Origin of the sequence: Gordonibacter sp. RACS_AR49, from assembly GCF_030418435.1 — a bacterium.
In the GTDB taxonomy this organism is placed as follows: Bacteria; Actinomycetota; Coriobacteriia; order Coriobacteriales; family Eggerthellaceae; genus Gordonibacter; species Gordonibacter urolithinfaciens.
Genome location: NZ_JAIUDM010000001.1, coordinates 57,672 through 173,014, shown reverse-complemented (window position 1 = coordinate 173,014; position 115,343 = coordinate 57,672). Strand labels below are relative to the sequence as shown.

Below are 115,343 nucleotides of genomic sequence, written 5' to 3'. Positions count from 1 at the left end.
TTGGCTCGTCGGTCTTCGGCTCGTCGGTCTCGGCTGGCTGGGTGCCCTCGTTCCCGCCCTCCTGGTCGGGCTGCACGGCGGGCAGCGTGAGGTCCCACGTGCCCTCGGTGGCGCCGTCGTTCCAGAACAGGCGCTCGGAGCCGTACCGGTCGTCGAACGTGAGCGTGCCCGACGCCTCCTCGCCAGCCGGCACGGCGATGATGCCGTCTTCGAACGACGAGTCCACTGGCGGCATGCCGAACGACAGCAGGCAGTCGGCCCTGAGCGTCTGCGGCAGCGTGTGGCTCCTCACGGTCACATGTGCGGTGAGCTTGCCGTCGGCGCGCTCGACGGACGCCACCGTTACCTCGTAGTCGCGCCAGACGGCCGTCTCGCCTATGGCCAGGGCCTTCAGCTTCTCGGCATCGGTGAGCGTGTAGCTGTAGCTGCTGGAGGCGGCTGCGGAGCTGCCGTCTGCCGGCACATTGGGCTCCTCGACTTCCGAGTTGCATCCCGACAGCATGAGCGTTGCGGCTACGACGCAGGCCGCGGTAGCGAGAGCCATCTTTTTGTTCACAACGTACCCCTTCGTCAAGAGCGAGCAGGCGGGCGGACGCGGACGCCCTGTAGGCCGACGCATGCGTTTGCGGGGCGTCGTGCCAGCCGTTTTCGGTTGAGCCGTATCATACCAGTTCGTAAAAGTTTCGTGCGCCTCTCATCGAAAGTGCATGGAGCCCGTCTTCGAAGACGTCTTGGCAGGCTCACGGGGCGTTTTGGGCTGCGGGCTTGCAAGGTGCCGGTATAGCAACCCGGATGAACGGCCTCGCATGCATGAAACCGGCTCGAAGGGACGAAGCGGCTGCTTCGGCGGGTTCTCGTGGGCGAGATCGGAGCCCATGGCATGGTTTTCGCGCGGAATCAAGCAGTCGGGGTCTCGTGAACAGGTGCTTCTCCGAAACAGCTCGCGCGCGGGCGCTGAAAACAAGCTATGGGCTGCGATCTCGTCCCTGTGCCAATTGGTCATGGTATAGCCGAACGGCAGAGAAGCTGGCAAGGGACCCGCCCGAGCGTCCTGTCCGGCCGATGCAAGCGCCCCCATGCCCTCTGCATGGCCTTTCGGCTTCCAGCGGCCGCAAGAGCATCGCGCCCGTGCGTCTTGAGGTCCGGTGATCCGCAAGCGCGCCGTTCTTCCGCTCCGCCCCGCCTTTCCTGCATTCCGCTCGGGCGTTCGGCTCCGGCGGCTGCGGGGCCGCGCCCTGTGCGCACCCTGCCCGGTTCCCGGCCTCCTGATTCCCGGCCCCGCATGGGCGCGCCTTCCTCCCGCTTGACCTCCGACGGCAAAATGACGAGACTGTGCAGCGCAGGAAGGACTCCACGGGAAGGCGCGCATGGACATTGCGGAACTCATAGGCTCGGCGTTCGCGGACGGGCAGGTGCTCACGGTGCCGTGGGGCATCGACTACTTCTCCGTGGTGGTGGGCGTGCTCACCGGCGCGCTGTTCGCGTGCGACCGCAAGCTGGATATCATCGGCACGGTGGTGCTGGGCCTGGTCACGGGCTACGGCGGCGGCATTATCCGCGATGTGCTGCTGCAGGACAAGGGCGTGTACTTCACGTCGCACCCCGACCTTATCCTGCTGTGCATCGTGCTGTGCGTGTTCGTGTTCTACTTCCGCGGGCTGTTCAAGCACCTCGACGCCATGGTGTTCTTCGCCGACGCGCTGTCGGTGGGCCTGTTCGCGCTCGCGGGCGCGTCGAAGGCCTACGCCTGTGGCGAGGGCTTCGTGCTCACCGTCATCCTGGGCGCCATCACGGCCGTGGGCGGCGGCGCCGTGCGCGACATCTGCGTGGGCGAGACGCCCGGCATCTTCCAGCAGTCGAACTTCTACGCGGTGGCGGGCCTGGGCGGCGCGCTGCTGTTCACCGTGCTTGCCTATGCGGGCGTGCCGCTCGTGGTGGCCGGCATCGCCTGCGTGTTCACGGTGGGCTTCCTGCGCTATTGGAGCGTGTACTTCGACTGGAAGACCCGCAGCGAGGCCGACCTCACCCCGCATGTGGCGCGCGGCGTGGGCAAGGCGAAGCGCGTGGTGTCGGGCGTGTTCCTGCAGGGCGGCGACCGCATCTCGGTGCGGCGGCAGCGCAGGCGCTCGCGCGTGCGGAAGGGGGATGGCCAGGGCGCGGCTAGGGAGGCGACTTGCGAGGACGAAGGTCCCGAGGATGCGGATCGCCGCAGCGGCGCGCGCAAGGGTGCGGATGGGGGAGACGGCGCGAGCTGATGTGCCGGACGCCGGGAAGGTGAACGTGAGGGCGAGACGTGCGGGCAAGCAGGCTGTCGCGAAGCGTTAGGCGGTTCCGCGTCGCGCTGAATGTGCGGAAACGATGTCGAAAACATCACCCTATGGGTTACTGATGAAAAATTCGGGGGGGGGGGGGGCATTTTTTGCCTTGACACTATGCTAGTATGGTGCTCTCAATTAAGGCGGCGGTACGCCGCAGGTTGCGATGGAGGCGAAAGCTGGCGATATGGGGAACCTGGCGTTCTTGCTAGTTGACAAGACCCGAGAGTTCGTGGAGGCCTGCTACGAGCGAGGAGACCTCGACGCTGCGCTGGCTTGCCTCGACCCTGTGCATACGACCTGCTACGGTTACGCCAGCGAGCTCCATGCCTTCGACACCGATGCCGTCGCTCGGCTCCTTGATGCCTCTTGCGCGTTCGCGCGCCGTATCGGGTCGCGCATCGTATCCCATGAATGCCATCTCTCCTATCGCAACGAGTCATGCGCCATCGTGCTGTCGAACCTGCGTACGCGGGCGACGAAGGGCGACGCGGGCGACGGGCCTTCCCGCGACGAGTATGTGCGCCGCCTGACGTTCGTGTATGCCCCCGACGGTGACGACTGGCGCATCGTCCACATGCACAGCTCGGCTCCCGATGCACCGCACAACCCGCTTGCTTCGCGCAGGATGACCGCGCGCGACGTGGGCGCGCTCGACCTCGATGCCGTGCTGTCGCAGGCCAAGGTCGAGCGGGAGCGCTACGAGATCGTCTCCGAGCTGTCGGACGACGTCATCTACGAATACGATGTGGCGCTCGACACGCTGTACCTGTTCTCGACCCGCTTCGGGGCAACCCCGGACATCAGGCGCAACAAGATCGTGGTGGAGCACTGCCTGGACACGCTCAACCCCGAGGGCTTCGTGCATCCCGACGACCGGGAGCGCTATGCCGCCGACGCGCATATGCTGTCGCAGGTCCAGCCCGAGCCCGGCACGGAGCACGACGCCTACGCCTACGTGTACCGCCTTCGCCCCGTGTTCTTCTTCGGCGGCTACAAGGGCGAGCGGGAGGGGTACGTGCACCAGCGCGTTATGGGCCGCCGCATCTACGACGCCGAGGGGCGGCTCGTGAGGTACGTGGGCAAGATCGTGGACGTGTCCGAGGAGTACGAGCTGCTGGAGCAATCCTCGATCGACGCGCTTACCAAGGCATACAACCGTTCTTACCTGCAGGGCCGCCTGCGCGAGTACTGCTCATCCAAGCAGCCCGACGTGTCCTACGCGTGTCTTCTGGCCGACGTGGACTACTTCAAGTCGGTCAACGACCAGTTCGGCCACCTGGTGGGCGACAACCTGCTCACGGCGTTCGTCGACACCGCCCGCACGCTTTTCCGATCGAGCGACATCGTGGCGCGCCTGGGGGGCGACGAGTTCATGGTGCTCATGCGCGACGTGTACGACCCGCGCGTTGCCATGGAGCGCTCGGAGGCCCTCATCGGCGCGTTCCGCGCCATGGCGGCCGACCGCGGTTTCCCGCATGACGTCAGCCTCAGCGTGGGCGTGGTGGTGGAGCGGGACCCGCATCCGTTCTCCGAGCTGTACCGCCGGGCCGACATCGCGCTCTACCGGGCGAAGGCCGAGGGGAAGAACCGCGCCGTTTCCTACCTGGAGGGCATGGCGTACCCGGAGGGCGGGACCTTGGCGAAGCCGGTGCCTCCGAACCCCCCGATGCCCTCGCCGGGCGATTGACGCAGTTTTTATCGAAGCCCCGCGCGTGCTGCGTGCCGCGTGGTACACTTTCCGCTTGACATCGAACCCGAAACGCGCAGCGCCGGCCCCGTGCCGCCTGCGGAAAGCGATTCCCATGGCAGATTACATCGAGGGCAAACGCCCCATCATCGAGGCGCTGCGCACGCAGGTGCCCATCAAGCGCATCCTGCTGGCCGACAATGCGAAGCGCGACGGCCTGGTGGAGGACATCTTGCGCAAGGCGAAGCATTTCGACGTGACCGTGACCACGGTGCCGCGCAAGACGCTGGACGACAAGTCCGAGCGCGGAAGCCACCAGGGCGTCATGGCGGAGACCAAGCCGCACGCCTACGTGGACATCACCGAGATCGAGCGGGCTGCCGAGGTTTATGCCGAGGGGAACGGGGGCCGCGCGCTCGTGGTCATCCTCGACCACCTCACCGACGCCGGCAACCTGGGCGCCATCGCCCGCAGCGCCGAGGCCGTGGGCGCGTGCGGCCTGGTCATTCCCAACAAGCGCAGCGCGAAGGTGGATGCCTCCACCTACAAGAGCTCGGCGGGCGCCATCGCGCACATGCCCGTGGCACAGGTGCCGAACCTCGTGCAGGTCATGGCACGCCTCAAGGAGCGCGGCTTCTGGGTGGCGGGAGCCAGCGAGCAGGCAGACGACGTGATCTGGCGCTCGAACCTGAAAGGCAAGATCGCCCTCGTCATGGGGAACGAATCCGAGGGCCTGTCCCGCGTGGTGAAGGAGAGCTGCGACTTCCTGGTGAAGCTGCCCCAGATGGGCGAGGTGGCCTCCCTGAACGTGGCGCAGGCCTCCACCGCCTGCATGTACGAGTGGCTCAGGCAGAACTACTAGAGTTCCGGCGGCCTGCCGGCCGCCGGAACGCAGCCGACATGCTGCGCCGCGAAGCAAGTCCCCGAAGGGGGCGGCCGGCCGTGGCACCCGGCCTTCGCACGATCCCGGGGGCTCGCGTACCGAAGTACGCTTCGCCCCCGCGATCCCGCGAATTCCGGGCACCACGGCCGCCCTCGCTGACTTACTGCGCCAACCTGGGCGGTTCGGCAACAGGACCAGCGCGGTAAAGTTCGCGCTCCGTGCGAATCGGATGGAAGCTAACGGGAGTCGAGAGCATTGCCCAAGCAACGCAAAAAACTGCTGATCGTGGACGGGTACAACGTGCTGCGGTCGGGGAGCCGCTACCGCGAGATCACGGGGCCCGACTACACCGATGACGCGTTCAACACGGCGCGCGAGCGCCTCATCAACGACGTGGTGAACTACGCCGGCCGCGACTGGCGCGCCATCATCGTGTTCGACGGCGGCCGCAACGAGTTCTCCACGGGCGAGGCCGAGAGCGTGGGTGGCGTGCGCATCATGTTCAGCCCGTCCGGCCAGTCGGCCGACAAGGTCATCGAGAAGCTCGCGCACGACGCGCGCGAGCGCCAGGTGGAGACGCTCGTGGTCACGAGCGACGCCACCATCCAGGACACCGTGTTCGGCTTCGGCGTGGACCGCATGAGCGCGAACGGCTTCAGCCTGGAGGTCGACCGCTACTACGACGACGCCCGCCTCGACGAGACCCCGAAGGTGGCCGAGAAGAATACCGTGGCCTCCCGCATCGACCCGTCCACCCTGGCGAAGCTCAAGGCTCTGCGCGACAGCACCCGCTGAGGCGTCCTGCCTCTCCTGCATGAGCGCCCCATGACAAATGTCATGGGTTTCGGCGCGCTTTGTCACAAAATCCCCTTTCACACAGGGAGGCAACCGGCGGTTGCGTAAAATGGTTACCAGAGATGCTGGTGCAACCAGCCACGCTACCGCACACTGGAGGGCGAGAAAGAGGTTCGCATGACGCCAACGCCGAGAAAGGGATCGTTCATGAACGTCGAAATCGCCCAACGCCTAGCCGAGATGAGGCGCGAGAAGGGCTTCAGCCAGGAAGAGCTGGCTGCGCGGCTGGGGTTGTCGCGCCAGGCCGTGTCGAAGTGGGAGCGCGCCGAGTCGTCGCCCGACACGGGCAACCTCATCGCGCTCGCCGACCTGTACGGCGTCACGCTCGACGAGCTCGTGCGCGTGGAGGCGGACATCGCCGACGACGTGACGTTCGAGTCGTCCGACCGTGCCGCCTCCGCCGAGGTCGAGGCGCGCGAGGCTGCCACGGCTGCCGCAGCAGCCGCCGCGACTGCCGCCGCCGCGGCTGCTGCGGCCCAGGCGGCAGCCCGTCCGGAAACCCGGCAATCGACGCAACCGGCCACGTCGCAAACGGCGTCCGCGCCGGCCCAGCAGTCGGCTCCTGCATCTGCTCCGCGGCAGTCGGCGGCATCGGCGACGGCCTGCCAGCCCGGCTCTCCCTTCCACGAGGCGGGTGCTCGCCCGGCAGCCCCATCCCAGCCGGACGCCGCGTCGGCGGCAGCGGGGTCGACCGGCCCCGCCCCGCATCCCTGCACCGGCGCGCCCGTGCCGCCTCCGCCGCACGGCTACGCGCCGGTGCAGCAACCCGGCTACGGCGCCTCCGTCCCGCCGCAGCAGCCGGCGGGCTCCTACGACGCGCCGGACGGACGCCGTCGCCACAGCCCGTGGATGACGTTCCCTTATCCCGTGCTGTGCGTCATCCTGTTCCTGCTCGTCGGGTTCCTCTTCGGGGCCTGGCATCCTGCCTGGGTGATCTTCCTCACCATCCCTCTGTACTACTGGATAGCCCGCATCATCGAGAACGACCCGAACTATCGGGCCGGGCGCCGGTAAGGGCGGGTGGTGAACATGACAAGGCTCACCCGGTCGTCGTATGTCAAGATAGCGCTCATCGTCTTGTTGGCCCTGCTGCTGTTTGCCGTGGCGGGCGTGGGGTCGATGCGCGGATGCTCGCAGGGAATCTACTTCGGAGGGGGAACGGAAATGGGCAATGCAAGCGTGGACGCGAACGGCGTGAAGAACCTGTCCGTCAGCTGGGCGGCCGGCTCGGTGGACATCTCGGTGGTCGACGACGGGGCAGGCGACGTTATCGAGCTCGTGGAAACGGCCCCCACCGGTCTTACGAAGGCGCAGCAGATGCGCTGGAGCGTGTCCGGCGGCACGCTCAAGGTGGATTACGGCAGCTGGTGGTCGTGTTTCGCGCTGGGGCAGAAGCGCCTCGAGGTGCGCATCCCCGAGCGTTACGCGAAAAGCCTCGGCACCGTGACCGTCGACGGCGCGTCGGGCTACTACCGAGTGGCCGGCATCGGCTGCGACACGCTCCGGTTCAAGCTGGCGTCGGGCGAGATCGACGCAGACGGCCTCGCCGCCGCCTCGCTCGACGTGGACGTGGCCAGCGGCCAGGTGCGCGCCGAGGGCTCGTTCTCCGAGCGCGTGAGCACGAAGACGGCGTCGGGCCAGCTGGACGTCGTCTGCCAGGGCGTGGCCCCGAGGCAGGTGGACTCGGATCTGGCCAGCGGCCAGGTGAGTGTGGCCCTGCCTGCCGACACGGGCTTCACGGCCAAGGTCAGCAAGGCGTCGGGCAGCTTCTCCAGCGCCTTCGAGACCATGCAGCAAGGCGGCTCGTACGTGCACGGCGACGGCTCCACCGCCATAAAGGTGCATCTGGCCAGCGGCGACTTCAGGGTGGAGAAGGCATAGCAAGGCAGGTGCCGGACTCATCGCCTGGCCCTCCGGGGCCTTGCGCTGCGGCTGGCATCCCACCAGCCCGTCCCTCAGGCCGGGTCTGGGCCGGCCACGCACGGCGAGGCGCCCTCGCGCTTGGCGCGGTAGAGCGCCTCGTCGCTCTTTCTGATGAGGGCGTCGATGGGCAGCCCTGGGTCGTCGGTGGCGGCTATGCCGGCGCTCGCCGTGACCGCCCAGGCGTTCCCGTCTGCCGCGGACTCGTGCGCGAGCTCCGCGAGCAGCGCGCGCACGGTCGCCTCCGTCCGCTCGGTCGACCGCTCTCCCATGAGCGCTACCACGAACTCGTCGCCGCCCCAGCGCACCACGAACCCGTCGGGAAACGCCTCCCGCAGCATCTTCGCCGTCATGCCGAGTGCCGCGTCGCCGGCCGCATGGCCGTAGCGGTCGTTGATGTTCTTGAAATCGTCCAGGTCGAACGTGATGAGCGTGACCGGCTGGTTGCCGCGATGCTCCTCCACGTGCTCGTAGAAGTAGCGCCGGTTGTACAGCCCGGTCAGGTAGTCGGTGCGTGCGGCGGCTATCACGCGCTGCTCGAGTTTCCGCTCGTTCGTCACGTCGCGGTAGATGCGCAGCACCCCTGTCGCGTTGCCGAACACGTCGAGGATGGCGCGCTCGTTGACCTCGAACGTCTTCGACTCCCCGCGGATGGATGCCGTGAAGAAGGACGAATCCTCGAAATCGTTCGCGTCCACCACGGCATCGCCCAGCACGATGCGCCGCCAGCGGTCGAAGTTGCCGCCTACCACGCGCTCGCGTCTTACGTCGAAATAGTCCTCGGCGCGCTCGTTGATGTTGACGATGGCGCCCTCGTTGTCGAGCACCACGACGGCGTAGGGCATCGAGTCGATGAATATCTCCAGCTCGGTCCTGATGTTTCCCAGGTCCGTCACATCGTGGGCCACGCCGACAGTGCCCATGACGGAGCCGTCGTAGTCTATGAGCGGCGTCTTGTACGTCTTGAACTGGCGCATGCCGCCTCTCGTCTTCACCTGCTCGTCGAACAGGAGCGTCGTGTTCGAGCGCATGGTCTCCTCCTCGGATTCCAGGCACACGAACTCGCCCTGCGCGTACTCGTCGGGCGTGATGTCCCATATATAGTAGTGTCCTCGGCCTTCCACCTGGTCCTTCGTCTTGCCCACCGTCTCGCAGAACGCGTCGTTCACCTTGAGGTGGGCGCCGTGCGCGTCCTTGAACCACACGAGCTCGGGGATGGAGTCGATGGCGGTGTCGAGGTACTGCTGCGCGAGGGCCAGGTCGGCGTCGCGCTTCGCCGACCGTTGCAGCCGGGCGAGCTCGAATGCGGCCCGCGTCCCGTCGAGCGGGCCCGTCCACAGCGCGTCGATCACCCGGTAGTCCTCCGGCGTCCAGCGCGCTGCCTCGGCGGCGTCGGCTACGACCGCCACGGCGCTGTAGAACGTGTCGAGCCGCTCGCGCCGTCTCGCCGCGAGGTCCGCAAGGCAGCGCGACGGCCGGGCCCCGCCCGGCGAGCCGGCGAAGAGCCGCAGGTCGACGACCGCGATGTCGCAGCTGCAGAATGCCTCGCCGTCCACAGTGGGGAAGGCCTCGACTGCATGCTCGAACCGATCGAGGGGCGCCGCGCGGCGCAGGGCCTCCTCCACGGGCGGCTCGATGCCGAACAGGTTGATGCGCAGCGTCTTGCGGTACATGGCAGGACCTTTCTACGGTTGGTTGACAGTGTACCCCCTTTCGCCGCCTCGTGGGGGCGGGAAGGGTGCCGGTGGCCGTTGCGAACTTGAGGCTGTTCCCCCGGGGTGCATTCGTCTACACTAGGGTGCCGGTGCCCGCCGGCACCGTTGAGGAGAAACCCCGAGGAAAGTGATCCATGGAATACAGAACGCTGCAGCTTGCCGACAAAGACGCCGTCGATCAGGTGCTTGCCCCGCTCGGGCGCAACGACTCCGCGCTCGGGTTCGCCAACCTGTACTCGCTTACGGAGAAGTACGGCACGGAGGTTCGCCTCGAGGGGCGCGCGCTGCACGTGCGCCAGACCCGCCGGCTTCCGGGGGCCGTGGCATACTACCCGCCGCTCGGCGGGAAGGACGTCGTCGCCGATGCCGGCCGCCTGCTGGAGGAGGCGGCCCGGACGGGGGAGCGGCCCGTGCTCGTGGGCGTCACTCCCTCGCAGCGCCAGCGCCTCGAGGAGGCGCTGTCCGGCATGTTCGCATTTTCCACCGACCGCGCCTTCGCCGACTACCTCTACCGCACTCGGGACATCGCCGCCTACGCGGGTCCGGCGCTCGCGAAGAAGCGCCGCGAGACGAACAAGTTCTTCCAGCTCTACGGCGATGAGGTGTCCTTCGAGCCCATTGTCCCCGCCTGCCTCGATGAGCTGCGCGCGTTCCAGCAGGCCTGGCACGACGGGAGCCGCCGCCGCGGCACCGAGGAGCACCCCCTGGAGTTGGAACACCGCAAGATCGCGCTCGACCTGGACCATTTCGAGGCCTTGGGCCTGGAGGGCATCCTGCTGCGCATCGCCGGCGACGTGCAGGGCTACGCCTACGGGTCCCTCCTGCCTGGCGGCGCCTTCGACGTCATGGTGCTCAAGGGCAACCTGGACTTCCGCTATATCTGGCGCGCCCTCCTGCGCGAGCTGGCCCGCACCGTGGCCCCCCGCGCCGAGTACCTCAACCTTGAGGAGGACCTGGGCCTTCCCGGCCTGCGCGAGAACAAGCTGAGCTACCAGCCCTGCGAGTTGCTGGAGCGCTACCAGGCAACCCCGGCGGACGAGGCGGCGCAGTGCTCCGGGTAGGCTGCGTCCTGCCGATTTCGCGGTGCGCCGCGGGTCGTATTCCGCTTCAAGCCGCATCCTGCTTGATCTCACGCCATCGCACGGGGCGCCCATTAGAGAAGGCGGAACGTGCGGTCGCGAGCGCATGTCGGCCCAGAGGCTGTCAAGCGTCAATAACGGACCGGTTTGGCAATCGACCACAGCGTGCTCCTCTGGCTTACAGCGCTCATCTGCTATCTGAACTGGTGAAACTTTAAAAGGCTTGAAAAGCGTCTGCGATTTGCAAGCGAAACGATAGGGTCGAGATTGCCAAACCGTCCATATTTTGGCAAAACCCGCCGAAAAAGAGGACACCTCGTGCAGAAGCTCCCGCACGGCGCGAAGACGCCCCGCCGGCCGGCCGCACGCGAGCGGAAACGCCCCTCCCGTCAGCCGGCCGCATGCGCGCAGAGACACCTCGTACAGAAGCTCCCGCACAGCGCTGAGACACCCCGCTGGCCGGCCACATACGCGCAGAGACGCCCCTATCAGTGAATCGCCGGCCGATTGCTCGCGTGCAGGGGACCGCCCCGGCGCATGCGGTCACCTCCCCCCGAGTCCTCCCGATGCGCCGCTCGCCCCTCCCCGCATGCACCCGCGCTTTCGACCTTCCGCTCGGCGGGCGTGCGCAACGCACCGAAACCCTTCGCGCCACCAAAAAGTTTCCTCGCCATTTCCCCAGCTAAACCCATGAAACTACAGCAAATCACCACAGTTCGTAAAAATTTTCCTTGACACCTCTTGACAACCGAAGTATTTTTAGAAATTGCGACTTTTCGCAGTTTCACGGATTTTCTTGAAGGAGGAAAAGCCTCGTGGCCCAAGCAAAAAACAGCGCTCCCACCAGCCTTTACAGGAACCGCCGCAGCTTCGCCAAGATTCCGGACGTCATGGACGTCCCCAACCTCATAGCCATCCAGACCGACAGCTTCGAGTTTTTCAAGGGCGAGGGCCTCGCGCAGGCCTTCCACGACATCAGCCCCATCGAGAACTCGACGAAGGACATGTGCGTCGAGTTCGGCAAGCACGAGTTCGGCGAGCCCAAGTACACGGTGGACGAGTGCAAGGAGAAGGACGTCTCCTACCAGGCGCCGCTGTTCGTGGAGATCCGCTTCATCAACCGCGAGACGGGCGAGATCAAGGAGCAGGACGTGTTCATGGGCGACTTCCCGCTCATGACGCCGCGCGGCACCTTCATCATCAACGGCACCGAGCGCGTCGTTGTGTCCCAGCTCGTGCGCTCCCCGGGCGTCTACTTCGCCGCCGAGCGCGACAAGACGTCCGACAAGACCATCTACAACGCGAAGGTCATCCCGAGCCGCGGTGCGTGGCTCGAGTTCGAGACCGACAAGCGCGACATCCTGTCCGTGCGCATCGACCGCAAGCGCAAGCAGCCGGCCACGCTGCTCGTGCGCGCCCTCGGCCTGGCCGAGACGCGCGAGGAGATCATCGAGCTCCTCGGCTCCGACGAGATGGTGCTGCGCACGCTCGACCGCGACCCGGCCACCACGAAGGAGGAGTCGCTCATCGAGCTGTACAAGCGCTTCCGTCCCGGCGAGCCGCCCACCATCGACTCCGCCCGCACGCTCCTCGAGGGCCTGTTCTTCAACCCGCAGCGCTACGACCTGGCGAAGGTCGGCCGCTACAAGATCAACAAGAAGCTGGGCTTCGACCCGGACTACGAGGCCTCCACGCTCACCGACGACGACATCGTGCGCACGATGCAGTACATCGTGGGCCTGCACGCCGGCGCCGAGGACTTCCAGACCGACGACATCGACCACTTCGGCAACCGCCGCATCCGCACGGTGGGCGAGCTCATCCAGAACCAGTTCCGCATCGGCCTGTCTCGCATGGAGCGCGTCGTGCGCGAGCGCATGAGCATGCAGGAGCCCGACGAGATCACGCCGCAGTCCCTGGTGAACATCCGCCCCATCGTGGCGGCCATCAAGGAGTTCTTCGGCTCCTCGCAGCTGTCCCAGTTCATGGACCAGACGAACCCCGCCGCCGGCATCACGCACAAGCGCCGCCTGTCGGCCCTCGGCCCGGGCGGCCTGTCCCGCGAGCGCGCCGGCTTCGAGGTGCGCGACGTCCATACGTCCCACTACGGCCGTATGTGCCCCATCGAGACGCCTGAAGGCCCGAACATCGGCCTCATCGGCTCGCTGGCAACCTACGCCCGCATCAACCCCTACGGCTTCATCGAGACCCCGTACCGCCGCGTCGTGGACGGCAAGGTCACCGACGACGTGGACTACCTCACGGCCGACGAGGAGGAGAACTACGTCATCGCCCAGGCGAACGACCTGTTCGACCCCGAGACGCGCCAGTTCGGCACGTTCGACGAGAACGGCGAGTTCCATGTGGCTGCCCGCGTGCTCTGCCGCACGAAGGACGCCAACGGCGTGTTCGGCGAGCCCGACGAGCTGCCGCCCAGCCAGGTGAACTACATGGACGTGTCCCCGCGCCAGATGGTGTCGGTGGCAACCTCGCTCATCCCGTTCCTCGAGCACGACGACGCGAACCGCGCCCTCATGGGCTCGAACATGCAGCGCCAGGCCGTGCCGCTGCTGCGCCCGAACGCGCCGCTCGTGGGCACCGGCATCGAGCATCGCATCGCGGTGGACTCCGGCGAGATCCTCGTCGCCCAGAACCCGGGCGTCGTGGACTACGTGGACGGCCAGACCATCATCATCCTGAACGACGACGGCGAGTACGACGAGTACCTCGTGCCGAAGTTCCAGCGCTCCAACCAGTCGGGCTGCATCAACCACCGCCCGATCGTGCGCAAGGGCGACGAGGTGCAGAAGGGCGACGTGCTGGCCGACGGCCCCAGCTGCGACGGCGGCGAGCTCGCGCTCGGCCAGAACCTCATGGTGGCCTACATGCCGTGGGAAGGCTACAACTACGAGGATGCCATCATCGTGTCCGAGCGCGTGGTGTCCGAGGACCTGCTCACGTCCATCCATATCTCCGAGTACGAGATCGACGCGCGCGACACGAAGCTCGGCCCCGAGGAGATCACCCGCGAGATCCCGAACATCTCCGACGACATGATCTCCGACCTGGACGCCGACGGCATCATCCGCGTGGGCGCCGAGGTGTTCCCGGGCGACGTGCTGGTGGGCAAGGTCACGCCGAAGGGCGAGACGGAGCTCACGGCCGAGGAGCGCCTGCTGCGCGCCATCTTCGGCGAGAAGGCCCGCGAGGTGCGCGACACGTCCCTCAAGGTGCCCCACGGCTCCGGCGGCCGCGTCATCGGCATGGCGCGCTTCAGCCGCGCGGCCGGCGACGAGCTGGCCCCCGGCGTGAACGAGCTCGTGCGCATCTACGTGGCGCAGAAGCGCAAGGTGCAGCAGGGCGACAAGCTGTCCGGCCGCCACGGCAACAAGGGCGTCATCTCCCGCGTGCTGCCGCTGGAGGACATGCCCTACCTGGCCGACGGCACCCCCATCGACGTCATCCTGAACCCGCTCGGCGTTCCCTCCCGTATGAACGTGGGCCAGCTGCTGGAGAACCACCTGGGCTGGGCCGCGAAGTGGGGCTGGGACGACGCGGAGGAGACGGACGCCGTGGTCGAGGGCCCGATGCACGTGGCCACGCCCGTGTTCGACGGCGCCACGGAGCGCGAGATCTCCGATGCCATCGAGAAGGCGAACCGCAACCTCATCAACATCAACCACGCCAAGTACGGCGACAAGGCGCGCGACGAGTTCGTGCCGCAGCTGTCCCGCACGGGCAAGACGTGGCTCTACGACGGCCGCACGGGCGAGAAGTTCCGCGAGCCCATCACGGTCGGCCAGAGCTACATCCTGAAGCTCGGCCACATGGTCGACGACAAGATCCACGCCCGCTCCACCGGCCCCTACAGCCTGATCACCCAGCAGCCGCTGGGCGGCAAGGCGCAGTTCGGCGGCCAGCGCTTCGGCGAGATGGAAGTGTGGGCGCTCTACGCCTACGGCGCGTCCAACGTGCTGCAGGAGATCCTCACCGTGAAGTCCGACGACACCGCCGGCCGCGTCAAGTCCTACGAGTCCATCGTCAAGGGCGAGAACATCCCGGCCGCCGAGGTGCCCGAGTCCTTCAAGGTGCTGGTGAAGGAAATGAAGTCCCTGTGCCTGAACGTGGAGCTCGAGGGCCACGACCACCAGACCATCGACGTGACGGTGGAGTCCGAGGGGCAGGAAGACGGAGACCGCGCGCTGTTCGAGGCCATCGCGGCCGACGCGCGCAAGACCGAGGAAGATGCGGCGAACGCTCTCGACGACATCGCCGCCGAACTGGGAGAGCTCATGGGAGACATCTCTGACGACAATGGAACGAACGACCTCATCGGGGATGGGGAGGAGCGATAGATGACGACGGAATTCGACGTTACCAATTTCGACGCCCTGCGTATTTCGCTTGCCAACGCCGAGGACGTGCGCGGCTGGTCGCGCGGCGAGGTGAAGAAGCCCGAGACCATCAACTACCGCACGCTCAAGCCCGAGAAGGACGGCCTGTTCTGCGAGAAGATCTTCGGCCCCACGAAGGACTGGGAGTGCGCCTGCGGCAAGTACAAGCGCGTGCGCTTCAAGGGCATCGTGTGCGAGCGCTGCGGCGTGGAGGTCACGCGCAGCAAAGTGCGCCGCGAGCGCATGGGCCACATCGAGCTGGCCGCGCCGGTGAGCCATATCTGGTACTTCAAGGGCTCGCCCTCGCGCCTGGGCTACCTGCTGGACATCCCGCCGAAAGAGCTGGAGAAGGTGCTGTACTTCGCCTCCTCCATCGTGACCTCGGTTGACAAGGAGGCCCGCGAGGAGGACGCCGACGAGCTGCGCGACGAGCTGGCCGCCGACCTCGAGGAGCTGGACGCCGAGCGCGACCGCCTCATCGAGGCCACGCGCAAGCTGTCCACGAGCTACGTGCCCGAGGACGACGACTTCGTGGACGAGGTCGACGAGGACGAGCGCCTGACGCCCGAGGAGGTCGACGAGGAGATCGCCGACATCTACGAGGAGTTCAACGAGCGCAAGGCCCTGCGCCAGGACGCGTTCGACGCCTTCATGAAGATCGAGCCGAAGCAGCTCGTGCCCGACGAGGCCCTCTACCGCGAGATGCGCCTGAACTACCGCGACTACTTCACGGGCGGCATGGGCGCCGAGTCCGTGCGCGATCTGCTGGACGCCATGGACCTGGCCGCCGTGGCCGAGGAGCTGCGCGAGACCATCGCCAACGGCAAGGGACAGAAGCGCGCCAAGGCCATCAAGCGCCTCAAGGTGGTCGACGCGTTCCTGAAGTCCACGAACAAGCCCACGGACATGATCCTGGATGTCATCCCGGTCATCCCGCCCGACCTGCGCCCCATGGTGCAGCTGGACGGCGGCCGCTTCGCCACGAGCGACCTCAACGACCTGTACCGCCGCGTCATCAACCGCAACAACCGCCTGAAGCGCCTGCTGGACCTGGGCGCTCCCGAGATCATCGTCAACAACGAGAAGCGCATGCTGCAGGAGGCCGTCGACAGCCTGTTCGACAACGGCCGCCGCGGCCGCCCCGTCACAGGCCCGGGCAACCGCCCGCTGAAGTCGCTCTCCGACATGCTCAAGGGCAAGCAGGGCCGCTTCCGCCAGAACCTGCTGGGCAAGCGCGTGGACTACTCCGGCCGTTCGGTCATCGTCGTGGGCCCGCAGCTGAAGCTGCACCAGTGCGGCCTGCCGAGCCAGATGGCGTTGGAGCTGTTCAAGCCCTTCGTCATGAAGCGCCTGGTGGAGCTTGAGTACGCCGCCAACATCAAGGCGGCCAAGCGCTCCGTGGACCGCGGCGCCAGCTACGTGTGGGACGTGCTCGAAGAGGTCATCACGGAACACCCCGTGCTGCTGAACCGCGCCCCCACGCTGCACCGCCTGGGCATCCAGGCCTTCGAGCCGGTGCTGGTCGAGGGCAAGGCCATCAAGCTGCACCCGCTGGTCTGCACCGCCTTCAACGCCGACTTCGACGGCGACCAGATGGCCGTGCACGTGCCGTTGGGCGCCGAGGCGCAGGCCGAGGCCCGCGTGCTCATGCTCTCCGCCAACAACATCAAGTCGCCGGCCCACGGCCGTCCGCTGACCGTGCCCACGCAGGACATGATCATCGGCCTGTACTACCTCACGGCCGCCCGCGACGGCTTCGAGGGCGAGGGCCGCGCGTTCATCGACTTCGACGACGCCATGAACGCCTACGACGCGCGAGCCGAGCTGGACCTGCAGGCCAAGATCTGGGTGCGCCTTTCCAAGGACACGCAGGTGGCCACGGCGTATAACACGTTCGAGGACCACGAGGCCGGCGAGCGCATCGAGACCACCATCGGCCGCATCACGTTCAACAACGTGCTGCCCGAGGACTACCCGTACCTCAACTACGAGATGAACAAGAAGGAGATCAGCCGTCTCGTGGAGGACGTGTGCAACCGCTACGAGCTGTCCAGCGTGCCGCCTATCCTGGACGGCCTCAAGGACGCGGGCTTCCACTACGCCACGCGCGCCGGCGTCACCGTGTCGGTGTACGACGCCACGGTGCCGCCGAACAAGGGAGAGATCCTGGCGGCCGCCGACGAGAAGGTCGCGGCCATCGACGAGGACTACGAGATGGGCCTCATGAGCCAGGAGGAGCGCCACAAGCAGGTCGTGGACATCTGGAACGCCGCCAACGAAGAGGTCGGCGAGGCCATGGCCGAGAACTTCGACAAGTTCAACCCCATCTACATGATGGCGTTCTCCGGCGCCCGAGGCAACATCAAGCAGATCCGCCAGCTGGCCGGCATGCGCGGCCTGATGTCCGACCCGAAGGGCGAGATCATCGACCGACCCATCAAGGCGAACTTCCGCGAGGGCCTGTCGGTTCTGGAGTACTTCATCTCCACGCACGGCGCCCGCAAGGGCCTCGCCGACACCGCGCTGCGTACCGCCGACTCGGGCTACCTGACCCGCCGCCTGGTGGACGTGGCCCAGGACGTCATCATCCGCGAGATCGACTGCGGGACGACCGACGGCGTGCCCTACCCGCTGCACAACGACAAGGGCGAGGTGGACGACAACCTCATCGGCCGCTGCCTGCTGGAGGACGCCAAGGGCGCCGACGGCACGGTAGTACTGGCCGCGGGCGAGTACGTGGAGCGCATGGACCAGCTGCGCGCCATGGACGAGGCCGGCATCGACACGGTGGTCATCCGCACGGTCATGACCTGCCATGCCGAGCATGGCGTGTGCCAGAAGTGCTATGGCTGGGACCTCGCCACGAGCCGCCCGGTGAATATCGGCACGGCGGTGGGCATCATCGCAGCCCAGTCCATCGGCGAGCCGGGCACCCAGCTCACCATGCGCACGTTCCACACCGGCGGCGTCGCCGGCGAGGACATCACCCACGGTCTTCCCCGTGTCCAGGAGCTGTTCGAGGCGCGCAAGCCCAAGGGCCTTGCGGTGCTCGCGGAGATCTCCGGCACGCTGCAGATCGCGGGCGACAAGCAGTCCAAGACCCTCACGATCCACGACCAGCAGGGCAACTTCCGCGAGTACGTGGTGAGCGCCCGCGCCCAGATGCTGCCTGGCGTGACGGACGGGTGCGAGGTACACGTGGGCCAGCAGCTCACCAAGGGCTCGGTGAACCCGCACGACCTGCTGCGCCTCACCGACCCGAACACCACGCTGCGCTACATCGTGAGCCAGGTCCAGGGCGTGTACGTGAGCCAGGGCGTGGACATCAACGACAAGCACATCGAGGTCATCTCGCGCCAGATGCTGCGCAAGGTGGCCGTGACGGACGCCGGCGACTCCGACTACCTGCCGGGCCGCCAGGTCAACCGCTTCGAGTTCGAGGACGAGGCCAACCGCCTCATCGCCGAGGGCAAGGAGCCGCCCGTGGGCCAGCCGCTCTTGCTGGGCATCACCAAGGCGTCGCTCGCCACGGACTCGTTCCTGTCGGCGGCCTCCTTCCAGGAGACCACCAAGGTGCTCACCGATGCCGCCATCGAGGGCAAGACCGACCACCTGGCCGGCCTCAAGGAGAACGTCATCATCGGCAAGCCCATCCCGGCGGGCACGGGCCTTCCGCGCTACCGCGAGGTGGGGCTCACCTACAAGGGCCGCCCGGTTTCCGGCGTGCAGGGCGAGAACCTGCCCGACTTCGCCCCTGAGGCGCTCCGCGAGATCGAGGAGCTGCTGCCCCAGCCGCAGGACTGGTCGCTTGACGGCGACGGCTACCTCAACATGGGCACGAACTACGGCAGCTACTACAGCGGCCTGTCGCTCGGGCACCGTGGCCCTCAGCTGTCCGACGAGGACGCGCGCCTGTACATCTACGACGACCTGGGCGTGTCGCAGCGCTGGGCCAACAAGTTCAGCGAGGCGGGCATCGAGACGGTGGCCGACCTCGTGGGCCACACCGAGGAGGACCTGCTGCGCATCGAGGGCATCGGCGTGAAGGCCATCGAGGAGCTGAAGGAGGGGTTGGCGGAACGCGGCCTCTCGCACGTGATCGAGGACGACCTCGCCGCCACGAGCGACGACATGTCGCAGCTCTTGGATATGGTGTTCTCGCCTGACGACACCATCCTCATCGGCGGCGACGAGCCCCCGACCTTCAACACCGAGGGCGAGGACATGCTGGGCGAGGCCCTGCCGCCCCGCTCCTACCAGCGCAACCTGGAGGAGCTGGACGCCCTGCTGGGCTCCGTGGGCTCGCTCGGCTTCGGCCTGGCCACCAAGGAGGACGAGGAATCCTCCTCCGAAGATGCCGAGGACGACGACATCGAAGAGTAGCAATCGGGGGCGCGCCAAGGCGCGCCCCCTCTTCATGCGGCGCCCTGTCAGGTTCAAGAGATCGAAAGGCACGACATGTCCGATAAAACCTACCTTCCGGCCGGCGAGGTGCCGCCCGCCTCGCAGATCGGGGCCACGCTCGAGGCGCTCGCGGCCACCATCGCAGAGCGACGCGAAGCGGGGGAGGAGAGCTACACGCACCGCCTGCTCTCCGGCCCGGCCGACGAGGTGCTGAAGAAGGTCATGGAGGAGGCGGGCGAGACGGCGCTCGCCGCCAAGGACGTGGAGTCCTGGGCCTGCTCGTCGCTCGCCGCCACGCTGGCGGTCGCCGGTGCGGACGCGGACGACGCGCTTTCCGTGGAGCTGCCGCCCGAGTACGATGCGGCGGTGGATCATCTGCGCTACGAGGCGGCCGACGTGGTGTACCACCTGCTGGTGGCGCTGGAGCGCTACGGCATCGGCCTCGACGAGTTCGCCGCCGAGCTCAACACCCGCATGACCGACGCGGAGCGCCCGCAAGGCGCCGTCCGCCTCCACGACGAACACGTGAAAAGGGGGAAGTAACATGGCACGACTTTTCGGGACCGACGGGGTTCGCGGGGTGGCGAACACGCAGCTCACGTGCGACCTCGCCTTCAAGCTCGGCCAGGCGGCCGTGGCGTTCCAGGGCAAGACCATCCTCATCGGCAAGGACACGCGCCTTTCGGGCGACATGCTGGAATCGGCCGTGGCGGCCGGCATCATGTCGATGGGCGGCACAGCGCTTCTGGCCGGCATCATCCCGACGCCCGCTATCGCGCTGCTCGTGCGCGAGCTGCATTGCGACGGCGGCATCGTCATCTCGGCCTCGCACAACCCGCCCGAGTACAACGGCATCAAGCTGTTCGACGCCCAGGGCTTCAAGCTGCCGGATGCGGTGGAGGACGAGATCGAGTCGTTCGTGGCGAAGGGCGGTGCCGCGGCCGAGGAGCTGCCGGCCGGCGACGCCGTGGGCGTGGCCCTGCCGGTGGACGACGCCTGCGAGCTCTACATCGCGCACGCCGTGGCGACCGTGGCCGACGAGGGCATCGACCTTGCGGGCCTCAAGGTGGCGCTCGACGTGGGCCACGGCGCCTCGTGCATGACAAGCGCCGAGGCGCTGCGCCGCCTGGGCGCGCACGTCACGGTCGTTAACGAGGACTTCGACGGCACCGACATCAACGTGCAGTGCGGCTCCACCCATCTGGGCCCCGTGCGCGACCTCGTGGCCGAGATCGGCGCGGACGTGGGTATCGCCCACGACGGCGACGCGGACCGCGTCATGCTGGTGGACGCCCACGGCAACGAGATAGACGGCGACGTGGTTGAGGCCGTGTGCGCCATCGACCTCAAGGAGCGCGGGCTCCTGGCCGGCAACACCGCCGTGTCCACCGTCATGTGCAACCTGGGCCTCGCGCATGCGATGCGTGACGCGGGCATCGAGCTCGTCCAGACGAAGGTGGGCGACCGCTACGTGCTGGAGGCCATGCGCGAGGGCGGCTTCGTCCTGGGCGGCGAGCAGAGCGGCCATATGATCTTCCTCGAGCACAATTCCACGGGCGACGGCCTGGTCACGGCGCTGCAGTTCCTCGCGGCCTGCAAACGCGCCGGCAAATCCATCGCCGACGCAGCCGCCGTGATGACGCGCTTCCCGCAAACGCTCGTGAACGTGCACGTGAACGACAAGCACGCCGTGGACGACAACGCCGCCGTGGCCGCCGCCGTGCAGGCCGCCGAGGCCGAGCTCGGCGATTCCGGCCGCGTGCTGCTGCGCCCGAGCGGTACCGAGCCCGTCGTCCGCGTCATGGTGGAGGCTGCCAGCGCCGAGGAAGCCGACCGTCACGCCCACGCCATCGCCGCCGTGGTGGAGCGCGAGGTGTAGCGCTGGACGCACGACGAGCCTCGCTGTCATCGCACTGCCCGAGGGCCCCGGAAACGGGGCCCTCGCTGCAAAAAATGGAGGGGGCTTTGGAGCGGGTCCTTCTTTGCGGGAACCCCGGTTCGGAACGCTCGCCAAACGTCGTTCCCTTCCCCAGATACTTGTGATAAGCTATTATAGGATTAGGTCTAGTAGTATACGGTATCCTATGAGGGATGCAGGGTGCAACTTGCGAGGCGCGGTCGCCTCCACGGTGCCAATCGATGAGGAGGATGCACTATGAACTTTACGCGACGTAGTTTCTGCGCGCTCTCGGGCGTGGCGGCGGCTTCTGTGCTGGGCCTCGGCCTCGCCGGCTGCGGCGGCCAGGCACCCCAGGCCGAGACGAAGGCCGAGGGGCCGGCCGACGAGGCGTCCCAGGACTACCTGACCCAGGGCAAGGGCGAGCACCTCGTGTGCGGCGTTACGGGCAAGCTCATCAAGATCGCCCCCGCCATCGTGGCCGACAAGCTGGGCTACTTCGAAGAAGAGGGCTGCGACGTGGAGTTCCAGCAGATCGCGCTCAACGACGCCATGACCGCGCTCACGAGCAACCAGCTGGACATGGACCTGTTCGGCGTCGTGCCCGCCTGCACCTACGTGTCGCAGGGCGCGAAGGCCTACATCTTCGGCGGCACCATCCTCAACGGCTCGGAGATCTGCGCGCTCGACTCGTTCGACCGCGAGCTCAAGGCCGCCGAGGATTTCAAGGGGCTCCGCATCGGCGTGAACCGCCCCGAGACCGGCCAGATGGTGTTCAAGGAGTGGCTGCAGGAAGAGGGCCTGGACATCGACGGCGGCGACGTGACGTTCACGTACTTCGACAACGACCAGGGCGGCTTCGAGGCGGTGAAGAAGGGCGAGTTCGACCTGTACATCGCGAACAACGCCCAGGGCTTCGTGCAGCGCGGCAACGGCATCAAGGTGGTCGCCACCGTCAAGCAGTATGCGGGCGACTACCCGTGCTGCCGCCAGAACTGCTCCGACCAGGCGCTGCACGAGAAGTACCTGTCGCTCGTGGACTTCGAGACGGCCCTGCTGCGCGGCTACAAAACCTACAAGCAGGAGCCCGACACGGTCATCCCGCTGCTCGTGGACTACTCCGGCCAGGAGGAGGGCTACGTGCGCGCGGCCATGTACGGCACGGACGACTACGACAACGTCATGGACCCGTCGCCCGATCCCAACAGGAACGCCGTCCTCAAGTTCTACGACACGCTGAAGAACATCGGCGAGATCGACAAGGCCACGGTGTACTCCATGGACGACTACGTGGTGACGTCGATCTACCGCACGGCGCTCGACACGCTGCTCGAGCGGGAGCCCGACGAGCAGCTGTGGAAGGACCTCGACCAGGCGTACGCGAAGAACAACGAATAGCGGGCCTGCGGGCTATCGGGTACCATGGATGCGGGCGCTCCGGCGCCCGCATCCGGCGTTCGGAAACGGAGAAGGGGAGGGCGCGTGGGGAAGATCGACATCGAGGATGTCTCGTTCGCCTACGAGGACGTGGCGGCAGGCGGCAGGCCGACGGCCGCCGCCGCGGACGACCGCGCGCTGCGCGACGTGGCGCTCGAGGTGCCCGACGGGCAGTTCCTCTGCGTCATCGGCCACTCGGGCAGCGGCAAGACCACGCTCCTGCGCCTTGTCGCCGGCCTTAGCCGTCCGAGCGCGGGAACCGTCCGCATCGACGGCGCGCCGGTGGAGGGGCCGGGCCTCGACCGCGCCGTCGTGTTCCAGAACTACGCGCTGTTCCCCTGGATGAGCGCGCTGCGCAACGTGGAGTTCGGCGTGGAGCAGGCCAACAAGGAGCTGCGCCGCGGGCTGACGAAGGCCCAGGTATCCACCGTGGCGCGCGACTACCTGGACCGCGTGGGCATGGGCGCGGCGGCCGGCAAGTACCCCTACCAGCTCTCCGGCGGCATGCGCCAGCGCGTTGCCATCGCGCGGGCGCTGGCCATGGATGCCGATATCCTGCTGTTCGACGAGCCGTTCGGTGCGCTCGACGTCAAGACGCGCTGCTCGCTGCAGAAGCTCGTCGACGCCCTGTGGCGCTCGGGCGAGCGGCGCAAGACCGTCGTGTTCGTGACGCACGACATCAACGAGGCCATCCTGCTGGCCGACCGCGTGGTGTTCATGCGACGGGGCGAGATCGTCGCCGATCGCACCGTGGACGTGCCGCGGCCGCGCTCGTCGGCCATCTTCGCGCACGATGCGTGCGCCCGGGCGCTCAAGGACGAGCTGACTGACCTCTTCTACCTCGATGGCGAGGAGGACGAGGAGGATGGTGCGTTCGAGGAAGCGGGCACTGGTGCGCCCGACGCGCTGCCGGGGAAGGCGGTGCTGCCATGAGGCGCCTGTTCGGGAAGGAGTTCGCGTTCGCCCATGTGCTGCTGGCGTCCCTCGTGCTCGTGGTGACGTGCATGCCGAACCAGCGCATGGTCACGGTGTCGTACTACCCGCTGCTCGCCGGCCTCGCCGTCATCGAGGTGCTCTACCTGCTGCGCCTAGCCGCGCTGCGCCGTCGCGGCGCGTTCTCCACGGGTCCCACCGACATCGTGGTGCTCGTGTGGGCGCTGTTCATCGTGTGGGACGTGTGCGCCACGAAGCTCGACATCGCGCCCACCGTCATCGTGCCCGCGCCCGAGGCCGTGTTCAACGTGTTCTTCGCCCAGGCCGACGTCATCGGCGCCGACATCGTCTCGTCGGTCACGTTGCTGGTCATGGGGTATGTGGGAGGTCTCGCGCTCGGCGTGGTGCTGGGCATCGTCTGCGGGTGGATACCGCGGTTGCGGGCCATGTTCTTCCCGATAGCGAACGTGTTGGCGCCCATCCCGCCCACAGTGTTCGCGCCGTACCTCATCGTGCTGCTGCCCACGTTCCGCACGGCGTCGTGCTTCATCATCCTGCTGGGCGTGTTCTGGCCGCAGTTCCTCAACATGGTGGTGCGCACGTCCTCGCTCGATGCCCAGCTGCTGGACAACGCGCGCACGCTGGGGGTGCGCACTTTCACCATGATCACGCGCATTATCCTGCCCTACGTGCTCCCCGAGGTGCTCAAGGGCCTGCGCGTGTCGCTGACCACCGCGTTCCTCATGCTCACGTTCGCCGAGATGCTGGGCGCGTCGTCGGGCATCGGCTACTTCATCAGCAATGCGAACAACTACGCCAACTACACCAACGTCGTGGCGGGCATCATCGTGTGCGGCGTGGTGGTGACGGTGCTGAGCTTCGCGACGGCCTGGGTGCAGCGCCGGTTCACCACCTGGCGATAGGCAGCGGGCCGTGGCAGGCCCTGCCTGCGGCATCTTCTTAGTTGAGCGTAGGACAAGGGCCCTGCGCGTGCCGCCCGTTGAGAGCGTCCTGCAGGTTGCGCAGGGCTGAGCCCACTCGGCCGATCGGGGGCCGCCTTGTTGCAGCCCCCGGAGCCGGGTCTAGCCGGAGTAGGGCGGGTAGAACTGCGACGGGCCCTCGTGGACGGGCCAGTCGGTGTCGAAGTAGATCTCGCGCACCTGGTCGACGGACAGGCCGCGCGTCGTCTCGGTGGCGGTGTCGCGGGGCGACGTGCCGCGCTCGGCCCACATGATGTTGGCGCCGGCCTGGCCGCAGAGCTGGCTGGGCTCGTGCGTGCAGTTGCCGCGGATGCCCGGGCCGGTGGCCAGCGCGGTGGCGCCGGCGTAGGTGGCCAGGCGGCCGTAGCTGATGTTGCCATAGCGCTCGAACTCGGTTCCGGGCACGGTGTTGCGCCGCATGGCGCCGCTGAAGCCCACCTCGAAGTCGCGTGCGAGCAGGATGAGGTCGGCAATCTCCTCGGGCGTGTGCTCGGGCCCGATGGGGTCGATGCAGTTGCCCAGCACGAGCCCGGCGCTCTTCGCGGCCTCCATGGTCTTCAGGCGCGTCTCCACCTTGCAGCGCGTGAACACGCCCTCGCCCAGGCGCACCACGTGGTATACGCCGGCTATGCCGATGCGCACGAGCTCGCGCGCATAGTCCTCGTCGAAGTCGGGCACGTTCGCGATGAGCGGGACGTCGGTGGAGAGCCCGGCGCGGACCGCCTGCGCCGTCTCCAGGAACTTCTCCTCGCCGTAGTGCACCGTGGTCACGAGGTAGAGCGCGTTCGCCCCGGCGGCCTCCATGGCCTGCGCCTCGGCGATCACCTGCTCGAGCGGGATGACCTCGTGCGTGCGGAAGATCTTGTTCGATGCCGCGAACGAGCAGAACTTGCAGTCGTTCGGGCACGGCGCCGCGTCAAGGCCGATGTGCGCGTGGATCTCCGCCTCGCCCCCGCACAGCTGCGAGGTGAACGCACGGCCCGCCTGCTGGATGGCGAACGCCTCGGGCGAGAGGTTCTCCACCGACAGCAGGGCCATGATCTCCTTCTTGCCGAGCAGGCCTCCATCGAGCGCCTTGTTGATGATGCGGATGATCTCGGTGTCCATGGAAGTGCTTCCCCCTTGCGTCCGTAACGGCGCCACGCCGGCCCGGCACAGCGCCGGGTTGCCTTGTTGGCCGCCAATGATAGATTACGTCCATTATACCCTTTCGAAGCATCGGGATTGCCCGAACCGGTGCGAACGTAACCAACCGGCGGAGGACCGTCAACGGATCGGCTGTCTTGATTGCGCGCGTCAGGGAGTCGTGGGATCGTTCTCGGCGCGGCACGGGACGCGGCCGCGACGCGTGCGCCGGTCGACCGCGGCGCGGTCGGACCGCGTTCCTGCCGCATCAGAAACTCATCTGAGCGGAAAGGCATCCCCCTATGGAAGAGGAAAAGAAGGGCATCGGGCTGTTCGGCCTCATCGGCCTCGTGGTCAGCTCCTGCATCGGCTCGGGCGTGTTCGCCCTCACCGGGCAGATCGGCCAGGTGGCCGCCCCGGGCAGCGCGCTCGTGGCGTGGGGCGTCGTGGGCGTAGGCTTCCTCGCGCTGGCGCTCTCGTTCGCGAACCTGGGCGCGAAGCGGGCCGACCTGCACGGTATCTTCTCGTATGCCGAGGAGGGTTTCGGCAAGTTCTCGGGCTTCATCAGCGGCTGGGGCTACTGGCTGTCGGCGTGGCTCGGCAACGTGGCGTTCGCCACCATCCTCATGTCCACGCTCGGGTTCTTCCTGCCGTACTTTCTTCCGGGCAACAACATCGGCAGCATCGTGGTGGCCAGCGTCATCATGTGGGGCATCACGTTCCTCGTCATCCGCGGTGTTGAGAGCGCGGCGTTCCTCAACGCCATCGTCATGATCGCGAAGGTCGTGCCCATCGTGGTGTTCATCCTGTTCAGCATCGTGCTGTTCAACGCCGGCGTGTTCACGGCCGACTTCTGGGGGCAGATGGCCGGCAACGCCGCCGCCATGGCGGGCGAGGGCGTGGACCTGGGCGGCGTGGGCGACCAGATAGTGAACTGCCTGATCATCATGATGTGGTCGTTCATCGGCATCGAGGGCGCCATGGTGGTGTCGGCCCGTGCGCGCAAGAAGAGCGAGGCCGGCAAGGCCACGGTCATCGGCTTGGTGGTGCTGCTTTTGGTGTACGTGGGCGCGTCGGTGCTGCCGTTCGGGTATATGCCCTACGCCGAGATCGGGGCGCTGGACAAGCCGGCCATGCTGTATGTGTTCGAGAGCATGGCGCCGGGCTGGGGCGGAGCGTTCATCAGCGTGGCGCTCATCATCGCCGTGCTGGGGTCGTGGCTGTCGTTCACCATCCTGCCGTCCGAGACCACGTCGCTCATGGCTAAGCACGAGCTGCTGCCGCCCGTGTTCAACCGGCTGAACAAGAAGGGCTCGCCGCAGATCTCGCTCATCGTGGTGGGCGCGTGCACGCAGGCGTTCATGATCACGCTCCTGTTCACCGAGGACGCGTACAACTTCGCGTTCTCCATGTGCACGGTGGCCATCGTCATCACGTGGGCGTTCGCGGCGGCCTACCAGGTGAAGTTCTCGGCGCAGCACCATGAGTGGGGCCAGTGCGCCATCGGCATCGTGGCCGTTGCGTTCCAGGTGGTGGGCGTGCTGTTCAACGGCTGGTCGTTCCTGCTGCTCACGTGCGTGGGCTACATCCCCGGCTTCTTCTTCTACTGGCGGGCGCGCAAGGAGGCCGGCGCGAAGGCCCTCACCATGGGCGAGAAGGTTGGCATGGGCGCCATCTCCGCGCTCGGCGTGCTGTCGCTTGTGCTGTTGGCAATGGGCGTCATCAGCTTCTAGGTTCCAGCGACCTGCCTGCCGCCGGAACTGCTCGATTCTGCGACGCTGCCTCGCCCCGATCTTCGCGCGATCCCGGAGACTCGCGTACCCGTTGTACGCTTCGCCTCCGCGATTCCCCGAATCTCGGGTACGAGGCAGCCTCTCGCTGACTTGCTACGCCAACCTGTGAGCGAAAGGACAGAGGACATGGACATCGCACCGTTCGGGGTGGAGGACTGGCTCAACGTGCACGAGAAGAGCGCGACGCACGACATCGCGCAATCGACCATCGCGTCGATGACGCTCGACGAGCTCGTGGCGCTGGGAGCGGCGCCCGGCATCGTAGCCGACGGGGCCGAGGCGGCCTTCCCGCAGGACGCCCGGGAGGGCGCCGCCCAGATGGACTTCTTCGCACGCCTGGGTGCCGAGAAGATGAACTACGGCTGGATCGAGGGCTCGCCCGCGTTCAAGCGGGCGGCGGCCGCGCTCTACGAGCGCGTGGAGCCCGAGGCCGTGCTGCAGACGAACGGCGCGACGGGCGCGAACCTGCTGGCCGCGCTCGCGCTCGTTTCGCGCGGCGACCACGTGGTCGCCGAGTACCCCAGCTACCAGCAGCTCTACGACATACCGCGGGCGCTCGGCGCCGAGGTTGACCTCTGGCGCATCCACGAGGACCGCGGCTGGTACCCCGATCTGGACGAGCTCGAGCGCCTCGTGCGCCCCGACACGAAACTCATCTGCCTGAACAACGCGAACAACCCCACGGGCACGTTCCTCGACCGCGCGTTCATGGAGCAGGTGGCCGACATCGCGCGCAGCGTGGGTGCCTACGTGCTCGTGGACGAGGTGTACCTGCCCCTCGTGGGCACAGAGGACTTCGCCTCCATCGCGGATATCTACGAGCGCGGCGTGGCCACGAACAGCCTGTCGAAGACGTACTCGGTGCCCGGTGCCCGCATCGGCTGGACGGCGTCGAGCCTGGAGGTCGCCGAGATGCTGCGGCCGTACCGCGACTACACCATGATCTGCTGCGGCGTGGTGAACGACGCGCTTGCCGTGCACGTGCTGGAGAACCGCGATGCCGTGCTGGCCCGCAACCGCCCCCTGGTGATGGGCAACCTGGCCATCGCGCAGGCCTGGATCGACGACGAGCCGCGCGTGTCATGGGTGGCGCCGCAAGGCGTGTCCACGTCGTGCATCAAGCTGGACATCCCCGAGGACGACGAGACGTTCTGCATGCAGCTGCTCAAGGACGAGGGCGTGCTGCTCGTGCCGGGGAGCCGCTTCGACCTGCCGGGCCACGCGCGCCTCGGCTACTGCGCCCCCGAGCCGGTGCTGCGGGCGGGCCTGGCCGGCCTCGGCCGCGCCCTGCGCCGCTTCGACTGAGCGGGCGGCGCCTGCAAAAGAACGGGGCCGATCCGCAGGACCGGCCCCGTTCTCGCACCTATCGCACGAACTTGCTCAGGATGCGCACGAGCAGGCTGGGCTTGTGCGGGCGCGCCGGGCGTGCCGGACGCGCCATGGCCTTGGACGTGGGGGCTGCCGGAGCCGCCTTCGGCGCCCGGGTCGGCTGCGACTTCGGCAGAGCCTCCGGGACGGCCGTTTCCTCGGCGAGCACCTCCTCCGCAGCGCTTTCTGCCGCCGCCTCTGCCGCGGCCAGGGCGCGCGCCACCGACTGGGCGGTCGCGGCGGCGCCGTCGGCCTCGCCCTGCGCCGCGCGCTCCTCGGCCACGCGCCCGACCGCGGCCTCCACGGCGGCCTGGGCAGCGGCCAGCACGGCCTCCTGCGCCCCGTTCTCCCCTCGCCCGCGGTTGGCCGTGCGCGCGGCCGCCTCCTCGGCCGCCGACAGGCGGTGCTCCTGCGCCTGCTTGATGAAGAACTCCTGCGAGTCGAACAGCACGGTGCCGCCCTCGCCGTCCTTGCGCGCGAACGCGCCGAGCGGCGTATAGCTCTTGTCGGGCAGCAGCTCGCGCAGCTTCGCCGTGTCTTCCAGGCTCACGTCCAGGTAGCCCAGTATCTGTTCGCGCAGCTCGTCGTTCAGCACGGGCCAGGCTATCTCGATGCGCTTGTCCATGTTGCGCGTCATGAGGTCGGCGCTCGACAGGTACAGCTTCATCGTCTCGCGCGGCCCGAACCCGTAGATGCGGCTGTGCTCCAAAAGCCGGCCCACGATGGACACCACGCGCACGTTCTCGGTGAGCCCCTCGAGCCCCGGCACGATGCAGGAGATCCCGCGCACGAACAGCGTCACGGGCACGCCCGCCTGCGACGCCTCCACCAGCTTCTCGATCACGTCCTTGTCGGTGATGGAGTTCGTCTTGAAGAACAGCCCGCTCGGCTCCCCGGCCTGCGCGTGCGCGATCTGCGTGTCGATGCCCGCGAGGATCATGGGCTTGATCTGCAGCGGCGCCACCCACATGATGTCGTAGTTGTCTGAGGTGTTCTCCAGTCCCATGTTGCGGAAGAACTCCACGGCGTCGCGCCCGAACGTGGCATCGCAGGTGATGAACGACAGGTCGGTGTAGAGCTTGGCGGTCTTCTCGTTGTAGTTGCCGGTGCCCAGCTGCGTGATGTGCTGCAGGCCGTGCTCGGTCTGGCGCGTGATGCAGCAGATCTTCGAGTGCACCTTGAAGTCGCGGAAACCGTAGATCACCTTGCAGCCCGCCTGCTCGAAGCGCTGCGACCACTCGATGTTGTTGCTCTCGTCGAAGCGGGCGCGCAATTCGAACAGCGCGGTGACCTCCTTGCCCATCTCGGCGGCGGCGATGAGCGCTTCGGCGAGGTGCGACTGGCTGGCCAGGCGGTACAGCGTGATCTTGATGGAGATGACCGCCGGGTCGTTCGCCGCCTCGCGCAGAAGCTGCACGAACGGGTCCATGCTCTCGTAGGGGTAGGAGAGCAGCGTCTCGCGTTCCGTCACCTGCTCGATGAGGGAGCGGTTGCGGTCGAGGCTCGCCGGCCACTGCGGCGAGAACGGCGGGTTCGTGAGCGCCGCGCGCTCCTTCGCCGGCAGCCGCGACGCCAGCCCGAACGTGTAGCCCAAATCGAGCGGCACCGAGGTAGAGAACACCTGGTGGGGCTTCAGGTTAAGGCGCGCCAGCAGCAGCTTCTCCAGCGTGGCCGACAGCGGGCGCTCGCTTTCCAGCCGCACGGGGGCCAGGCGGGAGCGCTTCTTCAGGATGCGCTTCATGTGCTCGCGGTAGTCCTCGTCGGCCTCGTCGGAGCCCTCGGTGGCGTCGAGGTCGGCGTTGCGGGTGACGCAGATGACGTTCGTGTGCTTCACGGTGTACATGGAGAATATCTCGGCCGCCACCATCTCTATGGCGTGCTCCAGCAGGACGAAGGCCAGCTCCTTGCCCTTGCCCGGCAGCGCGATGACGCGCTCGCACTGGCGCGGCATCGGCACGAGGCCCAGCGTCACGCCCTCGGCGCCCAGGTTCTTCGCCTTCTTGGCCTCCTTGACGGCGGCCTTGTCCGTCTTCCCGTCCTTGTCGGCCTTTGCCTTAGTGGCCTCCTTCTTGCGCTGCCGCTCCGCCTCGTCGTTCAGGCGCACCACCACGTACAGGGCGCCGTTCTCCAGGTGGGGGAAGGGGTGGCGCGCGTTGATGATCTGCGGCGACAGGAACGGCATGACGTTGTCGTGCACGTAGGCGGAAAGCCATGCGCGCTGCCCGTCGTCCAGCTCGTCGGGGCGCAGGTGCTGCACGCCGTGTTCGCCCAGCAGGCGACGCACCTCCTCGAACGTGCGCTCCTGGATGGGGTACAGCTCGTGGCAGCGCGCGTAGATGGCATCGAGCTGCTCGGCGGGCGTCATACCCGACTTCGAGTCCACGATGTGCTTCTTCACGAGCGACAGGTCGGTCAGGCTGCCCACGCGCACCATGAAGAACTCCTGCAGGTTGCTCCAGAAGATGGAGACGAAGTTCAGGCGCTCGAGCAGCGGCACCGTCTCATCGGCGCCCTGGTCCAGCACGCGCTCGTTGAACGTGAGCCACGACAACTCGCGGTTCTGCATATAAGGGGCCGCGCCCGGCCCGGGGTCGGCGGCCTGCGCTGCTTCCTCGCCCCGCACCGGGGCGGAGACCTGCGTTGCGGCGGCATCGGCCAGGGCGGCATCGTCGGCCTGCGCTGCGATTTCGTCCCGCGATGAGGCGGAAGCCCTCTTCGTTTCGGCCTCGACCTGGGCGGCGGGGGCGGCTTGCGTTGCGGCCGCCCCCGGGTCCGCGGTTTCCTCGGGGTTCGGCATATCCTTCGGGGTGTCCATGCAAGCTCCCTTCGTCTTGAACCCGCTATCCCAGCACGCGTTCCACGAGATAACCCTCGCGCACGCCGTACTTGCAGATATCAAGCCGCCTCGCGCAAAAGGCGCTCATGAGGGTGTCCAGGATCAGGCATCCCGGCACGAGCGTGTGGATGCGCTCCGCCGACGCCTTGAGCGCCAGGTGCGCGAACGCGTCGGGGTCGGTGCGGCACAGGTTCAGTATCGCACGAATCTGGGCGGCCGTCATCGTTTTGGGGCGGACGATTTCGCGCGACATCTGCGCGCTCATCTTCGCCGCCGCGCGCACGCTGCCGCCAATGCCGTACACGACGTCCGTGCGGTACGCGTCGCGGTCGGGCAGCGCGGCCAACCGCTCGAAGAGGGCGCCCGCCACGGCGTCCATCTCCTCGGGCGTGGGCAGGATGGCGCGCACGAACGCGGCATAGGAGGAGAGCGAGCCCTGGCCCAGGCTCACGTTGTCGAAGTCGCGCCCGTCCTCTATGCGGGTGAGCTCCGTGGAGCCGCCGCCGATGTCCACCAGCGTGCCGCGCTCGATCGTGCGGTCGCAGGTAGCGCCTACGAAGCCAAGGTGCGCCTCGTCGGCCGCCGACAGCAGGTCGATGGCCAGCCCGCTCTCGCGCTCGATGGCGGCCACGGCCTCGGCGCTGTTCGCGGCATTGCGCAGCACGGCGGTGGCGAACACGTCGATGCGCTTGCAGTCGAAGTACCGCGCGCGCTTCGCATGCCCCTTGAGGACGCTTGCCGCGCGGCGCACCCCATCATCCGTGAACGTGCCGTCATCGGCTACGAAGGCGGACAGCCCTGCCATGACCTTGTCGTTGATGAGGCTCTTGAAGTCCTTGCTGGAATAGGTTTTCCGGCGGTCGTCCTTCACCTCGTACACCACGAGGCGGATGGTGTTCGACCCCAGGTCGATTACGGCATAGTTGGGCATGGCGGGTTCTCTTGTCTGTCGGGCGGCGCCTATCCACGCCGGGATGCGCCGCGCTCTCCGGTCAACGAATCCATTCTAGGGAATCGGCGCGCCTCCGCAAGCGCGCGGCGCGAACCGGGGCCAAAGTTTTACGTGCCGTTGATGTGGGCGGGGAGGCGGGCTTTTGCCGATGAGGGTAAGGACTCCTTTTCATCGGCCGGCCGAACGCGCACGGGGGGGGGGGTCGCCAACGCACGCGGTCGGCCTCGGAGGCTTTGCGCGCCGGATCGACACTCTTGACTCGCGCGTTCCCGGCCGGCTGATAAGGGGGACCCTTCCTTCCCCTTGCGCTCTCCCCAAACCGTGCGCGCGTTTCCTTCGTTATGGGGGCTTGACGCGAAAACCGGCTCCCTATGACAAAAAAGAGCCAGTTTGGCAATTCCTACTGTGTCTATATGGTTATGAGGAATGCAAGTGACCTGGTAAAACATTCTTTCGACTTGGCTCGCTGCTGGCATGTTCGCCTTTGCGGCGCCTTGCCGGTTGCCAAACCGGCTCGTTTTTGACAGTTGAGGGCGTTTTCGGCGTCACTTGCCCCTGTGCGAACCCGAGCACCTTGCCGCGCTGCCTCGCGGCCCATGCTAAGATGGGATCGAAGGTGGCAAGAAAGGAGGGGGCGGCAGCGTGATGGAACCGGCGGAGTTCTCCTTGTTCGCGGGTGTGGAACCCGGCGAGGTGCCAAGGCTCCTCGCGCGTTTCGATGCGCACGAGGAATCATTCGAGAAGGGGGAGCTGCTGTTCCGCGAGGGCGACGTGCCGCATGAGGTAGGGCTCGTGCTGTCGGGTGCGCTCCATGTGATGCAGGACGACTTCTGGGGCAACGCCAGCATCGTGTCCGAGGTGGGGGAGGGCGACCTGTTCGGCGCGTCGAGTGCCTGCGATCCGGTGCCCGCGCTCGACACGCACGGCCTGGCGCTGGTTCCCACGCGCGCGCTGTACCTGGATACGGGCCGGATACTGAACCCGCCGCCCGGCGCGCCCGCCTGCCACGTGCGCGCGCTCGCCAACTTCGCGCGCATGCTCGCCGGCAAGTACGCCGTGCTCAACCGCAAGATCACGCATACGGCGAAGCGCACGACGCGCGGCAAGGTCCTGTCGTACCTCTCCGAGCAGGCCGCCCTCGCCGGAAGCGACCTCTTCGCCATCCCGTTCAACCGCCAGCAGCTGGCCGACTACCTGGAGGTCGACCGCGCGGCGCTGTCGAAGGTGCTCGCGCGCATGCGCGACGAGGGCGTGATCGACTTCGACCGCTCGACGTTCCGCCTGCTGAAGCCGTAAAGATCCAGTCAAGCGGCTCGCCTTCGAAAACTCGTGGTGGTTCTCTCGATCGTTGCATTTGACACATACGGTGCCGTTGTTGCGCCGTACGATGCTCTTCGTCGATAAAACGAGCGAAGGAGTTACCTCACGTGAGCATTTTCGAGATCATCATGCTTATCTGCTTCGGGGCCGCCTGGCCCTTTTCCATCTACCGGTCGGCGAAGGCGCGCTCTACTAAAGGCAAGAGCCTGCTGTTCATGCTGGTGGTTGCCACCGGCTACGTGGCGGGCATCGCCAACAAGCTCGTGTACAACTTCGACGGCGTGGTGTACCTCTACGTGCTCGACCTGGTGCTCGTGTCAACGGACATCGCCCTGTTCGCACGAAACCGCCGCCTGGAGCGCCGCGGCGAGGGCTCCTCTGCGCGGGTCGCCGAGGCTGCCTGACCGTCCTCCCGCGGTGCCCGACCGCCCATGCGCAGGCTCGCGCGCCTCGGGCGCCCGGAACCCCGTTTCCCCTTCCTGTTCAAGCTGCCGAGCGCGTCCGCGGCCTGTGCTATGATGGGCGCACCGTTTCGGGAAAGGATGCCCTATGCTCGAGTCAGTCGACCTCTCACGTCCCCCGCTGCCCAAAGAGGATTACAAGCCGCGTCGCGACGCGCTCATGGAAGAGCTCGTGGTGCTGCAGCAGGAAGCGGTGAAGAAGGGCGTGGGGCTGGTGGTGCTGTTCGAGGGCTGGAACGGCGCCGGCAAGGGCAGCCGCATCTCCGACCTCATGTACAACCTGGACGCGCGCGCCACGAGCGTCTACGTCACCGAGGACCTGGATGTGGAGGCCGCCCGCGCCTTCGCGGGGGCCGATCAGGGGGTGACGGGCTTCTTCCCGGTCATGCAGGAGTTCTGGCGCGCGCTCGGCCCGCGCGGCGCCATGACGTTCTACGACCGCGGCTGGTACACGGCCGCCACGCAGCACCTGCTGTACACGGAGTTCGGCGCGCTCTCGCTGGGCGGGTCGGACGGCAACGCGGGCAAGGACGGGAAGAAGGCCGGCAAGAAGGCCGTCGCCGCTGCGGAGCGGGCGCGCGACGAGCGGCACATCGACCTCTTGCACCGCTACCTCACCTCCGCTGCCGACTTCGAGCAGCAGCTCGTGGACGACGGTTACGTGGTGGTGAAGTTCTTCGTGCACGTGGGCCAGGACGCGCAGAAGAAGCGTCTCGAGCGCCTGCACGACAACCCGGCCACGCGCTGGCGCGTGAGCAAGGAGAAGCTGGCCAGCGTGCGCAACTACGCGCAGGCGTATCGCCTCTACGACCATCTGCTGGAGGGGAGCAACTTCTCGTACGCGCCGTGGCACCTGGTGAACGGCGAGGACAAGCGTGCGGCGAACCTGGCCATCGCCGAGACGCTCGTGGAGGCCGTGAAGGGCGCGCTTGACGCCCAGCCCGATCCTGCCGTGGCCGAGGCGGCCGCGAAGGCGCAGGCGAACTCGGCCGGCCTTTTGGACGAGGCGCCGGCTGGCGAGCGCACGTTAGAGCAGGAGCAGGCCGTGTGCGCCGCCGCCGAGCAGGAGGCTGCCGAGGCCTCGGCACGCGCCCCCCGCGTCTCGCGCTTCGTCATCGTGGACGACTATCCCGCCCTCGATGCGGTGGACCACTCACTGGTGCTGGCGCCCGACGACTACAAACGCCAGCTCAAAACCGAGCAGGAGCGCTTGAACAAGCTGGAGATGGAGATGTACCAGAAGCGCATCCCCCTCATGGTCATGTACGAGGGCTGGGACGCGGCGGGCAAGGGCGGCAACATCAAGCGCGTGGCCCAGGCGCTCGACGCCCGCGCCTACACCGTGTTCCCGAGCCCGGCACCCACGAAGCCGGAGCTTTTGCATCCGCACCTGTGGCGCTACTGGACGCGCCTGCCCAAGGCCGGCCACGTGGGCATCTACGACCGCAGCTGGTACGGCCGCGTGCTCGTGGAGCGCGTCGAGGGGTTCGCCACGCCTTCCGAGTGGGGCCGTGCCTACGACGAGATCAACGAGTTCGAGCGCGAGCTGGTGCGCTGGGGCGCCATCCTGCTGAAGTTCTGGGTCGACGTGAGCCCGGAGGAGCAGCTGCGCCGCTTCCGCGACCGCGAGCAGGATCCGGCGAAGCAGTGGAAGATCACCGACGAGGACTGGCGCAACCGCGACAAGTACCCCCAGTACAAAGCGGCTATCGAGGACATGTTCCGCCTGACGTCCACGCCTTTCGCGCCCTGGATGGTGCTGGAGAGCGACGACAAGCGCCATGCCCGTGTCAAGGCCCTCAAAATAATCAACGATGCGCTCGAAGCGCGCTTGCGCGAAAGGTGAGATAGCGCTACCATGAGCAGATAATCGGAATCGAACCGCGTGCTTCGGCGCGCTTGGACAAAGGGGTAGCCACCATGGTGGAACTTTTCGGAATGCAGATTCCCATGTGGGCGATTTGGGTAATCGTGGCCATCATCGTTCTTATCATCGTCGTCTTCATCGCCAAGGGCTTCATCGACGAGATGAAGAAGAAGTAGATCTGCTGGAACTGCCGCTTCGTGAAATATGAGCGTTTTCGAGGCATCGCGCCCCCATTCCGGGGGCGTTTGCTTATTATGGTAACGGTCTGGAAACGGCGGGCGAGGTCCCGTGCGTAGTCCGGCATTCGTCCATCCGAAAGGGAGCTATGGCCGAGTATCGACAATACCCCGACCCGACGCCGCGCGGTCGCCACGCGCAGCGCGGCTCCGCGCAGCCTGACGAGCGGGCCCCCCGGCATGCCGCCCGCCAGCCGCAACCGCAGGAGCCTTCGCAACCGCAACTGCAGCAGCCGCAGCGCCAGGCCCGGCCCGAAGCACGCCAGGCGGGGCAGGCGCAGCAACGCGCTCCCCAGCAGCGCCAGGCGGGCTCCCCGCAGGCAACTCGCCCGCAGGCGGCCCAGCGTCCGGCGGCGCAGCAGCACGCCGTGCAGCCGTGGCGGCAGGCGGCCCCCCAAGGACGGCCGCAACAGCAAGGTCGGCAGGGACATTGCCCGCCCCAGCAGGGGGCCCGCTCGCAGGGCTTCCGCCCTGTCCAGGCAGGACATGCGGCTCCGGCCGCGTACGGCGCGGATGCCGCCGACGGCGGTCGTGGCGGCAAGGGCAAGGGCCGCGGCGGCGCGAAGAAGGGCGGCCCCTGGCGCATCGTGTTCTGGATCGCGCTCATGGTGTTCGTGGTCGCGCTTGCGGCTCTCGGCGCCATCGGCTACAGCTACTGGCAAGGGCAGAACGCCTACGACTCCGTGGCAGAAGAAGTGTTCATGGCGCCGGAGGACATCGAGGGCACGGCGCTTTCCGACCTCACGGTGGACTGGGACCGTCTCCTGGCCATCAACCCCGATACCGTGGGATGGGTCTACATCCCCGGCACCGCGGTGAACTACCCCATCGTTCACACGACCGACGACGAGAAGTACCTCGCCACCGACTTCAACGGCCAGCAAACATGGGGCGCCACGTACGGCTCCATCTTCCTGTCGGCGGCGAACGCGGCCGACTTCTCCGACGCGAACAACATCGTGTACGGGCACCATCTGAACAACGGCTCCATGTTCGCCGCCATCGCGGATTTCGAGAACCCGGACCAGTTCAACGCCCACCGCACGGCCTATATCCTCACCCCGCAGGGCAACTTCAAACTGCGGTCGCTCTCGCTCGTCCATGTGGCGGCCGACGATCCGCTGGCCCAGACGGCGTTCGCGACCGGCGAGGAGCTGGCCTCCTACATCCAGGACAAGGTCGACCGCTCGGTCGTGGCGGTTTCCGACGCGCCGGCAGCGGCGGACATCGCGCACCTGTTCGCGTTCGCCACCTGCGATAATCTCCCGAGCGACGGGCGCTACGTGCTGTTCTCGTACCTCGAAGAGAGCACGGTGGCAAACGTCGCGGCCGTAGGCGGCGCCGATGCCGCCGTCGACCCGGAGGCCGCTGCCGCCGTGGGCGGCGCGTCGAAGGAGGTCGCCGCGTGAGCACGTCCGTGCTTCCCGGGGAACGTCCTGACCGTCTGGAGGAGGAGTGCGCCGTGTTCGGCGTGTTCGCCCCCGGCGAGGATGTGGCCCGCATGGTCTGCTTCGGGCTGCAGGCGTTGCAGCACCGCGGCCAGGAGAGCGCCGGCATTGCCGTGGGCGACGGCGAGACCATAGTGGCGGCGAAGGATCTGGGCCTGGTGACGCAGGTGTTCGACGAGGCTACCCTCGCGGCGCTCGAGGGCTTCGTGGCCGTGGGGCATGCCCGTTACTCCACGAGCGGCGGTGCCGCGTCGTGGGAGGCTGCCCAGCCGCACATCTCGGCCATCGACGACGTGCTCATCGCGCTGGCGCACAACGGCACGCTCGTGAACACGAGCCGCCTGCGCGCCCGCCTCGTGGACGAGGGCGTGCAGTTCCGCTCGAACACCGACAGCGAGGTGGCCGCGAAGGCCATCGGCCAGGTGACGCAGGCCACGCACCATCTTCGCAGCGGCATCCGCCGCGCCATGGAGGACCTGTCGGGCGCCTACGCCATGGTGCTGGCCAGCCCCGACTCGCTCTACGCGTTCCGCGACCCGAACGGCATCCGCCCGCTGTGCATCGGCGAGCTGCCGGGCGGACGCGGCTGGGTGGTGTCCAGCGAGACGTGCGGGCTGGACATCGTGGGCGCGCGCTACGTGCGCGACGTCGCCCCGGGCGAGATCGTGCGTTTCAACGAGGACGGCATGCACGCCGAGCAGGGCGTTCCCGCAGGCAGGCCGGCCGCGTGCATCTTCGAGTACGTGTACTTCGCCCGCCCCGACAGCGTGATCGACGGGCAGAGCGTGTACCAGGCCCGCCGCAGCATGGGGCGCATCCTGGCGCAGGAGGCGCCCGTGGAGGCCGACCTCGTGCTGGGCGTGCCCGACTCGGGCGTGCCGCCGGCCCTCGGGTTCGCGGCCGAGAGCGGCATCCCGTATGCCGACGGCATCGTGAAGAACCGCTACGTGGGCCGCACGTTCATCGAGCCCACCCAGGCCATGCGGCAGCTGGGCATTCGCCTGAAGCTGAACCCGCTGCGCTCGGTGATCGAGGGGCAGCGCCTCGTGGTCATCGACGACAGCATCGTGCGCGGCAACACTTCCAAGAAGCTCGTGCAGATGCTGCGCGACGCGGGCGCGGCCGAGGTGCACCTGCGCATCGTGAGCCCGGAGGTCAGGTGGCCGTGCTTCTACGGCATCGACACCGACACGCGCGACCAGCTTATCGCGGCGAACATGACGCTTGACGAGATGAACGCGTGGATCGGTTCGGACTCGCTGGCGTTCATCTCGCTCGCGGGCCTGCGCGCCGCCGTGCCCGACGCGCGGTGCCAGGGCTTCTGCGATGCCTGCTTCACGGGCGATTACCCGGTGGAGATTCCCTCCTCCGTGGCGAAGAAGAGCTTCATGACGAAGAAGGATTTCGAGGACATTTACGCCGAAGGCGACCAGTAGGGGACCACGATCAAGCAAGGAGCGTTACCATGACCGAGAGAATAACCGTGAGCGCCGCCGGATCCGACGACGCCCCCGCGATGCCCAGCTGGATGGACGAGGAGGCCACGACCTACGCGCAGGCGGGCGTGGACACGGCCGAGGGCGCGCGTGCCGTGGACGCCATCAAGGGCGTTGTGCACGACACGTACCGGCCCGAGGTGGTGGGCGACATCGGCGGTTTCGGCGGGCTGTTCTCCATCGCGGCGGCCAAGGACATGGACGACCCGCTGCTGGTGAGCGGAACCGACGGCGTGGGCACGAAGCTCAAGGTGGCCCAGCTGGCCGGCAAGCATGACACGGTGGGCATCGACCTCGTGGCCATGTGCGCGAACGACATACTGGCCACGGGCGCCGAGCCGCTGTTCTTCCTCGATTATGTGGCCATCGGCAAGCTCAAGGCCGAGAACGTGGCCGAGATCGTGGCGGGCATCGGCGAGGGCTGCAAGCAGGCCGGCTGCGCGCTCATCGGCGGCGAGATGGCCGAGCACCCCGGCGTCATGGACCCGGACGACTACGACCTGTCCGGTTTCTGCGTGGGCGTGGTCGACCGCGCGAAGATGCTCGATCCGGCGGCCGTTCGCGAGGGCGACGTGCTGATAGGCCTCGCGTCGAGCGGCCTGCACTCCAACGGCTACTCGCTGGCCCGCAAGGTATGCGTAGAGGGCAAGACCCACTACGAGCTGCGCATCGAGCGCGAGGAGCTGGACGGCGCGAGCCTGCAGGACGCCCTGCTCACGCCCACGCGCATCTACGTGAAGCCCGTGCGTGCCGTGTTGGACGCATGCCCCGGCGCCGTGCGTGCGCTCGCGCACATCACGGGCGGCGGCATCTCCGAGAACCTGGACCGCGCGCTGTCGAAGTGCGTGGACGCCGAGGTGGACCTGGGTACCTGGCCCGTGCCGCCCATCGCGAGGTTCGTATGCGGCGCCGCGCACCTCGACGAGGCGGAGGCGCTGAAGACGTTCAATATGGGCCTGGGCATGGTCTTGATCGTCGATCCCGAGTGCGCCGGCGAGGTGGAGGCTGCCCTGGCCGAGGCCGGCGAGGCCACGTACCGCGTGGGCCGCATCGTGGCCGGCGAGGGCGAGGTCCGCTACGCGAACGACGGCGAGCTCTACGGGTACGACGCCGGCGCGGAGGCGTAGGGTCATGGCCGAACCGCTTAAAATCGGGGTGCTGCTCTCCGGGAGCGGCACGAACCTGCAGGCCATCATCGACGAGGCGGGCGAGGGGCTGCCGGTGGATATCGTGCGGGTGGTGTCGTCGCGGCCGGACGCCTACGGCATTGAGCGCGCGAAGGCGGCAGGCATCCCCGTGACTGTTCTCAACCGCGATGCGTACGCCGACCCGGAGGCGGCCGATGCGCGCATAGTGGCTGAACTGCGCGAGGCGGGGACGGAATACGTGGTCATGGCGGGCTACATGCGCAAGGTGACGCCGGTCATGCTCGACGCGTTCCCCGACCGCGTGCTCAACCTGCATCCGGCGCTGCTGCCGTCCTTCAAGGGCGCACATGCCATCGCCGACGCGTTCGGCGCGGGCGTGAAGGTGACGGGTATCACCGTGCACTTCGCCAACGAGGACTACGACAAGGGCCCTATAGTGGCGCAGCGTGCCGTGGAGGTGCGCGAGGACGACACGCTGGAGGCGCTCGAGGCGCGCATCCATGAGGCCGAGCACGCGCTGTACCCCGAGGTGCTGCGCCTCGTGGCCGAGGGCCGCGTGAGCGTGGGCGAGGATCGCAAAGTGCATATCGCCCCTGCCTGACGTTCGCTTTCCCGGTCCGGTCGTGCGAAAGGCGCGCCTGACGTGCAGGGCCCCTCTTTCGGCGCGCGGGGAGGGGCGTGCGTATTCGCCCGTGTCCAGCGCGCAGCTTGCAATCGTGCTTGTCGACCGTAAGGAGCCCTGCCCATGAACAAGGAAACGCTGCAAAGCATCGTCGACGACCTGATGGCGGGGCGTACGCCCCGGCTCTCGCCCGAGGATTTCCCCTGCTTCTCGCCCGAGGCCCTCGAGGGCAACCAGCATGTGGATCCATCGTACCTTGACGTGGTCGCCGCGAGCTTGACCGAGGCCGACGTCCCCACGTTCGAGCGCGCCCTGCGCGGGATGGACGAGGGCGACCTCGCCTGGCTCGGCTTCAAGGTGGTCTACGACGCCGCCGAGGCGCAGCGCAACACCGACAACGAGGTGACGAAGAAGTACGGCGACGCGGGCTCCGCCGACGGCGAGCCGCTGGTGTTCTTCTGCAACGACGCCAAGGAGATCGCAGCGTCGCGGCCGTACAGCCCGCGCGACACGTTCCAGATGAAGGACGCCACGCGCGGCCCCTCGATGCACAACGAGCAGTTCGAAGGCCTCACCTGGCTCTCCGTGCCGTTGTTCGACCAGGTGCAGGTGTGGCTGCTGGGTGCGTCGGACGCCGCGAGCGAGGTGGCGGCGCTCGCCGACCACGTGGGCTTCGCCGTGACCGCGGTGGACTACGACGAGGCGTATCTGAACGAGGCGCGCTTCCCCCGCGCCCGGCGAATCGTGCTGCCCGGCGGCAACTTCGACGCGCTCGGCGAGCTGGACTGCGCGCCCGAGGACTACGTGTGCGTGCTCACGCGCGGCCACATGTTCGACCCTGAAGGTTGCGTGTGGGCCACCGGGCATCATGCGCACTACGTGGGCATGATGGGCTGCGCCGGCAAGAACGACCGCGTGCACGAGCTGGTGCTGGCGGCCGGCGCCACCGAGGAGGATTGGGCGCGCGTCAAGCGCCCCATCGGCTTGAAGTTCGGCGCGAAGACGCCTGCCGAGCTGGCCATCGCCATCGTCGCCGAGCTCGTGGACGTGCGCTACCGACAGCGGTACAGCGACGAGGCGCGCGAGCGCCACGAGAAGAGCCTGGGCCGCTGAGGCTCGCCTTCTCCAGATGCGGTGCGTTCGGGAGGCTGCCGCTCGCCCCGAGCGCGCGAACAATCCTGTTTCGTGGCAGAAATCGACGTTAGTTGATCATCTGCGGGCGCCTTCGTCAGCTGGTAACGAAGGCGCCCATCTGTTTCGCCTGGTCATCATCGAGTGTTTTTTCGCACTCGTCCGATGGCCCTGTTTCGATGATCAACTATCGTCGATTTCTGCCACGAGAGGGCGGTTCTCGCGCGCGGAGAGACGCTCGCGACGGACGGAGGCGCGCGCCGCTCCAAGGCTCCGCGTTCGCCGCGCCGCCTCCGTGCGTTTTGGCTGCTTCTGGCGATGCTGTGCGCGTAGGGCGCCGTTCGGCTGCTATCATTGTTGCCGTATCGTTGCCGCCGGACCTGCGGAGAGGCGGCGCCACCCAACAGAAAGGATGTAAGACCATATGAGCGATCCTAAGATCAAGCGCGTGCTCGTGTCCGTGACGGACAAGACGGGCGTCGCGGACTTCGCCCGCGCGCTCGTGGACGAGTTCGGGGCGGAGATCATCTCCACCGGCGGCACGGCCCGCGCCCTCAAGGACGCCGGCGTGCCGGTCACGCCCATCGACGACGTGACGCAGTTCCCCGAGATGATGGACGGCCGCGTGAAGACGCTGCACCCGCGCGTGCACGGCGGCCTGCTGGCCAAGCGCGACAACGAGGCCCACATGGCCCAGGCGGCCGAGCACGGCATCGAGATGATCGACATGGTGGTGGTGAACCTCTACGCCTTCGATAAGACGGTGGCCGGCGGGGCCGACTTCGGCACCTGCATCGAGAACATCGACATCGGCGGCCCGTCCATGCTGCGCTCCGCCGCGAAGAACTTCGAGAGCGTGGCCGTGGTCACGCGCCCCGAGAGCTACGACGCCATCCTGGCCGAGATGCGCGCCAACGGCGGCGCCACGACGCGCGACACGCGCGCCAAGCTCGCGCTCGACGTGTTCCAGACCACGGCGGCCTACGACGGCGCCATCGCCGCGTGGATGGGCGGGCAGCTGGAGGGCGAGGGCGACGCGAAGTTCCCGGCCGAACGCTGCCTGCGCCTGCAGAAGGTGCAGGACCTGCGCTACGGCGAGAACCCGCATCAGGCGGCCGCGTTCTACCGCCGCGACGGCTACGCGAACGCCGAGCACTCGCTCGCGCATGCCAAGCAGCACCAGGGCAAGGAGCTGTCGTACAACAACTACCTCGACCTCGACGCCGCCTGGACGGCCGTGCGCGAGTTCGACGGGCCGGCCTGCGTCATCGTGAAGCACCTCACGCCCTGCGGCGTGTGCCAGGACGACGACCTCGTGGCCGCCTACCAGCGCGCGCACGCGTGCGACCCGGTGAGCGCCTACGGCGGCGTCATGGCGTTCAACCGCCCCGTGACGAGCGACATCGTGGTGGCCATCTTCGACAACAAGCAGTTCGTGGAGGCCATCATCGCGCCCGAGTTCGCGGGCGACGCGCTGGACATGTACAGCGCCAAGAAGAACGCGCGCCTGCTGTCCACGGGCGGCGTGAACCCGGCCGGCGGGGAAGTGGAGTACCGTGCCGTGGAGGGCGGCCTACTCTGCCAGGACTCCGATGCCGTGGCGGAGGATCCCGCGACGTTCACGGTGCCCACGAAGCGCCAGCCTACCGAGGACGAGCTCGCCGAGCTCTTGTTCGCGTGGAAGGTGTGCAAGTCCGTCAAGTCCAACGCCATCGCCATCACGAAGGACCACGCCACCATCGGCGTGGGCGGCGGCCAGCCGAACCGCGTGAACTCCGCGCGCATCGCCGTGGAGCAGGCGGGCGACGCCGCGCAGGGCGCCGTGGCGGCTTCCGACGCGTTCTTCCCGTTCCGCGACGGCCTGGACGCGCTGGCCGAGGCCGGCGTGACCGCCGTCATCGAGCCGGGCGGCTCCATCCGCGACGAGGAAGTGATCGCCGCCGCCGACGAGCACGGCATCGCCCTTGTGTTCACCGGGCATCGCCACTTCCGGCACTAGCGCCTTTTCATGCGGCCTCCCGGCCGTTGAAACGCTCGAAAACGAAGGGACGCCCGCAAGGACGTCCCTTTTCGATGGGTGAGGGAAGGCGCCTCGTCGCGCGATGGCGGCCGGCCGCCGGGTGCTACTCGTCTTCCGTCAAGTCCAAACGGTTGATGCGATCGATCAGGTCGGAGCCGCGCTCGTAGAACAGCAGGTCCTCGTTGTGGGCGAAGTAGCGCTCGCAGCCGTGGTCGTTGATGAAGGACATGCCATAGCGGTTGACGGACAGGTCGGTGACGAGCAGCAGCATCTCCTGGCCGCCGCCGAACGCGTCCTCGACGAACCGGAAAGCGCTGTCGAGCGCGCTCGAGGTGTCTGCGATGCGCGCGTCGAGCGCGTCGACCTGCTCGGCGAACAGCTCCTTGACGCGCGAGAACGGCACGCCGCCGCCCGCCGCGTCGCAGCGCAGCGCGCGGTCGACCAGCGCGAGCGTGCGCTCGTACGCCACGTACTTCTCGTCCGACAGCAGCCCCGCCTTGCGCTCGGTGGTCAGCCGCGCTTGCAGCGAGGCGGCTTCCTCGCGCAGCAGGGGCAGCGCGTTCGCGTCGTCGCCTTCGAGCGCATCGCGCAGCGCGGCAAGCCTGCCGTGCATGAACTCCACGGCGCGTTCCTCCAGCACGGCGTCGCGCAGGCGGCTGCCGAGGGCGTCGGTGATGAGGCCCATGAGCGAGACGCGCTCGTCGAAGGCGGCCTCGCGGGCGCGGTCGAGCACGCCCGGCTCGGCCTCGCCGGCCAGGATGCGGTCGATCTGGTAGTCGGCGCGGTACTTCGTGAATAGGTCGTAGTACACGCTGAAGCGCTTCGCGATCTCGGCGTTCTGCACGTATTGGCCGATCAGCAGCTCGTCGACGGGGATGCCCCGTTCCTCGTACAGCTTCATCATGGCCGACAGGTCGTCCCAGCCGCGCGCGGTGACGAATGACTTGCCGTCCACGGTGGTCTCCACGCGGTAGAAGTGGTCGCGTTCGATGTCGAGGTAGGTGAGCACGGCGGGGTGCACGCCCGTCTCCACGGCGAAGTCGCGCCAGGCGGCGAAGTCGGGCTCCACGTCGATGCGCTTGAGGCGGTCCCATGTGGCGATGTCGAAATCGTGCGCCGTGCGGTTGTACTCGGGCGGGTTGCCGGCCGTCACCACGATCCAGCCGTCCGGCACGCGATGGCGTCCGAAGATCTTGTACTGCAAGAACTGCAGCATCGCGGGCGTCAGCGTTTCCGACACGCAGTTGATCTCGTCGAGGAACAGGATGCCCTCGCGCTTGCCGGTGGCCTCCATGGAATCGTACACGGCGGCGATGATCTCGCTCATCGTGTACTCGGACACGTCGTACTCCACGCCGTCGTAGGTCTTCTTCGCGATGAAGGGCAGGCCGAGCGCGCTTTGGCGCGTGTGGTGCGTCATCGAGTACGACACGAACCCCACGTCGAGATCCTGCGCGATCTGCTCCATGATGGCCGTCTTGCCGATGCCGGGCGCGCCCAGCAGGAACACGGGGCGCTGCCGCTCGGTGGGGAGGCGGTAGTTGCCGAACTCGTCTTTCGAGAAGTAGGCGACCATCGCGTTTTTGATCTGCTGCTTTGCCTGACGGATGTCCATGATTCCTCCTGACGGCTTCCCGTGGCGGCCGTCTAGCCGCTCAGCGCCTCGTCGCTTTCGCACACGACCACAAGGTCGCTTAGCTCAAGCTCCTCGGCGCTTCGTGGCTAGACGACTCGCCACGGAAACCCTGTTTCCTCCATTGCTGGTTTTCTCCCAATATGACGGTTTCGTCGAGCTCCACTTTCATAGCCCACGCGGGAACGTGCGGGCTGGCGGCGGCGGATGCGTCGTCGACGAAGACGAACGCGGTATCGTAGTCGGGCTTGCGGGCCGGGTAGGTGCCCTGGCCGTCGGTGAAGTAGATGAGGCCGCCCAGGTTCGTGAGGTCGCCGCGTTCCACGGCGTCGTCGACGTAGGCGAACACGGGGCGGAAGTCGGTGCCTCCCAGCCCCTTGATCTCGAGATCGTCCAGGTAGTCGTCCAGATCGCGCAGGTTCGCGATGCGTGCCACGTCCGTGACGGCGGCGTCGCACTGCACGATGAGCACGTTCATGTCGGCGAAGAAGCTCGTTTCCTGCTCGAGGATGGCGTACGTCTTCTCGATGAAGCGGCGCACGAGCCCGTCCTTCGTCGAAGCCGAGGTGTCGATGGCGATGACGAAGTCGCGGATGCGCTTCTCCTCCACGTACTCGAGCGGCTCGATGAGCGGCAGGTTTCCGTAGCGCTCCAAGCCGTAGCAGTAGTAGACGTAGTCGAACTCGTCGTCGTTCACGCGGATCTGCTCAGCGCAGCGGGCGAACTTGCGCAGGAATTCGCGGTAGTCCTGCTTCTCGCGCGTGACGGCGCGCAGGTTCATGGCGAGGTTCGCGCCTTTGACGCCCCAGAGCTTGGCGTAGGCGTCCAGCTGCACGCCCATCTCGAGCGCGGCGTTCTTCCATTGTTCGCGCGAGCGGTCGAGGTTCACGGTGTCGGCGAACCGCTCGCCCACGGAGGGCTTGGCGTTCTCGGGCGCTTCCTTCTGCGTTATGTCGTCCGGGTCCATGCCGCGGTGCGATGCGTGGCTGCGCTTGGCGCTGGCGGCGTCCGGCGGCAGCTCGGCGTCGGTGCCGTTCTCGGCGGGCCCGGACGCGGGCGCCGTGGACGAGCCGTCCTCCTGCTCCTCGGCGCGCCGGCTCTCCTCGGTGGCGTCGCCCTCGCCCTCGGCGGCCATCAGGCGGTACCAAGGATCGTGGTCGTCCACGTAGAAGGGGGCGCGCAGCTCGGCCAGCTCGGAGGCGTCCAGGCCCTCGTCCTGCAAGTAGCGGTACACCGTCTCGGCGGTGGCCAACGGCAATGCCGCGTCGATACGGGCGAGTGCGGCCTGCTGCCGCGCGGCGCGCACGGTGCGGGTGGCGGGCAGGTCGAGCTCGGCGATGGTGCGCTCCGCGACGATGTCGCAGGCCGCGTCCCAGCGCGCCGCGTCGACATGCGGCCCGGGATAGAGGTGGAGGAACACGTTGTGCAGCACGATGTGAAGGTAGACGCGGGTGAGCTCGGCCGGCTCGGCAGCGTAAAGGCGTGCGAGCGCGGCGGAATCGTAGCGGAGGCGCGCGCCGTCGGTGGCGAGCGTGGAGCCCGCGACGGGGAAGGGATGCAGGCGCGCGAACGCGGCGTTCATGAAGCGCAGGTTCACGAGCAGTGCGTTTTTCGCGAGGTCGAGGGCTTGGCGGGCAAGCGGCTCGGCAGCATCGGACGCCATGGGGCCTCCTTCGACGGGCGTTTCGTGCGGCGGCGGGCGGCATGCTCGTTGCCTGTGCGCGCGGCGCGCGTCGGCTTGACGCTTGCCATCGCCACCACGGGCAGTGTAGCATGGGGGAAGCGGGTGGTAAACTGCTACTAAAAAGGTACATTTGGGAGGTCGCACAATTCTATGACAGGGAATATGCTGGTATTTCACGATACGTCAACCGAATTGAACGAACTCATTGAGCATGTGCGCAAAAATCCGCCCAACCTTTGCGCACAGGATGTCGACGTGGTCCGCGCCGCGCAGGCTGCAGAGGGCGAGGTGTGGTCCCCGCAGCTGCCGCCGTACCGGGCGTGGGCGTCGCGGGGCGAGGCGGGTGCCGGGGGCCAGGGCCGGCAGGGCGCGGACGGCGACCTGCTGGTGGTGGGCGCGCTGGGCATGGGGTTGTCGGACGAGGAGCGCGAGAAGCTGCTCGCGCATGCGGCGGAGCGGGGAGGCGCGGAGGAGCGCATCGGAAAGGACGGCGCAGCGCCCTTTCCGAGCGCGGGCCCGACGGCCCCTGCGCGCGAGCGCATGGGCGACGACCTGCGCGGGGCGCTGCGCGTGCGCCAGGATGCCGACGGGTACGCGCTCGTGGGATTCGACCTGCGCCGACTCGCCGCGGCGGCGGGAAGCGACGACGGCCTGGTGGTCAGCTTGCCCGCGTTCGTGGACGGCGTGCCGGTGGTGCGCGTAACGGCCGAGGCGTTCACGCGCCGACTCGTGCAGGGCGTGGGCGTGCGCTTGCTCGCGATGCCCGACACGGTGCAGATCGTCGGCGCGAACGCGTTTCTGGCGCTGTCGGTGCAGCATATCCACGTGGGGGCGGGCGTGCGCGTCCTGGGCGAGCAGCCGTGCGACCTCGCCGGCGTCTCGCCGCGCCTCAAACGTCGCGAGTATTCCGTCGACGTGCGCAACGGGCGGTTCTGCGCGCGGGACGGCAACCTGTTCGCCGACGGCGGGTCGACGCTGTTGTTTTTAGCCTCGCCGTACGACGAGCGCATCGAGCTTCCCGCAGGTGTCGAGCGCATCGGCGCGGCCGCGTTCGCCGCCGGGTGCGAACCTCCTTCGGTAGTGTCGTGCCCGCCGACGCTTGCGCGCGTGGATGCGAAGGGCTGGGACGATGCCGTGTGGCTGTGCCCGTCCGAAGCGCTGGCACATCGCCCGCTCGCCGCTCGCGGCGTACGGATGGCGGGTCCGCGAGCGGTGGAGCTTGACGGATGCTGGTACGACTTCGACGACGCGGGCGCGGTGCTGGTGGCCGGGCCGCCCGCGCCCACCTCGGTGTCCAAGCGGTTCGCAGCGGCCGCCGCCGTGCGCGCGGCGACGCTGCGCGGGCAGAGCGCGGTGGAACAGGCGCCGTCGCCGGGGCAGGTGGCGCACGTGGCCGCGCATTCCGCCGCGCCGGAGGACGCGCTCGTGCTGCCGCGCTCGGTGCAAGGCCGCCCGCTCGTCCGCGTGGGCGTGCGCGCGCTGCCCTACGCTCCCGCATCGCTCGTGGTGGCCGATACCGTGCGCGTCGTCGAGTGCGACAACGCATGTCGCAACGCGAAGCGGCTCGTGCTTCCCGAGGGGCTCGAGGCTATCGGGCCCCACTGCTTCTGCTCGCGCATCCTCGAAGGGCCCGTGTCTATCCCGGCCAGCGTGCGCTCCATCGGAGAAGGCAGCTTCGAGTACGCGGTGTGCCGTCTCGAGCGCACGGGAACGATCGTGCACGTATCGGCCGATCAGCTGCTCACGTGCTTTCTGACGGACGCGGAGGACGGCGTGCCGTTCGACTACGGGCGCTACGACGAGCTGCTGCGCTCGGGGAAGAACCTGCCGGACAAGCTGGGCGCGGTGCTGCATCGGCTGACCGTGCCGTACCGCTTGGAGGACGCGACGCGCACGGCGCTCGTGGCGTATCTGCGCGATCACGAGCATGAGGCTCAACAGCGCGTGGCGCAGGAGGGCGATCGGGCGATGGTGGAGGCGCTTGTGCGGGACGGCTTCGTCGACGAGCGCACGTTCGACCGGCAGATCGAGCTGCTGCGCGCCTGCAACCGAACCGACTGCGTGCTCTACCTCATGGAGCAGCACCGCGCCCAGTCCAAGCCGACGAGCGCGAAGGAGCGGTTCGCGTTGTGAAATTGGTGCGGTATGGAAGGCATGCCTTTGGATTCGGCAAAAGCGCCGCGATGGCGTAAGCGCCGGCTTAGCAACTTTATCCACGATGGTCTACTATGTGTTGACAGCTCGATTGGCAAAGCGGCCCGGATGCGGTAGCAGGGCGTTGGAAGTGCGGCACGTGCCACATTCGGTCGGCGGAAAGCGGGGAGGTGCGATGAAGATGAAGAGGTTCTTCAAGGTTGTCCTGGTCGGAGTGTGCATGGTTGCCTTGGCTGCGGCCGTCGCGGGTTGTACGGCGCCTGCCGCGGATTCGCAGGCGGGCGGCAAGGAGATCGACGTCTCGTTCGAGGGCGGCATGCTCTCATGTACGGGCGACACGATGACCGTGGCGCTCGATGCGAATGCCACCACCGGCTACGAGTGGGCCAGCTCGATCGAGGGCGAAGCCGTCAAGGCCGTCGGCGACGAGTACAAGGCCGAAACGAGCTCGGACGGCAAGGCGGGCGCCGGCGGCGTGCACACGTTCACCTACCAGGCCGAGGGCTCGGGCGAAGCGACCATCACGTTGAAGTACGCGCGCTCCTGGGAAGCCTCCGACGCCGACAAGACGGTGGTTGTCAAAACCGAGGTGAAGGACGGCACGTTCGCGGAAGCCTCCGTGCAGTAAGTCTCCCGGCACGCTTCCTTGCGGCGGATGCGCGGTGCAGGGAAGCGTGGTTGTTTCGAGATGGCGTGCAACCGCTGCTATACTTGATAGTTCTAGGAACGATCGAGGTGTGAGGGGTGCGCGATGATCGATGAGATCCAGGTTGAGAACCTCGCGTTGATCCGCGAGGCGACGCTCGTGCCGGCGCGCGGGCTGACCGTGCTCACGGGCGAGACGGGCGCCGGCAAGACGGCGCTGCTCTCGGCGTTGAAGCTGCTCATGGGCGCGCGTGCCGACAAGGATGCCGTCCGCGACGGCGAAGATTCCCTCACCGTTTCGGGAAGATTCTACGGCATCGCCTCCGCCGATGGCTCCGAATCCGACGCTGCCCTGGCTGCGGGCGACTTCGACGACCTCCGGGAGCTCGTGGTCACCCGTCGCGTGACGTCGGACGGCCGCTCGCGCGTGTCCATCGACGGCCGCATGGCCAGCGTCGGCGAGCTCGCGCGCGCCGTGGCCCCCACCATCGACCTGTGCGGCCAGCACGAGCACCAGCAGCTCATGAAGACGTCCCAACACGTGCGCATGCTCGACGCGTGGGCAGGCGAAGCGGTGGCGCAGGCGCACGCTGCGTATGAGGAAGCGTTCGCGACGGCGAACGAGGCTGCGGCCGAGCTGGCGCGCGTGCGCGAGGCGGGCGAGGCCTCCTCGGCCAAGCTCGACGAGGCGCGCTTCGTGCTGCAGCGCATCGACGCGGTGGATCCGCGCGAAGGCGAGTACGACGAGCTGCTCGAGGAGCTCGCGCGTGTCGAGCACGCCGAGACGCTGGTCGTGTCCGCGAATACGGCGCACGAGGCGCTTGCGGGCGAGCAAGGGGCCATCGACGCGCTGGGCAGCGCCATCTCGGCGCTCGACGGTGCGGCTCGCTACGACGCGAAGCTCGGCGAGTTCGCCGACGCGCTGCGCGAGGCGGGCTACGTGCTGGAGGACATGGCGCGCGAGACGCGCGACTACCGCGAGGGCGTGGAGTTCGATCCGGAGGCGCTCGCCCAGCAGCAGGAGCGCATGGCTTCGCTGCAAGGGCTTCTGCGCATGTACGGTCCGCGCATGGAGGACGTGCTCGCGCGTCGCGCCGAGGCGGCCGACCTTGTGTCGCTCGTGGACGACGCCGCCGAGCGCGAATGCGCGGCGCAGCAGGAGCTCGATCGGGCCGAAGAGGCGCTCGCGCAGGCGGCGGCCGTGCTGACCGAAGCGCGCGCCGAGGCCGCGCCGCGGTTCGCCGAGGCCGTGTGTGCTCAGATGGACCGCCTGGAAATGGGCGGCGCGCAGCTCGTGTGCGACCTCGCGCCGCTCGAGCGCGGCCAGTGGACGAAGGTGGGGCCGCAGGCGGTGGAGTTCCTGTTCCGCCCGGGTGCCGGGATGCAGGCGCGCCCGCTCGCGCGCATCGCGTCGGGCGGCGAGGTCAGCCGCGTCATGCTGGCGGTGAAGGTGGTGCTCGGCGAGGCGGACGAAGTGGACACGCTCGTGTTCGATGAGGTGGACGCGGGCGTGGGCGGCTCGACCGCCGTGGCCTTGGCCGACGTGCTCGCCGACCTTGCGCGCACGCACCAGGTGATCGTCGTCACGCACCTCGCGCAGGTGGCCGTCCGCGGCCAGGCTCACTACGTGGTGCAGAAGGCGGCGGGGGACGAGGGCGCCATGCCCGAGACCGATCTGCGCCAGCTGGACAGCGCCGAGCGACCCGCCGAGATCGCGCGCATGCTGTCGGGCGACGCCACCGAGACGTCGCTCGCCCACGCGCGCGAGCTGCTCGAGCGGGCCGCCGACTGACGCGTGCTCGTCGCCTCGCCCTCTACCAGCGACGCTCGATGAGCCGCGGAAGCGTGCCCGACAGCACGAGCCCGGCGATGCCCGCGCCGATGCAAAGCGCGAACACGGGCAGTGCCGCGCTTGCGAACGACGCGCCGGCAACCGCGCCGCATGCCGCCGATCCCACGGTGCCGCCCAGCCCGCGGAAGAACAGCGCGAGGGAGGTGACCTTGCCCATGTCGCGCTGCTCCACGGCGGTTTGGGCGGCGATGTTGGTCATGGGCATGTTCACGCCGATGCCGAATCCCAGCACCGCCGACGAGCACGCAAGCTGCACCATGCCGGTTGCAGGGCCCACGAGGCACAGCAGCAGCGCTCCGATGCCCAGCACGAGGAACCCGATACGGCTGATAGCGCGCATTCTCCCGTTCCTGCCGAACACCCGCCCCGCCAACGTGCTGCCCACCACGAGCGCCAGCGTCATGGGGATGGTAGCCAGCGCCGAGGCGGACGACGAGAGCCCCAACCCTTCCTGCACGAACCGCGGCACGAACATCACGCCGATTAGCAGGGCGAACTGCGAGCAGAACCCCATCGCCACCGCCCCGTTCACTTGCGCGCGGCGGAAGAGCCGAACCGGCACGATGGCGTGATCGCGGCGTCGTTCGACCAGCACGAGCACCGCGATCATGACGACGGCCGTCGCGAGAAGCCCGAAGAACGGCCCGGAGAACCACGAGAAGGCGCTGCCGGTCAGGCTGAACGCAAGCGTGAGCGGCACGATGGCAGTGGCTGAGCACACGGCGCCGGGCAGGTCGAACGACCGCTCTGCATGGGCTTGCTTCCCGGGAAGGAACCGCACTGCCAGCACGAGCGCCACGATGCTCAATGGCAGGTTGGCGAGGAATATCCAGTGCCAGCCAACCGTGTCGGCGATCAGCCCGCCGGCCAGCGGCCCCGTGATGGAGGCCAAGCCGTACATGGACGAGAGGATGCCCATGTACTTTCCGCGCACGCGCGGCTCGAACAGCTCGGCCATGGCGATGAACACGCCGGCCTCCACGAGCCCGCCTCCTACGCCCTGCACGGCGCGCCATGCCGTGAGCGCGTCGAGGCTGTTCGACAGCGCGCAACCGGCCGATGCGACGGCGAACACGCTGATGCCGCAGGCGAACACCCGCTTGTGGCCGAAGCGCGTCGCGCATGCGCCGCACAAGAGCGTCGCCAGCGTGCAGGTGAGCAGGTACGAGGTGAACGGCCAGGTGTAGTGGTCGAAGCTGCCCAGGCCCGCGGCGATCTTCGGCATGGCGGTGCTCACGATGGTAGCGTCGAGCGCGGCCATAAACAGGCTCAATGCCAGTCCTCCCAGCACGGCGGCGGTAGGGAAGGGCTTGCTCTCCGCCTGCGCCCGCCCGTTGCGCCGCGCTGCACCGGCCGCCGCGCCCTCGAGCGCCCTGTTGCGCGCGGCTGCGGCCGAAGTGCGCGTTCCCGCGTCGAGCGCCTGTTCTCTCAAGTTTTGCACGTCCATGATATCTCCTATCTACAATATTACTATCAATGATAGTTAGTGCCGAAAAAGAAACCGGTCAACCCGGTTCCTCAATTAGTTAGTGCATCAGAATGCCGTTTTTTTGGCGCATTGGCCTGTCGCCAACGGCCAGTCGAATCCATTGCCCTCTAAGCCCTCCCTGTTGCGCCTGTGGAAAGCCTTGCCGGTCCATAAGTCTCTTCGCAGGTACAAAAGCAAGATCACTGCTCAGATTTCAACGCAAGGGAGGGAGCATTCGGCGGTGCGATGTTTCACGTGAAACATCCGTTCGTGTTTTGCGCGTCAAGCATCGCCGTACAGACCCTTCTCGAACTGCTCGAGGTGTTTCGCCACCAGGCGGTACGTGTCGGCGCACAGCTCCATCGTCGCCCGCGCCTCGAGGCGCTCGTATGCGGGTATGAGCCCATCCACGCGCTCGGCCGTGCTTCGGTGCGTCTCGATCAGCTCGTCGATGAGGGCGCGGCCGGTCTTCTGGTCCACGAGGCTGATGTTCGCCAAGACGGGCAGGAAGCCGAAGTCCACGCGCGCGGGCAGCGCGGCGGCCTCGTCCATGAGCTCGGCGAAGCGCTCGCGTCCTTTGTCCGTGATGGTGTACACCGTCTTCTCGGGCATCTCGCCCTCCTTGACCACGGTGCCGTCGGCGTAGCCTTCGTCGCACAGGCGGATGACGTTGCGGTACACCGACGGCGAGCTGATGCGTATCCAGCGGCGGACGTTGCGCTCTTCCAGCGTCTTGTCCATCTCGTACGCGCTCATCGGCTGTTCGATGAGCGCGCCCAGGATCATGATCTCGATCGAATGGCTGGCCATTTTTCTGGTTCCCTTCGGTTTTCGTTGGCAAGGAATATACTATCACTGATAGTATAAAGCGCAAGGGGAGACTGCAGGAATCTCACCGACGGAGGGCGCGAGCGCTCGCACGCCACTCTCGGGGCGGGAGGCCGCACCGGGCACGAAACGCTTCGGAGAAGCTGCCCTGACGGGAATAACCCACGCGTGCGGCTATTTCGGCCAGAGACAGGTCGGTGGTCTCGAGCAGCTCGCAAGCGTGATGCATGCGCACATCGCGCGCGTACTCCTGTGGCGTCATGCCGCAGGATAGCCTGAACAACTCGATGAGCTTGCTCGTTCCCATGCAAGTCGCGCGGCAGAGCTCCTCGGTGGTAGCGGGGCGCGCGAGATCTTGCTGGATGAGGTGCTGGGCAACCGCCACTGCGGCGACGTCGTCTGCCGAGAGCGCGATGGGCGCACGGCCGCATGCAAGCCGCCAATCCACGATGAGCGCGCACGCTTCCACTACTTTGCTCTCGTAGAACGCCTCCGCCACGACGGCGCTCGGTCGGGCTTGTCGCATGTCGTCGAGCAGGGAGGGCAGCCTGGCGGGGCAGGACGTGCCGTCGAGCGCGGTGATAGCCGAGCTCAGCACCACGGGGTCGCAGTGCAGCCGCAGGCTGACGTCGCGCAGCGCCTCGGGCAAGAGCATGACGAACGTCTCTCCCAACCTCGCCCCGCCCTGCACCCGCTGATGATAGGGGGCATGCTTCCAGGCGTGCCCCACCACGGTGCGGTCGGGCAGTGTCGCGTCGATACCCAAGTAGGGGAGCATCCCCTGGTTGTAGGAGCCGAAGTAGAAGCAATCGGCCGCGTCGCAGAAGAATCCGCCCTCCTCGCGAAGCGTAAAGTCGAACGCGCCCACCGCTAGGCGATCGCCGATGGGGAAGTACCAGAAGGAGCCCATGCCGATCGCGGGATCGATCAGCCACAGGAGCCCTTGACGCCCGTGTTCGGCCGCGTCGGCCGGCACGCCGCCAAGCTGCCGTACCTGCGGCTCGAACAGCGTGTCGATGGCCCTGCCGGCCCCGCGGTCCGTTTCGGCGCGATTCTTGAAGTTTTCGGCGGGATTGCGCATTGGCGCATTCCTCCTCTCCGCTCCCCCGAAGGACGCTAGCATAGTTAACCATGGATAACAATACTACTACAAACAGGGCCTTGGGGGAACAGTCTGCCCATGGCGCAAACGCAGCACCGTCATTCGCCTGCGCCGCTACTTTGAAAGCTGCGGGCGCGACGAGGTCGTTGCATGCGGATGGCGGGGATGCCTGCGCCGCGAAAGCGTCGGAGAGGGCCTGCGGCAGGGCTGCGGCAGTGCCGCCCGCGCACCGCATCGATCCCCGTGTCTCGTTGGTCTGCATCCTGTTGATCGGCCTGTCCACGTTCGCCTCCGCATCGGTGGCAGTTGAGTTGGCGGCGATGGGCGGGTGCGTGCTCGTCGGCATCTGGTGCGGGCGGCCCTCCTCGGCCCTGCGTTGGGCTGCGGCCTGGGCGGCGCTGTTCGTCCTCTGCTGGCTGTGCGCGCACTCGGGCGTGGTGCTCATGGCCGTGGGCGCCTCGTTGGCGATGCTGCGCCGCATGCTGTGCGCCTTCATGATGGCTGCGAACATGGTGGGCACCACGCGTACCGGGGAGCTCGCCTACAGCCTGCAGTGCCTTGGCCTGCCGAAGCGGGTGTCGGCGGCGCTGTGCGTGATGTTGCGCTTCGCTCCCACGCTCGGCCAGGAGTTCGGTGCGGTACTTGACGCCATGAAGGTGCGCGGTATCGCGCTCTCGCCGGCACGTGTTTTGCGGCATCCCGTGCAGGTGGTCGAGAACCTGCTGGTGCCAGTGGTGGGACGTGTGGGTATCGTGGCCGATGAGCTGGCGAATGCGGCGGCCGTGCGCGGCATCGACGCGCCGAATCGGCGCACGAGCTACTACGAGCTGCATATCGGTGCGGCTGATGCGCTGCTGCTTGCGTACTTCGCCGCGATTGCGGGCGTGTCTGCGGCGCTGGGCGCGGGGGTGCTGGCATGACGGCGTCGCAGAGGCTGCGCGATGGCATGGCCGTGGAATTCCATGGAGTGGCGTTCTCCTATGCCGATGCGGAAGGAAACCTGTTCGAGCCGGTGTTGAAGGGTGTGAACCTGTCTGTTGCGCGAGGGCAGTGCGTGGCGGTGACGGGTTGTTCCGGCTGCGGGAAGACCACGCTCATGCGCCTCGTGAACGGGCTGGCGCCCCAAGCCTACGACGGGGAGCTTTCCGGTGCGGTGCGCGTGCTGGGGCAGGATGCGGCCGACTTGGGCATCGAGGGGCTCTCGCTGTGCGTGGGCTCCGTGTTCCAGAATCCGCGCAGCCAGTTCTTCAACCTGGACACCACCTCCGAGATCGCCTTCGGGTGCGAGAACGCGGGCCTGCCGCACGATGAGATTCACCTCCGCGTTCACGACGCCGCAGCCGACCTGGGCATCTCTCATCTGCTCGACCGTGACATCCGGAAGCTTTCGGGAGGACAGCGCCAGATGGTGGCCCTTGCGTCGGTGCATGCGCTGGGTCCGGAGGTGTTCGCCCTTGACGAGCCCACGGCCGCACTCGATGTGGCGTCCATGCGCACCCTTGCGCACCTCGTTCGGCGTCTGAAAGAGCTAGGGCGTACGGTGATCGTCTCGGAGCACCGGCTGTGGTGGCTGCGGGGGATAGCCGACCGGGTGGTGCATATGGAGAACGGGCGCATCGCCCACGACTGGGTGGCTGCGGAATTCGAGCGCCTGTCCGTGTGCGAGCTTCACCAGATGGGCCTGCGGGCCTGGCGCATCGAGGATGCCCGCGCCGAAGACGTGCCGACGGCCAGGCAGGATCCCTCCGCTCCCATGCTCGCTCCGGGCGCCGCCTCCGCTGCAGCGCTCTCGTTCAGCGACCTTCGTGCGGGCTATCGTCGCGGCGGTGATGTGCTACGCGGGGCCGCCGGCGTGTTCGCGCCCCGGCGTATCGCGGCTTTGGTGGGAGGCAACGGCGCGGGGAAGTCGACGCTTGCGCGCTGCTTGGCCGGGTTGCATCGCGAGCGCGCGGGACAGGTGGCGTTCGGGGGCCGATCGGTTCCGTATCGCAGACGAGCCGGCCGGGCGTTCCTGGTGATGCAGGAACCGGGCTACCAGTTGTTCGCCCATACGGCCGCATGCGAGCTGGAAGCGGCCGCGGCCCGCCGCCTCGGCCGCGGCAGGGCGGCGCGGATGGCGGCCAGCGAGGCGCTCGACCGTTTCGGCCTGGCGCATCTGGCCGAGCGGCATCCGCTGTCGCTCTCGGGCGGCGAGCGCCAGCGACTGACCATTGCGGCCGGCGTGCTGCAAGGGGCTCGCGTTCTGGTGCTAGACGAGCCCACGAGCGGACTCGATTTCGCCAACATGCAGGCCGTCGCCAGAGAGCTTGAGCGCGTGCGCGACGGCGGCACGTGCGTGACGGTGATCACGCACGACTACGAGTTCATCGTCGCCGCATGTGACGAGGTGGCCGTGGTGGCGGATGGCCGTGTGAGCGTCCAAGAGCCGCTTGAGCGAGCGAACCTGCCCGCCGTGCGCCGCATGCTCGGTTTCGACGGGTGATGAGCTCGCGTGCTTCGGCATTACTTCCGATGAAAGGAGTTCTTGTATGGAATCGACAGCAACGAAAAAGCGCACGCTCACCCGCGGCACCCGGCTTACCGGTCGCGACTATGTGGTGCTCGCCGTATTCGGCGTGCTTCTGTTCGCGGTGTTCATGGCCTTCTCGATAGTGTGCTCCCTCAGTGCCACCACGTCGTGGTTCACCCATGGGGTGGGCGCTGTTCCGGCTGGCATCGTGTGGACGTATGTGCTGGCCCGTGTTCCAAAACGCGGTGCGGTGGCGCTCATGTGCCTGCTGGTGGCGCTTCTCGGCTTGGTTATGGGCATGTTCTGGACAGGCCCTCTGGGCATCGCCCTCGGCGGTGTGGTGGCCGAGCTCGTGTTGGGCGCGCCGGGCAAGCGCACCGCCTTTCGCCGTGTGGCGGCGTTCGTCTCCTTCGTCGTGTGCTTCTGGGCCGGGCATGTCTCGCTTATCTACCTCACGGGCCAGGCGTACGTGGACATGGTTGTGGCATCGGGAATGACGGCCGAGTACGGCCAGCAGCTCGTGGACTTCATGTACGGCCCGCTCGCCCTGGTGGCGCTTGCAGCAGCCGTGGCGGGTCCCATCGTCGGCGGTCTTTTGGGGGAGCGCGTGTTCAAGAAGCATTTCGCGCGGATGGGCGCCTAGTCGCATCGAGGTGAGCCGACGCGGCCTCGGCAGGCTGCGTTCGAGGAAAGGAAGGAAGCATCATGGCAGAGACAGCAACGGCAGCTGGCGTGCTGCATGGAACCGCCAGCTCCGGTGGGACGACTCCGCCGGCGGGCGCCCCCGCCGCGGGGGCGGGGAGCGGGCGCGCGCCGGCGGCTGACAGGGCGATGCCCGTAGCGCCGCCTGGCCCCAAAGAGGCCGTCGGACGACTGCTCGGGTTCGCGGGCTCGCGCAAGAAGCTCGCGGTCCTGGGGTGTGTCCTTGCGGGCGTAAATGGCGTCTTCGCGGTCATGCCCCTGGTGTGCGTGTGGTTCGTGCTGCGCGACCTCGTGGCCGTGGCTCCCAACTGGAGCGCTGCGGAGGGGCTTGCCTTTTGGGGCTGGCTTGCGTTCACGTTCTCGGCAACGGGCCTGTTGGTGTACTTCGCGGCGCTCATGTGCACCCACCTGGCGGCGTTCCGCACGGCGGCGAACATGCGCAAGCAGGCGCTCGGCCACTTGGGCCGCGTGCCGCTCGGCTACTTCGACTCCCACGCCTCGGGACATCTGCGGCGCGTGGTGGACGGCTGCGCCGGTCAGACCGAGGACATGCTTGCGCACAAGCTGCCCGACTTCGTGGGGTCGCTCGTCACCCCGGTGGCATTCGTGGCGGTCATGTTCGCGTTCGACTGGATCATGGGGCTTGTGTGCCTCGTTCCCATTGCCATCTCGGCGCTCATGATGTGGTGGATGATGGGGCGTCGGACGAAAAAAGGTGGCATGCCGTTCATGATGCTCTACCAAGACGCGCTCAACCGCATGAACAAGGCGGCCGTGGAATACGTGCGCGGCATCCCCGTGGTGAAGGTGTTCCAGCAGACGGTGCATTCGTTCCGCGCGTTCTCCGAGGCTATCATGAGCTACCGCGACATGGCCTGCCAGTACTCGAAGTCGTGCCAGCGCCCTCAGGTCGTTCAGCTCGTTGCCATCAACGGCACGTTCGCCGTGCTCGTGCCCGCGGGCATCCTCCTGGCACATGCCGCGGGCGATTTCGCAGCGTTTCTGACGGACTTCCTGTTCTATGCGGTGTTCTCGGCCATCACTACCACCATGATGACGAAGGTGATGTACGCGAGCGAGGCCGTCATGATGGCGCAGGACTCCGTGCGCCGCATCGACGAGATACTCGCGACAAAGCCGCTGGCGGAGCCATCGGCGGCGCAGGCCGGGCATCCGCACGATGGCTCGATCTCCTTCGAGCATGTGGGTTTCGCGTACCCTGGCGCTTTGGGAGACGCGCTGGTGGACATGAGCTTGGAAGTGCCCGCCGGCTCCACGGTAGCGCTCGTGGGACCCTCAGGTGGAGGCAAGACGACGGCCGCCAGCCTCGTGCCCCGCTTCTGGGATGTGGATTCGGGCAGCGTGAGCGTGGGCGGGGTGGACGTGCGCGACATCCCCGCCTCCGAGCTCATGGCGCAGGTGGCCTTCGTATTCCAAAACGACCGCCTGTTCAAGACGTCGCTTTTGGAGAACATCCGCGCCGCGCGTCCGGGCGCCACGCGCGCACAGGTGGAGGCCGCGGCCCACGCCGCGCAGTGCGACGACATCATGGCGAAGTTCCCCGACGGTTTGGACACGCAGGTAGGCGCGAAGGGCGTGTACCTCTCGGGCGGCGAGTGCCAGCGTATCGCGCTCGCCCGCGCCATCCTGAAGGACGCGCCCATCGTGGTGCTCGACGAGGCCACGGCGTTCGCTGACCCGGAGAACGAGGCGCTCATCCAGCGCGCATTGGCGAGGCTCTGCGAGGGCAAGACGGTGCTCATGATCGCGCACCGGCTATCCACCGTCACGGGCGCCGACGTCATATGCGTGTTGGACGGAGGCCGGGTGGTCGAGCGCGGCCGGCACGACGAGCTGGTTGCGGCCGGCGGCCTGTATGCGAAGATGTGGAACGATTACCGCACGTCGGTAACGTGGAGGATTGAAGGGAGCGGCACCCATGCTGCGTGATAAGTTCGCACTGACCGAACAGGGCGCGCGCGATTTCAAGCGCGGCGTGGGGGCCGCAGCGTTGGCCAACGTCGTGCTCATGGCGCCCATCGGCGTGCTGTTCACGGTTACGGGCGCGTTCGTGTCCCACTTGATCGACCCGTCGCAACCGTTGCCGGAGCTCGGAGCGTATCTCCTGGCCATCGTTGCGGTGCTCGCCATCATGCTGCTCACGCAGAATCTCGAGTACGACAGCACCTACAACGTGGTGTACAACGAAAGCGCTCGCAAGCGCATCGGGCTGGCCGAGAAACTGCGGCAGCTACCGCTGTCGTTCTTCGGGCAGCGCGATCTGTCGGATCTCACGAGCGCGGTCATGAAGGACTGCGCCGATCACGAGCGCATGTTCTCCCATGTCATGCCGCAGCTGTTCGGTGCAGCCATTTCGACGGCGGTGGTGGCCGTTTGCCTGCTCGCATTCGACTGGCGTCTGGCGCTGGCGGCGCTGTGGCCTATCCCGGTGGCAGTGGCGGTGCTGCTGTCCACCACGCGTCTTCAGCAAGCGGCAGGACGCGCCCGCAACGAGGCGAACCTCGAGCTTGCCGACGGCATCCAGGAGTACCTGGAATGCGCTCGCGAGATCCGCGCCACGAACCAGGTCCCGGCGTTTCTCGGGCGCGTGGGAGAGAGGGTAGACGCCTTCGAGCATGCGAAGATCAGGGCGGAGCTGACTGCTGGCGTGAGCGCGTCGTCGGCCCAGGCGCTTTTACGGCTCGGCATTGGCACCACGGTGCTGGCAGGTGCGCTGCTCATTGCGGACGGGCAGGTGGACTTCATGGTGTTCTTCTGCTTCCTGCTGGCGGTTACGCGCGTGTACGATCCGGTGAACGTCATCCTGCAGACCATCATCGAGTTGCTGGACTTGCGCCTGAACATCGCTCGGCTGCAGGCTATTGAGGACGAGCCTGTGCAGGCAGGTGCGATCGAGTTCAAGCCGGCGGGTCACGATTTGGCCTTCGAAGGCGTGTCGTTCTCCTACGGCGAGGGCGAGCGCGTGCTGAGCGACGTGACGTTCACTGCCCGTGAAGGCGAAGTGACGGCATTGGTGGGCCCCAGCGGCGGAGGCAAGTCCACCGTGGCCAAGCTGGCTGCTCGCTTCTGGGATGCCGATGCGGGACAGGTGCGCGTGGGAGGCGTGGACGTGGCGGGCGTGGAGCCGGAGGCGCTCTTGGCAGACTACGCCGAGGTGTTCCAGGATGTGGTGTTGTTCGACGATACGGTGATGGGCAACATCCGGCTCGGCCGGGCCGGCGCTTCCGACGAGGAGGTTCTCGCCGCCGCCCGCGCCGCGAACTGCGATGAGTTCGTGCTGCGCATGCCGCAGGGCTACGACACGCCCATCGGCGAGAACGGAAGCCGTCTTTCGGGCGGCGAGCGCCAGCGCATCTCCATCGCCCGCGCCATCTTGAAGGACGCGCCCATCGTGCTGCTGGATGAGGCCACGGCCTCGCTGGACGTTGAGAACGAGACGCAGGTGCAGACGGCGCTCTCGCGGCTTCTGGCGGGCAAGACCGTGCTCGTGATCGCACACCGCATGCGTACCGTGGCGAACGCCGACAAGGTCGTGGTGCTGAAGGAGGGCCGTGTGGCGGAGGAAGGCTCGCCGGAAGAGCTCATGGCACGCGAAGGCGGTTTGTACCGCCGTATGGTGGAGCTGCAAACCGAAACCGCCGGGTGGTCGCTGGCGTCGTAAGCGGCGATATGCACCCTACTGTGCGTGGTACTCGAGCGCTTTCATGCAGAAGGAGTCTGCGCGGTGGCCGAAGAGCCGCCGCGCAGCGTTCACCGTCGAGATGCGCGGCGCTTTCGACAGGCTATTGCGCTTGCTGCGGGCGTCCCGGCAGCCAAGAGCACGATGCCGGCGACGACGGTCGGCTGCACGCTGTCGCCTGTTGCGGCGAGAAGCTTGGCGCTCGATGAAGAAGGCTGGGAGCCGGGCGTCGGGGGCGTCGGTTCAGGTGCAGGTGCGATTGCGGGAACGCCGCTCGCAGCGAGGAACAGCGGACCGGCGACTGCGCCCTTCTTGACGGCAACGACGCCGGTGGCATCGTTGTAGGTGTAATCCGTGCCGCTGACCAGCTCTCGGCCGTCTGCGCTTCCCAGGCGCACGCTCACCGAGCTGGGCAGCGTATAGCCGGTGTCGGCCGTGAGCGTGAGGCAGTTGCTCTCCTCGCCATCCTTCTCGTACGTTGCGACCGGCTGCTCGGCACCGGTTCCCGCAAGGGAGAGCCCGGCCAGGCTCGCGTTCACCGGGAAGGTGCACGAGCTCACCGTCCCCCCTTCGCCGATGATGATGGGACGTGCGAAGAAGCCGCCCTCGACGACGCCCCGATTGGTCACGTCGCCAAGGAACGTGCCGCCGGCGATGGCGTCGTAGTTCGTCACGGCGCCTGCGAACGTGCCGCCGGCGATGGCGGCCGCATTCCAGTCGGGATCGGAGTCGCCGCTGATCACAGGACCGTCGAACGTGCCGCCAGATATGGTGCCGCCGCCGTCGGTGGTATCTTCGTCGTTGCTTGCAACGGAGCCGCTGCGGGAGAACGTGCCGCCCGCGATGACGCCGCTGCTCATGATCTCGCCGTTGAACGTTCCGCCTGCGATGGTTCCGAAGTTGCTTATCTCCAAGTTGAACGTGCCGCCCGAAATGGTGCAGGACTTGTTCTTGTCGGAGTCGAATCGCGCGTTGCCGTTCTGCACGTAAGCGTTGAACACGCCTTCGCCCTCGATGGTCCCGCTCGTTTGGACGGGAACGTTGAACGTGCCGCCGCCGATCGTCCCGGAGTTGTCCACGCTGTTGTTGTTGCCGCCGTCTTCGAACACGCCGCTCGAAACCACCGCGCCTTCGCTGTTGGTCACGTAGTCGTCGAACGTGCCGCCGGCAATCTTCCCGTGGTTGTGCGCGGATTCGTGGAACGTGCCGCCTTCGATGGTGCCGTAGTTGTTGACGGGCATATTGAACGTGCCGCCCTGGATGACGCCGCCCGCTTCGTTGTGCACGGTGGAACCGTTTCCCTTGGATCCGTTGACGAAGATGCCGTCTACTATGATACCGCTGTTCCAGATGCGGTTCTCGCCTGAAACGTCGAACGCGTGGCCTGTGAACGCGAACGCGTATCCCGCTTCGAGCACGAGCTCGCCGTCGTCGTACGTCCAGCCATCGCCTGACGTGCTCACCGGCGCGCCGTCGTCGCCGACCTCGATCGTGACGGGAGTGGGCGTTGCGCCTCTTTCGTCGGCGAACGTGACGCTCGGAGCGAGCGCGCAGGCGAGCGTCGTCAGCAGGGCTAGGGCGAGCAGGCGTTTCCTCATGGGGACCCCCTTCGAGAGCGTTGACCCTCGAATGCTAGCATGGGGAAGGGGCCCATCGATTTCCGGATCGAACCCGGCCGCTTTCGCTGCGAAATCGGCGCGATCGCCGTGCGCCGCCCGCTAGATGGACGACGCCACGGCCTCGTCGTCCGGCAGGGCTGCGGCTTCTTCGGCGCGCTCGAGCTTGGTCGGCCCCTGGCCCTCCCCGCTACCGGCGGCCAGCGCCTCGTCGCCGCGCTCGGCCAGGTACTGCTCCATGGAGTAGTGGGTGATGTCGGATCGGTTGATCACGCCCACCACCTGGCCGTCGTCGAGAACCGGCACCTTCTTCAGATGGTTCTCGCCCAGCACGCGGCACACCTCGGGAAGGTCGGCGTGCACGTCCACGCCTATGATGCCCTTCGCGCCGATGCTCAGCGCCTGCATGCCCATGAGCTCGTCGAGCTTGCGGGCGAAGTCCTTGTTGCCGCCGTCGGTGTCCACGGTCTGCATGATCATGACCACGGGGTCCATCATCATGGTGGAGCGCTTCGACAGGTAGCGCATGATGTCGCCGTCGGACACGAAGCCCACGGCCTTGCCCTCGGCGTTCACGAGCGGCGCCGCGGAGATGTGCTTGTCCACCAGCAGCTTCATGGCCTCGGCCACGGTGGCGTTCGACGGCAGGGTGAACACGTCGCGCTTCATGATGGACTCGAGCACCGTGCGCCGTGCATTGTCCTTGTCGAGCTCGGCAGTCTCGCCCGGCTTGTTCTTCACGAGAGCCACCACCATGACGAAGCCGATGAGGCACAGCACGCCTGCCAGGGCGAACGCCACGTCGATGCCGAAGATGCTGGCCTGCGTGGGAGTCATCACCCGCGCGCTCGCGTTCGTGGCGATGGTGGACGCCGAAACGATGATGGCCGTTCCCAGCGAGCCCGCCACCTGGCGGAACGTGTTGTTCACCGAGGTGCCGTGGTTCACCAGCTCGTTGTCGAGCGCGTTCATGCCCCAGGTGGTGATGGGCATGTTCACCAGCGACAGCGAGAACAGGCGCACCGTGTACAGCACGGTCAGCGTGATCAGGCCCGTTTCGGTTCCCAGGAACGCGAAGCAGAACGTGGTGAGCGTCAGCACGCCCATGCCTACGAGCGCCAGCACGCGCGGGCCGTGCTTGTCGAACAGGCGGCCGGCGATGGGGCCCATGGCGCCCATGATGATGGCGCCGGGCAGCAGCACGAGGCCCGACACGGTGGCCGAGTAGCCCATGAGCGACTGCAGGTAGATGGGCACGAGGATGCCGGCGGCAAGCAGGGCGCCCTGCACGAGCATGCCGATGATGGTGGCGATGAGGAACTTGCGGTTGGCCAGCACGCGCACCTGCAGCATGGGATGCTCCATCTTCAGCTGGCGGCGGAAGAAGAACACGAGCGCCACCACGCCCACGAGCGTGCCCGCGATGGCGTCGGCGCGCAGGCCGTACGAGCCGATGGTGGACAGGCCGTACAGGAGGCCGCCGAAGCCGAACGACGACAGGACGACGGACGGCACGTCGAGGCTGACGTCTTTGTTCGTCTCGCCGCCCTTCTCCAGCACGAACGCGCCGATGAGCACGACGACGGCCGACAGCACGGTGATGATATAGAACATGTCATGCCAGGTGTAGCGGTCGATGATCACGCCGGCGACCGTGGGGCCGATGGCCGGGCCGAACGCGATGACGATGCCGAACAGGCCCATGGCCGTGCCGCGCTTGTCCACGGGGAACGTCCACATGAGCACGGTCATCACGAGCGGCATGAGGATGCCGGCGCCTGCGGCCTGCACGAGGCGGCCGAGCAGCAGCACGGCGAAGCTCGGCCCCCAGCCGGCCAGCGCGCTGCCCGCAGTGAAGATGGCCATGGACACGAGGAAGAGCCGCTTGGTGGTGAAGCGGTCCGTCAAGAACGCCGTGATGGGAATCATGATGGCGTTGACCAGGGTGAATCCCGTGGTCAGCCACTGCGCCGTGGAAGCGTCGACGCTCATCTCGGCCATGACCGACGGCAGCGCGGGCGCCACCACCGTTTGGTTCAAGACGGTGACGAACGTGCCGAACACGAGCACGGCCAACATGATGATCTGCTTGCGCGACAAACCCATATGCCTGATTCCTTCCGCTAAGAGACGTGCTGCCGCGAACAAAGGCGCCCTCGAGCGGGCTTTCGCCCGTCCTCGAGAACGCCTTCATGTGCGGCTGAGGTAATTTACACCCAGTATAAATATTCATTCGGTAGATGAAAAGCGGCGCGGTCGAAACTTGTGGTACCCTGCATGAAAACGGCACATCATCGTCAACGGGAGGTTGCGCGCATCGTGGAACACGGTCGGGAGAACGCATCGCCGGAGGGGCTGCGGTACCGCAAGAAGCTCAAGGCGCGGCTTGCGGTGGAGCGCGCGGCGCTGGAGCTGGTCATCGAGCGCGGCTACGACGGCGTGACGGTGGAGGACATCTGCGCGCGGGCCGAGATATCCAAGAAAACGTTCTTCAACTACTTCCCCTCGAAGGCCTCGGTCATCATGGGACGCATGGACGCGTTCCCCGACGACGAGCGCCTGCTCGAGATACTGGCGGAGCATGACGAGGCGTGCTACCTCGATGTGCTCGTGGGGGTGGTGAGCACCACCGTGTCCGCGGGCGTGGACGACGAGATAGAGAGCCTGCGACGCGAGGCGCTGCGTTCCATGCCCCAGCTGTTCTTCCATGGCCAGCGCGATCTTCTGGCCGTGCAGCGCTCCATCGCCGCCGCCTTGCGCTCCTATCTGTGCGAGCGTCCCGAGCGCCGCATGTTGGCGGGCGGGTCGGTGGAGGAGGAGGCGCTCGTGGCGTCCTCCACGGCCATCGGCCTGGCGCGCACGCGCTCGATGCTGCATGTCTGCGGCGAGGCGGCGCCCACATCCTCCGAGACGCGCCGGCTGATAGCGACGTACCTTTCTGCGGGGGACGACACGGCGGGCTAGGGCGCGCTCCCGGCTCGCAGCCAACGGCTCAACGGTCCGCGATACTGCGGTCTGCGTTGAAAAAACGTGCATTTTCTCTTGACAGCATCCCGAAGCGTTGTGCTAAAGTATGCGCCACAACTTAATAGCTGAAACCGATGAGGCGAAAGTCAAGCCATCATGAGCACTCACAGAGAGCGGGCGCAGCTGGGATTCCCGCAGTAAGCTGGATGGTAAATGGTTCGCCGAGGGAAAGGGGAAAGGAAGGCATGGCGCGCACGGGGCCGAGCCGACCGAGTATCTGGACCGTGAGCCTGCGTTAAGGGCAGAACATGTGTTGGCATGTTCGTGAGAGGGTTCTGCATCGCAGAGTCAATAAAGGTGGCACCGCAGGTTACAACACCTGTCCTTTATCTCAAAGGACAGGTGTTTTTTTATGCGGCGCAGCGCGGCGGCAGCCGTGCGCACCTTTGGAGGCGAGGCGATGCGTTCCTCAACCGCGAAGCTCGTGCCGGCAAACGAAACGCCCCGGGAGGGGCAACGAACCGGCGGGAACTCCGCCAAGAAAGGATTGAGGAACATGGAACAGCAGATCAAGCGCGAGGTTGCTACGCAGACGGCCGCAGCGGGCAAGGCGGCAGCGCCGCGCAAGCGCGACGTGGCGGCGGCTCCCAAGAAGGCAGGGCTCTCCACGCAGGATCTCATCCTCATCGCCGTGCTGCTGGCGGCCGGTGCCGTGCTCAAGCTGACGGTGGGGTCGCTGCTCTCGTCGATGGGCATGAAGCCGAACTTCATCATCGCCATGTACTGCCTGGCCATCATCCTGACGCGCCCGAAGCTGGGCCAGTCGCTCGTCATCGGCCTTCTGGCGGGGCTCATCTGCCAGATTCCCCTGCTCAACGCCACGCCGCTTCTTAACATCCCCTCCGAGGTGCTCGGCGCGCTGGCCTGCGGCTTGCTCGTCAAGGTGCCCATGAGCATCGGCGGCAGGCTCGACCTCAACCCGCTCGTCAACACGTTCGTGTCCACGGTGGTGTCCGGAGGAACCTTCGCGCTGCTGTCCGTCTACATCAACGTCGTGTCCACGGGCGGCGACGTCATGGTGGCGCTGGCCACGTACGCGGCCATCGTGTTCGGCACGGCCACCTTCAACTGCATCCTCGTGCAGGTTCTGGCCATGCCGCTGAAGAAGGTTCTCAAGCGCTAGGGATTCCGCGGGCCTGCGGCCGCCCTCGCTGACTTGCTACGCCAACCTGCGATTCGGAAGAAAGACTCGACATGATAGAGATACGCGATTTCACGTTTCAGTACCGCGAAAGCGAGCGGCCCGCGGTGAGCGGCATCAGCCTTGCCATTCCGGACGGCGCGTTCGTCGGGATCACCGGCGCGGCCGGTTCGGGCAAGTCGACGCTCACCTATGCGCTCAACGGCATCATCCCGCACTGCTATCCGGGCGACTTCTACGGCTCGGTGACCGTGGACGGGCTCGACACCTGCGACGTCGCGCTCACCGATGTGTCGCGGCTGGTGGGCAGCGTCTGCCAGGACGTCGACAGCCAGTTCGTCACGTCGGTCGTGGAGGACGAGGTGCTCTACGGGCTGGAGAACTTCGGCGTGCCGAAGGGCGAGATCGAAGGGCGCGTCGCACAGGCCTTGGACGACATGGGCATCGCCGATTTGCGCGACCGTATGATCGCAACGCTCTCGGGCGGGCAGAAGCAGAAGGTGGCCATCGCGTCCGTCCTGGCGCTGAACCCGCGGGTGCTCGTGCTGGACGAGCCCACCGCCGAGCTCGATCCGGCCAGCTCGCAAGCGGTGTTCGACCTGCTGGCGCGCTATGCGCGCGAGCACGGCACCACCGTCGTGGTGGTGGAGCAGAAGATCGCGCTGTTGTCGCAGTACGCCGATATGCTGGTCATCGTCGACGAGGGGCGCATCCGCTTCGCCGACGAGCCCGCGAAGGTGCTGGAGCATTCGGACGAGCTCAAGCGGATCGGCGTCAACTGCCCGCGCTCGACCACGCTCATGAACCGCCTGCGCGCCGAGGGCCTGTACGGCGGCGCGTCCGTCCGCAACGTGCGCGAAGCGCGCGAGGCGTTGAAGGAGGTGCTCGCATGATCGAGTTCGACGACGTGCACGCGTCCTACGAGGCAACGCTGCCTATCCTCAAGGGCGTCAGCTTCACCATCCGCGACGGCGAGTTCGTCGCGTTCGTGGGCACGAACGGGGCGGGGAAGTCCACCACGATGCGCCTGGTGAACGGCTTGCTGAAGCCCGACGCCGGACGGGTGCTCGTCGACGGCGTGCCCACGACCGAGCTGCGCACGAGCGAGCTGGCCCGGCGCGTGGGCTTCCTGTTCCAGAATCCCGACCGCCAGATCTGCTGCAACACGGTGCGCGAGGAGCTGCTGTTCGGGTTCAAGGCGCTCGGACAGACGGGTCCCGAGGCCGACGCGCGCGTGGACGCCATCATCGAGGAGTTCGGCTTCGACGCGGACGACGACCCGTTCCTGCTGAACCGCGGCGCACGCCAGCTGCTGGCGCTCGCGTCCATCGTGGTGCTCGCGCCGCCGGTGGTGGTGCTCGACGAGCCCACCACGGGGCTCGACTTCCGCGAGTGCGAGAAGGTCATGGCCATCATCCGCCGCATCCACGAGCAGGGCGCCACGGTGATCATGGTGTGCCACGACATGGAGGTGGTGGCCGACTACGCCACGCGCTGTATCGTGATGAGCGGCGGCACGGTGGTGGACGACGCCCCCACGTTCGACGTGCTGCGCAACCGCGACACGCTCGAGTGCGCCTCGCTTGTTCCGCCGCAGATCGTGGACCTGTCGCTTGAACTGGCGCGCGACATGCCGCGGCTCGCCGAGACGGCCGTCGCCCGCGCCAACACGGTGGATGAGATGCTGGCCGCCGTCGTCGAAGAGGCTCGAACAACCCAAGACGTCGAAAGGAGCGTGTGCGCATGAGCTCGTTTCTCGAATACGTGCCCGGCACCAGCCTGCTGCATCGCATGAACCCCGTGGCCAAGCTGGCGGCGGCCGCGCTGTTCGCCGTCGCGTGCTTCTGCTCGAGCAACCTCGTGTTCTTGGCCGTGCTGCTGGCGGTCGGGTTCGCGCTGGCCGCGACGTGCGGCATGATGAGGCCCGCCATCGGCCTCGCGAAGGCGGTGTTCGCGTTCTCGCTGATCCTCGCCGTCGTCCAGATCCTCACGACGCCGAGCGGAGCGGTGCTGGCAGAGCTTCCGTGGGGCTACATCGGCACGGGCAGCCTGTTGGCGGCGCTCACCACGGTGGTGCGCCTCATGGCCGCGGCCATCCCGCTGTTCCTCGTGTTCTACGTCACGAAGATGAACGACATCACGAACGCCGTGGTGAAGGTGCTGCACGTGCCGTACAAGTACGCGTTCACGTTCACGTCCACGATCCATTTCATCCCCCTGTTCATGAACGACATGAAGGGCATTATGGAGGCGCAGACCGCGCGCGGCGTGGAGTTCGACGCGGGCGGCATCGTGCGGAAGGTGCGCCTGATGGTGCCGCTGTGCGTGCCGCTGCTCGTGTCGTCGGTCCGCAAGACCAACAGCGCCGCCATCGCCGCGGAGGTGCGCGGCTTCAACCTGCGCGGCGTGGCGAGCGGCTACAAGGAGTACCCGTTTGCGGGTTACGACGTGGCCGTGATGGCGGTCGCGGTCGCGCTGGTGGCTTGCGCCGTAACGCTGGGGATCGTGCTGTAACGGCTGCGAACGCGTCGGCCGCGCGCTCTCTCGCGCCGGGGCCCTAGGGCAGCGGCAGGGCAAGCGCGACGGCGATCGATGCGCCATGCGAGAAAGGGGCTCCAGAGAGGGAAGCGGCGGAAAGAGCCTCCGCCATCCTGTCAAGCACGCGGACTTTTCGGCCTGTCCTTATAGCCGCCCGACGCAACGGCGAACCGTTGGATGAAAAGGGGCAGACTGCGGAGATCGGCGGACCCCGGTCGGCCGACAAGACGGCGAGCCCGACGGGCACGGGGCGTCGTGCCGGCTCGTTGCCGTGCTCTCGGCTGATGCAGAGCCTTCGGGGGGATGACGGTTCGCCGCGCGCCGCGTCGCCGCAGCGTCCAGGGCCCTATACTGGTCACGGCGGAGGCAAACGGCGCCTTCGGGCGCTCCAGACGAAGGAGGCTGCGCTATGGCAAAAGGATTCGAGCTGTTCATGAACGAGGAGCCGGAGCTGGCGAAGGCGTACGGCGGCATGGTCATGCAGGTGGCGAAGTCGAGCGCGCTCGACCAGAAGACGCAGGAGCTGGCCTACCTGGCCGTGCTCTCCGCACTCGGCATGACGGGCGGTCTCGGGTTCCACGTGACCTCGCTCAAGAAGCTGGGCGCCACGCGCGAGGAGGTGCGCAGCGCGGTGCTCGTGGGCCTGCCCGCCGTCGGCATGACTGCCATCGAGGCGCTTGGAGCCGCGCTCGACGCCTACGACGCCGCGGAGGCGTAGGCGCCCGCCCGCCCTGGCCGCTGCCTCTCCGAAATCCCCTCTCCTCATATAGCCTGCCACGCTCGCCCGGCTGGTTGCACGGGGGCGCAACGGGCTGCTGACAGATGCGCGGCGGCGCGCCTTCCGCGTCGACCTGGCTGCGGGCGCACAGCTAGCATGGACGGCAATGCTCCCCATCGGAAAGGACGCTGCCATGCTCACCATCGGATGCCATCTCTCGGACAAGGACGGATACCTTGGCATGGCCAAGGCCGCCGTGTCCATCGGAGCCAACACGTTCCAGTTCTTCACGCGCAACCCGCGCGGCGGTGCGCAGAAGGCGCTCGACCCGCAGGATATCGCCGCGTTCGAGGACTATGCGCCCGAACACGGCATCGAGGTCATCCTGGGATATGCGCCCTACACGGCGAACCCGGCCAGCGCCGACCAGCGCGAGCACGATTTCACGATGATGGTGCTGGCCGAAGACCTCGCGCGCATGGCCGAGACGCCGCAAGCGATGTACACGCTGCAACCTGGCAGCGCGCTCGGCAAGCCGGTGGACGAAGCACTGGCAAGGGTTGCCGCAGCGCTGAACGACGTGATTACGCCGTCGCAGGAGACGCCCGTGCTCGTGCAGACCATGGCGGGCGAGGGCACGCAGGTGGGCAGCACGTTCGAGCAGCTGGCGCGTATCCTCGACCAGGTTAAGTTCGACGACCACGCGGGCGTGCTCTTCGACGCCTGCCGCGCGTGGGGCGCCGGCTACGACCTCGCCGGCGACCTCGACGGCGTGGTGGAGGAGTTCGACCGCGTCATCGGCCTCGACCGGTTGCGCGCCATCCACCTCAACGACTCGAAGGACGCTCTCGGCTCTCACAAGGACCGCCATGCGCCCATCGGCGAGGGCGAGATCGGCTTCGACGCCCTGGCGGCGCTCGCGAACCATCCGAAACTGCGCGACGTGCCGTTCTACCTGGAGGCGCCCGACGCGACGCTCAAGGAGTACGGCGAGGCCATAGAGAAGTTCCAGAAGGCCCGCGCCTCGGCCTGAGCTCGCCGCTCCATATGCTACTATAAGCGTCACGATTAAACCACCGGAAAGGATGCGGCCAATGTTCACCATCGGATGCCACCTCTCGAGCGCCAAAGGCTACCTCCACATGGCGAAGGACGCCGTATCCATCGATGCCAACACATTCCAGTTCTTCACGCGCAACCCGCGCGGCGGGCGGGCGAAGGCCATCGACCCGAAGGACGTGGCGGCGTATGCGGCCTACGCGCCCGAGCACGGCATCGAGCGCATCCTGGCGCACGCGCCCTACACGCTGAACCCCGCCTCCGACAAGCAGCAGACGCGCGACTTCGCGCTCATGGTGCTGGCCGAGGACCTGGGGCGCATGGAGGAGACGCCGCACCAGCTGTACAACATGCATCCCGGCAGCGCCACCGGCCAGACGCACGAGGCGGCCATCGCGAAGATCGCCGACGCGCTCAACCAGTCGCTTCTGCCGCACCAGACCACCACGCTGCTGCTCGAGACGATGGCAGGGAAGGGCAGCGAGGTGGGCGGCACGTTCGAGGAGCTGGCGGCCATCATCGCGCAGGTTGACCTGGCCGACCACGTGGGCGTATGCCTCGACACGTGCCATGTGTGGGATGCGGGCTACGACATCGCAGGCGACCTCGACGGCGTGGTGGAGGAGTTCGACCGCGTCATCGGGCTCGACCGGTTGCGCGCCATCCACCTCAACGACTCCCAGAACACGCGCGGCTCGCGCAAGGACCGTCACGCGCGCATCGGCGAGGGGCAGATCGGCCTCGAGGCGCTCGCCGCCGTCACGAACCATCCGAAGCTGCGGGACCTGCCGTTCTACCTGGAAACCCCCAACCCCGAGCTGTCCGGCTTCGCGGAGGAGATAGCGCTTCTGCGCGAAGCCCGCGAGGCAGCGTAAGGCGCGGTGCTTCGCGGTTTACGGGCGCCCGTCCGCGCTGCCTGCGGCTACCCCTCGCTCGGCTCCAGAACGGCGCCGTCCAGCTGGCGGTCGGACTCGGCCCGCGGCACGGGGCGCGAGTACAGGTAGCCCTGCGCGATGATGGCGTCGTCCAGCTGCTGGAGCATCCGGGCCTGCTCGCACGTCTCCACGCCCTCCACGACGATGGTCACGCGCAGCTTCTCGGCGATGCCCACCACGCCCTCGAGGATGGCCCGGCTGCGCTCGCCGCTCTCGCTGCTCATGAGGAACGTGCGGTCCAGCTTCAGCACGTCTATCGTCAGGTCCTGCAAGGTGCCCAGCGACGAGTAGCCGCTGCCGAAGTCGTCGATGGATATGCGGAAGCCCAGGTCCTTAAGCTGGCGGCAGATGCCCTTCGCGCGCTCCAGGTCCTCCATGACGATGTTCTCCGTCAGCTCCAGCTCTATGAGGTCGACCGGCACCGCGTACTCGTCGACGATGGCTTTCACCCTCTCCGGGAACCCGTCCCGCTGCAGGTGCAGGCGCGAGAAGTTGCATGCGATGGGCACGACGGGCAGCCCCTGGGCCAACCGCTCCTCCAGGCGCGTGCAGGCTTGGCGCAGCACGTGCAGGTCGATCTCGGTCACGAAGCCGTTCTTCTCGAACAGCGGGATGAAGTCGTTCGGCTGCACGACGCCGCGCTCGGGCGACTCCCAGCGCACGAGCGCCTCAAGGCCGACGATGCGGTTCGTGGCCAGCTCGACCTTCGGCTGGTAATAGGCCACGAACTCGCCCTGATCCAGCGCGGCGCGCGCCAGCGCCACCACCGCGCGCTCGGCCACGTCGCGGTCCTTCATGTCGGCCGTGTAGAGCGCCGCCTTGCTCGACGACGTCTCGCCCACGCTGTCGCGCGCGTAGCGGGCGCAGTCCATGAGCTCGGCCAGGGCCTGCGCGTCCAGGCGGCGCGACCCGCCGGGGCGCTCCACGATGCAGGCGCCGGCATGCAGGAACAGGCGGTGCGAGTGCGATCGCAGCACGTCCAGGCTGTTGAAGCGGCGGTCCAGCTCAGCGAACCGCTCGAGGAACGCGTCCCAGCCGTCCCACCGCACCAGCACCACGAACTCGTCGGCGGTGATGTGCGCGTGGTGCTCGCCATCGTGCTCCAGCTCGCCGATGAGGCGGTCGAGCGCCTTGAGCAGCTGGTCGCCCGCCGCGTAGCCGAACGCGGCGTTGAAGCTCTTGAAGCGGGCGATGTCCAGGTAAACGATGGCGTGCTCCCCGCTGCCCGCGCGCTCGAGCGCGTCCTCGGCCCCCGTGCGGAAGCGGGCGAGCGTCCACCCGCCCGTGAGCGGGTCGGTGAAGGACAGCTCCTCGATGTGGCGTGCCGTGCGCAGCTTCGTGCGCCCCAGGTAGAGCGCCCCGGCCAAAAGCACCCCGAACAGCGCCGCGAGCCCCGAGATGATCTGCAGCGGGTACTGGCGCAGGAAGTCGAGGGGCGTGGTGGGATGCACGGCCAGCGAGCTTTGCGACACCCAGGTGGTGATCTTGCTCTCCGCCGTGTACTGCACGCAGCGGTCCAGCACGCTCAGCAGGCGCGTGTCGGCGGTCCCCGCCACGCCGATGCTCATGTCGTTCGTGTAGTCGGTCATGGTGGTGACGGTGAGCGATTCGTACTGCGACTCCGACAGCAGGTAGTTCGCCACGTGCGTGTCGGCGTAGGCGAAGTCGGCGGCGCCTGTCAGCACGGCGTCCACGCACTGCTTCGGCGTGTCGAAGTACACGATCTCGTCCCCCACGTGCTGGCGCTCCATCTCGGCGGCCAGCGCGAAGCCGCGCGGCAGCGCCACACGCGAGCCCGAGGAGCCCGGCCCCACGATGAGGGCCATGGGGTCGCGCAGGTACGGCCCGGTGGTGGACACGATGCCCGCCGTGGCCTCGTCGGCGTCGCGGTCCACTCCGGCCACCAGGTCCACCGCGCCGCTCTCCACCATCTCGAAGGCGTCGCTGTGGCGGTCGACGGGCACGAACTCGAACGAGAGGCCCGTCACGCGGGAGATGTCCTCGAACAGCCGCGCGGCGGCACCGGCGAACGCGCCCGTCTCCGGATCGGTGTACGACAGCGGCGTGCGGAATGCGTCGTAGGCCACCCTCAGCGTGGGAGCGGACGCGAGGTAGGCGTACTCGTCTTCGGTGAACACGGGGTCCTGGTCGGTGTTGATGCCGAAGTAGCGGTTGTACAGCAGCGTGGAGAAGCCGGGGTCGCGCAGCTGGAGCCGGTTCATGGCGGCGGTCAGGTCCTGTTGGAGCTCGGCGCGGTCGAGCGGGAACGCGAAGTGGATGGGCTCGGGAGAGAACTGCGCGATGGTGCGGAAACGCGAGTTGCTGCCCAGGTAGGTGATGGCGATGGCGTCCAGAGCGCCCTCGTCCAGCGCATTCAGGAGGTCGTCGGTCTCCAGGTACTCCACCATGTCCACGTCGAAGCCGTTGTCGTTTGCATACTGGGCGAACGCCCGGGCGTCCTGGCTGTTCTCGATCACTCCCACGCTCATGCCCGAGAACGCGGTGAAGTCCTCGTAGGCGTAGCGCCTATCGTCCAGGCGCACGTTGAGCGTGGTGTAGATGCTGCACATGGGCTCGGCCGAGAACAGCATGCGGTCCGTGCGCTCCTGGGTGTAGTATACGGCGGGGAGCAGGTCGATCTCTCCGTTCTCCAGCGCCTCGTAGGCTTCGGCCCATCCGGCGAAATCCACGTACTCGTACGTCCAGTCGGCGTAGCGCCGCAGCTCTTCCAGGTAGTCGATGTTGTAGCCCACGAGCTGGCCGGCCTCGTCGTAGGACATGTAGTCGCCGTCTTCGTAGTAGCCCACGCGCACGATGCGCTTGCCTTCCGGCGCGTCCTCGTCGGCGAAGGCGGGAGGAGCGTAGGCCCCGGGCAGTGCAAGCAGTGCCGCAACGAGTGCAAGCAGCAAAAGCGGCAAGGACACCCCGACCAGGTGCCGGTTCCGCGCGTCTTCTCCTCCGTGTGCTATGGCTTGCTCCGATCCGCTTCGACGCCCTCCTGCGTCTCGCTCGTACGATACCATATTTAAGCGGGTGTGGAGCCAAGGCGAAGAGGGCGGCGCATGGTCCGTGCCTGAATCGCAGTCCCTTGCGCCGCTTTGCGCAGAGAGCAAAGAAAATGGCCGGTTCGTCTCCGAACCGGCCATCAAGTTGATGGTGGAGCTTAGGGGGATCGAACCCCTGACCTCATGGCTGCCAGCCATGCGCTCTCCCAGCTGAGCTAAAGCCCCGAAAAAGTGCGAAACCTAGTATAACGGAAGCGCGCACAGGGTCAAGCATCATTTTCAAGAATTTCCTCGTTTTCGGAAGACGGCGAGAACGAGCGCCTTCGGTTGTCCACGTACGCGCGCAGATCGCGCACGTTGTGCACGTCGAGTTTCGCGTAGATGCTGTGCAGGTGCGTCTTCACCGTGTTGGGCGCGATGAACAGCGCCTCGGCCACATCGGCGCGCGATTCGCCCTCCACGATGCGCCGCAGCACCTCGAACTCGCGCTGCGTGAGGCTGAAATCCTCGGCGACGATCTGGCAGGCGCGGTGGGCGTTCGCGCCGTCGTCGGGGCCGCCCGGACGCACGAAGCCCCAGCCGGTACGCAGGTTGGCGGCGTTGGACAGCAGAAGGGCGGCCATCACGAAGCAGAACGCGGCGGCGCACAGCAGGGTGTTCCAGCCAAAGCCGGCCGGCAGCAGCTGCAGCAGGGCGGCTCCCAGCACCGCCCCCAGCGTCCGGCCGGCCATGAGCGAGGTGGTGGGGCAGGCCGCCACCCAGGTGGCCGGTTGACGGCAGTTCTTTATGAGATACGATCCCAGCCCCCACAGCACCAGGTCGAGGTACAGGAACCCCGTTACCTGCATCACCGCGCCCGGTGCGCCCAGCGGAGCGCCCGCGATGCCGGCGCACAGCAGCCCCAATCCCACGAGCGGGAATCCAATCTGGTACACCGAGCGGTTGAAGTCGAGCTTGCACACCAGCATCGTGGCCAGGGTGAGCACCGCGGCAAGCAGGTACCCAGCCACGTTCCACGCGGGCGAGAACTGCCCGCCGACGCACGCGAGGGCTACGAGCAGGCCGGCGGCGATGCCCTGCGCCACGGAGGTGGCGATGAACCGGTAGGGAACGAGCACTTTGGCTTCGGGCTCCTCGTAACGCGTCCTAGGGGAGCGGTACACCTCTTGCTGTGCGCGCCAGAACGAGGCGGCGAACACGAGCGGCAGCACGAACGCCGCCGCCCAGCGCCCTTGCGGCATCGGCAAAAGGGTCAGCGCCAGGTAGAGCAGGGAGGCAGCGAACGCAGCGGATACGCCGAACGTGAGCGTTTGGGTCATGCCGAGGGCGCCCATGATGCGCGCTTCCTCGATGTGCGCGCCTATAAGCCCCATCGCCACCAGCGTGATTCCCAGTCCGCGGCACGCTGCGGCCAGCGCCGTGTTGCCGATTCCTCCCAGCTCGCGCAACAGCAGCAGGAACAGCCCGAGCAAGAGGCAGGCTGTGAGCAGCCCCAGGTACCAGCCGCGGTCGTGGAACGTCAGCCGGCGGAACAGTATGGCGAAGGCCAGGCACACCAGGGCGCAGGCAAGGAACAGCAGCGTGCAGGCGGGAAATGCCAAGCCGCCCACGTCGAACGTGCCCGGCAGCAGGAACGTTTCCATGAACAGCAACACGGCAAGCAGTTTGTAAGAGGTCAAAGCGATGAACAGGGAGGGGATGGCGCGTACACCGAGGACCATCCTTCTCAAGTCGCTTTGCCGGTAACGAGCGCGCTCCATAATAGCCTCCTTGAGAGAGCGTGCAGCCGGCTTTGCGCTTGGAACATCCCCATCCCATACGCGACGGCGTTTATTCAACTTGCCCCAGTATACGATACGATGCGCCCGAACGCCTCAAAGTTTCGGTTTCCCGGCAACGCGGCGACTTGCCCTATAATAGTTGGGAGAAAAGGAAGCGAGGCGGGCCGCCGAGGAGAAGCCGAGGCGGCCCGCTGGCATGGGACATGCGCAGGCGCAGGCGGAGGCGGTATGGAGGCAGATCAGGGAACGGCGGTGCCGGGGAGTGCGCGCCGAATGGGCGGAGCGCGGGCGAGCGCCCGGCCGGCGCCGCTCGGTGCGGACGGAAAGCCCCTGTCGACCTGGCAGGTGTGGCTCAGGCGGCTGTGCATCGTCATGATCGTGTGGGCCGTGCTGGAGCTGGTGTTCGGCGCCGTGTTCTGGGCGGCCGGCTCGGTGGCGGGAGACGTGCGGCTCGCCGGCGTGGAGTTGCGCGACATCGCGGCAGCCGTGGGGGCCACGGCGCTTGTGAGCGCGGTATTCAACCTGGCCATCGGCCTGCTGGGTATTCGTGGAGCCAAGAACCCCTACAAGATAACGCTGTTCTTCTGGATAACGCTGGCCGACGCGGTACTCACGGCCTGGGCCATGGCCGGCAACCTCTCGTCGGGCATCGTCGACGTTACCGGCATCGTGAGCGGGCTGTTCATCATCGCGCTGGCCGTGTGCACGTGGCAGGTGCGCGGCCAGACGGGCTACTTCGACGAGCATCCCTGATCCCTCTTGTGCTCCGGCGCCCTGCCGGCTTCCGGTACGCGCCGACGTTGCGGAGGGTCCCGTCCCGACCTCCGGACGATACCGGAAGCTCGCGTACCCGCCGTGCTTCGCCCCCACGATCCTCTGATTCTCGTGCGTCGGGACACCTCTTGCCGGCATGCTCGCCAAGGCCGTTGTCCATGGAAAAGGCCCCCGGGACGATGTCCCGAGGGCCTTCGGCTTTGCGGTCGGCTCGGCTTCTCGCCTACTCGGCGTCCTTCGCCTTTGCGCAGATCTCCACCTGTTCGATGACGGGGTCGAGCGCGCCGGCCACGTCGTACTCCTCCACCTTGCCCTCGTCCACGAGGCGCGCGAACGACGGGTCGATGGGCAGCGTGGCGAACGAGGGGATGTCGTAGCGCTTGGCCACGGCCTCTCCCTGGGGCTCGCCGAAGATGTGGTGGTCCTTGCCGCACTCGTCGCACTTGAAGTAGGCCATGTTCTCCACGAGGCCCACCACGGGCACCTTCAGGTCGTGTGCCAGGTTCACGGCCTTGCCCACGATCATGGCCACGAGCTCCTGCGGCGCCGACACGGTCACGATGCCGTCGACCGGCAGCGACTGGAACACGGTCAGGAACACGTCGGAGGTTCCCGGAGGCATGTCCACGAACAGGTAGTCGATATCGCCCCAGCTCACCTCGCCCCAGAACTGCTTGATAATGCCGGATACCACGGGGCCGCGCCACGCCACCGGGATGTCGTCCTTCGGCAGCATGAGGTTCACGGACACCACTTTGATGCCGCTGGCCGTCTGCGCCGGCACGATGCCGTCGGCATCGGCCGTGAGCGGGTTCGTGATGCCGAACGTCTTGGGGATGGACGGGCCGGTCACGTCGGCGTCCAGGATGCCCACGCTGAAGCCCTTCTTCTGCATCTGGCTGGCCAAGAGGCTGGTCACGAGCGACTTGCCCACGCCGCCCTTGCCGGAAACCACGCCGATGACGTGCTTGATGTTCGTGCGGGCGTTCGTGGGGAACGTGGACGGGCCCGCGTCCTCGCGGTCGCCGCAGCCGGCAACGCCGCAGCTGCCGCATTCGTGGGTGCATTCTTCTTCTGCCATGGCTCCTTCTTTCTTCGAGAGGCCGCCGCCTCGGTCTCGGCGGCCCGTCGTCTCGTCTCCCTCGGCATGATAGCATATATAAGGTTGTGTCAAGAAAGATTGCCGTTAGCTATTACTAGAGGTAGTCCTATAATGGGCGGAAACGGCAGGGTGCCTGCGGCGCCCGGCGACGAGGCGCGCCCTGTGGGCGCCCGAATACGAAGGCGGCGCCCCGGCGGGGCGTCCGGAGAGCGAGGAGAGCGCATGCTGTTCGCAGACATCGACATCTTGGACGAGAACCTGGACCTGCGTCCCCACTGCTGGGTGGGCGTGAAGAACGGGCGCATCGCGTACCTGGACGGGCAGGCACCCGCCGACGCCGACGCCGAGGCCTACGGCGAGGTGTACGACGGCCGCGGCAAGCTGCTCGTGCCGGCCTTCTACAACGCCCATGCGCACGCGCCCATGACGCTTCTGCGCGGTTACGCCGAGAACCTGCCCCTGCAGGCGTGGCTCAACGACATGGTGTGGCCGTTCGAGGCGAAGATGACGCCCGAGGACAACTACTGGGCCACGCTTCTGGCCTGCGCCGAGATGGCCCGCTACGGCGTGGTGAGCTTCTCCGACATGTACTACGCCACCGACGAGCGCGTGCGCGCCGTGGTGGAGAGCGGCCTGAAGGCGAACATCTGCGAGAGCGAGCTGTACTTCGAGCCCAAGCCGTTCGCGGACTATGCGAGCTGCGCGGCGGTCGAGGAATACGTGGGGAAGTACCACGGCGCCGCGGACGGGCGCATCCTCATCGACTACAACATCCACGCCGAGTACACGTCGAACCCTCAGACGTGCAAGGATATCGCTGCCGTGGTGAAGGAGAAGGGCCTGCGCATGCACCTGCACGCCTCGGAGACGAGAAGCGAGCACGAGGAGTGCAAGCAGCGCCACGACGGCCTGACGCCCATCCAGTACTTCGCGAGCATCGGCGTGCTGGACGTGCCCACCACGGCCGCGCACTGCACGTGGTGCGAGCCGGCCGACTTCGATATCATGGTGGAGAAGGGCGTGTTCGCAGCCGCCAACCCTGCATCGAACATGAAGCTGGGCAGCGGCTACGCGCCCATTCCGGCCATGCTCGAGCGCGGCGTGAGCGTGTGCCTGGGCACCGACGGCATGGCCTCGAACAACAACCACGACATGATGCAGGACCTGTACCTGCTGGCGCTGCTGTACAAGGGCTCCACGGGCGACCCGTCGGTGGTCACGCCGAAGCAGGCGCTTTCCGCCGCCACGCGCGTGGGCGCGCTCTCGCAGGGCCGCGAGGACTGCGGGCTGGTGCGCGAGGGCATGAAGGCCGACCTCGCCGTGCTCGATGCGACGGGCCCCTCGTGGGCGCCGCGCACGAACCCTCTGGTGAACATGGTGTATGCAGGCCACGGATCCGACGTCGTGCTCACCATGAGCGACGGCGCGGTGGTCTACCGCGACGGCGCCTACCCCGGAATCGATGTGGAGCGCGCGAAGGCCGAGGTGGAGGCCCGCACGAAGCGCATCATCGCCGAGGTGTAGCCCCTGCCGCCAAAGCCCGCCCGGCACCCCCCCCCCCGACGCCGCGTGCCGCACGCAACCGCGCTCCGCGCCAGCCTGTACGCAAAGTACCGCTAGGCGCGGGGCGCGTGTTGGTTTATTCTGGTATGGCTATCATTATGAAGAGGGAAGGGGAAGCATGCTGCGAATTTCCGATGCGCGCATCGACGGCTTCATCGCCGAGGACGTGCCCTACGTCGACCTGACGTGCGCGGTGCTGGGGATAGGCGACGAGCCCGGCGAGATGGACTACTTCACGCGGGAGGACTGCGTGCTTGCCGGGACCGAGGTGGTGCGGCGCATCATGGGCAAGCTGGGCTGCGAGGTAGTATCGGCCGAGCCGAGCGGCACGCGCGTGGCGGCCGGCGGCACCTTCATGACCGTGCGCGGCGCGTCGGCCGACCTGCATGCGGCGTGGAAGGTGTGCCTGAACGTGTTCGACCACTGCTCGGCCGTGGCCACGAAGACGCGCTCCATGGTGGACGCGGCGCACGGTGCGAACCCGCACTGCGAGGTGCTCACCACGCGCAAGAGCCAGCCCGGCGCGAAAGACCTGCTCACCGGTGCCGTCATGGCGGGCGGGGCGTTCCCGCACCGGCTGGGGCTCTCCGAGACGGTGCTCGTGTTCGACCACCACCTCACGTTCTTCGGCGGCTTCGACGCGTTCGTGGAGCAGCTGCCGGCCATCAAGGCTCGCTGCATCGAGAAGAAGCTGTTCGTGGAAGCCGACGCCGCGCGCGCCCGGGTGCTCGCGGCCGTAGGCGTGGACGGCATCCAGTTCGACAAGGTGCCCGTGGACGAGCTGGGTCCCCTCGTGGCCGAGCTGCGCGCCATCGACCCGCACGTAACACTCGTCGCCGCCGGCGGCATCAACCCCGGCAACGCCGCCGCCTACGCCGCCACCGGCGTGGACGGCCTGGCCACGACGGCCCCCTTCGCCGCGAAGCCCCTGGACATGAGCGTTCGCATGCGGCGGTTGTGAAGGGGCGCGAGCCGCGGCGGCAAGGCGATCGCGGACGGGTGCGAGCTGTGCGCGGCCCGGGTGTTTCGCATGAAACATCCGTACGATAAAATGAGGCGCATCGCCTGCGAGCGGTAGGAAGCGAAAAAAGAATTATCGGAATGCAACGAAGCGAAAGAAGGAGCGAAGGACATGACGGTTGAAACGCTGAAGGTGACGGGCATGCACTGCCCGAAGTGCACGGCCCGCGTGGAGAAGGCGGTGGGCGTGCTGGACGGCGTCATGGGCGTCGCGGCCGACTTCGAGGCCGACAAGGTGGAGCTGACGTACGACGGTCAGCCCTCCACGCTCGCCGCCGTGAAAGCCGCCATCGCCGCCGAGGACTTCGTCGTCGAGAAGTAAGCCCGATCCTCCTCCAGAAGGATCGGACGGCTCCAGGGTCGAACGCGAACCGCGGGGGGCGGCAAGGAGACGGTGCGTTGAAGGAGGCGGCGGCCATCGAGGCGTCGCCTCCTTCCCTTCGTTTCGAAGCCATGCGACCCTGCCCGCGTCGCTGCGATGCCGGGGAGAAGCGGGCTCAAGCAGGTCGCTTCTCTACTCTACGCCAACGATAACGTCGGTCGACTTCACCACGGCGAGCGCCTCGGCGCCCTCGGCCAGCCCCAGATCCTCTATGGCCTCGTTGGTAACCGATCCCATGATGCGGTTGCCGTCGACGAGCTCCAGGACCACGTGGCCGTTCACGGCGCCCTTCGTCACGGATGCCACCTTGCCGGCCAGCTGGTTGCGTGCAGAGAGCCCTTTTACGCGCTCGGCGCCGACGGCGAACATCACGTTGCTGGCTTTGATGACGGCAACGGCCGGAACGCCCTCGGCCAGCCTCAGATCCTTGATGGCCTCCATGGTGATGTCGGCCTTGACGGTGCTGCCGCCGAGGTCGATGGCGACAACCCCGTTCACCGCGCCGTTGGTGACGGCGGATACGGTGCCCTTGAGCTGATTGCGTGCGGAAATCTTCATGGTGCGCTCCTTTCTATCGAGGGTGCCGCCCTTTGCGGCGCTCCCGGCGCGGTTCATGCCGCTGTGGATGCACGCTGCAGGGGCCCCGCCGATCGCCGTTTGCCGGCATCTGCGGGCCAAGGTATTGCAGCATCCATTATCCATATTTAAACATATTAGTCTTAATTATGCATATTAACAAATATGCGCTCTGTTCCCGTATATGACCGTGCGGGAGAACATCGCCCACAGCCTGCGGATGAACGGCTGCCTGGGCCTCCCGGCGACGGCGGCGATCATTCCGCGAGATGAGGGCCCTGCCGCCCCTACCGCTCCGAGAACATCTGCATGAGCTCCTTCTTGTTGTGCACGCCCAGCTTGTCGTAGGCGTTCTTGCTGTGGAACTTCACGGTTCGCTCGGTGATGAACAGCTCCTCGGCTATGCCGCCGAGCGTCTGTCCGTCCACGATCATGGCGACGATCTGCTGCTCGCGCTCCGTGAGCCCGTACGGCTCCATGAGCGCCAACCGGTGCGCGCGCAACGCCTTGCGGATGTCCTCGAGCGACAGCGGCTCGGACGGGGCGGCTTCCTGCAGGGCGCGCTGTCCGGCCCCCATCTGCCGCATGCGCACGACCATGTACAAGATGGCCAGCACGGCCACGAACGCGATGATCGCCGTTGCCGTGCAGGTAAGCGCCTCGAAGCCTATCCCCCTGCTCTTGTTGACCCATGCGCCCAGGTACGGCACGTACAGGGCGCCGCTGGCCAGGACCAGCAGGGCGAAGCAGGGGATGAACGGCAGGCGCGCATCGGCGATCTCGCGCGCGAACACGATCCAGCAGAGGACGACCAGGCAGTTCTTCGCCCCCAGCACCATGCCCAACGACGTGGTCATGGTGTCGGGCAGCTTCATGGAGAACAGCAGCAGCCCGCCCACCAGCAAGATCAGCGCGAGTCCCGCCATAAGCTGCATGAGCGGCAGCGGATCGCGTGCGCACCCGCCTCCTCCTCCACCGGCCCTTCGACGGGCTGCGTGGACGCCCATCCCCTCGGGGCGGCCTTCCGGATCCTCGCCGTCCCTCCCGGCGCCGTCGTCCCCCGCATTCCCGGTTCTTCCCGCGGAGAAGTACCGTAGGCTGCCCGTGCCCATGAGCGCGAGCCCGACCGCCGTGAGTGCCAGCATGCTGGACGTGACGGTGCCCGAGTTCGTGAGGTAGGGGTTCGTGGCCATCCCGCCGAACAGCGATGCCGCGAACGTGCACAGGCACAGCACCGCGACGAGCATCCAGGGAAGCCGCCGCAGCGATGCGGGGTCTATGGGCTCGAACGTGAGGAACCCGCTGCCGGCCGTATGCTCCGTGCGGCCCCGGATGTCTTTCGCGGCTCCGGCCGCGCTGTCCCCCAAGGTCACGAAAAGGCAGGTGCCAGAGCAGGCGGGAAGCACAGCCACGGCGGGCAGCATGGCGGCCGTGCCCGCCAGCGAGCAGGCGAGCAGCACGGCCGCCGAGCACAGCCCCGCCGCGCATGCAAGCGGCACGAGCGCCCGGTAGCCGAACAGCGCGAGCCGCTCGCCCCACGAAACGACGAGCACGGCCCCGCATCCCATCTGCAGGCAGAAGAACAGCAGGCGCACGCCGTCGCTCCCACCTGCCGCGTAGCCGATGCCGCAGGCTCCCGCCGCAAGCGCGGTTCCCAGCAGGAGCCCGCGCCGCGGCTCCACGCCGAGCAAACGGTTCAAAAGCCCGCACAGCAGCAGCGCGATGGCGAACACGGCGCACGCCGCCGCGCTGCCGTTGTACACGGCCGCATCGCGCGCGAGGAGCAGGTAGTTGCTCGCCTGGAGCCAAGCGAGCAGGCTCGAGAAACCGAGGAATGTCACTAAATTACAGGGCATGCCGCCAGTATAGCGCCTGATGTATATTGTTCGCTACAAACACTATTCTTTTATTCGAATAATCAGAATACTGTCCCTAAAGTACAGGGTACGAATTATACTTAATTAGATATTATTCTGTTCGAAGGCGCACATAGGCAAGGACGCCCGCGACCGTGCGGGCCGATGTCCGGCGCACCCGCATGGTGCGTGCACGCCGAGGGCGAACGATGTCGGAGGGAAAGGAGTTCAGGGATGAGCAAACGCAAAGCCATGCGATACCGCGGGGGAGGTGTTTCCTGTCCGGGCGCCTCCGCACGCGGAGGCAGCTTGCCTCAAGGCAAGCTGCTCAACCTCATCATGGCCTTGGTGCTGTGCTGCGGCCTGATGATACCCGCGACGCTGACGCGCACACAGGCGCATGCCGATCCCGCCGCCGCCCCGGCAGCGCAGGACGCGCCGGACCGGCAAGACGGCCATGGCGGCCAGCAGACCGCCATGGACGGGGAGTCCGGACAGGAGGCGCAGGCTCCCGACCCTGCGGAGGAGAACGCCGCCGCGCAACAGCCGGTCGGCAGCGCGCAGGCGGCCGAGGCCTCGGCCATGGCCGAGGGACCTGCGGACGATGCAGCCTCTGCCGACGCCGGCAGCGATGCGATGCTCCTGTCTGCCGATGTCGACGCGGTGTGCGAGGTCGACGGCTACCGGGTGAGCGCACGGCATACGGGCACGACCGACGCCGACGCCAAGCAGTACGTCGAGTTCGTCATCGATCCCGGCTACGGCAGCGTCACGGTGACGGATGCGGAGGCCCTTGCCCAGAGCTTCGCCATCGTCAACAGCGACGGCACGCCGAACGCCAGGTACTCGTCCGTCACCGCGGCTGTCAGCGACGACGGCGACTCCATTGTGGTGACGGGCGAGCTCGGGTTCGCGCTCATGGACGGCGTCGCCCACCTGAGGACCTCCTCGGACGACGGATTGATCGCCGGGTGCACGGCCGAGACGTACGTGCGCGGCAGCGGGTACGTGCAGGCGCCCGTGAAGTTCGACGGTATCGACACCGTGGTGCCGAGCGGCCTGGCCTTCACGGCCGTCAGCTACGCCACCGGCACCGACACGACGCCTGCGAGCACCACGTTCATGCTGACCGGAAAAGCGAACGTGCGCTCCATGAACCACGTGATCTGGATGTCGAACGGCACGTCCATCATCCCCTCGAACGGCGCGGCCGCCAATGCCGGCTACTCGCAGACGACGGTCGCCCACCAGCACGACTACCTGGCGATGAGCGAGGCCGATGCCGTGGCCTCCATCGTGTCGAACGCCTACGACGAGACGGAGGGCTCCCGCACGCTCGCCCAGTACGGCTACACCATCACGGACAACGGCAACGCCACGTTCACGGTGACGGCCAACGTCGCCAAGGACGGCGAGATTATCGACGCGTCGGTCTACGACGACGACTTCCTGCAGGCGAACGGCCTGAACATGGACACGCCGCTCGACGACAAGACCTCCGTTCCCTCGGGCCCGGCCACCATCGCCACCACGGAGCTGCGCGGCCGTGCTGCGGCCGACCCGTCCACGGTCTCCCTCTCGCTGAAGAACGTGGGCGCGGGTTGGGCCGACGCTGCCAAGACCGTGAAGGTAGCCTGGCTCAAGGACGGCGTGCCCACCGACGAGCAGACGCTCGCCGGGAAGCAGTGGACGCTGTCCGGCAACGCCCTGAAGGTGACGCGCACGGAGGACGCCCCCGTGTTCGAGACGACGAAGGACGACGCGACGAAGGACGATCCCTACGTCCAGGAGCGCCAGTATCGCGTGACCATCGAGGCCGACGGTTTCCCTGCGGTGACGAAGGACATCCGCTTCTACACGAACTACAACAGCGGCACCCTGCAGGTGCGGATGAAGGACGGGTCGACGGACGCCGCCGCGTCCAAGACGATCGACTTCACCGAGGAGGAGCTCAACGAGATGCTGACCTTCCAGAACGGCAGCTCGTCGTGCGGCCACACTGGCGTGCGCACGTTCTCGGGATGGGGCGTTCCCATCACCGCGCTGCTGGAGAAGGCCGGTATCGCGTTCGAGCCCGGCGACACGCTGAAGATGCGCTGCACGGACGGCGACGGCGCCGACAAGTACTACTGGCGCGGCGGCACGTGGACCTACGAAGAGCTTCTGGGCGACCAGCGCTACTTCCTGAGCTCGCTCTACACCGATGAAGACGTCCAGGCCAAGTTCATCGAGGCGGCCGCGAACGCCGCCGAGGCGCCCGAGAACACGGCGTTTCGCCAGGCCGCGGCCGCAGCCGAGAACACGCCCATGACGCCCATGATCTCCACGGGCTACGTTGAGACGATGCTCGATGCCGGCAGCATAGCCGACGCGGTGCTTCCCACCGAGGACAACACCACGGTGAGCAAGCTTGTGGGCAGGGAGAACAACTTCCGCTTCATCTACGGCATCGCCATGACCCAGGATGAGCACACGGTGTCGTTCGATGCCGGCAACGGCTCGTCCATCGCCTCCCAGACGGTGAACGGCCCGCTCATGACCTCCACGCCCGAGCAGGAGAACACCACCATGAGCTCGTGCTACTGGGTCATCGGCTTCGACATCATCAAGGGCACTCATACGCCCGAGGTTGAGGACGCCACGCCCGATGTAGTGACGAGGCCCGCCGACCCGACGCGCGAGGGTTACACGTTCGGCGGCTGGTACGTCGACGAGGCCTGCACGCAGGCGTTCGACTTCGGCGCTCAGGTCGATTCCGACGTGACGCTGCATGCGAAGTGGGTTGCGAATGGCTCGGGCGAGACCCCGACGCCCGATCCCGGCCCGACGCCCGGCCCCGAGCCCGACCAGCCGACGAGCGGCACCGCGACCGATCCGGCCACGGGCATCACGGCGAGCGGATCGGTGCTCGCTGATGGAGGAAGCGCCGCCGGCGGCAAGGCCGCGGGCACGACGCTGACGAAGACGGGCGACAGCCTGCCCGTCTTCCCGATCGCCTGCTTCGGCGGGGCGGCCGCGCTGCTGCTGGCGTTGGCCGCGCTCGCGCGCCGGCGCTCGGGCGAGTAATGCTTGACTGCCCCCTCGCCCTGTGCGAGGGGGCAGGTTCCGGCTTCGGCCGGGCATGGAGAGAACGCTACCAAGGGGGGAGCCACGTGGTTTCGAAAACAACCGTCATAAAAACGGACGGCGCGCGGCGGGCTTTGCTCGGCCTCGCGTTGACGATCGCCCTCGTTCTGGCCCTGCTGCCAACACAGGCGCTCGCCTATTACAACCGGGGGAGCGTGTCGGTTGCTTTGGGAACCACGGGCGTCGAGGTGCAGGCGGGGGCGACGGCGAGCGTGACCGTGGCCATCACGCCGGCTTCGGACGACCAGACCGAGGGATGCGGCATGCCGAAATGCCCGCAGGGGTGCTCGGACACCTGCGCCGACGAGAACGGGCAGTGCCGCTGCTCCGGTCCCGACTATAAGACGTACTATCCTACGGCCGTGGCGTCGTCCAGCAACGCGAGCGTGGCCGTGGCCACCTACAGCGGCGGCGCGCTCACCGTGTACGGAAAGTCCGAGGGCGAGGCAACCATCACGGTGCGTGCCTCGCTGCGCCAGTTCACCGATGCCGAGGATACGCTCAAGGTGACGGTGTCCGGCACGGCCGCCGGCGCGCAGGCGGGCTCGGCCGCTTTCGTGGACGTGCCCGAGACGGCCGCCGCCGTTCAGGAGGACAAGGCCGACATCGTGGATAAGACGGTCATGGGCCGTCCCGTGCGCAACGTGCGCATCAACGACGCCTGCGACGCGGCGGCTCGGCTCGCCGAGATGGCGGGCATCGACGGCGACGTGACGTTTTGGGAGGGCGACACCTACTACCACCCGAACTACTCGCTCACCTTCAACGGCACCACCTACGACGCCTCCGCCGTGCAGCCCTTCGACGTGAACTTGGCGGTGTCCACCGAGGCCGAGGGCGTGCTGAACCAGCCGCTTTCCGGCGTGCAGGGCTTCGTGGCGGTCGACTTCGCCCAGAAGGGCGCGCTGCCCGCCCCCGCAACTGTGTACGCCCAGGCCAAAACGGCGCTCTCCGACGACGACTCCGTGGCGCTGTTCTCGTACGACGGCGGGGCGAAGGCGTTCGTGCGGGAGGAGGCGCCCGCCGCCATGGTGGGCGGCTACGCCACGTTCACGGTGCAGGAGGGCAAGACCTACGTCGTGTCGTCGCGCGATCTTACGACGGAGGCCAAGGACATCGTCGTGGGCGGCGCAGCTTCCGCCCAGCAGGGCGGCAGCTGCTGCGATCCGACCCCCGCCGCGGCGGCCATGGCCGACGGCGCATCGTGCTGCGATGCGTCGAGCGCCGCCATGGCTCCGGTCGTGCCCATCGCCATCGGCGCTATCGTGGTGGCGGCTGCGGCAGCCGCCATCGTCATCATCATGACCCAGCGCAAGGGCAAGAGCGCGGGAGCTCCCCCGAAGCCGCTGACGAAGAGTGAGAGCAAAGGTAACGAGGAGGAGTAGCATCATGGGAAACCATCGATTTGGTAGGGACGCAGCCGCTTCTGGTGCAGGCGCAGTCCGCTCATGGCGTGCGCCCATGGCGCTCTTCGCGTGCGCCCTCGTCCTCGCACTCGTGGCGTGCCTTATTCCCGCGACCAAGGCGGCGGCCTACTTCAGTTTCGGCACGGTGGACGTGTCGCTGGGCAGCTCGTACGCGAGCCTGCAGCTGGGAGCCTCCACGTCGGTGAGCGTGTCTATCAGCCCCGCCTCGTCCGACCAGACGCTCGGTTGCGGCATGGCCAAATGCCCCCAAGTGTGCGATACCGATGAATCGGTTGCAGCGGGGTATTCCTGTTTCGACGCGAATGGCCAGTGCACCTGCATGGGGCGTCAGTACTCCACCTACTACCCCTCGGCCTACGCCTCATCCAGCAACAGCGGGGTGGCTTCGGCGTACCTGAACGGATCGACGCTCGTTATCACGGCGAACGGGGTTGGGTCGGCCACCATCACCGTGGGTGCCTCGCTGCGGCAGTATACGGACGGGGCCGCTTCCATCCAAGTCGACGTGAGCGCGCCGCCTGCATCCGATGCGAGCGGGACAGATTCGGGCGGATCGACGGGCGGTTCTAGCACCAGTGCACCCGAGAGCCCGTCTTCGGCCCCCGACTCCTCGGCTCCCAGCTCGACGCCGAACGCGGCCGGCATCCCGCAGGCGGCGACGCCGCTGGAATCGCGCGACGACGGCGCGAACGAGCAGGTGCTGGAGATGGAGGGCGGCAAGGTCATTCTGGCGGAATGCAACGGCTACCTCGACGCCCCCGCCACGTTGGCGAAGATCGTGGGCACCGACGACCAGGTCGTGTTTTGGTCGGGCACCTCCTCCGAGCGGCCCGACTACTCGTGGACGTTCACGGGCGACAAGCTGGCGGACGATGCGGCAACGCGCCCGTTCGACCCGACGATCACCGTGTCGAAGCTGGGCACCGGCAACGTGTCCAACGTCATGAGGCAGGCGAAGGACGGCATCGTGCTCGAGTTCGCCCAGACCGGCGACCTGCCGGGCGAGGCCGTGGTCTACGTGAACGTGGACGCGGCCTACGGCGACGGCTCCACGGTCGACGTGTACGACTTCGACGAGCAGCGCTGCGCATTCGAGCAGGCCGCGGCCGACACCCCGGTCGAGGCTGGCTACGCCTCGTTCTCGCTGACGAGCGCGCCACCCGCACGTGCCCTTTCCACCGACAACCTTGCCTCCTATGAGTTGGAGGAGACAAACACTCCGGGTGCCGTTTCTGTGAGCAAGCAGGACAACATTGCCGATGAGAGGGCCAATGGCTGGATCGTGCCGGCGGCCGTGGGTATCGTGGCTGTGGCAATTCTCGCGATTATCGCTGTCGTGCTTGTTCGGCGCCGCAAGGCTGCTGCAACGATTGGCGAACCGGTGACGGGGGAGGCGGAAGTGACGCCCGAAGAGGGGAAGGCGCCAGCCGATGCGGACGAATAGGCTGCTAGCCGCTCTGGCGGTCGTTGTCGCGCTAGCCTTGAGCACGCCCGCCTCCGCGTTCGCGACGATGGATAACATGGGCAACTCCGGGTCGTCCGGCGACATGGCCGCCGATGCCGCCGCGCAAACCGCCGCCAGCGCCGCCGCGACGCCCATCGACGATCCGGACGCGGAGCAGCTCGGCCTCATGCCGAAGCTCTTCCGCCTCACCGGCGAGAGCCGCGCAGCCGAGGGTGAGGGCAGCCTGCCCACCGAGGGCGTGGGCGCCATCTTCCCGAACCTGCTGTCCGTGAACACCACGCCCTCGTCCATCAGCACGGGCATCGAGTGTCACATGGACGAGGTGTGCGGATACGACCCCTGCACCTGCGGCAAGCCTGACGCATGGGGCCACTGCGCATGCGGTGGCTTCCGCGAAACCGCGCCCACCGTGACCATATCCACGAGCGACGCCAACGTGGCGCAGGTCGTGCAGGCGTTCGGCCAGACGTGGATCGTGCCCGTCGGGGCCGGCACGGCTACCGTGCAGATCACTGCCGACCTCGTGCACTACCGCAGCGCCAGCTACACGTTCGACGTGGAGGTGGCGCCGTTCGGCGTGGTGGACGCGTTGCTCATCGCGGCGGCCTGCCTGCTGGCGGCGGGCATCCTCGTGGGCCTGTTCTTCCTCGTGCGGCTTGTCGTGCGCCTTGTGCGCCGCAAGCTGGCCGAGCGCCGCGCCTGGAAGGCGCGCGGCGAGGAATTGAAGGAGGAGTTTCCCTTGACCTGGCGCGCCAAGCTCCGATCCGAGAAGTACGCGAAGTCCCCTCGCGGGCGCCGTCGGCGCGCGGGGCGCCGCCGTCCGTTCGCGCACGACTTCCTGTTCTCGCTGCGCCAAGCGGCGCCGGTGCTCGTGGCCGCGCTCGCGCTGTTCGCGGTGCTCGTACCCGTGTCCACCTCGGTGGTGAACGACATCTCGGTGTTCAACGTGAACTACACGCACGAGCAGCTGAAGTTCCAGTTCTACGCGCAGGAGCTCGCACCTGTGGTCAACGCGGCGTGCGTGCTGTTCGGCGCCGTGCTGGCTGTGGTGCTGTTCCGGTTTCTGCTGGTGAAGCGCGCCACCACGGCGTTCTTCTCGGTGGGGCTCTCGCGCGTGAAGCTGTTCTTCTCGCGCTATCTTGCTGGCGCCCTGTGCATCGTGGTGGGCATCGCCCTGCCGTTCGCGGTTTCTCTGTTGCTAAACCACCTGGCGCTTGGGCTCTACGACGGCGAGATTCATGAGTTCTTCTATGTCACCTGCGGCTACATCACGGTGGCGCTCGTGTCGTTCGCGCTGGCGGGCATCGCCGTCGTTTGCGCCGGCACGCTGTTCGAGACGTGCACGTTCGGCGTGGCGTTGCTGGCTAGTGTGAGCGTCGTGCTGTGGGGCGTGGGCGTGCTGGCCGACTACCTGCTGGTGGGCAACGTCGCGGGGGCGGCGCTCTATGGGCAGGCGGTGGAGGTGGCGCCGTCGTTTTTGTCGCAGCTGTCGTACCTGAACCCGCTGCTGTTCTTCTCCGACGCGGGTGGCACGCACCAGTTCTTCATGGCGCTGCATCCCGTGTACTACCCGGAGTTCGGTTCGTGGTCGCTCATCATCGGTTGGCTCGCGGCCTTTCTGGCGCTCTCGGCGCTCGGGCTGGCGGCGCTCTGCCGCCGCCGCGGCGAGCAGGCCGAGATGGCCGGCAAGGCTCCCGTGTTCTCGCTGTTCTCCGTGGGCGTGCTCGGCTTGGCTGCCTTCGCTGCCGCCGTGTCTCTGTTGGGATCGGTGGACGTGGCGGTGGCGCTCGTCGTGGGTGCAGCGCTGTTCGTGCTCGTGTCGCTCATGCTGCTGTTCGGCCCTTTGCGCGGTCGCACGCCCCGGAGGACGACGCTCGCGTGCGTGGGCGGCGAGCTCGTGGCCATGGCGGCCGTAGTCGCGGTCGTGGCCGGCGGCGCCTTCGGGTACGCGGGCTTCATTCCGGCCTCCGACGACGTGGAGAGCGTGGAGGTGTCGTACAACGGCTCACCCAGCTACCTCACGCAAGGCTTCTCGGGCGTGGCGAGCGGCTCGTCCTACTACTACACGTCGTACCGCAGCTATAGCCAGGCGTCGTCCATCGACATCGTGCGCTCGCTGCACGGTCAGCTCGTCGATTCGGCGACTCAGGTGCGCGAGACCGATTATACGGACTTTCAAAGCTCGATCGTGCCCTACGACGTGGTGCTTCGCTACCGCATGAAGGACGGCGGCGAAGTGGTGCGCTATTACCGCCAGGCCACCGTGGGCGAACTGTCCGCGCTGCTGGCTTTGGACAACGACGAGCACACCCACGAGCTGGAGAACGCCGTCATCACCGGCGACACGGATGGCCTCACCGATGAAGAGCGCACGGCGCTTTCCAAGTCGCCCTCGTACAACGCCTACCGCACCGGCTCGATCTATCTGGGCGATGGCGCGCTCAACCGCATCATGCAGGTGGAATGCACCGACGAGGAACGCGCCGCGCTGCTTACCGCCTTGTCGCACGACCTAGCGAACACGAACGCGAACGAGCGCTACCTGCCGGCCAAGCCGGCGCGCGCCGCGCTCATGTTCACGCTGTCGCCCGAGCTAGACGTGGCGTCGTTCGGTTACTCGTTCAGCAACGCCGTCACCTACGTCACGGACGACTGGACCGAGACCATGGCATGGCTTGAGAACAAGGGCCTCATCGATGCTTTGGGCGGCCAGCTGGATGCAAGGGTCATTGAGTCGCTCACGTTCCAACTCGACGACCCCTATGCGTCCATCAACAAGGTTACGCAGCCGGTGAGCCGCTACTTCATGGCCTACCGCTCCGAGACGGCCGGCCAGTATTGGATCACGCAGGATTACGGCGCCCTCAAGGTGGTCGACGAGCAGAGCAAGATTGCCGAAGTCATGCCGAACCTGCGCATGGGCTGCTACATGACCGGCGGTTACCTCGTGCAGGCGAAGCTGCGTGGCATCGAGGCGTACGTGTACTTCTACCTGCCGGCCGAACTCGCGCCGTCGTATCTGTAAGGGGGATTGCATGATCGAAGCGGAGGGCGTATCGAAGCGCTTCGGGGCCTTCACCGCGCTCGAGGACATCACGCTCACGGTGGCCGACGGCATGGTGTACGGCCTGGTGGGTTACAACGGCGCCGGCAAAACCACGCTGTTGAAGATCATCGCCGGCGTGTACAAGCCTGATGCCGGCGAAGTGCACATCGACGGCGTGCCCATGCACAGCGACCGGGTGAGCCACGACTCGCTGTTCATCGTGGCCGACGAGCCGTACTTCCTGCCACAGGCAACGCCCGAGACCATGCGCTCGTTCTACCGCGGCTACTATCCGCACTGGTCGGACGATGTCTACGAGCGCATGCTGGCCCTGTTCGGCCTGGACCCCATGGCGAAGGTTACGGGCTTCTCGAAGGGCATGCAGCGCCAGCTGGGCATCCTGCTGGGCTTCGCCACCGGGGTGAAGACTATGCTGCTGGACGAGAGCTTCGACGGCCTAGACCTAGGCAAGCGCATCCTGCTGAAACGGCTGCTGAAAACGTACGCGCACGAGCGCGGCGCATCGGTCATCCTATCGTCGCACAACCTGCGCGAGCTGGAGGACGCGGCCGACCACCTGGGCATGATAAAAGGATGCCGCCTGACGTTCGACGGCAGCGTCGCCGACGTGCACGAACAGTACCCGGGGTCGTCGCTGGAGGAGATATTCCTGTCAGAGGGCGGGAACAAGGCAGAGGATATCCATGGTATTTTCGCTTGAAAATCGCGTTAACCTGGCCGGGGCGGAGGGGCGGGACGCCTCGCCGCTCGGGCAGTCCTGGGCTCGCACGAAGCGTCCGCAGGACGCTTCGGCTCGTGCGGAATCTCGCGGCGAGGCGTCCCGCCCCTCCGCCCCGGCGGTCGACTCGCTTTGTCGGCTGGACGAGGGGGGAGGGCGGTGGCGCGCCTTCGGCGCTTGCTTTGGGCGAAGGGCGTGCGTTTGGATGACTGTTGCGATTACCGCTCTTATGCTTGTCGCCTGTTTTGCCGGCGTTCCTCCGGCGTTAGGGCTCGCCTCCACAGAAGATCGCATCGTGGAACCCGTGGCGGTGCAGCAGGTGAGCGCCGGGGCGTTCGGCGTGGAGTCTTCGACGGCCGTGGAGGACGGGACGGGGCAGCTTGCCGTGGCGCGGTTCTGTCCGCTGGCGCTCTCGGCGGTGTGTGACCCTGCGTCCATCGAGGCTGGTATTGACTGCGGCATGGATTGGATGTGCGGCATCGAGCCGTGCCTGTGCGGCTCGGCAGACGCGTGGGGCGGGTGCTCGTGCAACGGGTTGGAGACGCTTGCCCCGACGCTGGCCTACGCGTCTTCGAACGAGGGCGTGGTGCGCGTGGCGGAGGCGGCGGGCCGCACGTGGCTCGTGCCCGTGTCCGCCGGCACCGCTACCGTCACGTGCACGGCGTCGCTCAAGTACCACGCCGACGCCGCAGCGCAGCTGACCGTGACCGTGGGCGGCCCGACGCTGGCCGACGCCGCGCTCCTGGGCGCCTGCCTGCTGGCGCTTGCGCTGATGGCGGCCGTCGTGCTGGCCGTGCGCCATGCAATGAGGAGAAGGGGAAGGCAACATGCGGATAAATCGTAAGGGCGAGGCCCTTCGCCAGCCTGCCGGGTGCAGGTCGTCGCTCACGCGCGCGCTGGCGGCCGCGCTCGCACTGTGCGCGCTCTGCGCGCTGGCGGGCTGCGGGCAGGCGCAGGGGGCGAGCGACTCGCCGCGCCTGGCCGACGTGCGGCTGTCGGCGTCGAGCAGTATGACGGAGGCGACGCAGAGCGTGGAGGTTCGGCTCGTGTTCGACCAGGGCGTGTCGGTGGCGGCGAACGCCGCGGACGATTTCGAGGTGCTGCTCAACGGCAGCCCGCTCGACGGCAGCGCCGTGGCGCTCGACGTGCGCGGCTCGTCCGACGGTGTCACGTTCGTTCTGCATCCCGCGTCCAGTGCCAGCACCGCGGGTGGCAAGGGCACGTTCTTCGCGCTGTACCAGAGCGGGTTCTCCGTGGCGGCGAAGCGGGCGGACGGCGCGCTGCCGTCCGTCACGGGGGCGTCCGGCTCGTGCGCCGTGCTCGACGGGGCGGTTGAGGGCACGCTGCCCAGCGGCCTGGCCATCGAGGTGGTGGAGGCGCGCGCCGGCTCCGCGGCGGACGACCTGCCCGCCCAGACGGTGTTCCGGGTGACGTCCCCGGCCCTCGTGCGGGCCATCACGTGGTTCTCGCCCGACGGGGGCGCCACGAAGCTGCTGAAGCACAACCATGCGTTCGCCGACGCTTCCGCCGAGGACTGCGCGGCCAACTTGGCGAAGGTGGTGGGCGAGGCGTCGGGACTGGGCATCGTCGCCAAGGCGGCGGGCGACACGGTCACGCTGACGGCTTCCGCCGTACAGGACGGCCAGGTCCTCGACCCCGTGGTCGTGGAAGGCGTGGGCGTCGAGGGCGGGACGTACGATGCGTCCCAAGGCACGGGGGAGGGCGTCTGATGGCCGGCGGGCCCTTGGTCGGCGCCGACGGTGTCGCCGCGGTCGGGGCGCCGCCCGCCGCTGCGGGCTCCCCCGCCGTGGCTGACGGCCCCCGCCCGGAATCCTCCGGCCGCACAGCAGCCGACGCCCCTGCTCGGCCGGCCGAGCGCGTGCGCCGCGCCGCCGATGGCGCGCCGGCCGTGCGTCGCCGCAAGGTGCTTGTGCTCGCGGCGCTCACGGTGCTCGTGGCGGCCAGCTTCTTGTTCTCCCTCACGCTTGGGCGCTACGATATGGACTTCGGCCAGATGCTCGCGTTCGTGGCGGCCCCGTTCTCCGGCGCGGCCGATGCGTCCGCGGCCGATGCCAACGTGTTCCTCACCATCCGCCTGCCCCGCGTGCTGGCGGCCCTCGTGGTGGGGGCCGCGCTCTCTGGCGCGGGCTGCGCGTTCCAGGGCATCTTCAAGAACCCCATGGTGTCGCCCGACCTGCTGGGCGCCTCCGCCGGCGCGTGCTTCGGGGCGGCGCTCGGCATCCTGCTGTCGTTCGGCAGCGTGGGCGTGGAGGCGGCCGCGTTCGTCGCGGGCGTGGCGGCCGTTCTCGTGAGCTACGGTCTTTCCAGCGTCATCGGCCGGCGCATGGGCGGCGTGCTGGTGCTCGTGCTGTCGGGCCTGGTGGTGGGGAACCTCTTCCAGGCGTTCACGTCGGCGGTGAAGTTCTTGGCCGACCCGAACTCCCAGCTGCCCGAGATCACGTTCTGGCTCATGGGAGGCCTGTCGTCCGTGCGCGAGGGCGACCTCGTGGGCCTGTTGGCCGCGTTCGCGGTGGGTGCGGTGGGCATCATGGTGCTGCGCTGGCGGCTGAACGTCATGGCGCTGGGCGACGAGGAGGCGCTGTCGCTCGGCGTGAACGTGAAGCGCACGCGCCTGGCCGTCATCGGCTGCGCCACGCTGCTCACCTCGGCCTCGGTGGCCGTGGCGGGCATGGTGGGCTGGGTGGGCCTCATCGTGCCGCACCTGGCGCGCTTCCTCGTGGGGTCGGACCACCGTGTGCTCGTGCCGGCGTCCATGCTGCTGGGCGGCGCGTTCCTCATGCTCGTGGACGACGTGTGCCGCAGCGTCTACACCACCGAGATACCGCTGTCCATCCTCACGGCCATCCTGGGCGCCCCGCTGTTCGTGTACCTTATCTGCCGGCAGAGGAAGGCGCTGTGAGCGCCCCCGCCGCCGCGGGGGCCGCCCCCGCCGCCCCGCCCGCAAGCGCGCCGTCCCCGCCCGCACCCGTTGCGGCCTCCGGCGTCCCGGCCCTCGAGGTGAGCCATCTGGCCTGCGGATACGGGGGCATCCCCGTGCTCGACGACGTGTCGTTCGCACTCGCCCGCGGCCGCGCGCTCGTGCTTCTGGGCCCCAACGGCGTGGGGAAGACCACGCTGTTCAAAACCATCCTGGGCTTCCTGCCGCGCCTTGCCGGCGACGTGCTCATCGAGGGCGAGGATGCGCGCGGCTGGACGCGCAGGCGCTACGCGCGCTCGGTGGCCTACGTGCCGCAGACGCACGAGTCGGCGTTCGGCTTCACCGTGCGCGAGATGGTGCTCATGGGCCGCACGCCGTCGCTCGACGGCTTCGCCGGCCCCCGCCGCGACGATGAGCGCATCGCGGACGCCGCCATCGAGGAGCTGGGCCTGGCGGCGCTGGCAGACCGCGACTGCACCACGCTCTCGGGCGGAGAGCGCCAGATGGTGCTCGTTGCCCGTGCGCTCGCGCAGCAGCCGCGCCTGCTGGTCATGGACGAGCCCTGTGCGAACCTCGACCTGGGCAACCAGGTCGTCGTGCTCCGGCGCATCCTCGCGCTCGTTGAGCGCGGGCTCGCCGTGGTCATCACCTCCCACGATCCGAACCACGCGTTTCTGCTGGGCAGCGACGTGGTGTGCGTGGGCCGCGGTTCCGGCGTTCGCGCGGGCGCGGCGCGCGAGGTGCTCACGGCCGAGGCGCTGGGTTCGCTCTACGGTATCGAGGTGGGCGTGGGGGAAGTGCGCGGCCCCCGGGGAAAAACGGGAACGGCCTGCACGCCGTTTCTGGAAAGCGAGAGGATCGTCCTATGAAGAACTGGCAACTGCGGCCTTTGCGGCCCGCGCAGCCCGATCGGCCTGCGCATTCCAAGCACGCCGCGCAGCCTGCGCAATCCGACCAATACGCGCATCCTTCGCGCGCCGCGCAGGCGGCCCGCCCCGTACGCCCTGCGCGTGCCCTGAGCCGTCGGAGCTTCCTCGGCTGGGCGGCCGCTGCCGCGGCCAGCGCGGCAGCGGGGGGCCTGCTCTCCGGCTGCGCAGACGCCGGCTTCGCGCAGGGCAACCTCGCCAACATCACCGACATGGGCAGTCGCGGCGTCATGGTGCCCGAGCAGATCGACCGCGTTTTCTGCACGAACCCCATCGGCACGGTGGACCTGTTCGCGCTCGCTCCCGAGAAGCTGGCGGGCTGGAACTTCCGCCCGGCCGGTGACAACAAGAAGTACATCCCCGACGAGTACTTCGCGCTGCCGTCGCTCGGCGTGTGGATGGGGGCGGGCTCAGTGCCCAACGCGGAGGAGATCGCCGCGCAGGATCCCGACGTGCTGCTGTGCTACTGGACGGCCGATGACGTGGGCGGCGACATGGCCGACGACATCCGCGACGAGACCGGCCTTCCCGTGGTGCTGGTGGACTACGACGTGCGCCACGCGCCCGATATGTTCCGCTTTGTGGGCGACCTCGTCGGCTGCGCAGAGCGCGGCGAGGAGCTGGCCGCGTTCTGCGAGCGGAAGCTCGCCGTCATCGAGCGCGTCGCCGCCAGCATTCCCGAGGAGGAGCGCAAGTCCGTCTTCATCGCGCAGGGCAACGACGGCCTCACCACCGATCCGGTGGGATCCATGCACGTCACCGACGCGCTGGATCTCGTCAACACCGGCAACGTGGCCGACATGCCCGGCACGGAGGGCAAGGGCATGGGCATGCCCTCCGTGAACCTGGAGCAGGTCATCACGTGGAACCCCGACGCCGTGCTCGTTGCCGAGTTCAACATGAGCGATTCGGAAAGCTCCGATATCTACGGCGCCATCCGGCAGGACGCGCACTGGAGCAACGTGCCCTGCGTGAAGGCGGGGGAGATATACCGCATTCCCCAGTCACCGTTCTCGTGGTTCGGCCGCCCGCCCTCGGCCGCCCGCGTGCTTGGCTGCCTGTGGGTGCTCAAGGTCCTCTACCCCGCCTATGCCGCCGACATCAACTTGCGCGACGAGACCGTCGAGTTCTACCGCGTGTTCTACCGCTACGACGATTTCGACGAGTACACCCTCGACCAGCTCCTCGGCGCCGCCGGCATCGACAGCGCCACCGGCCAGAAACGCTGAGGGCCCCGAAGCCGCCGACGGGGTGCAACCACCCGGCCATCTTCCCTAGTGCTGCCCCCTGATCGTCGTCCGCAGGGGGCGGTCTGGGGAATGCGGCCACCTTCGCGACGAGTGCCCGATCGCCTTCGGCCTCTCCACTTCCGCTTTTCGCCGAGCAAAGCCGGTTTCGAGGTTTTTCGAAATCCCCCGTAACCTTTCCCCCTTCCGGCGCGTCTAATGGGTGTCGACGAAAGAAGGAGGCTCCTGCGTGAACGAACTCGTACAACGCGCCCAGCAGGGGGACGACAGCGCCTTCATCCAGCTGCTCGAACAGCACAAGCTGGACCTTTGGAAGGCCGCATTGGCGGTGCTGGACAGCCCCGACGATGCGGCCGACGCGCTGCAGGAAACGGTTATGAAGGCTTGGCGGGCCATCCCGCGCTTCGAGGGCAGAAGCGCGGTGGGAACGTGGCTCATGCGCATCCTGCTGCGCGCGTGCTACGACATCCAGCGCAAGCGGCTGCGCGAGATACCGTGCGTCATGGACGGCTCGGGAGAAGGCTCGCCCGGCCCTCCGTCGGCGGATGCGCCCAGCGGCGCGGGGGAGGGGCGGAATCTTGAAGCCCCGCTCGAGCCCGATCGCGACCTGGTGCTGGACGTGCGCGGCGCCATGGGCCGCCTTCCGGCCGATGACCGCTGGGTGCTCGCGCTCTTCTACCTGGACGACTATCCCGTGAGCCAGATCGCCTTGGCCCTCGACCTTTCCGAAGGCGCGGTGTGCACGCGCCTGTCCCGGGCGCGCGACCGGTTCAAAGCGCTTTACCGCGAAACGAGGAACAAGGAGGTTGAAGTAGCATGAGCGATTTCAATAGCGGGCAGGGCGGCGGCGGGCCCGAGGCCCTGATTGACGATGAGCTGAGAAGCGCGTTGCAGCGGGCGTACGGCACTCGGCGTATCCCGGCGAAAGCCCAGGTGAAAATCGAGGAAGCCTACGCCCGGCTCAAGTCCGAGCCCCAGGAGCGGCCGTGCGCTGCGCCGGTGGCGACGGCGGGCGCCTCGCCGAGCGTCTCCGACGCGGGCAGGCGCACGCCGCCCATCCATGCGGCGCCCACCCCGCGCTCCGCGCCCGTGCGCCGTGCCGGCCAAGCGGGCGCGCAGGGGGGGAAGCGCGGCACCCGCGTCGCGCGCCGCGGCGTGGTCATCGCGGTGGCCGCCGTGCTCGTGGTGCTGCTGTGCGGCACGGCCTTCGCGGCCTCGCGCCTCGTGCAGATGCAGCCGGGCGACGCGCCGTTCTTCGACAGCGGCAAGAACCTGCCGATCTACGGGAGCCTGCAAGAGGGCGTGTCCAGCTTGAGCGCCGACGTGGGGCAGACGGTGGAGGTCGACGGCGTGAAGGTGACGCTCGACTCCGTGTCGTCCGACCGCAACATCGTGAACCTGTTCTTCACGCTGGAGAAGGAGGGCGGCTTCGACCTGACCGAGCAGGCGAGCTACGAGGGCTCGCAGGAGAGCGAGTGGGATCGCCTGCAAAGGCTGTCGCCGCGCTTCACCTATCGCCTCGCGAGCAACGGCAAGTCGATCGGCAGCGATTCCGTCTACCTTTTGGATGCCTACAAGGAGGACGGCAAGGTGAAGGTCATGCAGCGCATCGTGCCGGAGGCGACGCTACCCGACCAGGTGGACGTCGAGCTGGAAGGGTGGGCGACTTGGAGGCCCTACGAGGAAGGCGACGAGCCCTTCACCTTCGACTTCGGCCTCGACCTCGGCACGGTGGCCCAGCCGCGCGAGCTGGGCTCGCAGGATCTCACGTTCGCCACGAGCGAGGGCGAGAAGACCATGGGTATCGAGCGCTTCACGGCCTCCGAGCTGGGATGCGTGATGGTGGTGCGCAACGATGAGATCGAAACAATCGAGGAAAGCGGCCGTCCCATCTATAACGTGGCTGAAGGCTCCATCACGCCGTCCATGCTGAAGATCGCCGACGACCTAGGCAACGTGCTGACCCCGGTGGGCGCGGGCGACGGAACGGGGATCGATCCGGCCGGTGCGTATGTGGTGGAGCTGGCGGGCTTGTCACCCGATGCGACCAGCGTCACGTTCACGCCGATGATGCACGCGGCCGATTGGGAGTCGATGACGGACGAGCAGCGCGCAGCGATCAACGAGCAGAACGAGCGCACGGTGGACGTCTCGCAGATCGGGACCAAGCTGGAGACGAGCGAATACGGCGGCTACGAGCTGACGGGCTGGGATGTGGCGGACGGCACAGTGAGCATCTCTCTCAAGCCTTATGGATGGCAGGCATCGCTCGGCGGCGCGGCAGGCATGCGGCCCACGCAGCAGCCGACGCCGCTGTACGAGGAATGGTACGACGAGGAGACCGGGGAGAAGTACTGGGGCTACCACACGGCGGTCGGGTACCAGAAACACGATTACCAGACTGGCGAGCTGCTGCTGATCACCTCCTACTACGCGGCCAGCGACGAGGAGCTGCGCGGATTGACGGAGTACGAGTACCAGGCATCGTTCGGCGGGTATCGCGAGGAATCTGACGCGTCGCAGACGCTTTCCTTCTAGCGGCGAACCATGAGAACGGGGCTGCATCGCATTCGATACAGCCCCGTTCCCCCTTGGGTTGTATCCTTGGCGCGAACCGCTCGTTTTTCGGGTGGCGCATAATTCTCTTCCACTTGTCTCTCCGAAGGCCCTTCTTATCCTTGAGTAAATATATTAGCCTCAAATATATATACTTCCAATTAGAAATATCATAAAATTGGAATAATTCGGTCCTGGACCGTCGAGGATTGACAAAGGAAAGTCGAGGAGGGTCTCATGAATTCAAGATCGAAGAGTCATTGCCGCCCGAGGTTTGCGGGAGCGCTCTCGCTCGCCGTATGCCTGTGCGCCGTGCTGGCGGTCGGCATGCTCGTAGGGTGCTCGTCGCCCGCACAGGAAGAGGCTGATGGTCAGCCCGAACCGGCGGCTGGGAAGCCGCTCGATGGCAAGACGCTCGACGTCTACTGCGGGGCCGGCATGACCGACCCGTTCCAGAAGATCGCCGATGCGTTCCAGGCCGAGACGGGCTGTACCGTGAACGTCACATTTGCCAACGCTGCGCAGATTCAAACCCAGATCACCACCACCGAGCAGGGCGATTTCTTCATAGCCGGCTCGGCCGACGAGCTCAAGCCCGTCGAGGCCTTCGTCGAGTCCAGCACCGACCTGGTGAAGCACATCCCGGTGCTGGCCGTGCCCGCCAGCAATCCGCAGAACGTTGCCGGCCTGGCCGATCTGTCCGGGGCTTCGCGCGTGCTGGTGGGCGACCCCGAGTCCACCCCCATCGGCAAGATAGCCAAGAACGCCCTGACGAAGGCAGGCCTGTGGGATTCGCTCATGGCGGCGAACGTCCTCACCACCACGACCACTGCTCCGCAGATCTCCACCGCCTTGGCCAATGGCGAAGGCGACGCGGGCATCGTGTGGAAGGAGAACGTGAAGGGCGACGGGGTCAAGATCGTGGATACCCCCGATTTGGACGCCTTCGTTAAGACCGTGCCCTCCGCGCAGCTGACCTGTGCCAAGGATGCCGAGGCCGTGAAGGCGCTCAACGAGTTCCTTCAGACCGATGCGGCGTGGGACATCTGGGCCGCTTACGGCTACGAGCGAGCGTAGCCCCGTGGAAGCACGCGAGGCCGCCGCGGTGGGTACTCGGCCCGCCGCGGCGGGCCGCGAGCGGCGGCATCGCGGCCGGAAGCACGATGTGTTCTCGGGTGTTTCCCTGGCCGTGGCCACGGTGGTGCTGTTGTTCGTTGGCAGCGCCATCGTGGCCATCGTGGCCGGCGGCATCGCCCATTTCGGCGAGGCCGTCACCTCTGCCGAGGTGCTGTTCTCGCTTAGGATGAGCGTGGTCACGTCCAGCATCTCCACCGTGCTCTGCCTGGTGCTGGCGCTGCCGACCGCCTACGCGCTGTCGCGCACGAACATGCCGTTCAAACGCGTGGCCGAGGTGCTCATGGAGCTCACGCTCTCGCTGCCCTACATCCTGCTGGGCTTCGCCCTCCTGCTCATCTTCTCGTCGCCGTTCGGCAAGGCCCTCAAAGAGGCCGGGCTCGCGGTGGTGTTCGAGCCGACAGGCATCGTGTTCGCCCAGCTCATCGTGAACCTCCCGTTCGCCATCCGCATGGTGCGCACGGCGTTCGCCGACGTGAGCCCGCGCATGGAGTTCGTGGCGAAGACGTTGGGCGCTACGCCGGGCGACGTGTTCCGCACCATCATTTTGCCGCAGTGCCGTAACGCGCTCATCAGCACGTTCGTCCTCACCTGGGCACGCGGCATGGGGGAGTTCGGCGCCACGCTCATGCTGGTGGGTGTGACGCGCATGAAGACCGAGACGCTGCCGGGAAGTATCTATTTGAGCATCTCCACCGGCAACAACGAGACAGCCATGGCCACGGCCATGATCATGCTGCTGCTGTCGGCGGCGACGCTCGTGGTGGCGAACCTGCTGAACCGCCCGGTGGGGGCGACCCGTGTCGGGCCCGGCCGCAAGGCGGCGGGGAAGGGGGCTTGGCATGGCCGGAAGCATTGAGGTGCGGGATCTGCGCGTGGAGCGAGGATCGTTCGTGCTCGAGGTGTCCCGCCTTTCCGTTAGGCCACGCGAGGTGTTTGCCATCTTGGGATCCACCGGGTCGGGCAAGACCGTCCTCATGGAGTCGATAGCGGGCGCGTTCCCGCTTGACGGAGGGTGCATCCTTCTGGATGGCAAAGACGTTGAGTCGCTGCCTGTCCAGCAGCGCCACCTGGGCATCTTGTATCAGGACTACGCGCTGTTCCCGCATATGACCGTGCGGGAGAATATCGCCTACGGCCTGCGGATGAACGGCTGCCCGCCGCGCGAGCGCGACGAGCGCGTGCAGGCCATGCTCTCGTTGTTCGAAATCGGGCATCTGGCCGAACGGTATCCCGGTATCATCAGCGGCGGCGAGTCGCAACGTACGGCGTTGGCGCGCGCCTTGGTGTTGGAGCCGGAGATACTCCTGCTCGACGAGCCGTTCTCAGCGCTGGACCCGGCCACGAAGGAGCGCCTATACGCCACGCTGCGCGACGTCCATGCGCGGTTCGACTGCACCATCGTGTTCGTCACCCACGACTTCAACGAGGCCCGCACGCTGGCCGACCGCGTGGGCGTGGTGCTGGACGGCCGTCTGCGCGCGGTGCGGGAAGCCCGTGCCCTCTTCGAGCCGGAAGAGCTCGACCCTGACGTGCGGGCGTTCTTGGGCCTCGCCTGTGGTGACGGGCCTGCTCTCGGTCAGTCCATTGTTGCCGATGTTTCGCGCACGGTTGCCTGTGGGGCTAGTCCCGGGTGATTTGCCAGTTGCCTATATACGCGACACCAACAGCTGGTTATGGAAACCCTTTGCTCGGCGGCTTCTATTGCCACGCGCCGATGCTGCTCGGATGACATCCGCAACGCGTACTTGCCCGAGAAGGAGCGTCGGCCGAACGGGAGCGGTGGGCATTCGCCCCGCTCACACCGCTTTCCTTCTAGCGGCAACGCATGAAGAGCGGGCCCCTCGGCGAGGGGCCCGCTTCGTTTGCGCGCGTTCGCTTCGGCTACTTGCCGAGCACTTTCTTGATGCCCTTGGCGGCCACGACGGCACCGCCGCCAATGGCCAGCAGGCCGGGGCCGGGCAGGATGAGCATCGGCACGCCCACGAGCATGATCGCGCCGCCGACGGCCGTCTGCACGGCGCCGCCGATGCGGCTTGGCTTCTTCTTCCCGGAGGCAGGGCCTCCGTCGATGATGGTAGCGTTGACAGAGGCGGCCTGCGCGGCGTTCTTCCCGTACGACGGCGCGCGGAACGCGTCGCCGCCTGCAGGCCGTCCGCTCCGCGCGGCTTCGCTTGCGCTGGCGACGGGGCTGACATCGATGATGGGGCTGTGGTCGCTCATAGTCTCCTCGCTTATGGTGGGTGGCGGCTCGAAGCCGCGTGTTGCTTGCGATTATACGGGCAGCACGGAGCCATGCGCCTGGGGCGGGGTGCTGGCGACAGGTTCGTCACCGTTCGGTAACGTGTTGTTCGCGGGTTCTCCAAAGACAAGCGCCGCGTTTCGAATTCGCGCCGACGCTCGCGACGCTGCTGCAAAGTCGCCGATTTCGGCAGATTGACGGGCGAAAGACGCGACGAGCGGCATAGCGTCCCTCGCTGGCCGTTGTCCGACCAGGTGTTTTGCTTTACCTGCACAAGGCTCTGGCTGCAAAGGGGGCCCGCACGGCGAAGAGGCCGCCGAAATCGGCGATTTTGCAGCAGCCGAACGAAGTTTTGCGGCTCGTTGCGGGGGATACGGCCACCCTCAGTCGAATCCGACGGGCAGCCCGAGCTCTCTCCTAAGCCTGAGCTTGCGCGCGTGATGGTCGGGGAAGCTCATCTGCAATCGTTTGCCCAGGCGCTTGCGGATGGATGCGGCTATGGTGTCGGTCGCCAGCATGCTGTCGAGCTCGTCGTTGGTGACGCCTATGACGATCCATCCCATCGCCACCAGAGCGTTAGCCCTTCTCGAATCCCGAAGGCGGCTAACCTCTCCTTCGTGGTGCTCTCTGCTCTGGTACTCGACGTCGAGTTTGGCTTCAGGCCAGCATAGGTCACAGCGGAAGCTTCTCCTTCCGGAGATCGCGCGCGCCGCGCTGTTCGCGCTCACCTCGTAGTTCATCAGGGGGATGCCGAGTCCGTATCCTCCGCGTGACAGGGGCAGCCCGAGGATGAGCGCGAGCTTCGATTCGCGCGCGGAGGCCGATCCGTCGGCAAGGTAGGGTAGGATGCGCTGGACTTTGCGTGCTCCGCCCATCGAGGGGTTCTTCGTTACGTAGGTGCGTAGGGCCCGCGTGCTTGTCAGCGGTTCGACCTGGTAGGCGGATCGAGCGCCGGTCCGTTTGGTTTGGTAAGAGCCGCACATCTCCCATCCTAGCTCGAGCAGCGCCGTTTCACTCGCTTGTCGCGCCAGGTGAACGAAACTGGTTGCGGGCGCGGTGAGGGTCGTCTCGCGATCCAAGCGCAGGAGCGATCCGCTCGGCAGGGGATTGCCGTGCACATGCGGCTTGCAAGTCGGCGATGCTCGGCAGTTCGGGTTGCCGACGAGAACATGGGCGGGTTTCTCGAACCGCAGATCGGCATGCATCGTTTCCAGCAGTTCGAGCTTTCGCTGCAGCTCCCCAGCTCTCGGGGCGTGATCGGGCAGCGTGCGAGCCGCGCCCTTCTCGGGCGCCAGCATGCCCGGTTGAGCGGCTCGCAGGATTTGCAGGGCGGTGAGGTGCCCGAAGCAGATGCGCGCCGGTTTCGCGCGCTCCCGCCTGTCATAGGGGCGGAGACCGGTTTTCGGGATGGGGTCGCATGCGGCCATGCAAGCCTCCTAGCTCGTCGCGGGCTCGAAGGATCTTGCAGACGTGGGGAAGCGAGCGCATCGTTTCCGCAGCGGGCTCGTCAACGTGGGAAGAGCGCCTGCCTCGACTCTGGTTGGATGATTCTAGCACGTGCAAGCCGTCTGCGGCACGACGCTTCTTGCTGCAAAATCACCGATTTCGGCGGCCGTTGCTCATGGCAGGTTGAGGCTCGGCTTCTCCATTGACGACTGGCAGTGAAAACGCCTGTTCAGAAGAATGCTCTGAAGGCAATACGGGGCTGCTTCCGGAAAGACGGCTTTATGGGCGCCGAAATCGGTGATTTTGCAGCATTCGGTCGGGCGGTGACTGTTATCCGGGATGATGCAGCCTGCCTGCGGCTGCGCTCCGGCGCGCCCCGGGCGCGGCTCGGCCTCGGCAGCGGGCGGGCCGCGCACTTCAGGCGTGCGGTCGAATTCCGGCGTTGTGGACGCCGAAAGCGGCCATTTGCGATACACTATGGGTCAAGGTTTCATGTTCGCGTTTGAAGTTCGTAGGTTAGGCTCGACTGTGGTTCGCGCCTTGACGAAGACGGCAACGGCGTGGGCCACTCAACAGGAAAGTTGGTGGTCAACATGGCAGCTCCTGCTACCGAACACGTACGGAACATTGTGCTGGTGGGCCAAGACGGCGCCGGCAAGACATCGCTCGCCGAGGCGATGCTGCACGTCTCGGGCCGCACGCCCCGCATGGGCACGACCCACGACGGGAAGTCCTACCTCGACTACGACGAGGAGGAAATCCGGCGCAAGTTCACCATCGGCACGTCCATCGCTCCCATTCCCTTCAAGGACTACAAGATCAACCTGCTGGACACCTCCGGCCACCCCGACTTCATCGGCGACACGCTGGCCACCATGCAGGCGGCCGAGATGGCGCTGTTCGTGGTCGACGCCGTGGCGGGCCCGCAGGTCATGACCACCAAGCTGTGGCGCGAGGCCGAGGACATGCGCCTGTCGCGCGCCGTGTTCATCAACCACATCGACCGCGAGAACGCCGACTTCGACACCGCCATGGCGCTCCTGCACGCGCGCTTCGGCTCGCGCCTGGGCCCCGTGACTATCCCCATTGGCGTGGACGCGGACTTCAAGGGCGTCATCGACATCATCCGCATGAAGGCGCGCTACTTCGATCCCGGCAGCGACGCCGAGCGCATCGAGGACATCCCGGCCGACTACCTGGAGACGGCCCAGGCCGCGCGCGACAAGCTCTGCGACCTCGTGGCCGAGGCCGATGACGAGCTCATGATGAAGTACCTGGACGGCGAGGAGCAGCTCACGCAGCAGGAGTTGGAGCAGCTGCTTGACAAGGCCATCGCGCAGGAGCTGTTCATTCCCGTGTTCGTGGGCTCCACGATCATCGAGCAGGGCATCCAGGGCGTCATGGAGGACATCGCCACCTATTTCCCGCACCCGCGCCACCACGGCCGTTTCCGCCTGGCCAACGGCGAGGAGACGCTCGTGGACGAGACGGGCGAGCCGGCGGGCTTCGTGTTCAAGACCGTGTCCGACCCGTTCGTGGGACGCTTGAGCTTCATGAAGGTCATCTCCGGCGTGCTGGAGCCGGGCATGGAGCTGGTGAACGCCCGCACGGGCAAGAAAGACCGCCTGGGCCACCTGTACGTCATGATGGGCAAGGAGACCAACGATGTGAAGAGCGCGAAGGCAGGCGACATCATCGTCGTCCCCAAGCTCACCGAGACGCGCACGGGCGACACGCTGTCGAAGTCGGGCACCGTGGCCATCGACCCGCTGCCCTTGCCCGAGCCGCAGTACCCCGTGGCCATCGAGGCCGTGAACAAGAAGGACGAGGACAAGCTGGGCACGTTCCTGGCCCGCGCGGTGGAGACCGACCCCACCATCCGCGTCAGCCGCAGCGAGGAGACGCACCAGACCGTGGTCACCGCCATGGGCGACGCCCAGGTTGACACGCTGCTCGCACGCCTGAAGGAGCAGACCGGCGTCGAGGCGAGGCTCGTGGACGTGCGCATCCCGTACCGCGAGACCATCCGCAAGAAGGCCGAGGCGCAGGGACGCCACAAGAAGCAGACGGGCGGCTCGGGCCAGTTCGGCGACTGCTGGCTGCGCCTGGAGCCGAACCCCGGCGGCGGCTACGAGTTCCTGGACGAGATCGTGGGCGGCAAGATCCCGCGCGGCTTCATCCCCGCTGTGGACAAGGGCGTGCAGGACGCCATGGCCGAGGGCTTCCTGGCGGGCTATCCCATGGTGGACGTGAAGTGCGCCGTGTACGACGGCTCGTACCACTCGGTCGACTCCAACGAGATGGCGTTCAAGACGGCTGCGCGCATCGGTTTCCGCGCTGCGTGCGAGAAGGCCGACCCCATCCTGCTGGAACCCATGGCCAACCTGAACGTGACGGTGGGCGAGGAGTACGCCGGCGCTGTCATGGGCGATATCTCCACGCGGCGCGGTCGCATCGTGGGCACCGACTCCAACGATGCGGGCGAGACGGTCATCATGATGCGCGTGCCCTACGCCGAGGTGGTCACGTACACGAAGGACCTGCGCTCCCTCACGCGCGGCTCCGGCTCGTACACCTTGGAGCTCGAGGGCTACGACCCCGCTCCGGCCGACGTGACGAAGAAGCTCGTGGAAGCCTACCAAGCCGCCCGAGCTGCCGGCAACTAGCTTTTCCGGCCCGGTATCTGGCATGCAAAAGGCGCCGCCCCGAGTGGGTAGCGCCTTTTTAACGTGTGACGGGGGGGGGGCGGCGGATGGCGTCTCGTTCTCGCACGCTTGCGGCAAACGAGAGCTATCGGGGGAGCGAGGCGTTTCCCCCGACCCTCTGCCTCCCTCCGCCTCCTCCTACACTCCCGGATGCGCTGCCAGCCATTCCTCGCTCGGAGGGGTGTTTCGGCGGCATACCTGGTACCCATGCTCGGGATGCGCGCTCGTGCCCTTGCCGCAGGGGTAGGCGCACACGAGGCCGCTGTAGTTGCAGCGCAGGGGCTCGGGGCGCACGAGCGCCGTCAGGTCCTCGCCGCATTTCTTGCACAAGAGCGCCGCTCCGGCCGTCACTTCCGTGCGGTCGAAGATGGTGCACGTGCCGCAAGAGGGACACTTCCCCGACTTCTTGGGCGCGGGCTGGCATTTCCCGCACAGCGGGTTGCATATCCAGCAGCCTCCCGGCATAGTGGCCTTCCTTTCTGTCGTTGGGCTATAATATAATCCAATCGATTACGTTATGCTCTATACTAGGGTTATGACCGGTTCGGGCGAAGACGAGCGCGCCGAAGCGGGGGAGAGATCGTGCAGGTGGCGCGCACGGAAATTACCTGGAATCGCGCATATGCAACTATCAACCTAGCACGGGGCCTGGTGGGCTTTGTACCTATCGCAGTATGAAAATGAGCGGCTCTGGTACCGTGGGCTATAGGCCCTTCCGAGTAAAACGAGTAAGGTTTGAGAAGGACGAGTGAAGCGCTGCTCGTTTCTTTTCATCAGGGGGAAAGGGGCGTGCCGGATGACGCAATCAATGCCGGAACGATCAGAGGATAAGACTTCCCATGTGAAGACGTTGACGATGATCGGATTCAAGGTTCTCTTGAGCTGGCATTATCTGGTACTGTTCTCTCCCATATTTATCGGTGCGACCAACAACCCGTCTTTTTCCTTCTTTCTCGAGCGCCAGTTCACGCTGTATCTGACGCTTGCCTTGTCCTTCGGGGCGCTTGTCGGCGTAGGCCGCTTCTTCCTGAACCGCAACAAGACGGCTCCGTCCACGCTTCTGCTGGGCGCGGCGGGCGTGCTTGCCACGGTCGCCTCGGCGCTTTCGCTGGTTACGCTCTCGGCCGACATGCCGTGGCGCATCGCCTCGGTGGTGCTGCTGGGCTTTTCCGAGGCGTTCCTCATGTTCCTGTGGCTCCACTATTATATGGAGGCGGCGGCAGGGCATCTGTTCCGCTCGTTCGCGGTCGATATGATGGCCGGCGGCATCCTCGCGTTCCTCACGTGCAGCTTCGTGCCGCCGCTCAGCTACCTTGTGACGCTGTGCATGCCGGCGGTGGCCACCGTGTCGCTCATTGCGAACTGGCGCACCATCGAGCCGGTCGACGTGGCCGCTCGGACTCCGGCCGTCGTGCCGCCCCGCAAGAGCGTCCTGCGCCATTCGCTGAAAACGCTGCTGCCCACCACGGTGTACGCGTTCGTGTTCGGCCTGCTGCAGGGCGGGTTCATCAACAGCGGCGTCGCGCTGCTCATGGCGGGCAACGCCGTGGTGCTCGTGGGCATCGTGGTGGCGGGCATCGTCATCTTCTTCATACCCGAGGCGCCCGAGACGAACGCCGATATCGACACGATACACCGCTTCTCGCTGCTCTTCTTCGTCCTCGGCATCGTGGGACTTTCCTTCTTGGGCGGGGGGGGGGGGGTGCTCCTCGCATCAGAAACGGTTATCCTGGCAGGATTCAACCTGTTCGACTTCGGCGGCCTGATACTCGGCGTCGGGCTGGCGCGGCGGCTTAAGCCTGGATCGCTGCTGCTGGTCGACGGCGGCCGCGTGCTCGTCTACATGAGCTTGGCCGTGGGCCTCGTGGTGGGCAAGACCGTGGTCACGGGCCTCGGCGTGGCCGACCCCTCGCTCGTGCTCTACTCGCTGTGCGGGGCTGCCATCACCATGCTCGTGGCAACGGTGCTCACGCCGTTCCGCGAGCAGGAGCCCTTCGAGGCGCAGCTTGCCCGCATGACGTCCGACTCCGGCGCCGCTGCCCCCGAAGGTGCTGCGGCCGCAAAGAAAGCCGACGTCGCATCCGCCTCGGCCGCCGGCGCGCCCGCGCCCTCCGGCGCCGGGGCCGGCACCTCCAAGAAGGCCGCAGCCGAGCCGGCGCCCGACGCTCCGGCTTCCGCCTCGCGCGACGAGGACGCGCCGTCCAAGCCCGCACTGTCGTCGAAACCCTCCGGCGAGCCCAAGCGTGCCGACACGCCTTGGCGGCGCACGTGCCGCGGCATCGCCGAGCTCTACAAGCTCTCCCCGCGCGAGACGGAGATATTCTTCCTCATAGCCAAGGGCCGCAACGCCGAGTACGTCCAGCAGAAGCTGGTCATCTCCATGCATACGGCCAAGACCCACATAGCGAACATCTACCACAAACTCGGGGTGCATTCGTCGCAGGAGATGCTAAGCCTTATAGAGACGTTCCGAGAGGAAGACATCAAATCGCAAGAGCAGGACTGACAAGCCCATCTCGGCGCGCCGCGGCGCGCCGTTTTGCTGTCCATCTGGGGCGATGCGCCCCGCCAACCGTAAGGAGTACCCTATGCAAGAAACCGCACCCCAGCTCGACTTGAGCGCGTTTGCGCTCTCTTCGCACGACAGCGTGCATATCGTCATGCCGCCGCAGCCTGTCGCGACCGACGACGACATCGACGCGCAGCTGTTCGTGTACGTGGCCTCGGCCACGAACCATTCGCCCATCCGCTCCATCGGCGATTTGACCGACGAATGGGTGAAGGGCCAGTTCGACGGCATCAGCACCATGGCCGAGCTGCGCGCGGGCATAAAGCAGGACCTCGAGCGCCAGGGCATGGTGGCCTGGAACAACACGAAGTTCCAGAAGTGCTCTGACGCCCTCGTGGCGCGCCTGGAGGGCGAGCTTCCCGCAGATGTCGTCGCCGCGAACATCGAGGCTTCGCACGCGCAGTACGAGCAGCGCCTCAAGTCGTTCGGCTCCACGAAGGAGCGCTATCTGCGCGAGGAGCACCTCACGCCCGAGCAGTTCGAGGAGAAGCTGCGCGACGACGTGGTGTTCCAGCTGAAGCTCAACGCGGCGCTCGACAAGATGATCGAGGCCACGGGAACCGAAGTCGCGCCCTCCGAGCTCACCGAGTACCTGTCCACGGACGATCCCGATGCGTTCCTCGCGGAGATCGAGGCGAACGGCCGCATGGCGGACGCCCAGCGTGCCGCCGCCCGCGTCAAGGTCATGCGCAGCGTGGTGGACGCGGCCGTCGTCGAGACGGAAGGCGACGCCTCCGCCGCCTAGCCCCGGCTTCTATGCGCCATCCGGCGCTGCGGCTCGTGCCCCCGGCACCGGCTGCTTCGGAAGGGCCCGCATCGCGGGCCCTTTTGCTTGCTCGGGGGCTCATACCCCGTATCGTCCCCTTTGCATGACCGATTTACGTTTCCCCAGGTAAAAGCCTCGATACGTGCGTAGTAGTGAGTATGACTGCCAGTACTAGATCGTCCTTTTTCATACCCGCGAAGGTACTTTCGCCGATTTGCCGCATGGTAGCTTATGCGCTGTGAATGCACCCCAATGTATTTGCGAACAGACCTTGTCCACCGAGATTCAATGAGGAAGAGGAGGAACCACGATATGTGCTTCAGACCGCCGTCGTTCGACGAAATGATGAAGAAGTGCCCGTCTTGCGGCTCTTTCAACCCGCCCGAGAACGACAAGTGCAAGAAGTGCGGCACCGAGCTTCCCGCTGCGGATGCTGCCGGCACGGGCGCGAACGCCCCTGCCCCGAGCGCTCCCGGCGCCCCCAAGGCTCCCGGCGCTGCGCCGAGCGCCCCCAAGGCTCCTGGCGCGCCGAAGCCGCCGACTGCGTAAGCAGGAGCGGACCGATCCCCCCGGCGCCGCGGCTTGAGAGAGGCCGCATGCGCGCCGAGACAAGGATCATGCAGGTCTTTAAGAAACCCCGATACTCCGCTCGGAAGAGGAGACCGACGGACACGGGGAAGGCGGGAAGCGAGGTTTGAGGAGGCCGCGCGACCCGAGATAAGCGTGCTTCGGGGTTTCTGAAGAATAAGAGTTCATCTTATCGGTATCTCTTTTATGAAAGGGGGGCTTTTCATGATCAACGAATACAACCATGATCTGTACAAAACAGACTGGCGTTGGTACGAGGATGGTTATGAAGTGACCCGCACCTCGGTCTGGACCGGACCTGGGTGTCACAACGGCTGCGGCGTGCTCACGTACGTCAAAGACGGCAAGCTCGAGAAGATCGAGGGCGACCCCAACTTCGGGTACAACCAGGGACGTCTGTGCCTGCGCTGCCTGAACATGGTCGAGAACATCTACAACAACGACCGCCTCAAGTGGCCTCTCCTCCGCGACGGCGAAAAGGGCGAGAACAAGTGGAAGCGCATCACGTGGGAAGAGGCCTTCGACTGGCTCGAGGACACCTACGCGAAGATCTGCAAGACCATTCACGACGACTACAACGGAATCGGGCCCGAGGGCATCGTCGCCCTGTCCGGTACCGGCCGTAACGCCATGTGGCATGGCGCTATGTGCCTCCGTGCAGTCTTCGGCAGCCCGAACATGTCGTTCGGCTTCCTCTCTGCCGACTCCTGCTACCAGCCCCGCATGAC

General features: G+C 67.1%; 88 protein-coding genes and 1 tRNA gene (2 of these 89 cut by a window edge). 66 read left to right on the top strand and 23 right to left on the bottom strand.

The annotated features are described in order from the left end of the window. A protein-coding gene (locus tag LB310_RS00675; RefSeq protein ID WP_087191283.1) for a hypothetical protein crosses the window boundary here: on the bottom strand, positions 1 to 556 show its 5' portion. It extends 293 nt beyond the left edge of the window; 556 of the gene's 849 nt are visible here — the first part of the coding sequence; the start codon lies at positions 554 to 556; the stop codon falls past the left edge of the window. 811 nt (positions 557 to 1,367) lie between these two features. Here LB310_RS00675 and LB310_RS00670 point away from each other — a divergent pair. The 6 genes from LB310_RS00670 (at position 1,368) to LB310_RS00645 (ending at position 7,624) form a co-directional block, all read left to right on the top strand. Then, a complete protein-coding gene (locus LB310_RS00670; protein WP_087191284.1) occupies positions 1,368 to 2,255 on the top strand; it encodes a trimeric intracellular cation channel family protein in 888 nt (295 codons plus the stop codon). 247 nt (positions 2,256 to 2,502) lie between these two features. Next, the gene (locus LB310_RS00665; protein ID WP_162611527.1) at positions 2,503 to 4,005 is read left to right on the top strand and encodes a diguanylate cyclase; all 1,503 of its coding nucleotides are present in this window, start codon (positions 2,503 to 2,505) and stop codon (positions 4,003 to 4,005) included. 115 nt (positions 4,006 to 4,120) lie between these two features. Then, a complete protein-coding gene (rlmB, locus tag LB310_RS00660; protein ID WP_087191065.1) occupies positions 4,121 to 4,867 on the top strand; it encodes a 23S rRNA (guanosine(2251)-2'-O)-methyltransferase RlmB in 747 nt (248 codons plus the stop codon). Between the two features lie 276 nt (positions 4,868 to 5,143). After that, positions 5,144 to 5,683 carry an NYN domain-containing protein gene (locus LB310_RS00655; protein WP_087191066.1) on the top strand — a complete coding sequence of 180 codons (540 nt, stop codon included), beginning with the start codon at positions 5,144 to 5,146 and terminating at the stop codon, positions 5,681 to 5,683. Between the two features lie 207 nt (positions 5,684 to 5,890). Beyond that, positions 5,891 to 6,757, top strand: coding sequence for a helix-turn-helix transcriptional regulator (locus LB310_RS00650; RefSeq protein ID WP_087191067.1), 867 nt, complete (start codon positions 5,891 to 5,893; stop codon positions 6,755 to 6,757). 15 nt (positions 6,758 to 6,772) lie between these two features. Further along, the gene (locus LB310_RS00645) at positions 6,773 to 7,624 is read left to right on the top strand and encodes a DUF4097 family beta strand repeat-containing protein (RefSeq protein WP_087191139.1); all 852 of its coding nucleotides are present in this window, start codon (positions 6,773 to 6,775) and stop codon (positions 7,622 to 7,624) included. Positions 7,625 to 7,698: 74 nt separating this feature from the next. Here LB310_RS00645 and LB310_RS00640 read toward each other — a convergent pair whose 3' ends face one another. Further along, positions 7,699 to 9,336, bottom strand: a complete 1,638-nt coding sequence (locus LB310_RS00640; protein ID WP_087191068.1) for a diguanylate cyclase — start codon at positions 9,334 to 9,336, stop codon at positions 7,699 to 7,701. Positions 9,337 to 9,512: 176 nt separating this feature from the next. On the opposite strand from LB310_RS00640, the gene LB310_RS00635 reads away from it, so the two are divergent. The 8 genes from LB310_RS00635 (at position 9,513) to LB310_RS00600 (ending at position 24,445) form a co-directional block, all read left to right on the top strand. Next, complete coding sequence (locus LB310_RS00635; protein WP_301154035.1) at positions 9,513 to 10,439, top strand: DUF2156 domain-containing protein; 927 nt, start codon at positions 9,513 to 9,515, stop codon at positions 10,437 to 10,439. Positions 10,440 to 11,272: 833 nt separating this feature from the next. Then, a complete protein-coding gene (locus LB310_RS00630) occupies positions 11,273 to 14,812 on the top strand; it encodes a DNA-directed RNA polymerase subunit beta (RefSeq protein WP_087191070.1) in 3,540 nt (1,179 codons plus the stop codon). After that, complete coding sequence (locus tag LB310_RS00625) at positions 14,813 to 19,234, top strand: DNA-directed RNA polymerase subunit beta' (RefSeq protein ID WP_301154033.1); 4,422 nt, start codon at positions 14,813 to 14,815, stop codon at positions 19,232 to 19,234. A gap of 75 nt (positions 19,235 to 19,309) precedes the next feature. Next, entirely contained in the window at positions 19,310 to 19,798 is a 489-nt protein-coding gene (locus tag LB310_RS00620; RefSeq protein ID WP_301154032.1) for a phosphoribosyl-ATP pyrophosphatase, read from the top strand. 1 nt (position 19,799) lies between these two features. Further along, on the top strand, positions 19,800 to 21,134 hold the full coding sequence (gene glmM / locus LB310_RS00615; protein WP_301154031.1) for a phosphoglucosamine mutase: 1,335 nt from the start codon (positions 19,800 to 19,802) through the stop codon (positions 21,132 to 21,134). A gap of 276 nt (positions 21,135 to 21,410) precedes the next feature. Then, positions 21,411 to 22,550, top strand: coding sequence for an ABC transporter substrate-binding protein (locus tag LB310_RS00610; RefSeq protein ID WP_301154030.1), 1,140 nt, complete (start codon positions 21,411 to 21,413; stop codon positions 22,548 to 22,550). A gap of 84 nt (positions 22,551 to 22,634) precedes the next feature. After that, complete coding sequence (locus tag LB310_RS00605; protein ID WP_278805678.1) at positions 22,635 to 23,522, top strand: ABC transporter ATP-binding protein; 888 nt, start codon at positions 22,635 to 22,637, stop codon at positions 23,520 to 23,522. After that, positions 23,519 to 24,445, top strand: coding sequence for an ABC transporter permease (locus tag LB310_RS00600; protein ID WP_278805677.1), 927 nt, complete (start codon positions 23,519 to 23,521; stop codon positions 24,443 to 24,445). Before LB310_RS00605 ends, LB310_RS00600 begins: the two co-directional genes overlap by 4 nt. A gap of 159 nt (positions 24,446 to 24,604) precedes the next feature. On the opposite strand, the gene LB310_RS00595 is transcribed toward LB310_RS00600, so the two are convergent. Further along, complete coding sequence (locus tag LB310_RS00595; RefSeq protein WP_087191078.1) at positions 24,605 to 25,609, bottom strand: radical SAM protein; 1,005 nt, start codon at positions 25,607 to 25,609, stop codon at positions 24,605 to 24,607. Between the two features lie 320 nt (positions 25,610 to 25,929). Here LB310_RS00595 and LB310_RS00590 point away from each other — a divergent pair, with 320 nt between their 5' ends. Both LB310_RS00590 and LB310_RS00585 read left to right on the top strand, forming a co-directional pair. Continuing rightward, positions 25,930 to 27,360: a basic amino acid/polyamine antiporter gene (locus LB310_RS00590; RefSeq protein ID WP_096227935.1), complete on the top strand. Its 1,431-nt coding sequence runs from the start codon at positions 25,930 to 25,932 to the stop codon at positions 27,358 to 27,360. 186 nt (positions 27,361 to 27,546) lie between these two features. Continuing rightward, entirely contained in the window at positions 27,547 to 28,725 is a 1,179-nt protein-coding gene (locus tag LB310_RS00585; protein ID WP_301154026.1) for an aminotransferase, read from the top strand. Positions 28,726 to 28,783: 58 nt separating this feature from the next. Here the strand turns inward: LB310_RS00585 and ppk1 are convergent, their stop codons facing one another. Both ppk1 and LB310_RS00575 read right to left on the bottom strand, forming a co-directional pair. After that, positions 28,784 to 31,603 (bottom strand): polyphosphate kinase 1, encoded by a 2,820-nt coding sequence (ppk1, locus tag LB310_RS00580; protein WP_301154024.1) that lies wholly within the window; start codon positions 31,601 to 31,603, stop codon positions 28,784 to 28,786. A gap of 25 nt (positions 31,604 to 31,628) precedes the next feature. Beyond that, positions 31,629 to 32,555, bottom strand: coding sequence for an exopolyphosphatase (locus LB310_RS00575; RefSeq protein WP_301154022.1), 927 nt, complete (start codon positions 32,553 to 32,555; stop codon positions 31,629 to 31,631). Between the two features lie 666 nt (positions 32,556 to 33,221). Between LB310_RS00575 and LB310_RS00570 the strand changes: the two genes are divergently transcribed. The 10 genes from LB310_RS00570 to purH all read left to right on the top strand — a co-directional run bounded on the left by LB310_RS00570 (position 33,222) and on the right by purH (position 44,304). After that, positions 33,222 to 33,872, top strand: coding sequence for a Crp/Fnr family transcriptional regulator (locus tag LB310_RS00570; RefSeq protein ID WP_096227938.1), 651 nt, complete (start codon positions 33,222 to 33,224; stop codon positions 33,870 to 33,872). Between the two features lie 131 nt (positions 33,873 to 34,003). Continuing rightward, a complete protein-coding gene (locus LB310_RS00565; RefSeq protein ID WP_278805672.1) occupies positions 34,004 to 34,300 on the top strand; it encodes a hypothetical protein in 297 nt (98 codons plus the stop codon). A gap of 145 nt (positions 34,301 to 34,445) precedes the next feature. Next, a complete protein-coding gene (locus LB310_RS00560; protein WP_278805671.1) occupies positions 34,446 to 36,203 on the top strand; it encodes a polyphosphate--AMP phosphotransferase in 1,758 nt (585 codons plus the stop codon). 74 nt (positions 36,204 to 36,277) lie between these two features. Next, positions 36,278 to 36,400, top strand: coding sequence for a hypothetical protein (locus LB310_RS00555; protein ID WP_015539734.1), 123 nt, complete (start codon positions 36,278 to 36,280; stop codon positions 36,398 to 36,400). A 149-nt stretch (positions 36,401 to 36,549) separates the two neighbouring features. Further along, the gene (locus LB310_RS00550) at positions 36,550 to 37,869 is read left to right on the top strand and encodes a class B sortase (RefSeq protein WP_301154021.1); all 1,320 of its coding nucleotides are present in this window, start codon (positions 36,550 to 36,552) and stop codon (positions 37,867 to 37,869) included. Beyond that, the gene (gene purF, locus LB310_RS00545) at positions 37,866 to 39,344 is read left to right on the top strand and encodes an amidophosphoribosyltransferase (protein ID WP_301154019.1); all 1,479 of its coding nucleotides are present in this window, start codon (positions 37,866 to 37,868) and stop codon (positions 39,342 to 39,344) included. The genes LB310_RS00550 and purF overlap by 4 nt, the downstream gene beginning before the upstream one ends. A gap of 29 nt (positions 39,345 to 39,373) precedes the next feature. Next, positions 39,374 to 40,531 carry a phosphoribosylformylglycinamidine cyclo-ligase gene (gene purM / locus LB310_RS00540; protein ID WP_301154017.1) on the top strand — a complete coding sequence of 386 codons (1,158 nt, stop codon included), beginning with the start codon at positions 39,374 to 39,376 and terminating at the stop codon, positions 40,529 to 40,531. Between the two features lie 4 nt (positions 40,532 to 40,535). Beyond that, positions 40,536 to 41,153 (top strand): phosphoribosylglycinamide formyltransferase, encoded by a 618-nt coding sequence (gene purN, locus LB310_RS00535; protein WP_301154015.1) that lies wholly within the window; start codon positions 40,536 to 40,538, stop codon positions 41,151 to 41,153. Positions 41,154 to 41,297: 144 nt separating this feature from the next. Then, complete coding sequence (locus LB310_RS00530; RefSeq protein WP_301154014.1) at positions 41,298 to 42,287, top strand: XdhC family protein; 990 nt, start codon at positions 41,298 to 41,300, stop codon at positions 42,285 to 42,287. A 442-nt stretch (positions 42,288 to 42,729) separates the two neighbouring features. Further along, a complete protein-coding gene (gene purH / locus LB310_RS00525) occupies positions 42,730 to 44,304 on the top strand; it encodes a bifunctional phosphoribosylaminoimidazolecarboxamide formyltransferase/IMP cyclohydrolase (RefSeq protein ID WP_301154012.1) in 1,575 nt (524 codons plus the stop codon). Between the two features lie 124 nt (positions 44,305 to 44,428). Here the strand turns inward: purH and LB310_RS00520 are convergent, their stop codons facing one another. After that, a complete protein-coding gene (locus LB310_RS00520) occupies positions 44,429 to 45,940 on the bottom strand; it encodes a MoxR family ATPase (RefSeq protein ID WP_301154010.1) in 1,512 nt (503 codons plus the stop codon). A 79-nt stretch (positions 45,941 to 46,019) separates the two neighbouring features. Then, complete coding sequence (locus LB310_RS00515) at positions 46,020 to 47,621, bottom strand: VWA-like domain-containing protein (RefSeq protein WP_301154008.1); 1,602 nt, start codon at positions 47,619 to 47,621, stop codon at positions 46,020 to 46,022. A gap of 276 nt (positions 47,622 to 47,897) precedes the next feature. On the opposite strand from LB310_RS00515, the gene LB310_RS00510 reads away from it, so the two are divergent. The 3 genes from LB310_RS00510 to recN all read left to right on the top strand — a co-directional run bounded on the left by LB310_RS00510 (position 47,898) and on the right by recN (position 52,233). Continuing rightward, positions 47,898 to 49,775 carry a leucine-rich repeat protein gene (locus LB310_RS00510; RefSeq protein WP_301154007.1) on the top strand — a complete coding sequence of 626 codons (1,878 nt, stop codon included), beginning with the start codon at positions 47,898 to 47,900 and terminating at the stop codon, positions 49,773 to 49,775. Between the two features lie 196 nt (positions 49,776 to 49,971). Beyond that, complete coding sequence (locus LB310_RS00505; RefSeq protein ID WP_301154005.1) at positions 49,972 to 50,424, top strand: protease inhibitor I42 family protein; 453 nt, start codon at positions 49,972 to 49,974, stop codon at positions 50,422 to 50,424. Positions 50,425 to 50,547: 123 nt separating this feature from the next. Continuing rightward, on the top strand, positions 50,548 to 52,233 hold the full coding sequence (gene recN, locus LB310_RS00500; protein WP_301154003.1) for a DNA repair protein RecN: 1,686 nt from the start codon (positions 50,548 to 50,550) through the stop codon (positions 52,231 to 52,233). A gap of 22 nt (positions 52,234 to 52,255) precedes the next feature. Here the strand turns inward: recN and LB310_RS00495 are convergent, their stop codons facing one another. The 3 genes from LB310_RS00495 to LB310_RS00485 form a co-directional block, all read right to left on the bottom strand. Beyond that, a complete protein-coding gene (locus LB310_RS00495) occupies positions 52,256 to 53,740 on the bottom strand; it encodes an MFS transporter (RefSeq protein ID WP_087191097.1) in 1,485 nt (494 codons plus the stop codon). Positions 53,741 to 54,043: 303 nt separating this feature from the next. Beyond that, complete coding sequence (locus LB310_RS00490; protein WP_087191098.1) at positions 54,044 to 54,571, bottom strand: PadR family transcriptional regulator; 528 nt, start codon at positions 54,569 to 54,571, stop codon at positions 54,044 to 54,046. 82 nt (positions 54,572 to 54,653) lie between these two features. Next, positions 54,654 to 55,670, bottom strand: a complete 1,017-nt coding sequence (locus tag LB310_RS00485; protein WP_162457381.1) for an AraC family transcriptional regulator — start codon at positions 55,668 to 55,670, stop codon at positions 54,654 to 54,656. Between the two features lie 236 nt (positions 55,671 to 55,906). Here LB310_RS00485 and LB310_RS00480 point away from each other — a divergent pair, with 236 nt between their 5' ends. From LB310_RS00480 to LB310_RS00460, 5 genes are all read left to right on the top strand, one after another. Continuing rightward, the gene (locus LB310_RS00480) at positions 55,907 to 56,611 is read left to right on the top strand and encodes an energy-coupling factor transporter transmembrane protein EcfT (RefSeq protein ID WP_224767901.1); all 705 of its coding nucleotides are present in this window, start codon (positions 55,907 to 55,909) and stop codon (positions 56,609 to 56,611) included. A 26-nt stretch (positions 56,612 to 56,637) separates the two neighbouring features. Further along, the gene (locus LB310_RS00475) at positions 56,638 to 58,173 is read left to right on the top strand and encodes an ABC transporter ATP-binding protein (RefSeq protein ID WP_301153998.1); all 1,536 of its coding nucleotides are present in this window, start codon (positions 56,638 to 56,640) and stop codon (positions 58,171 to 58,173) included. Positions 58,174 to 58,219: 46 nt separating this feature from the next. Next, entirely contained in the window at positions 58,220 to 58,843 is a 624-nt protein-coding gene (locus LB310_RS00470; RefSeq protein WP_301153996.1) for an MptD family putative ECF transporter S component, read from the top strand. Between the two features lie 188 nt (positions 58,844 to 59,031). Next, positions 59,032 to 60,852, top strand: coding sequence for an ABC transporter ATP-binding protein (locus LB310_RS00465; RefSeq protein ID WP_301154635.1), 1,821 nt, complete (start codon positions 59,032 to 59,034; stop codon positions 60,850 to 60,852). Continuing rightward, entirely contained in the window at positions 60,842 to 62,584 is a 1,743-nt protein-coding gene (locus tag LB310_RS00460; RefSeq protein WP_301153994.1) for an ABC transporter ATP-binding protein, read from the top strand. Before LB310_RS00465 ends, LB310_RS00460 begins: the two co-directional genes overlap by 11 nt. A gap of 89 nt (positions 62,585 to 62,673) precedes the next feature. Here the strand turns inward: LB310_RS00460 and LB310_RS00455 are convergent, their stop codons facing one another. Together LB310_RS00455 and LB310_RS00450 are read right to left on the bottom strand one after the other, a co-directional pair. Continuing rightward, positions 62,674 to 64,200 (bottom strand): hypothetical protein, encoded by a 1,527-nt coding sequence (locus LB310_RS00455; RefSeq protein WP_301153992.1) that lies wholly within the window; start codon positions 64,198 to 64,200, stop codon positions 62,674 to 62,676. A gap of 120 nt (positions 64,201 to 64,320) precedes the next feature. After that, positions 64,321 to 66,324 carry an MDR family MFS transporter gene (locus tag LB310_RS00450; RefSeq protein ID WP_301153990.1) on the bottom strand — a complete coding sequence of 668 codons (2,004 nt, stop codon included), beginning with the start codon at positions 66,322 to 66,324 and terminating at the stop codon, positions 64,321 to 64,323. Positions 66,325 to 66,537: 213 nt separating this feature from the next. Between LB310_RS00450 and LB310_RS00445 the strand changes: the two genes are divergently transcribed. From LB310_RS00445 to LB310_RS00410, 8 genes are all read left to right on the top strand, one after another. Continuing rightward, the gene (locus tag LB310_RS00445) at positions 66,538 to 67,182 is read left to right on the top strand and encodes a TetR family transcriptional regulator (RefSeq protein ID WP_087191107.1); all 645 of its coding nucleotides are present in this window, start codon (positions 66,538 to 66,540) and stop codon (positions 67,180 to 67,182) included. A 559-nt stretch (positions 67,183 to 67,741) separates the two neighbouring features. Continuing rightward, complete coding sequence (locus LB310_RS00440) at positions 67,742 to 68,368, top strand: tryptophan transporter (protein WP_087191108.1); 627 nt, start codon at positions 67,742 to 67,744, stop codon at positions 68,366 to 68,368. 71 nt (positions 68,369 to 68,439) lie between these two features. Then, the gene (locus LB310_RS00435; RefSeq protein WP_301153987.1) at positions 68,440 to 69,279 is read left to right on the top strand and encodes an energy-coupling factor ABC transporter ATP-binding protein; all 840 of its coding nucleotides are present in this window, start codon (positions 68,440 to 68,442) and stop codon (positions 69,277 to 69,279) included. Further along, positions 69,276 to 70,133, top strand: a complete 858-nt coding sequence (locus LB310_RS00430) for an energy-coupling factor ABC transporter ATP-binding protein (protein WP_301153986.1) — start codon at positions 69,276 to 69,278, stop codon at positions 70,131 to 70,133. The genes LB310_RS00435 and LB310_RS00430 overlap by 4 nt, the downstream gene beginning before the upstream one ends. Then, positions 70,130 to 70,900, top strand: a complete 771-nt coding sequence (locus tag LB310_RS00425; protein ID WP_087191111.1) for an energy-coupling factor transporter transmembrane protein EcfT — start codon at positions 70,130 to 70,132, stop codon at positions 70,898 to 70,900. The genes LB310_RS00430 and LB310_RS00425 overlap by 4 nt, the downstream gene beginning before the upstream one ends. 433 nt (positions 70,901 to 71,333) lie before the next feature. Then, positions 71,334 to 71,642, top strand: coding sequence for a carboxymuconolactone decarboxylase family protein (locus LB310_RS00420; RefSeq protein ID WP_278805491.1), 309 nt, complete (start codon positions 71,334 to 71,336; stop codon positions 71,640 to 71,642). A 193-nt stretch (positions 71,643 to 71,835) separates the two neighbouring features. Next, on the top strand, positions 71,836 to 72,675 hold the full coding sequence (locus LB310_RS00415) for a deoxyribonuclease IV (RefSeq protein ID WP_096227964.1): 840 nt from the start codon (positions 71,836 to 71,838) through the stop codon (positions 72,673 to 72,675). A gap of 61 nt (positions 72,676 to 72,736) precedes the next feature. After that, positions 72,737 to 73,576, top strand: a complete 840-nt coding sequence (locus tag LB310_RS00410; RefSeq protein WP_301153982.1) for a deoxyribonuclease IV — start codon at positions 72,737 to 72,739, stop codon at positions 73,574 to 73,576. Between the two features lie 47 nt (positions 73,577 to 73,623). On the opposite strand, the gene LB310_RS00405 is transcribed toward LB310_RS00410, so the two are convergent. The 3 genes from LB310_RS00405 to LB310_RS00395 all read right to left on the bottom strand — a co-directional run bounded on the left by LB310_RS00405 (position 73,624) and on the right by LB310_RS00395 (position 78,401). Next, positions 73,624 to 76,554, bottom strand: a complete 2,931-nt coding sequence (locus LB310_RS00405; protein WP_301153980.1) for an EAL domain-containing protein — start codon at positions 76,552 to 76,554, stop codon at positions 73,624 to 73,626. Positions 76,555 to 76,790: 236 nt separating this feature from the next. Further along, positions 76,791 to 76,866: transfer RNA gene (locus LB310_RS00400), tRNA-Ala, on the bottom strand. Between the two features lie 41 nt (positions 76,867 to 76,907). After that, positions 76,908 to 78,401, bottom strand: a complete 1,494-nt coding sequence (locus tag LB310_RS00395; protein WP_301153978.1) for a helix-turn-helix transcriptional regulator — start codon at positions 78,399 to 78,401, stop codon at positions 76,908 to 76,910. A gap of 249 nt (positions 78,402 to 78,650) precedes the next feature. Here LB310_RS00395 and LB310_RS00390 point away from each other — a divergent pair, with 249 nt between their 5' ends. Further along, on the top strand, positions 78,651 to 79,175 hold the full coding sequence (locus tag LB310_RS00390; RefSeq protein WP_238386131.1) for a hypothetical protein: 525 nt from the start codon (positions 78,651 to 78,653) through the stop codon (positions 79,173 to 79,175). A 244-nt stretch (positions 79,176 to 79,419) separates the two neighbouring features. Here the strand turns inward: LB310_RS00390 and LB310_RS00385 are convergent, their stop codons facing one another. Continuing rightward, complete coding sequence (locus LB310_RS00385) at positions 79,420 to 80,277, bottom strand: Mrp/NBP35 family ATP-binding protein (protein ID WP_087191118.1); 858 nt, start codon at positions 80,275 to 80,277, stop codon at positions 79,420 to 79,422. Between the two features lie 243 nt (positions 80,278 to 80,520). Between LB310_RS00385 and LB310_RS00380 the strand changes: the two genes are divergently transcribed. From LB310_RS00380 to LB310_RS00370, 3 genes are all read left to right on the top strand, one after another. Next, positions 80,521 to 81,822 carry an amidohydrolase gene (locus LB310_RS00380; RefSeq protein WP_301153976.1) on the top strand — a complete coding sequence of 434 codons (1,302 nt, stop codon included), beginning with the start codon at positions 80,521 to 80,523 and terminating at the stop codon, positions 81,820 to 81,822. A gap of 157 nt (positions 81,823 to 81,979) precedes the next feature. Then, the gene (modD, locus tag LB310_RS00375) at positions 81,980 to 82,822 is read left to right on the top strand and encodes a ModD protein (RefSeq protein ID WP_301153974.1); all 843 of its coding nucleotides are present in this window, start codon (positions 81,980 to 81,982) and stop codon (positions 82,820 to 82,822) included. A 171-nt stretch (positions 82,823 to 82,993) separates the two neighbouring features. Next, positions 82,994 to 83,203 (top strand): heavy-metal-associated domain-containing protein, encoded by a 210-nt coding sequence (locus LB310_RS00370; protein WP_087191121.1) that lies wholly within the window; start codon positions 82,994 to 82,996, stop codon positions 83,201 to 83,203. Positions 83,204 to 83,395: 192 nt separating this feature from the next. Here the strand turns inward: LB310_RS00370 and LB310_RS00365 are convergent, their stop codons facing one another. Beyond that, positions 83,396 to 83,821 carry a molybdopterin-binding protein gene (locus tag LB310_RS00365; RefSeq protein WP_301153972.1) on the bottom strand — a complete coding sequence of 142 codons (426 nt, stop codon included), beginning with the start codon at positions 83,819 to 83,821 and terminating at the stop codon, positions 83,396 to 83,398. Positions 83,822 to 84,126: 305 nt separating this feature from the next. After that, a complete protein-coding gene (locus tag LB310_RS00360; protein WP_301153970.1) occupies positions 84,127 to 85,680 on the bottom strand; it encodes a LuxR family transcriptional regulator in 1,554 nt (517 codons plus the stop codon). A gap of 324 nt (positions 85,681 to 86,004) precedes the next feature. Here LB310_RS00360 and LB310_RS00355 point away from each other — a divergent pair, with 324 nt between their 5' ends. From LB310_RS00355 to LB310_RS00285, 15 genes are all read left to right on the top strand, one after another. Next, positions 86,005 to 88,761 (top strand): InlB B-repeat-containing protein, encoded by a 2,757-nt coding sequence (locus tag LB310_RS00355; protein WP_301153968.1) that lies wholly within the window; start codon positions 86,005 to 86,007, stop codon positions 88,759 to 88,761. 86 nt (positions 88,762 to 88,847) lie between these two features. Continuing rightward, complete coding sequence (locus LB310_RS00350; RefSeq protein WP_301153966.1) at positions 88,848 to 90,206, top strand: hypothetical protein; 1,359 nt, start codon at positions 88,848 to 88,850, stop codon at positions 90,204 to 90,206. Between the two features lie 76 nt (positions 90,207 to 90,282). Then, positions 90,283 to 91,692 carry a hypothetical protein gene (locus LB310_RS00345; protein WP_301153965.1) on the top strand — a complete coding sequence of 470 codons (1,410 nt, stop codon included), beginning with the start codon at positions 90,283 to 90,285 and terminating at the stop codon, positions 91,690 to 91,692. Further along, on the top strand, positions 91,679 to 94,738 hold the full coding sequence (locus LB310_RS00340; protein ID WP_301153964.1) for a hypothetical protein: 3,060 nt from the start codon (positions 91,679 to 91,681) through the stop codon (positions 94,736 to 94,738). Before LB310_RS00345 ends, LB310_RS00340 begins: the two co-directional genes overlap by 14 nt. Before the next feature lie 10 nt (positions 94,739 to 94,748). Beyond that, on the top strand, positions 94,749 to 95,480 hold the full coding sequence (locus tag LB310_RS00335) for an ABC transporter ATP-binding protein (protein ID WP_301153962.1): 732 nt from the start codon (positions 94,749 to 94,751) through the stop codon (positions 95,478 to 95,480). A 313-nt stretch (positions 95,481 to 95,793) separates the two neighbouring features. Then, complete coding sequence (locus LB310_RS00330) at positions 95,794 to 96,342, top strand: hypothetical protein (RefSeq protein ID WP_087191128.1); 549 nt, start codon at positions 95,794 to 95,796, stop codon at positions 96,340 to 96,342. Then, positions 96,326 to 97,228 carry a hypothetical protein gene (locus LB310_RS00325; RefSeq protein WP_301153960.1) on the top strand — a complete coding sequence of 301 codons (903 nt, stop codon included), beginning with the start codon at positions 96,326 to 96,328 and terminating at the stop codon, positions 97,226 to 97,228. Before LB310_RS00330 ends, LB310_RS00325 begins: the two co-directional genes overlap by 17 nt. Beyond that, positions 97,228 to 98,418: an iron ABC transporter permease gene (locus LB310_RS00320; protein WP_301153959.1), complete on the top strand. Its 1,191-nt coding sequence runs from the start codon at positions 97,228 to 97,230 to the stop codon at positions 98,416 to 98,418. Before LB310_RS00325 ends, LB310_RS00320 begins: the two co-directional genes overlap by 1 nt. After that, entirely contained in the window at positions 98,415 to 99,305 is an 891-nt protein-coding gene (locus LB310_RS00315; RefSeq protein WP_301153958.1) for an ABC transporter ATP-binding protein, read from the top strand. The genes LB310_RS00320 and LB310_RS00315 overlap by 4 nt, the downstream gene beginning before the upstream one ends. Then, a complete protein-coding gene (locus tag LB310_RS00310; protein ID WP_301153957.1) occupies positions 99,302 to 100,591 on the top strand; it encodes an ABC transporter substrate-binding protein in 1,290 nt (429 codons plus the stop codon). The genes LB310_RS00315 and LB310_RS00310 overlap by 4 nt, the downstream gene beginning before the upstream one ends. A gap of 247 nt (positions 100,592 to 100,838) precedes the next feature. Next, positions 100,839 to 101,429 carry an RNA polymerase sigma factor gene (locus tag LB310_RS00305; protein ID WP_301153955.1) on the top strand — a complete coding sequence of 197 codons (591 nt, stop codon included), beginning with the start codon at positions 100,839 to 100,841 and terminating at the stop codon, positions 101,427 to 101,429. Further along, on the top strand, positions 101,426 to 103,147 hold the full coding sequence (locus tag LB310_RS00300) for a DUF4179 domain-containing protein (protein ID WP_301153953.1): 1,722 nt from the start codon (positions 101,426 to 101,428) through the stop codon (positions 103,145 to 103,147). Before LB310_RS00305 ends, LB310_RS00300 begins: the two co-directional genes overlap by 4 nt. 255 nt (positions 103,148 to 103,402) lie before the next feature. Continuing rightward, positions 103,403 to 104,242, top strand: a complete 840-nt coding sequence (gene modA, locus LB310_RS00295) for a molybdate ABC transporter substrate-binding protein (protein ID WP_301153952.1) — start codon at positions 103,403 to 103,405, stop codon at positions 104,240 to 104,242. A gap of 4 nt (positions 104,243 to 104,246) precedes the next feature. Next, positions 104,247 to 105,158: an ABC transporter permease gene (locus LB310_RS00290; protein WP_301153951.1), complete on the top strand. Its 912-nt coding sequence runs from the start codon at positions 104,247 to 104,249 to the stop codon at positions 105,156 to 105,158. Then, positions 105,142 to 105,936: an ABC transporter ATP-binding protein gene (locus LB310_RS00285; RefSeq protein ID WP_301153949.1), complete on the top strand. Its 795-nt coding sequence runs from the start codon at positions 105,142 to 105,144 to the stop codon at positions 105,934 to 105,936. The genes LB310_RS00290 and LB310_RS00285 overlap by 17 nt, the downstream gene beginning before the upstream one ends. On the opposite strand, the gene LB310_RS15300 is transcribed toward LB310_RS00285, so the two are convergent. The 4 genes from LB310_RS15300 to LB310_RS00270 form a co-directional block, all read right to left on the bottom strand. Then, on the bottom strand, positions 105,879 to 106,124 hold the full coding sequence (locus LB310_RS15300) for a toxin-antitoxin system HicB family antitoxin (RefSeq protein WP_367316796.1): 246 nt from the start codon (positions 106,122 to 106,124) through the stop codon (positions 105,879 to 105,881). The genes LB310_RS00285 and LB310_RS15300 overlap by 58 nt on opposite strands. Before the next feature lie 59 nt (positions 106,125 to 106,183). Continuing rightward, positions 106,184 to 106,522: a hypothetical protein gene (locus LB310_RS00280; RefSeq protein ID WP_087191135.1), complete on the bottom strand. Its 339-nt coding sequence runs from the start codon at positions 106,520 to 106,522 to the stop codon at positions 106,184 to 106,186. Between the two features lie 402 nt (positions 106,523 to 106,924). Then, complete coding sequence (locus LB310_RS00275; protein ID WP_301153947.1) at positions 106,925 to 107,968, bottom strand: DUF559 domain-containing protein; 1,044 nt, start codon at positions 107,966 to 107,968, stop codon at positions 106,925 to 106,927. Positions 107,969 to 108,160: 192 nt separating this feature from the next. Beyond that, positions 108,161 to 108,463: a hypothetical protein gene (locus tag LB310_RS00270; protein WP_301153946.1), complete on the bottom strand. Its 303-nt coding sequence runs from the start codon at positions 108,461 to 108,463 to the stop codon at positions 108,161 to 108,163. Between the two features lie 117 nt (positions 108,464 to 108,580). Here LB310_RS00270 and LB310_RS00265 point away from each other — a divergent pair, with 117 nt between their 5' ends. Next, positions 108,581 to 110,653: a translation factor GTPase family protein gene (locus LB310_RS00265; RefSeq protein ID WP_301153944.1), complete on the top strand. Its 2,073-nt coding sequence runs from the start codon at positions 108,581 to 108,583 to the stop codon at positions 110,651 to 110,653. A 177-nt stretch (positions 110,654 to 110,830) separates the two neighbouring features. On the opposite strand, the gene LB310_RS00260 is transcribed toward LB310_RS00265, so the two are convergent. After that, complete coding sequence (locus LB310_RS00260) at positions 110,831 to 111,157, bottom strand: hypothetical protein (RefSeq protein ID WP_123674272.1); 327 nt, start codon at positions 111,155 to 111,157, stop codon at positions 110,831 to 110,833. Positions 111,158 to 111,533: 376 nt separating this feature from the next. On the opposite strand from LB310_RS00260, the gene LB310_RS00255 reads away from it, so the two are divergent. The 4 genes from LB310_RS00255 to LB310_RS00240 all read left to right on the top strand — a co-directional run. Continuing rightward, the gene (locus LB310_RS00255) at positions 111,534 to 113,198 is read left to right on the top strand and encodes a response regulator transcription factor (RefSeq protein WP_301153942.1); all 1,665 of its coding nucleotides are present in this window, start codon (positions 111,534 to 111,536) and stop codon (positions 113,196 to 113,198) included. Between the two features lie 82 nt (positions 113,199 to 113,280). Continuing rightward, positions 113,281 to 114,006 carry a hypothetical protein gene (locus tag LB310_RS00250; RefSeq protein WP_162611550.1) on the top strand — a complete coding sequence of 242 codons (726 nt, stop codon included), beginning with the start codon at positions 113,281 to 113,283 and terminating at the stop codon, positions 114,004 to 114,006. A 333-nt stretch (positions 114,007 to 114,339) separates the two neighbouring features. Beyond that, the gene (locus LB310_RS00245) at positions 114,340 to 114,576 is read left to right on the top strand and encodes a hypothetical protein (protein WP_087191888.1); all 237 of its coding nucleotides are present in this window, start codon (positions 114,340 to 114,342) and stop codon (positions 114,574 to 114,576) included. Positions 114,577 to 114,819: 243 nt separating this feature from the next. Continuing rightward, on the top strand, positions 114,820 to 115,343 hold the start of the coding sequence (locus LB310_RS00240) for a molybdopterin-dependent oxidoreductase (RefSeq protein WP_087191889.1). Its footprint extends 1,843 nt past the window's final position; only the first 524 of its 2,367 coding nucleotides appear in the window; its start codon is at positions 114,820 to 114,822; its stop codon lies off the right edge, out of view.

Bases quoted from the DNA above. Each gene is read 5' to 3' on its own strand.
- LB310_RS00670 (WP_087191284.1), top strand. From the start codon at position 1,368: ATGGACATTGCGGAACTCATAGGCTCGGCGTTCGCGGACGGGCAGGTG.
- LB310_RS00665 (WP_162611527.1), top strand. From the start codon at position 2,503: ATGGGGAACCTGGCGTTCTTGCTAGTTGACAAGACCCGAGAGTTCGTG.
- rlmB (WP_087191065.1), top strand. From the start codon at position 4,121: ATGGCAGATTACATCGAGGGCAAACGCCCCATCATCGAGGCGCTGCGC.
- LB310_RS00650 (WP_087191067.1), top strand. From the start codon at position 5,891: ATGAACGTCGAAATCGCCCAACGCCTAGCCGAGATGAGGCGCGAGAAG.
- LB310_RS00645 (WP_087191139.1), top strand. From the start codon at position 6,773: ATGACAAGGCTCACCCGGTCGTCGTATGTCAAGATAGCGCTCATCGTC.
- LB310_RS00640 (WP_087191068.1), bottom strand. From the start codon at position 9,336: ATGTACCGCAAGACGCTGCGCATCAACCTGTTCGGCATCGAGCCGCCC.
- LB310_RS00635 (WP_301154035.1), top strand. From the start codon at position 9,513: ATGGAATACAGAACGCTGCAGCTTGCCGACAAAGACGCCGTCGATCAG.
- LB310_RS00625 (WP_301154033.1), top strand. From the start codon at position 14,813: ATGACGACGGAATTCGACGTTACCAATTTCGACGCCCTGCGTATTTCG.
- LB310_RS00620 (WP_301154032.1), top strand. From the start codon at position 19,310: ATGTCCGATAAAACCTACCTTCCGGCCGGCGAGGTGCCGCCCGCCTCG.
- glmM (WP_301154031.1), top strand. From the start codon at position 19,800: ATGGCACGACTTTTCGGGACCGACGGGGTTCGCGGGGTGGCGAACACG.
- LB310_RS00610 (WP_301154030.1), top strand. From the start codon at position 21,411: ATGAACTTTACGCGACGTAGTTTCTGCGCGCTCTCGGGCGTGGCGGCG.
- LB310_RS00600 (WP_278805677.1), top strand. From the start codon at position 23,519: ATGAGGCGCCTGTTCGGGAAGGAGTTCGCGTTCGCCCATGTGCTGCTG.
- LB310_RS00595 (WP_087191078.1), bottom strand. From the start codon at position 25,609: ATGGACACCGAGATCATCCGCATCATCAACAAGGCGCTCGATGGAGGC.
- LB310_RS00590 (WP_096227935.1), top strand. From the start codon at position 25,930: ATGGAAGAGGAAAAGAAGGGCATCGGGCTGTTCGGCCTCATCGGCCTC.
- LB310_RS00585 (WP_301154026.1), top strand. From the start codon at position 27,547: ATGGACATCGCACCGTTCGGGGTGGAGGACTGGCTCAACGTGCACGAG.
- ppk1 (WP_301154024.1), bottom strand. From the start codon at position 31,603: ATGGACACCCCGAAGGATATGCCGAACCCCGAGGAAACCGCGGACCCG.
- LB310_RS00575 (WP_301154022.1), bottom strand. From the start codon at position 32,555: ATGCCCAACTATGCCGTAATCGACCTGGGGTCGAACACCATCCGCCTC.
- LB310_RS00570 (WP_096227938.1), top strand. From the start codon at position 33,222: ATGGAACCGGCGGAGTTCTCCTTGTTCGCGGGTGTGGAACCCGGCGAG.
- LB310_RS00560 (WP_278805671.1), top strand. From the start codon at position 34,446: ATGCTCGAGTCAGTCGACCTCTCACGTCCCCCGCTGCCCAAAGAGGAT.
- LB310_RS00555 (WP_015539734.1), top strand. From the start codon at position 36,278: ATGGTGGAACTTTTCGGAATGCAGATTCCCATGTGGGCGATTTGGGTA.
- LB310_RS00550 (WP_301154021.1), top strand. From the start codon at position 36,550: ATGGCCGAGTATCGACAATACCCCGACCCGACGCCGCGCGGTCGCCAC.
- purM (WP_301154017.1), top strand. From the start codon at position 39,374: ATGACCGAGAGAATAACCGTGAGCGCCGCCGGATCCGACGACGCCCCC.
- purN (WP_301154015.1), top strand. From the start codon at position 40,536: ATGGCCGAACCGCTTAAAATCGGGGTGCTGCTCTCCGGGAGCGGCACG.
- LB310_RS00530 (WP_301154014.1), top strand. From the start codon at position 41,298: ATGAACAAGGAAACGCTGCAAAGCATCGTCGACGACCTGATGGCGGGG.
- purH (WP_301154012.1), top strand. From the start codon at position 42,730: ATGAGCGATCCTAAGATCAAGCGCGTGCTCGTGTCCGTGACGGACAAG.
- LB310_RS00520 (WP_301154010.1), bottom strand. From the start codon at position 45,940: ATGGACATCCGTCAGGCAAAGCAGCAGATCAAAAACGCGATGGTCGCC.
- LB310_RS00515 (WP_301154008.1), bottom strand. From the start codon at position 47,621: ATGGCGTCCGATGCTGCCGAGCCGCTTGCCCGCCAAGCCCTCGACCTC.
- LB310_RS00505 (WP_301154005.1), top strand. From the start codon at position 49,972: ATGAAGATGAAGAGGTTCTTCAAGGTTGTCCTGGTCGGAGTGTGCATG.
- recN (WP_301154003.1), top strand. From the start codon at position 50,548: ATGATCGATGAGATCCAGGTTGAGAACCTCGCGTTGATCCGCGAGGCG.
- LB310_RS00495 (WP_087191097.1), bottom strand. From the start codon at position 53,740: ATGGACGTGCAAAACTTGAGAGAACAGGCGCTCGACGCGGGAACGCGC.
- LB310_RS00490 (WP_087191098.1), bottom strand. From the start codon at position 54,571: ATGGCCAGCCATTCGATCGAGATCATGATCCTGGGCGCGCTCATCGAA.
- LB310_RS00485 (WP_162457381.1), bottom strand. From the start codon at position 55,670: ATGCGCAATCCCGCCGAAAACTTCAAGAATCGCGCCGAAACGGACCGC.
- LB310_RS00475 (WP_301153998.1), top strand. From the start codon at position 56,638: ATGGCCGTGGAATTCCATGGAGTGGCGTTCTCCTATGCCGATGCGGAA.
- LB310_RS00470 (WP_301153996.1), top strand. From the start codon at position 58,220: ATGGAATCGACAGCAACGAAAAAGCGCACGCTCACCCGCGGCACCCGG.
- LB310_RS00465 (WP_301154635.1), top strand. From the start codon at position 59,032: ATGCCCGTAGCGCCGCCTGGCCCCAAAGAGGCCGTCGGACGACTGCTC.
- LB310_RS00460 (WP_301153994.1), top strand. From the start codon at position 60,842: ATGCTGCGTGATAAGTTCGCACTGACCGAACAGGGCGCGCGCGATTTC.
- LB310_RS00455 (WP_301153992.1), bottom strand. From the start codon at position 64,200: ATGAGGAAACGCCTGCTCGCCCTAGCCCTGCTGACGACGCTCGCCTGC.
- LB310_RS00450 (WP_301153990.1), bottom strand. From the start codon at position 66,324: ATGGGTTTGTCGCGCAAGCAGATCATCATGTTGGCCGTGCTCGTGTTC.
- LB310_RS00440 (WP_087191108.1), top strand. From the start codon at position 67,742: ATGGAACAGCAGATCAAGCGCGAGGTTGCTACGCAGACGGCCGCAGCG.
- LB310_RS00435 (WP_301153987.1), top strand. From the start codon at position 68,440: ATGATAGAGATACGCGATTTCACGTTTCAGTACCGCGAAAGCGAGCGG.
- LB310_RS00430 (WP_301153986.1), top strand. From the start codon at position 69,276: ATGATCGAGTTCGACGACGTGCACGCGTCCTACGAGGCAACGCTGCCT.
- LB310_RS00425 (WP_087191111.1), top strand. From the start codon at position 70,130: ATGAGCTCGTTTCTCGAATACGTGCCCGGCACCAGCCTGCTGCATCGC.
- LB310_RS00420 (WP_278805491.1), top strand. From the start codon at position 71,334: ATGGCAAAAGGATTCGAGCTGTTCATGAACGAGGAGCCGGAGCTGGCG.
- LB310_RS00415 (WP_096227964.1), top strand. From the start codon at position 71,836: ATGCTCACCATCGGATGCCATCTCTCGGACAAGGACGGATACCTTGGC.
- LB310_RS00410 (WP_301153982.1), top strand. From the start codon at position 72,737: ATGTTCACCATCGGATGCCACCTCTCGAGCGCCAAAGGCTACCTCCAC.
- LB310_RS00395 (WP_301153978.1), bottom strand. From the start codon at position 78,401: ATGGAGCGCGCTCGTTACCGGCAAAGCGACTTGAGAAGGATGGTCCTC.
- LB310_RS00390 (WP_238386131.1), top strand. From the start codon at position 78,651: ATGGAGGCAGATCAGGGAACGGCGGTGCCGGGGAGTGCGCGCCGAATG.
- LB310_RS00385 (WP_087191118.1), bottom strand. From the start codon at position 80,277: ATGGCAGAAGAAGAATGCACCCACGAATGCGGCAGCTGCGGCGTTGCC.
- LB310_RS00380 (WP_301153976.1), top strand. From the start codon at position 80,521: ATGCTGTTCGCAGACATCGACATCTTGGACGAGAACCTGGACCTGCGT.
- modD (WP_301153974.1), top strand. From the start codon at position 81,980: ATGCTGCGAATTTCCGATGCGCGCATCGACGGCTTCATCGCCGAGGAC.
- LB310_RS00370 (WP_087191121.1), top strand. From the start codon at position 82,994: ATGACGGTTGAAACGCTGAAGGTGACGGGCATGCACTGCCCGAAGTGC.
- LB310_RS00365 (WP_301153972.1), bottom strand. From the start codon at position 83,821: ATGAAGATTTCCGCACGCAATCAGCTCAAGGGCACCGTATCCGCCGTC.
- LB310_RS00345 (WP_301153965.1), top strand. From the start codon at position 90,283: ATGGCGCTCTTCGCGTGCGCCCTCGTCCTCGCACTCGTGGCGTGCCTT.
- LB310_RS00340 (WP_301153964.1), top strand. From the start codon at position 91,679: ATGCGGACGAATAGGCTGCTAGCCGCTCTGGCGGTCGTTGTCGCGCTA.
- LB310_RS00335 (WP_301153962.1), top strand. From the start codon at position 94,749: ATGATCGAAGCGGAGGGCGTATCGAAGCGCTTCGGGGCCTTCACCGCG.
- LB310_RS00325 (WP_301153960.1), top strand. From the start codon at position 96,326: ATGCGGATAAATCGTAAGGGCGAGGCCCTTCGCCAGCCTGCCGGGTGC.
- LB310_RS00320 (WP_301153959.1), top strand. From the start codon at position 97,228: ATGGCCGGCGGGCCCTTGGTCGGCGCCGACGGTGTCGCCGCGGTCGGG.
- LB310_RS00310 (WP_301153957.1), top strand. From the start codon at position 99,302: ATGAAGAACTGGCAACTGCGGCCTTTGCGGCCCGCGCAGCCCGATCGG.
- LB310_RS00300 (WP_301153953.1), top strand. From the start codon at position 101,426: ATGAGCGATTTCAATAGCGGGCAGGGCGGCGGCGGGCCCGAGGCCCTG.
- modA (WP_301153952.1), top strand. From the start codon at position 103,403: ATGAATTCAAGATCGAAGAGTCATTGCCGCCCGAGGTTTGCGGGAGCG.
- LB310_RS00285 (WP_301153949.1), top strand. From the start codon at position 105,142: ATGGCCGGAAGCATTGAGGTGCGGGATCTGCGCGTGGAGCGAGGATCG.
- LB310_RS00280 (WP_087191135.1), bottom strand. From the start codon at position 106,522: ATGAGCGACCACAGCCCCATCATCGATGTCAGCCCCGTCGCCAGCGCA.
- LB310_RS00275 (WP_301153947.1), bottom strand. From the start codon at position 107,968: ATGGCCGCATGCGACCCCATCCCGAAAACCGGTCTCCGCCCCTATGAC.
- LB310_RS00265 (WP_301153944.1), top strand. From the start codon at position 108,581: ATGGCAGCTCCTGCTACCGAACACGTACGGAACATTGTGCTGGTGGGC.
- LB310_RS00260 (WP_123674272.1), bottom strand. From the start codon at position 111,157: ATGCCGGGAGGCTGCTGGATATGCAACCCGCTGTGCGGGAAATGCCAG.
- LB310_RS00250 (WP_162611550.1), top strand. From the start codon at position 113,281: ATGCAAGAAACCGCACCCCAGCTCGACTTGAGCGCGTTTGCGCTCTCT.
- LB310_RS00245 (WP_087191888.1), top strand. From the start codon at position 114,340: ATGTGCTTCAGACCGCCGTCGTTCGACGAAATGATGAAGAAGTGCCCG.